This window comes from Qipengyuania gelatinilytica, assembly GCF_019711315.1.
Lineage (GTDB): Bacteria > Pseudomonadota > Alphaproteobacteria > Sphingomonadales > Sphingomonadaceae > Qipengyuania > Qipengyuania gelatinilytica.
The window spans coordinates 1574683-1686983 of record NZ_CP081294.1 but is presented as its reverse complement, the minus strand read 5'-3'; the positions used below and the strand labels follow the sequence as shown (position 1 = coordinate 1686983).

At 62.4% G+C, this 112301-nt stretch carries 113 protein-coding genes and 2 tRNA genes (2 of these 115 only partly in view); 60 read left to right on the top strand and 55 right to left on the bottom strand.

The genetic code is table 11. From position 1 onward, the window contains the following. Positions 1-96, bottom strand: the start of a protein-coding gene (locus tag K3136_RS08395; protein ID WP_221429879.1) for a quinone-dependent dihydroorotate dehydrogenase. The gene continues 933 nt to the left of window position 1, outside the view; 96 of the gene's 1029 nt are visible here — the first part of the coding sequence; the start codon lies at positions 94-96; its stop codon lies beyond the left edge, outside the window. Positions 97-459: 363 nt separating this feature from the next. Between K3136_RS08395 and K3136_RS08390 the strand changes: the two genes are divergently transcribed. From K3136_RS08390 to K3136_RS08325, 14 genes are all read left to right on the top strand, one after another. Further along, the gene (locus tag K3136_RS08390) at positions 460-2268 is read left to right on the top strand and encodes a DUF885 domain-containing protein (protein ID WP_221429878.1); all 1809 of its coding nucleotides are present in this window, start codon (positions 460-462) and stop codon (positions 2266-2268) included. A gap of 46 nt (positions 2269-2314) precedes the next feature. Beyond that, on the top strand, positions 2315-3220 hold the full coding sequence (locus tag K3136_RS08385) for an AraC family transcriptional regulator (RefSeq protein ID WP_221429877.1): 906 nt from the start codon (positions 2315-2317) through the stop codon (positions 3218-3220). Positions 3221-3320: 100 nt separating this feature from the next. Beyond that, the gene (locus K3136_RS08380) at positions 3321-3731 is read left to right on the top strand and encodes an SUF system Fe-S cluster assembly regulator (protein WP_221429876.1); all 411 of its coding nucleotides are present in this window, start codon (positions 3321-3323) and stop codon (positions 3729-3731) included. Further along, on the top strand, positions 3728-5209 hold the full coding sequence (gene sufB, locus K3136_RS08375) for a Fe-S cluster assembly protein SufB (protein WP_221429875.1): 1482 nt from the start codon (positions 3728-3730) through the stop codon (positions 5207-5209). The genes K3136_RS08380 and sufB overlap by 4 nt, the downstream gene beginning before the upstream one ends. Beyond that, positions 5206-5694, top strand: a complete 489-nt coding sequence (locus K3136_RS08370) for a hypothetical protein (RefSeq protein ID WP_221429874.1) — start codon at positions 5206-5208, stop codon at positions 5692-5694. The genes sufB and K3136_RS08370 overlap by 4 nt, the downstream gene beginning before the upstream one ends. Then, the gene (locus K3136_RS08365; protein WP_221429873.1) at positions 5691-6176 is read left to right on the top strand and encodes an endonuclease domain-containing protein; all 486 of its coding nucleotides are present in this window, start codon (positions 5691-5693) and stop codon (positions 6174-6176) included. The genes K3136_RS08370 and K3136_RS08365 overlap by 4 nt, the downstream gene beginning before the upstream one ends. Beyond that, positions 6176-6868: a hypothetical protein gene (locus K3136_RS08360; RefSeq protein ID WP_221429872.1), complete on the top strand. Its 693-nt coding sequence runs from the start codon at positions 6176-6178 to the stop codon at positions 6866-6868. Before K3136_RS08365 ends, K3136_RS08360 begins: the two co-directional genes overlap by 1 nt. Next, on the top strand, positions 6861-7520 hold the full coding sequence (locus K3136_RS08355) for a hypothetical protein (RefSeq protein WP_221429871.1): 660 nt from the start codon (positions 6861-6863) through the stop codon (positions 7518-7520). Before K3136_RS08360 ends, K3136_RS08355 begins: the two co-directional genes overlap by 8 nt. Next, the gene (sufC, locus tag K3136_RS08350) at positions 7520-8272 is read left to right on the top strand and encodes a Fe-S cluster assembly ATPase SufC (protein ID WP_221432269.1); all 753 of its coding nucleotides are present in this window, start codon (positions 7520-7522) and stop codon (positions 8270-8272) included. The genes K3136_RS08355 and sufC overlap by 1 nt, the downstream gene beginning before the upstream one ends. After that, a complete protein-coding gene (locus K3136_RS08345; protein ID WP_221429870.1) occupies positions 8269-8661 on the top strand; it encodes a hypothetical protein in 393 nt (130 codons plus the stop codon). Before sufC ends, K3136_RS08345 begins: the two co-directional genes overlap by 4 nt. After that, positions 8658-9413 carry a SufD family Fe-S cluster assembly protein gene (locus K3136_RS08340; RefSeq protein ID WP_221429869.1) on the top strand — a complete coding sequence of 252 codons (756 nt, stop codon included), beginning with the start codon at positions 8658-8660 and terminating at the stop codon, positions 9411-9413. Before K3136_RS08345 ends, K3136_RS08340 begins: the two co-directional genes overlap by 4 nt. Continuing rightward, a complete protein-coding gene (locus K3136_RS08335; protein ID WP_221429868.1) occupies positions 9410-10627 on the top strand; it encodes an aminotransferase class V-fold PLP-dependent enzyme in 1218 nt (405 codons plus the stop codon). Before K3136_RS08340 ends, K3136_RS08335 begins: the two co-directional genes overlap by 4 nt. Further along, positions 10624-11127 carry an SUF system Fe-S cluster assembly protein gene (locus K3136_RS08330; protein WP_221429867.1) on the top strand — a complete coding sequence of 168 codons (504 nt, stop codon included), beginning with the start codon at positions 10624-10626 and terminating at the stop codon, positions 11125-11127. The genes K3136_RS08335 and K3136_RS08330 overlap by 4 nt, the downstream gene beginning before the upstream one ends. Then, the gene (locus tag K3136_RS08325; RefSeq protein ID WP_221429866.1) at positions 11127-11486 is read left to right on the top strand and encodes a HesB/IscA family protein; all 360 of its coding nucleotides are present in this window, start codon (positions 11127-11129) and stop codon (positions 11484-11486) included. The genes K3136_RS08330 and K3136_RS08325 overlap by 1 nt, the downstream gene beginning before the upstream one ends. A gap of 42 nt (positions 11487-11528) precedes the next feature. On the opposite strand, the gene K3136_RS08320 is transcribed toward K3136_RS08325, so the two are convergent. After that, positions 11529-11957 carry a hypothetical protein gene (locus tag K3136_RS08320; protein ID WP_221429865.1) on the bottom strand — a complete coding sequence of 143 codons (429 nt, stop codon included), beginning with the start codon at positions 11955-11957 and terminating at the stop codon, positions 11529-11531. After that, positions 11950-12636, bottom strand: a complete 687-nt coding sequence (locus tag K3136_RS08315) for an EI24 domain-containing protein (protein WP_221429864.1) — start codon at positions 12634-12636, stop codon at positions 11950-11952. Before K3136_RS08315 ends, K3136_RS08320 begins: the two co-directional genes overlap by 8 nt. A 108-nt stretch (positions 12637-12744) precedes the next feature. Here K3136_RS08315 and K3136_RS08310 point away from each other — a divergent pair, with 108 nt between their 5' ends. From K3136_RS08310 to K3136_RS08300, 3 genes are all read left to right on the top strand, one after another. Then, complete coding sequence (locus K3136_RS08310) at positions 12745-13740, top strand: adenosine kinase (RefSeq protein WP_221429863.1); 996 nt, start codon at positions 12745-12747, stop codon at positions 13738-13740. Between the two features lie 276 nt (positions 13741-14016). After that, positions 14017-15216, top strand: a complete 1200-nt coding sequence (locus tag K3136_RS08305; RefSeq protein ID WP_221429862.1) for an acyl-CoA dehydrogenase family protein — start codon at positions 14017-14019, stop codon at positions 15214-15216. Positions 15217-15243: 27 nt separating this feature from the next. Then, positions 15244-16374, top strand: a complete 1131-nt coding sequence (locus K3136_RS08300) for an acyl-CoA dehydrogenase family protein (RefSeq protein WP_221429861.1) — start codon at positions 15244-15246, stop codon at positions 16372-16374. A 95-nt stretch (positions 16375-16469) separates the two neighbouring features. On the opposite strand, the gene K3136_RS08295 is transcribed toward K3136_RS08300, so the two are convergent. Together K3136_RS08295 and purD are read right to left on the bottom strand one after the other, a co-directional pair. Further along, positions 16470-17357, bottom strand: coding sequence for an alpha/beta hydrolase (locus K3136_RS08295; RefSeq protein WP_221429860.1), 888 nt, complete (start codon positions 17355-17357; stop codon positions 16470-16472). 170 nt (positions 17358-17527) lie between these two features. Continuing rightward, positions 17528-18805 carry a phosphoribosylamine--glycine ligase gene (purD, locus tag K3136_RS08290; protein ID WP_221429859.1) on the bottom strand — a complete coding sequence of 426 codons (1278 nt, stop codon included), beginning with the start codon at positions 18803-18805 and terminating at the stop codon, positions 17528-17530. Here purD and xseA point away from each other — a divergent pair. From xseA to K3136_RS08270, 4 genes are read left to right on the top strand one after another with little or no spacing between them, the layout of a single operon-like run. Beyond that, positions 18804-20210 carry an exodeoxyribonuclease VII large subunit gene (gene xseA / locus K3136_RS08285; protein ID WP_221429858.1) on the top strand — a complete coding sequence of 469 codons (1407 nt, stop codon included), beginning with the start codon at positions 18804-18806 and terminating at the stop codon, positions 20208-20210. The genes purD and xseA overlap by 2 nt on opposite strands. 24 nt (positions 20211-20234) lie before the next feature. After that, a complete protein-coding gene (locus tag K3136_RS08280) occupies positions 20235-20444 on the top strand; it encodes a DUF2093 domain-containing protein (RefSeq protein ID WP_221429857.1) in 210 nt (69 codons plus the stop codon). Next, entirely contained in the window at positions 20441-21382 is a 942-nt protein-coding gene (locus tag K3136_RS08275; protein ID WP_247711312.1) for a M23 family metallopeptidase, read from the top strand. The genes K3136_RS08280 and K3136_RS08275 overlap by 4 nt, the downstream gene beginning before the upstream one ends. A gap of 51 nt (positions 21383-21433) precedes the next feature. Continuing rightward, positions 21434-22417 (top strand): esterase-like activity of phytase family protein, encoded by a 984-nt coding sequence (locus K3136_RS08270; RefSeq protein WP_221429856.1) that lies wholly within the window; start codon positions 21434-21436, stop codon positions 22415-22417. A gap of 56 nt (positions 22418-22473) precedes the next feature. On the opposite strand, the gene rpmB is transcribed toward K3136_RS08270, so the two are convergent. Further along, positions 22474-22761 carry a 50S ribosomal protein L28 gene (gene rpmB, locus K3136_RS08265; protein WP_006832776.1) on the bottom strand — a complete coding sequence of 96 codons (288 nt, stop codon included), beginning with the start codon at positions 22759-22761 and terminating at the stop codon, positions 22474-22476. A gap of 156 nt (positions 22762-22917) precedes the next feature. Here rpmB and K3136_RS08260 point away from each other — a divergent pair, with 156 nt between their 5' ends. Further along, on the top strand, positions 22918-23373 hold the full coding sequence (locus tag K3136_RS08260; RefSeq protein ID WP_221429855.1) for a nucleoside deaminase: 456 nt from the start codon (positions 22918-22920) through the stop codon (positions 23371-23373). Between the two features lie 8 nt (positions 23374-23381). On the opposite strand, the gene K3136_RS08255 is transcribed toward K3136_RS08260, so the two are convergent. The 6 genes from K3136_RS08255 to K3136_RS08230 all read right to left on the bottom strand — a co-directional run bounded on the left by K3136_RS08255 (position 23382) and on the right by K3136_RS08230 (position 28131). Beyond that, on the bottom strand, positions 23382-23978 hold the full coding sequence (locus tag K3136_RS08255; RefSeq protein WP_221429854.1) for a hypothetical protein: 597 nt from the start codon (positions 23976-23978) through the stop codon (positions 23382-23384). After that, positions 23978-24679, bottom strand: a complete 702-nt coding sequence (locus tag K3136_RS08250; protein ID WP_221429853.1) for a ribonuclease T2 family protein — start codon at positions 24677-24679, stop codon at positions 23978-23980. Before K3136_RS08250 ends, K3136_RS08255 begins: the two co-directional genes overlap by 1 nt. Then, positions 24666-25058 carry a hypothetical protein gene (locus K3136_RS08245; protein ID WP_221429852.1) on the bottom strand — a complete coding sequence of 131 codons (393 nt, stop codon included), beginning with the start codon at positions 25056-25058 and terminating at the stop codon, positions 24666-24668. The genes K3136_RS08250 and K3136_RS08245 overlap by 14 nt, the downstream gene beginning before the upstream one ends. Before the next feature lie 82 nt (positions 25059-25140). Further along, entirely contained in the window at positions 25141-26001 is an 861-nt protein-coding gene (nadC, locus tag K3136_RS08240) for a carboxylating nicotinate-nucleotide diphosphorylase (RefSeq protein WP_221429851.1), read from the bottom strand. A 118-nt stretch (positions 26002-26119) separates the two neighbouring features. Further along, positions 26120-26917, bottom strand: a complete 798-nt coding sequence (locus K3136_RS08235) for a LytR/AlgR family response regulator transcription factor (protein ID WP_221429850.1) — start codon at positions 26915-26917, stop codon at positions 26120-26122. Next, the gene (locus K3136_RS08230; RefSeq protein WP_221429849.1) at positions 26914-28131 is read right to left on the bottom strand and encodes a sensor histidine kinase; all 1218 of its coding nucleotides are present in this window, start codon (positions 28129-28131) and stop codon (positions 26914-26916) included. The genes K3136_RS08235 and K3136_RS08230 overlap by 4 nt, the downstream gene beginning before the upstream one ends. Positions 28132-28203: 72 nt before the next feature. Here K3136_RS08230 and K3136_RS08225 point away from each other — a divergent pair, with 72 nt between their 5' ends. After that, positions 28204-28812 (top strand): HD domain-containing protein, encoded by a 609-nt coding sequence (locus K3136_RS08225; protein ID WP_221429848.1) that lies wholly within the window; start codon positions 28204-28206, stop codon positions 28810-28812. A 3-nt stretch (positions 28813-28815) separates the two neighbouring features. On the opposite strand, the gene K3136_RS08220 is transcribed toward K3136_RS08225, so the two are convergent. From K3136_RS08220 to K3136_RS08175, 10 genes are all read right to left on the bottom strand, one after another. Next, positions 28816-29790, bottom strand: a complete 975-nt coding sequence (locus tag K3136_RS08220; protein WP_221429847.1) for a M48 family metallopeptidase — start codon at positions 29788-29790, stop codon at positions 28816-28818. Continuing rightward, a complete protein-coding gene (locus K3136_RS08215; RefSeq protein WP_221429846.1) occupies positions 29787-30470 on the bottom strand; it encodes a DsbA family protein in 684 nt (227 codons plus the stop codon). Before K3136_RS08215 ends, K3136_RS08220 begins: the two co-directional genes overlap by 4 nt. Before the next feature lie 16 nt (positions 30471-30486). Continuing rightward, positions 30487-31872: a M48 family metalloprotease gene (locus K3136_RS08210; protein ID WP_221429845.1), complete on the bottom strand. Its 1386-nt coding sequence runs from the start codon at positions 31870-31872 to the stop codon at positions 30487-30489. A gap of 11 nt (positions 31873-31883) precedes the next feature. Continuing rightward, the gene (locus K3136_RS08205) at positions 31884-32810 is read right to left on the bottom strand and encodes an alpha/beta hydrolase (RefSeq protein WP_221429844.1); all 927 of its coding nucleotides are present in this window, start codon (positions 32808-32810) and stop codon (positions 31884-31886) included. After that, positions 32807-33922 carry a phosphatase domain-containing protein gene (locus K3136_RS08200; RefSeq protein WP_221429843.1) on the bottom strand — a complete coding sequence of 372 codons (1116 nt, stop codon included), beginning with the start codon at positions 33920-33922 and terminating at the stop codon, positions 32807-32809. The genes K3136_RS08205 and K3136_RS08200 overlap by 4 nt, the downstream gene beginning before the upstream one ends. A gap of 57 nt (positions 33923-33979) precedes the next feature. Further along, complete coding sequence (locus tag K3136_RS14190; RefSeq protein WP_221429842.1) at positions 33980-36097, bottom strand: PAS domain-containing protein; 2118 nt, start codon at positions 36095-36097, stop codon at positions 33980-33982. Between the two features lie 106 nt (positions 36098-36203). Continuing rightward, a complete protein-coding gene (locus tag K3136_RS08190; protein WP_221429841.1) occupies positions 36204-36656 on the bottom strand; it encodes a DUF2141 domain-containing protein in 453 nt (150 codons plus the stop codon). After that, the gene (locus K3136_RS08185) at positions 36653-37369 is read right to left on the bottom strand and encodes a sterol desaturase family protein (RefSeq protein WP_221429840.1); all 717 of its coding nucleotides are present in this window, start codon (positions 37367-37369) and stop codon (positions 36653-36655) included. The genes K3136_RS08190 and K3136_RS08185 overlap by 4 nt, the downstream gene beginning before the upstream one ends. Positions 37370-37420: 51 nt before the next feature. Then, positions 37421-37906 carry an MmcB family DNA repair protein gene (locus K3136_RS08180; protein ID WP_221429839.1) on the bottom strand — a complete coding sequence of 162 codons (486 nt, stop codon included), beginning with the start codon at positions 37904-37906 and terminating at the stop codon, positions 37421-37423. Positions 37907-37956: 50 nt separating this feature from the next. Then, positions 37957-38355 carry a hypothetical protein gene (locus tag K3136_RS08175; RefSeq protein WP_221429838.1) on the bottom strand — a complete coding sequence of 133 codons (399 nt, stop codon included), beginning with the start codon at positions 38353-38355 and terminating at the stop codon, positions 37957-37959. A gap of 127 nt (positions 38356-38482) precedes the next feature. Here K3136_RS08175 and K3136_RS08170 point away from each other — a divergent pair. Next, a tRNA-Arg gene (locus tag K3136_RS08170) sits at positions 38483-38559 on the top strand. 347 nt (positions 38560-38906) lie between these two features. Here K3136_RS08170 and K3136_RS08165 read toward each other — a convergent pair. The 5 genes from K3136_RS08165 to K3136_RS08145 are packed head-to-tail and all read right to left on the bottom strand — an operon-like array spanning position 38907 to position 42949. After that, positions 38907-39458 (bottom strand): 3'-5' exonuclease, encoded by a 552-nt coding sequence (locus K3136_RS08165; protein ID WP_054525436.1) that lies wholly within the window; start codon positions 39456-39458, stop codon positions 38907-38909. Continuing rightward, positions 39455-40618 (bottom strand): hypothetical protein, encoded by a 1164-nt coding sequence (locus tag K3136_RS08160; protein ID WP_054525435.1) that lies wholly within the window; start codon positions 40616-40618, stop codon positions 39455-39457. Before K3136_RS08160 ends, K3136_RS08165 begins: the two co-directional genes overlap by 4 nt. Continuing rightward, a complete protein-coding gene (locus K3136_RS08155; RefSeq protein WP_054525434.1) occupies positions 40618-41514 on the bottom strand; it encodes an AAA family ATPase in 897 nt (298 codons plus the stop codon). The genes K3136_RS08160 and K3136_RS08155 overlap by 1 nt, the downstream gene beginning before the upstream one ends. Beyond that, complete coding sequence (locus tag K3136_RS08150) at positions 41511-42002, bottom strand: HORMA-1 domain-containing protein (RefSeq protein ID WP_054525433.1); 492 nt, start codon at positions 42000-42002, stop codon at positions 41511-41513. The genes K3136_RS08155 and K3136_RS08150 overlap by 4 nt, the downstream gene beginning before the upstream one ends. After that, positions 42002-42949 carry a CBASS oligonucleotide cyclase gene (locus K3136_RS08145; protein WP_054525432.1) on the bottom strand — a complete coding sequence of 316 codons (948 nt, stop codon included), beginning with the start codon at positions 42947-42949 and terminating at the stop codon, positions 42002-42004. Before K3136_RS08145 ends, K3136_RS08150 begins: the two co-directional genes overlap by 1 nt. A 129-nt stretch (positions 42950-43078) precedes the next feature. Between K3136_RS08145 and K3136_RS08140 the strand changes: the two genes are divergently transcribed. The 7 genes from K3136_RS08140 to K3136_RS08110 all read left to right on the top strand — a co-directional run bounded on the left by K3136_RS08140 (position 43079) and on the right by K3136_RS08110 (position 51272). Beyond that, on the top strand, positions 43079-43963 hold the full coding sequence (locus K3136_RS08140; RefSeq protein ID WP_054525431.1) for a BrxR family helix-turn-helix transcriptional regulator: 885 nt from the start codon (positions 43079-43081) through the stop codon (positions 43961-43963). Between the two features lie 313 nt (positions 43964-44276). Then, positions 44277-44468 carry a helix-turn-helix transcriptional regulator gene (locus tag K3136_RS08135; protein ID WP_082385234.1) on the top strand — a complete coding sequence of 64 codons (192 nt, stop codon included), beginning with the start codon at positions 44277-44279 and terminating at the stop codon, positions 44466-44468. A 42-nt stretch (positions 44469-44510) separates the two neighbouring features. Beyond that, positions 44511-45026 (top strand): hypothetical protein, encoded by a 516-nt coding sequence (locus K3136_RS08130; RefSeq protein WP_054525430.1) that lies wholly within the window; start codon positions 44511-44513, stop codon positions 45024-45026. A gap of 204 nt (positions 45027-45230) precedes the next feature. Then, entirely contained in the window at positions 45231-45602 is a 372-nt protein-coding gene (locus tag K3136_RS08125) for a hypothetical protein (protein WP_054525429.1), read from the top strand. Further along, complete coding sequence (locus K3136_RS08120) at positions 45599-47419, top strand: type IV secretion system DNA-binding domain-containing protein (RefSeq protein WP_231679516.1); 1821 nt, start codon at positions 45599-45601, stop codon at positions 47417-47419. Before K3136_RS08125 ends, K3136_RS08120 begins: the two co-directional genes overlap by 4 nt. Continuing rightward, positions 47419-50166 (top strand): MobF family relaxase, encoded by a 2748-nt coding sequence (mobF, locus tag K3136_RS08115; RefSeq protein WP_221429837.1) that lies wholly within the window; start codon positions 47419-47421, stop codon positions 50164-50166. The genes K3136_RS08120 and mobF overlap by 1 nt, the downstream gene beginning before the upstream one ends. A 221-nt stretch (positions 50167-50387) precedes the next feature. Continuing rightward, positions 50388-51272, top strand: coding sequence for an ArdC family protein (locus K3136_RS08110; protein ID WP_054525427.1), 885 nt, complete (start codon positions 50388-50390; stop codon positions 51270-51272). A 6-nt stretch (positions 51273-51278) separates the two neighbouring features. Here K3136_RS08110 and K3136_RS08105 read toward each other — a convergent pair whose 3' ends face one another. From K3136_RS08105 to K3136_RS08075, 7 genes are all read right to left on the bottom strand, one after another. Beyond that, positions 51279-51914 carry a M48 family metallopeptidase gene (locus K3136_RS08105; protein WP_172807106.1) on the bottom strand — a complete coding sequence of 212 codons (636 nt, stop codon included), beginning with the start codon at positions 51912-51914 and terminating at the stop codon, positions 51279-51281. Between the two features lie 71 nt (positions 51915-51985). Next, positions 51986-55219 (bottom strand): type I restriction endonuclease subunit R, encoded by a 3234-nt coding sequence (locus K3136_RS08100; protein ID WP_221429836.1) that lies wholly within the window; start codon positions 55217-55219, stop codon positions 51986-51988. Next, entirely contained in the window at positions 55216-56859 is a 1644-nt protein-coding gene (locus K3136_RS08095) for a hypothetical protein (RefSeq protein WP_221429835.1), read from the bottom strand. The genes K3136_RS08100 and K3136_RS08095 overlap by 4 nt, the downstream gene beginning before the upstream one ends. Further along, complete coding sequence (locus K3136_RS08090) at positions 56856-58166, bottom strand: restriction endonuclease subunit S (protein ID WP_221429834.1); 1311 nt, start codon at positions 58164-58166, stop codon at positions 56856-56858. Before K3136_RS08090 ends, K3136_RS08095 begins: the two co-directional genes overlap by 4 nt. Beyond that, positions 58159-59676, bottom strand: coding sequence for a type I restriction-modification system subunit M (locus K3136_RS08085; RefSeq protein WP_221429833.1), 1518 nt, complete (start codon positions 59674-59676; stop codon positions 58159-58161). Before K3136_RS08085 ends, K3136_RS08090 begins: the two co-directional genes overlap by 8 nt. A gap of 60 nt (positions 59677-59736) precedes the next feature. After that, positions 59737-59991 carry a DUF2188 domain-containing protein gene (locus tag K3136_RS08080; protein ID WP_054525422.1) on the bottom strand — a complete coding sequence of 85 codons (255 nt, stop codon included), beginning with the start codon at positions 59989-59991 and terminating at the stop codon, positions 59737-59739. Beyond that, positions 59992-60702 (bottom strand): restriction endonuclease subunit S domain-containing protein, encoded by a 711-nt coding sequence (locus tag K3136_RS08075; protein ID WP_221429832.1) that lies wholly within the window; start codon positions 60700-60702, stop codon positions 59992-59994. Between the two features lie 468 nt (positions 60703-61170). On the opposite strand from K3136_RS08075, the gene K3136_RS08070 reads away from it, so the two are divergent. Together K3136_RS08070 and K3136_RS08065 are read left to right on the top strand one after the other, a co-directional pair. After that, the gene (locus K3136_RS08070; protein WP_054525420.1) at positions 61171-62082 is read left to right on the top strand and encodes a DUF5655 domain-containing protein; all 912 of its coding nucleotides are present in this window, start codon (positions 61171-61173) and stop codon (positions 62080-62082) included. 202 nt (positions 62083-62284) lie between these two features. After that, positions 62285-62509: a hypothetical protein gene (locus tag K3136_RS08065; RefSeq protein WP_054525419.1), complete on the top strand. Its 225-nt coding sequence runs from the start codon at positions 62285-62287 to the stop codon at positions 62507-62509. A gap of 28 nt (positions 62510-62537) precedes the next feature. Here K3136_RS08065 and K3136_RS08060 read toward each other — a convergent pair whose 3' ends face one another. The 3 genes from K3136_RS08060 to rtcR all read right to left on the bottom strand — a co-directional run bounded on the left by K3136_RS08060 (position 62538) and on the right by rtcR (position 67001). Further along, on the bottom strand, positions 62538-63383 hold the full coding sequence (locus K3136_RS08060; RefSeq protein WP_247711311.1) for an Abi family protein: 846 nt from the start codon (positions 63381-63383) through the stop codon (positions 62538-62540). A 337-nt stretch (positions 63384-63720) separates the two neighbouring features. Next, positions 63721-65094 (bottom strand): phage integrase, encoded by a 1374-nt coding sequence (locus K3136_RS08055; protein ID WP_221429831.1) that lies wholly within the window; start codon positions 65092-65094, stop codon positions 63721-63723. 320 nt (positions 65095-65414) lie between these two features. Continuing rightward, positions 65415-67001, bottom strand: coding sequence for an RNA repair transcriptional activator RtcR (gene rtcR, locus K3136_RS08050; RefSeq protein ID WP_221429830.1), 1587 nt, complete (start codon positions 66999-67001; stop codon positions 65415-65417). Positions 67002-67269: 268 nt separating this feature from the next. Here rtcR and K3136_RS08045 point away from each other — a divergent pair, with 268 nt between their 5' ends. From K3136_RS08045 to prfH, 9 genes are all read left to right on the top strand, one after another. Continuing rightward, on the top strand, positions 67270-68865 hold the full coding sequence (locus tag K3136_RS08045) for a vWA domain-containing protein (RefSeq protein ID WP_221429829.1): 1596 nt from the start codon (positions 67270-67272) through the stop codon (positions 68863-68865). Between the two features lie 854 nt (positions 68866-69719). Then, positions 69720-70946 carry an RtcB family protein gene (locus K3136_RS08040; RefSeq protein WP_221429828.1) on the top strand — a complete coding sequence of 409 codons (1227 nt, stop codon included), beginning with the start codon at positions 69720-69722 and terminating at the stop codon, positions 70944-70946. A 30-nt stretch (positions 70947-70976) separates the two neighbouring features. Next, entirely contained in the window at positions 70977-71399 is a 423-nt protein-coding gene (locus tag K3136_RS08035) for a hypothetical protein (protein ID WP_221429827.1), read from the top strand. Then, entirely contained in the window at positions 71396-72412 is a 1017-nt protein-coding gene (gene rtcA / locus K3136_RS08030; RefSeq protein WP_221429826.1) for an RNA 3'-terminal phosphate cyclase, read from the top strand. The genes K3136_RS08035 and rtcA overlap by 4 nt, the downstream gene beginning before the upstream one ends. After that, positions 72393-72575: a conjugal transfer protein TraD gene (gene traD / locus K3136_RS08025; protein ID WP_221432267.1), complete on the top strand. Its 183-nt coding sequence runs from the start codon at positions 72393-72395 to the stop codon at positions 72573-72575. The genes rtcA and traD overlap by 20 nt, the downstream gene beginning before the upstream one ends. Before the next feature lie 163 nt (positions 72576-72738). After that, positions 72739-72882, top strand: coding sequence for a hypothetical protein (locus tag K3136_RS08020; RefSeq protein WP_221429825.1), 144 nt, complete (start codon positions 72739-72741; stop codon positions 72880-72882). 1 nt (position 72883) lies between these two features. Continuing rightward, positions 72884-73360, top strand: a complete 477-nt coding sequence (locus K3136_RS08015; RefSeq protein WP_221429824.1) for a hypothetical protein — start codon at positions 72884-72886, stop codon at positions 73358-73360. Further along, complete coding sequence (locus K3136_RS08010; protein WP_221429823.1) at positions 73357-74466, top strand: RNA ligase RtcB family protein; 1110 nt, start codon at positions 73357-73359, stop codon at positions 74464-74466. Before K3136_RS08015 ends, K3136_RS08010 begins: the two co-directional genes overlap by 4 nt. Continuing rightward, entirely contained in the window at positions 74463-75089 is a 627-nt protein-coding gene (prfH, locus tag K3136_RS08005) for a peptide chain release factor H (protein WP_221429822.1), read from the top strand. Before K3136_RS08010 ends, prfH begins: the two co-directional genes overlap by 4 nt. A gap of 236 nt (positions 75090-75325) precedes the next feature. On the opposite strand, the gene K3136_RS08000 is transcribed toward prfH, so the two are convergent. Then, complete coding sequence (locus K3136_RS08000; RefSeq protein WP_221429821.1) at positions 75326-76540, bottom strand: polysaccharide pyruvyl transferase family protein; 1215 nt, start codon at positions 76538-76540, stop codon at positions 75326-75328. Between the two features lie 287 nt (positions 76541-76827). After that, entirely contained in the window at positions 76828-77670 is an 843-nt protein-coding gene (locus K3136_RS07995) for a sulfotransferase family protein (protein ID WP_221429820.1), read from the bottom strand. A gap of 282 nt (positions 77671-77952) precedes the next feature. Here K3136_RS07995 and K3136_RS07990 point away from each other — a divergent pair, with 282 nt between their 5' ends. Both K3136_RS07990 and K3136_RS07985 read left to right on the top strand, forming a co-directional pair. Beyond that, positions 77953-78984, top strand: a complete 1032-nt coding sequence (locus K3136_RS07990) for an acylglycerol kinase family protein (RefSeq protein ID WP_221429819.1) — start codon at positions 77953-77955, stop codon at positions 78982-78984. Further along, on the top strand, positions 78981-79877 hold the full coding sequence (locus K3136_RS07985; RefSeq protein ID WP_221429818.1) for a hypothetical protein: 897 nt from the start codon (positions 78981-78983) through the stop codon (positions 79875-79877). The genes K3136_RS07990 and K3136_RS07985 overlap by 4 nt, the downstream gene beginning before the upstream one ends. Here the strand turns inward: K3136_RS07985 and K3136_RS07980 are convergent. The 5 genes from K3136_RS07980 to K3136_RS07960 form a co-directional block, all read right to left on the bottom strand. Then, complete coding sequence (locus K3136_RS07980; RefSeq protein ID WP_345724862.1) at positions 79868-80371, bottom strand: DUF2141 domain-containing protein; 504 nt, start codon at positions 80369-80371, stop codon at positions 79868-79870. The genes K3136_RS07985 and K3136_RS07980 overlap by 10 nt on opposite strands. Before the next feature lie 118 nt (positions 80372-80489). After that, positions 80490-82157, bottom strand: a complete 1668-nt coding sequence (locus K3136_RS07975) for an ABC transporter ATP-binding protein (protein ID WP_221429817.1) — start codon at positions 82155-82157, stop codon at positions 80490-80492. Positions 82158-82198: 41 nt separating this feature from the next. Beyond that, entirely contained in the window at positions 82199-84034 is a 1836-nt protein-coding gene (locus tag K3136_RS07970) for an asparagine synthetase B family protein (protein ID WP_221429816.1), read from the bottom strand. Between the two features lie 80 nt (positions 84035-84114). After that, on the bottom strand, positions 84115-84252 hold the full coding sequence (locus tag K3136_RS07965) for a hypothetical protein (protein WP_221429815.1): 138 nt from the start codon (positions 84250-84252) through the stop codon (positions 84115-84117). A 45-nt stretch (positions 84253-84297) separates the two neighbouring features. Next, positions 84298-84579: a PqqD family protein gene (locus tag K3136_RS07960; RefSeq protein ID WP_221429814.1), complete on the bottom strand. Its 282-nt coding sequence runs from the start codon at positions 84577-84579 to the stop codon at positions 84298-84300. A gap of 140 nt (positions 84580-84719) precedes the next feature. On the opposite strand from K3136_RS07960, the gene rpe reads away from it, so the two are divergent. From rpe to K3136_RS07920, 8 genes are all read left to right on the top strand, one after another. Further along, entirely contained in the window at positions 84720-85418 is a 699-nt protein-coding gene (gene rpe / locus K3136_RS07955) for a ribulose-phosphate 3-epimerase (RefSeq protein WP_221429813.1), read from the top strand. Then, positions 85415-87361, top strand: a complete 1947-nt coding sequence (locus tag K3136_RS07950) for a heparinase II/III family protein (RefSeq protein WP_221429812.1) — start codon at positions 85415-85417, stop codon at positions 87359-87361. Before rpe ends, K3136_RS07950 begins: the two co-directional genes overlap by 4 nt. Before the next feature lie 8 nt (positions 87362-87369). Then, the gene (gene purH, locus K3136_RS07945; protein ID WP_221429811.1) at positions 87370-88956 is read left to right on the top strand and encodes a bifunctional phosphoribosylaminoimidazolecarboxamide formyltransferase/IMP cyclohydrolase; all 1587 of its coding nucleotides are present in this window, start codon (positions 87370-87372) and stop codon (positions 88954-88956) included. Positions 88957-89196: 240 nt separating this feature from the next. Then, positions 89197-89877, top strand: coding sequence for a peptide-methionine (S)-S-oxide reductase MsrA (gene msrA / locus K3136_RS07940; protein WP_221429810.1), 681 nt, complete (start codon positions 89197-89199; stop codon positions 89875-89877). A 36-nt stretch (positions 89878-89913) separates the two neighbouring features. After that, the gene (locus tag K3136_RS07935) at positions 89914-90381 is read left to right on the top strand and encodes a Fur family transcriptional regulator (protein ID WP_221429809.1); all 468 of its coding nucleotides are present in this window, start codon (positions 89914-89916) and stop codon (positions 90379-90381) included. 74 nt (positions 90382-90455) lie between these two features. Then, on the top strand, positions 90456-92378 hold the full coding sequence (dxs, locus tag K3136_RS07930) for a 1-deoxy-D-xylulose-5-phosphate synthase (protein WP_221429808.1): 1923 nt from the start codon (positions 90456-90458) through the stop codon (positions 92376-92378). Continuing rightward, the gene (locus tag K3136_RS07925; protein WP_221429807.1) at positions 92375-93193 is read left to right on the top strand and encodes an alpha/beta hydrolase; all 819 of its coding nucleotides are present in this window, start codon (positions 92375-92377) and stop codon (positions 93191-93193) included. Before dxs ends, K3136_RS07925 begins: the two co-directional genes overlap by 4 nt. Further along, positions 93190-93987: a crotonase/enoyl-CoA hydratase family protein gene (locus tag K3136_RS07920; RefSeq protein ID WP_221429806.1), complete on the top strand. Its 798-nt coding sequence runs from the start codon at positions 93190-93192 to the stop codon at positions 93985-93987. The genes K3136_RS07925 and K3136_RS07920 overlap by 4 nt, the downstream gene beginning before the upstream one ends. A 107-nt stretch (positions 93988-94094) precedes the next feature. Here K3136_RS07920 and K3136_RS07915 read toward each other — a convergent pair whose 3' ends face one another. From K3136_RS07915 to K3136_RS07895, 5 genes are all read right to left on the bottom strand, one after another. Beyond that, positions 94095-94778, bottom strand: a complete 684-nt coding sequence (locus tag K3136_RS07915) for an NnrU family protein (protein WP_221429805.1) — start codon at positions 94776-94778, stop codon at positions 94095-94097. A gap of 55 nt (positions 94779-94833) precedes the next feature. Next, complete coding sequence (locus K3136_RS07910) at positions 94834-95319, bottom strand: FKBP-type peptidyl-prolyl cis-trans isomerase (RefSeq protein ID WP_221429804.1); 486 nt, start codon at positions 95317-95319, stop codon at positions 94834-94836. 23 nt (positions 95320-95342) lie between these two features. Next, complete coding sequence (locus K3136_RS07905; RefSeq protein ID WP_221429803.1) at positions 95343-96635, bottom strand: amidohydrolase family protein; 1293 nt, start codon at positions 96633-96635, stop codon at positions 95343-95345. Then, positions 96632-98023 carry an amidohydrolase gene (locus K3136_RS07900; RefSeq protein ID WP_221429802.1) on the bottom strand — a complete coding sequence of 464 codons (1392 nt, stop codon included), beginning with the start codon at positions 98021-98023 and terminating at the stop codon, positions 96632-96634. The genes K3136_RS07905 and K3136_RS07900 overlap by 4 nt, the downstream gene beginning before the upstream one ends. 105 nt (positions 98024-98128) lie before the next feature. Then, positions 98129-99775 carry a peptide MFS transporter gene (locus K3136_RS07895; protein ID WP_221429801.1) on the bottom strand — a complete coding sequence of 549 codons (1647 nt, stop codon included), beginning with the start codon at positions 99773-99775 and terminating at the stop codon, positions 98129-98131. 199 nt (positions 99776-99974) lie between these two features. Here K3136_RS07895 and K3136_RS07890 point away from each other — a divergent pair, with 199 nt between their 5' ends. From K3136_RS07890 to K3136_RS07860, 7 genes are all read left to right on the top strand, one after another. After that, on the top strand, positions 99975-100316 hold the full coding sequence (locus tag K3136_RS07890; protein WP_221429800.1) for a GntR family transcriptional regulator: 342 nt from the start codon (positions 99975-99977) through the stop codon (positions 100314-100316). 150 nt (positions 100317-100466) lie between these two features. Further along, entirely contained in the window at positions 100467-100748 is a 282-nt protein-coding gene (locus K3136_RS07885) for an integration host factor subunit beta (protein WP_221429799.1), read from the top strand. 71 nt (positions 100749-100819) lie between these two features. After that, positions 100820-100904: transfer RNA gene (locus K3136_RS07880), tRNA-Leu, on the top strand. Positions 100905-101080: 176 nt separating this feature from the next. Then, complete coding sequence (locus tag K3136_RS07875; protein ID WP_221429798.1) at positions 101081-101716, top strand: PilZ domain-containing protein; 636 nt, start codon at positions 101081-101083, stop codon at positions 101714-101716. Between the two features lie 79 nt (positions 101717-101795). Next, complete coding sequence (locus tag K3136_RS07870; protein WP_221429797.1) at positions 101796-103370, top strand: NAD(P)/FAD-dependent oxidoreductase; 1575 nt, start codon at positions 101796-101798, stop codon at positions 103368-103370. 27 nt (positions 103371-103397) lie between these two features. Then, positions 103398-103808: a GtrA family protein gene (locus tag K3136_RS07865; protein ID WP_221429796.1), complete on the top strand. Its 411-nt coding sequence runs from the start codon at positions 103398-103400 to the stop codon at positions 103806-103808. A 1-nt stretch (position 103809) separates the two neighbouring features. Continuing rightward, the gene (locus K3136_RS07860) at positions 103810-105582 is read left to right on the top strand and encodes a hypothetical protein (RefSeq protein ID WP_221429795.1); all 1773 of its coding nucleotides are present in this window, start codon (positions 103810-103812) and stop codon (positions 105580-105582) included. On the opposite strand, the gene msrB is transcribed toward K3136_RS07860, so the two are convergent. The 4 genes from msrB to K3136_RS07840 form a co-directional block, all read right to left on the bottom strand. Then, complete coding sequence (gene msrB, locus K3136_RS07855) at positions 105579-106073, bottom strand: peptide-methionine (R)-S-oxide reductase MsrB (protein WP_221429794.1); 495 nt, start codon at positions 106071-106073, stop codon at positions 105579-105581. The two genes, K3136_RS07860 and msrB, sit on opposite strands and share 4 nt — an antisense overlap. Positions 106074-106128: 55 nt before the next feature. Next, positions 106129-107469, bottom strand: coding sequence for a cytochrome P450 (locus K3136_RS07850; protein WP_221429793.1), 1341 nt, complete (start codon positions 107467-107469; stop codon positions 106129-106131). A 125-nt stretch (positions 107470-107594) separates the two neighbouring features. Further along, entirely contained in the window at positions 107595-108821 is a 1227-nt protein-coding gene (locus tag K3136_RS07845; RefSeq protein ID WP_221429792.1) for an ABC transporter permease, read from the bottom strand. After that, the gene (locus K3136_RS07840; protein ID WP_247711309.1) at positions 108818-109816 is read right to left on the bottom strand and encodes an ABC transporter ATP-binding protein; all 999 of its coding nucleotides are present in this window, start codon (positions 109814-109816) and stop codon (positions 108818-108820) included. The genes K3136_RS07845 and K3136_RS07840 overlap by 4 nt, the downstream gene beginning before the upstream one ends. A gap of 46 nt (positions 109817-109862) precedes the next feature. On the opposite strand from K3136_RS07840, the gene queG reads away from it, so the two are divergent. Further along, a complete protein-coding gene (gene queG / locus K3136_RS07835; protein WP_221429791.1) occupies positions 109863-110924 on the top strand; it encodes a tRNA epoxyqueuosine(34) reductase QueG in 1062 nt (353 codons plus the stop codon). On the opposite strand, the gene K3136_RS07830 is transcribed toward queG, so the two are convergent. Continuing rightward, complete coding sequence (locus K3136_RS07830) at positions 110908-112134, bottom strand: NAD(P)/FAD-dependent oxidoreductase (protein WP_221429790.1); 1227 nt, start codon at positions 112132-112134, stop codon at positions 110908-110910. The two genes, queG and K3136_RS07830, sit on opposite strands and share 17 nt — an antisense overlap. A gap of 52 nt (positions 112135-112186) precedes the next feature. Further along, positions 112187-112301, bottom strand: the end of a protein-coding gene (locus K3136_RS07825; protein ID WP_221429789.1) for an NAD-glutamate dehydrogenase. It continues 4580 nt past the right edge of the window; only the last 115 of its 4695 coding nucleotides appear in the window; its start codon lies beyond the right edge, outside the window; it ends in the stop codon at positions 112187-112189.

Below are 112301 nucleotides of genomic sequence, written 5' to 3'. Positions count from 1 at the left end.
GCGCCTGGGTGACAGCGACAGTGCCTTGACCGTGAGCTTGTGCGCTCGCTCGGGATCGAGGGAAAACAGGGCGGGACGGGCGATGTCGAACAGCATTGCGCGCTGCCTATGACGCAAGGGTGCCGCGCTGTCGAGGAGGCCGCGCGGGCCGGAGTGCTGATCTGGGACAGCTTTGTATAATTCCGCCAAAATGCATTCCGCCCTCGGGGCGTGTCGCATGCATACAATCAAGCGAATCGATTTTGCAGTAGCTAACTCATGCGACCCGAAGGGCTCGGAGCAGCAATGCAACGAGTTCTCACCTATAGAGGGCGGCTCTTCTACGGGCCGCCCTTTTTTTGTCGGCTATCCGACCGGGTTTTTGAGCCATCCCACCGGGCCGATGCCGGATTTATCCTATTTACTGCGGCCCTCTCGCATGCTCTGACGCTGCCGACATTTGGTAAGTGGAGAGTTTTCATGCGTATCGCTGCGCGATCGATCGGCCTTGCAGTATCTGTCCTGGCGCTGGCAGCCTGTTCCGCAACGCCCGGTGGCGAAGAGGTTGCGATCGCTCCGGCAGTCGAGGCGCCCTCGCAAAGTGCAGAGCTTGCCGCGCTGTTTGCCGATTACGATGCGCAGAGCCTCGCGCTTTCCCCGATGGGCAAATCCTATCGCGGCATTCGCGACGAGGACTATTCCAAGATCGATGACATGTCGGACGCTGCCGCGATCGAAGCCGAGCAGCTGCTTCAATCGACGGCCGCGCGCATGCGCAGCGAATTCGACCTTGCAACGCTCTCGCCCGAAGATGCGCTGAGCTATCGCCTGTTCGATGCAATGGCCAAGCGCAGTGCCCGCGGGCATGCCTTCCGCCACAACGGTTTCATCTTCAACCAGATGTTCGGCGCGCAGAGCCAGTTCCCTGCCTTCATGATCAACATCCACCGCGTCGGCAGCCTGTCCGATGCCGAGGCCTATGTCAGCCGCATCGGCGCCGCAGCCGAAGCGCTCGATACGCTGACCGAAGAAGCGCGCCGGCGCGCAGGCAATGGCGTGATGCCGCCCGACTGGGTCTATCCCTATGTGATCGACGACATCGAGAACCTGCTCAATGCAGGCGACGACAATGCCGTGCTCGAGGATTTCGCCGGCAAGGTCGCCGCGCTCGACATCGCCGATGCCGAAAAGGCGCGTCTCAAGGCGGAGGCTCTCGCAGCCTGGACCGTTTCGGCCCGCCCGGCCTACGAACGGCTCCTTTCCGAAATGAAGCGCCAGCAGGCGATCGCGCCGACCGACGATGGCATCTGGCGTTTCGAAAACGGCGCCGAATATTACCAGGCGCTGCTCGCCAATTACACGACCACCGACCTCACCGCCGACGAGATCCACGCCATCGGCCTTCGTGAAGTGGAGCGCATCCATGGCGAGATGCGCGCGATCATGGATCAGGTTGGCTTCGAAGGGTCCTTGCAGGACTTCTTCGAGTACACCCGCACCGACGACCGCTTCTTCTACGACAATCGCGAGGACTATCTCGCCGATGCAGAATCCTATCTCGACGCGATGGAAGCCAAGTTGCCCGAATATTTCGGCGTGCTTCCGACCGATCCGCTGGTGATCAAGCCGGTCGAGGCCTTCCGCGAGAAAAGCGCGGGCAAGGCGTTCTACCAGCGCCCCGCGCCCGACGGTTCGCGCCCCGGCACCTATTACGTGAACCTCTATAATTTGCGCGACATGAGCAAGAACGAGGTCGAGGCGCTCGCCTATCATGAAGGCGTGCCGGGCCATCACCTGCAGCTGTCGATCCAGACCCAGCTCGGCGATGTGCCGCCTTTCCGGCGCTTCGGCGGCGTGACTGCCTACAGCGAGGGCTGGGGCCTCTATTCGGAGGAACTCGGCAAGGAAATGGGCTTCTACACCGATCCCTATTCCGACTTCGGCCGTCTCGGCATGGAGCTGTGGCGCGCATGCCGCCTCGTGGTCGACACCGGCATCCACCACAAGCGCTGGAGCCGCGAGGAAGCGATCCAGTACCTCACCGAGAATACACCCAACCCCGATGGCGACATTCGCAAGGCGATCGAACGCTATGCGGTCATGCCCGGACAGGCGACGGCATACATGATCGGCAAGCTCAAGATCATGGAACTTCGGGAGAAAGCGCGCAGCGAACTGGGGGAAGACTTCGACATTCGCGGATTCCACGATACTATCCTGACGAGCGGGCCCGTTCCGCTTTCGATCATGGAAGAGAACGTGGACGCCTGGATTGCTGCAAACAGGTAAGCTGAAGGGCTGGCAAGTTGCCGCTAGAACATAAGGGGCGCAGGGCATGAGTGACCAGCAGGAAGACTATCTATTCGAGTGGGTGGAAGCGCCCTCGTCGCTCGCGCGTTACCTGAACTCGCTTTACGTCCTGAGGACGGGGCCGAAGGGCGTCGATGACATGATGCCGGCCTATTCGGGCCAGCTGCTCATCACGCTGAGCGGCGGCGGGACCATGCATTTCGGCAAGGGAGGCGACAGCCAGACCCTGCCGGAATTCATCCAGTGCCCACTGACCGAGGCGCGCAAGTTCGAGATGGAGGGTGGCACCGTCATCCTTGGCGCCTCGCTCAACTTTCGCGGCTGGGCGGCGCTTACCGGCCTTCCGGTCAATGAAAACCACGATGACTATCGCAAACTCGAAGATGTTCTCGACGAGACGATAGCCGGTCGCATCCGCACGATCGGGCCGCGGGTCAACTCGGGCGAGCTTACCGAGCGTCAGGGTCTGGACGAACTGGCCGCCATCCTTGGCGATGCATTCCAGGACCTGCCCGAACGCCACATGCAGGTCATCGACACCACGCTCGACTGGCTTTCCTCGTCCTTCAAGCCGGAAATCGAAACCTTGCTCGATGAGCTCCCTTACTCGGAGCGACAGGTGCAGCGGCTGGTGACGCAGTTCTTCGGCGCGCCGCCGGTCCGGCTCATCCGTCGCTACCGCGCGATGCGGGCCGCGACGCTGCTCGCCATGCCCGAACTCGATCCGGCGCTCGAAGCGGAAATTCGCGAGGCGTTTTACGACCAGGCGCATATGATCAAGGAGATCCGGCATTTTACGGGCCGTACTCCGCGCCGCCTCCTGCCCAAGGAGCAATCGGTGGTGAAGGATACGCTTGCACCCGCCGGGTACAGCTCGGTCGACCTGTTCGGGGGCAATCAGGACGAGGTTCTCGGCAAGAAGGGCGATTGATCGCTACTTGCTAACGACTCGCAATTGGCGGTTTTCCGTTGAATTCGGGGCATTCCGCTCATAGCTGGCTAATCGGAACGATATTGTCCGATTACACGCCATGCGCCTTTCGAACCTTGCAGACTACGCTGTCGTCACGATGAGCCAGGCAGCCCGCCATTGCGGCGGGGGCAGGGTGAGTGCGTCCGAGCTTGCTGCGGAAACGGGCCTTCCGGCCCCGACAGTGCAGAAGCTGGTGAGCAGGCTCACGGCGGCTGGCCTGCTGCGTTCGGTGCGCGGTGCCGGTGGCGGCTTGCAGCTCGCCCGCCCGGCTGCGGCAATTACGCTGGCCGATATCGTCGAAGCGGTCGAAGGGCCCATTGCGCTCACCGCTTGTATCGAAGGTAGCGAGTGCACGGTCGACCATGATTGCCGGGTCCGGCCTCACTGGCCGATGGTGAATGAAGCTCTGCGCGGCGCGCTGGCGAATATCTCGCTGGTCCAGCTGTCGCAGGAAAAGGAAATCGCGTGAACGAGCAGGTAGAAATCCAGGACGCAGAAGCTCGCGAAGCTGCCGAAAAGGCGGCCGAGTACGAGCACGGCTGGTCTTCGGACATCGAAACCGAATTTGCTGAGAAGGGCCTGACCGAGGATACGGTCCGCTTCATCTCGGCCAAGAAAAACGAGCCCGAATGGATGCTCGACTGGCGCCTCAAGGCCTTCCGCATGTGGCAGGAGATGGAAGAGCCGGATTGGGCGAAGCTCGGTTATCCGGCAATCGACTACCAAGACGCCTATTACTACGCCGCACCGAAGAAGAAGCCGGAACTGGAATCGCTCGACGAGCTCGATCCCGAAATCAAGCGGGTCTACGACAAGCTCGGCATCCCGCTGGGCGAACAGGAAGTGCTCGCCGGAGTGAAGGGCGCCCGCAAGGTCGCCGTCGATGCCGTCTTCGACAGTGTCAGCGTCGCCACGAGCTTTCGCGAGGAGCTGAAGCGCGCCGGCGTCATCTTCCTCTCGATCAGCGAGGCGATCCGCGAATATCCCGAACTGGTGAAGAAGTGGCTCGGCAAGGTCGTGCCGCAGCGCGACAACTACTTCGCCACGCTCAACTGCGCAGTCTTTTCGGACGGCACCTTCGTCTATGTGCCCGAAGGCGTGCGCTGCCCGATGGAGCTTTCCACCTATTTCCGCATCAATGCGGAGAATACCGGCCAGTTCGAACGCACGCTGATCGTGGCCGAGAAGGGCTCTTACGTCAGCTATCTCGAAGGTTGCACCGCGCCAATGCGCGACGAAAACCAGCTCCACGCCGCCGTGGTCGAACTGGTCGCGATGGACGATGCCGAGATCAAGTATTCGACCGTCCAGAACTGGTATCCGGGCGACGAGAACGGCAAGGGCGGGATCTACAATTTCGTCACCAAGCGCGCGCTGTGCCAGGGCGCACGCAGCAAGGTCAGCTGGACGCAAGTCGAAACGGGCAGCGCGGTGACGTGGAAATATCCCAGCTGCGTACTCAACGGCGAAGACAGCGTGGGCGAATTTTATTCCGTTGCGGTTACAAATAACTACCAGCAGGCCGATACGGGAACCAAGATGGTTCATAACGGCAAGGGTAGCCGCTCGACGATCATCTCCAAGGGCATCTCGGCGGGCAAGTCGAACAACACCTATCGCGGGCTGGTCCGCGTGGCCGCCAATGCCGACGGCGTGCGCAACCGCACCGAATGCGACAGCCTGCTGATCGGCGATCAGTGCGGCGCGCACACCGTGCCCTATATCGAGGTGAAGAACCCCAGTGCCCAGATCGAGCACGAGGCGACCACCAGCAAGGTCAGCGACGACCAACTCTTCTACGCCATGCAGCGCGGCCTCGACGAGGAAGAGGCAATGGCGCTGATCGTCAACGGCTTTGCCAAAGAGGTGCTGAAGGAGCTGCCGATGGAGTTTGCCGTGGAAGCGCAGAAGCTGCTGGCCATTTCGCTTGAGGGGAGTGTGGGGTGACAGACTGGATCTATCATGCACCTCAAGCCTCGCCGAAGAGGCAGGCTTATGCCGAAAACGTGCGAACCGGCGATCGCCTTTTTCATGTCGACGTACTGCGGGAGCCGATTGCGCACAGATATCGACTCGAACGCGAGAACTCTTGGATGGAGCTTTGCTTTATCGAGGAAAGAAAACACTGGCAGTTGCAATTCTCCAATGACCGCAACCCTGCAACGGGCTTGCTCGACTGCTGGGCGGACACGCTTCCCGGCGCAGTGACGATTTTCCGCGAATGCGGTGGCACTGAACATGGCAATGTGGATGGTGACGAAGCGCCAGTTCGCTCGCCTGAAGTAGATCAGGATTTCGCCCAAGGATTGAAATGCCTCGCCGGCCGAGGAGGGGGATTTCCACCCGTCGAGATCAAGATGAATCGAGCGCTGGATTCAGTGATCAACAAGGTGGCGCAGTCTTTTGTCCAACGAATGGATTTGTCTGCATGACTGACCGCAAAACCCTCCAGCTCCGGGACCCTAGCGAAACCGCCGACACCGCTCCCGCGATCAAGAAGAAGGGTCGCGGCTGGGAAATCTCCGAGAAGCGGCTCGATGCGCTGCACGAGCAGGCGCGCGAGATGCGCCGCCATTCGTCCGAGGCGCACAAGGCGCTCGCCGAGAAGTTCGCGCATGCCAACATGGGCCCCTTCACCTTCAAGCGTCACGCGGTGGTCGGCAGCGCCATCGTCGATTTCAACTGCCACAAGCTTGGCATGGCGATCATGATCGACGAGGAAGGGCAGGACGAGGCGCTCGCCAAGCGCCGCGACAAGAGCCTCGAGGCGGTCGGCATTCGCGTGATGCGCATCGCTGCCAAGGACATATTGGAAAACATGGATGCCGTGCTCGAGCGGATCACGCTCGGCATGCGCAGCCGTATCGCCGACAAGCGCGAAAGGCGCACGGCCCATAACGAAGGTCGTAACTGATGATCGCTACTGCATCTGCCGCCCTCACCCTGATCTTCGCGCAGGCCGCGACCGACCGGGTTCAGGCCCGGTATCCCGAACAGCAGTGGGAGTTGGAATACCCGGCCCTGATCGGCGGCTTCGTCGACGATTACTACCGCTGCCTGAAGGGCGGCAGCTATGTCATCGGCGACGGCAGCGGCTTTGAAGACCAGTACCGCGGCGACATCCAGCGCTGCAGCAAGCAGGCGCGCGAAATGGAAGCCGGGGCGAACGAATTGCTCGCCAAGCGTGATCGGGCGGATGAAACACCGCCAAGCCAGGTCGCCTCGATTTTCGAAACCGTCCGCCGCATCCATGTCGAGCGGGGCGCCAGCCTCGACCGTGCCACCAGCAGCCGCATCGTCGCCAGCAATGCCTATGCCGAGGCGCGCGAAACGGCAGAGGCTGCACCGCCTCCCTGCGTCGCCTATGTCAACGACCTGCGCGCGCAGCGCCAGCGGCACATGGAAACGCAGGGCGAGGGCGTGAAGGCCGTCTACGACAAGCCTGAATACACCGAAGACGACCAGCGCCTGATCGCGACCTATAACGCCGAGCTCATGCGCCTTACCGGCGCGATCACGCTCGAGCTGCGCGCATGCCCGCAGGCGCAATATCGCATCTACGAGGAAGGCGCCGAGGGCGTCCCTGCGGAAGATGCCGATGGCTGATGCTCGCGCCATCCTGCGCAAGGTCGCGCTGACGGCCGCGCTGGCGGCGAGCGCCATGGCGGCGCCCGCGCAGGCGAAGGTATTCGTGGTATCGCCCGCGATCCTTCCGCTGACCTATCGCTATGCCGCTTGTGCGTTCGCGCAGGACGAGGCGACTGTCGAAGCGCAGATCGCTTCCTGCCGGCCCTTGCGCGACGAGCTAGAGGCCTCGCTCGATACTATCCTGTCGGACTACCATCGCCGGAACGGCCTGTTCGTCCGGCGCCAGACCATGCGCGGCTTCCGTCAGATCGATGCCGAGGCTGCCGAGGCATGGAAAGAGGGCAAGACCGTGCCCAAGGTGATCCTCACCTATCTCGACTGCCTCGGCACGCGCCAGATGGAGAGCGATAGCTACTCCTCGGGCAACTCGCTCGACTGGATCACGATCGAACCGGAATGCCGCAAGGTGCCGGTGGAAGGCGAAGTCTACATGACCCGCGCCGCGATCGACCGCGCCAAGATGCTTTTCCAGCGCTTTCGCGTCCGTGGCCGGGCCGTGAAGGTCAGCGGCAGCGAATGGCAGAACATGGAATTCAGATACGGGTTTCTCGGCCTCGACCGCCTGCCGGCGGATGGCGATCCCGAATATGACAAATCAACGGAATCATGATGCTGAAAATCGAAAATCTCTCCGCCGGAATTGACGGCAAGACCATCCTCGACGGCCTGAGCCTCGAAGTGCCCGCAGGCGAGGTCCATGCGATCATGGGCCCCAACGGCGCGGGCAAGTCGACGCTGTCCTACGTGCTGGGCGGGCGTCCGGGCTATGAAGTGACCGGCGGATCGGTCGACTTCATGGATCAGGACCTGCTCGACATGGAGCCGCACGAGCGCGCCGCTGCCGGCTTGTTCCTCGGCTTCCAGTACCCGGTCGAAATTCCCGGCGTTTCCAACGTCCAGTTCCTGCGCGAAGCCTTGAACGCCCAGCGCAAGGCGCGCGGCGAAGAACCGCTGACGGGCGGCGAATTCCTCAAGCTGGCCAAGGAAAAGGCCGGATTGCTCCGCCTCGACATGGACATGCTCAAGCGCAGCGTGAACGTCGGCTTCTCCGGCGGCGAGAAGAAGCGCGCCGAGATGGTCCAGATGGGCATTCTCGACCCGAAGTTCGCCGTGCTCGACGAAACCGATAGCGGTCTCGATATCGACGCGCTGCGCGTGGTGGGCGAGGGCATCAATGCGATCATGCGCCAACCCGGCAAGGGCGTGCTGCTGATCACGCATTACCAGCGCCTGCTCGAAGTGGTGAAGCCCGATCGCGTCTCGATTCTCGCCAAGGGCCGGATCGTGAAGACCGGCGGCCCGGAGCTTGCCGAGCGTCTCGAGAACGAGGGCTATGACGCCGTCATGGGCGAAATGGCATGATCGGACTGTTTGCCCTTGTGATGGCGCAGGCCGCTGCGCCCGAAGCGAAAGCAGAACCGCCTTCCGAAGAGGATGTGGCGCGCGAGATCGTCGCCATCAACCGCACGCTCGACAAATGGAAGGGCGGCATTTTCAAGCAGGACGGCAAGGTCACCTGCCGGATGCAGGCCAGCTCGGGTGACGAGGCTGTCGACATCCTTCGCTGCGGCGCGATGGTCGGTTGCTACACCCCGCATGTCGACCGTCTCGATGCGATCGCTGCGTCCGATGCGACCCGCGAAGAAAAGCAGGCCGCGATGCAGGCGGTGACCGACGAGGTGCAGCCTTGCGTCGAACAGGCCCACCGCCAGGGCGTCCGCCGCCTCGCAATCGTGAGGGCATCGCTGTGACCGCAACCACCGAACTTCCCACTCGCAAGGACGAAGCCTGGCGCTATTCCGCAGTCGAGAAGCTGCGCGCCGGCGATCTCGACGCCGTGCGGCAGATTGACGTCGCTGCGGGTGACAGCGCGCGTGAAATCATTCTCGTAAGTGACGAGAATTCCGGCGAAACCGAGATCCATCGGCTGAAAGTCAATGTCGGCGAGAATGCGCGGTTCGAGATCTTCGGCGTCATCGCTTCGGCCGACTATGCGCGCCTCGAAGTCGAGGTCACGCTCGCCAGGGGCGCTCATTTCGAACTGGGCGGCATCACCGTCGGCGGCCGCGACACGGTGCGCGAATTCGTCACCCGCGTCGTCCACGCAGAGCCCGAGGGCACCAGCAACCAGACCGTGCGCAGCGTGCACTGGGGTCAGGGCACGGGCAGCTTCCTCGGTTCGATCGACGTTGTGCGCCATGCGCAGAAGACCGACGCGGCGCAGGACTTCAAGGGCTTGCTTCTCGAAAAGGGCGCAACCGTGAATGCCGTCCCCCAGCTCGAGATTTTTGCCGACGACGTGAAGTGCGCCCATGGCGCCACCGTCGGCCAGCTCGACGAAAGCGCGCGCTTCTACATGGCGGCACGCGGCCTTCCGCCCGAGCTTTCGCGCCGCCTGCTGGTGCAGGCTTTCATCGGCGATGCGCTGGTCTCCCTGGATGACGAGGGCGAACAGGAGCGCCTGCTCCGCGCCGCGCTCGACAAGCTGGACAGGCACCTGTGAGCGAAACGGACACCCTCTCGCGCAAGATCGACTTCCCCGGCCTGCTGACGCCGGAAGGGGAAGAATGGCACTATCTCGATACCGCCGCTTCGGCCCAGAAGCCGCAGGCCGTCATCGATGCCATGAGCCGCGCGCTCGGCAAGGATTACGCGACGGTACACCGCGGCGTGTACAGCCGCTCGGCGCAGATGACGCTTGGCTATGAAGCGGCGCGCAGGCGTGTCGCGGACTTCATCGGTGCGAAATCCGAAAACGAGATCGTGTTCGTGCGCGGAGCGACCGAGGCGATCAACCTGGTTGCTGCGACCTGGGGCATGACGCGGATCGGCGAAGGCGACCGGATCGTCCTCTCCACGCTCGAGCATCACTCGAATATCGTGCCCTGGCAGATGCTTGCGGAGCGAACCGGAGCGCAAATCGATGTTTGCCCGCTGACGGAAGACGGGCAGATCGACCTCGGCGCGCTCGAAGCATTGCTCACGCCGCGAACCAAATTGGTTTCATTAGCGCATGTGTCGAACGTTCTTGGCTCGGTACTCGACGCGCGCAAGGCTGCCGACCTCGCCCATTCGGTCGGCGCGAAGATCCTGCTCGACGGGTGCCAGGCTGCGCCGCGCATGACGCTCGACATGGCGGCGCTCGATTGCGATTTCTACGCTTTCTCCGGCCACAAGATTTACGGCCCGACCGGTATCGGTGTGTTGTGGGCGCGCGAGGAACTGCTCGACCAGATGCCGCCATACCAGGCTGGCGGGGCCATGATCGAGAAGGTCGCCTTCGAGGGTACGACCTATGCGCCGCCGCCGCAGCGCTTCGAGGCGGGAACCCCGATGATCACCGAAGCGATCGCACTCCATGCGGCGATCGATTACGTGGATGCGATCGGTGTCGGCCGACTTTTCGAGCACGAAAGCGCCCTCGCGGCCCAGCTCCGCGAGGAGTTGCGCAAGCTGAATGCTGTGACGCTCTATGGACCGGAAGAGAGCGCCGGAATCGTCTCCTTCGCGCTTGAAGGGGTTCACCCTCACGATCTGGGCACCATATTGGATGAAGAGAACGTGGCGATCCGCGCCGGCCATCACTGCGCGCAGCCGCTGATGGCGCATCTCGGCGTCCCCGCCACCGCCCGCGCCAGCTTTGGCCTCTATAGCGACGAAAACGATATTGCCGCCCTGATGCGCGGAATTGAAAGGACCCGGAGGATCTTCGGATGAACAAGCCGTCTGACGACAAGGATTTCATTGCAGCGCCGTCCCCGGCCGACACGGTCGTGGGCAAGCCACCCCGTGCGCGCGTTTCGGACGCTGTCGATCCCGATGAAACGGCGGGCGAAAAGCTCGAGCGCAAGCGCGACTATCTCGAGGGCTTCCTCCAGAAGCAGCCTGAAACCGACAGCGCCAGTGGCGCAGGCGGCAAGCTGCAGCAGGCAGTGGTCGATGCGCTGAAGGAAATCTACGATCCGGAAATCCCGGTGAACATCTACGACCTTGGCCTGATTTATGGCGTCGAGGTCGACGACGAATGCGATGTCACCGTCACCATGACGCTGACCACGCCGCATTGCCCGGTCGCCGAAACCATGCCCGGCGAAGTCGAACTGCGTGCTGCCAGCGTGCCCGGTGTGCGCGATGCCGAGGTCAATCTCGTGTGGGACCCGCCCTGGGGCCCGGACAAGATGACCGACGAGGCACGTCTCGAACTGGGGATGCTGTGATGACCGACACGACCACGCGCCCCGCACCCAAGGCGGCCGTCATCCTGACGCCCCGCGCTGAAGAACGTATCGCCGAACTCATGTCGAAGGCACCTGAGGACGCGATCGGCGTGAAGCTCTCGACCCCGCGACGCGGTTGTTCGGGTCTCGCCTATTCGGTCGATTACGTGAGCGAAGAGGCCAAGTTCGACGAGAAGATCGAAACCCCCGGCGGCATCTTCTACATCGACGGAGCGAGCGTGCTCTACCTCGTCGGCAGCACGATGGACTGGGTGGAGGATGATTTCTCCGCCGGTTTCGTGTTCGAGAATCCCAACGCCAAGGGCGCGTGTGGCTGCGGCGAGAGCTTCATGGTCTAGATTGCGCGAGGGAGTGCCCTTATCGCCCCACCCTCACACAATCTACCTTCTGAGCGCCCGCACACAGGCAGCGCGGTCGACATCCTCGCCATCGCTGGCCCTGCGCGCCTCGACATGCGTCGCGCTCGGCCGTGCGCCGGGGCTGAGCGGATAGAGATAGATATCGAGCACGCAGGCGTTGCCGGTGAACTGCAGTTTCATCGCGTCGCCTTCCTTCACCTCGAGCCGCGGCGGGCCGAAGATATTGGCAAGCGCGGTCGCATCGCGTCCAATGACGCCTTCCAACCCCGGCATGCTCATCACCGTGGGCGCCCGGAACGTCGCCGTGGACGGTGCCGGTACGACGGGTGCCTGTTGCGGCGGCGGTGTCCGCGCCGCCGGTGCGGCGTCGGGGAACTGGTAGGTCTTGGGCGAACTCATACAGCCCGAAAGGCTGGCGGCAGCGCCCAGCAACAGAACGAATTTACGCAACGACGGCTCTCCCGCGATGCACGAGGTGGGTTGCACTTGCCGCGCCGAGGACAGGCGCAAGCAGGTTGATGAAAGGCAGCATAAGCAGGCCGGCGACAGCGCCGCCGAGCAGGAAGCGCTGGCCTCTTCTAAGCGGGGCAGCTTCGTGGAGATCCTTGCGGTGCCTCAGCCAGACCATGTCCTGCAACTCGCGCCCGAGCAGCCAGCCATTGACCAGCCAGAAAAGCAAAGCCGTCCCGACGCCCGTAACCAACAGCGCAATCGCAAAGGGCAACGCTACTAGATTTGCGAGTAAGGCCCTGAATGTGGAACGCAGCCCGTTTGCCATTTCCTCGCGAAAAGCAAGCGAACGCGCCGCGCTGGCCTCTTGCGGATAGTGTTTCGCTTCGACAGCGCGCACAACTTCCTCGGCAAAGAACTGCAGCACAAACAGCGCGACGAAGCGGAACAGAAGCCACCCGCCAATCAGGGTGATTAACAAGGCTGCGATTGCACCTAGCTCGACGCTCCAATCGATTTGGTGGGCCTCCAGCGCGCTATAGAATACAGTCAGCAGCGCAAACCCGAGCACTGCGAAGATCGCCAATGTCAACACAAGGCTCTTGACGAGCACCTTGATGATCGCCCGATCGCCCAGCTGGCTGAATGACAAGGCAAGGGCAGTTGGGAGCGACATCATCACACCTGCCCGAATCGCCCTCCTCACCCAACAAGTCAACGCTGCCCTTGGCCTATTCGCGATGAACCGCTAACCGCGCCCGACAAGATTCTTCCTTTTGGAGTAAACATGACCGAACCCCGTTACGACGTCGTCGCGATCGGCAATGCCATCGTCGACGTGATGGCCCCCTGCGAAGACGAGCTCATCGAAGAGCTCGGTCTTGCCAAGGGCGGGATGACGCTGGTCGATACCGAGCGCGCCAAGGAGCTCTACGATGCCATGGGCCGCGCTACGGAAATCTCCGGCGGTTCGGCAGCCAACACTCTTGCCGGCATGGCAGCGCTGGGCGCGCAATGCGCTTTCGTGGGCCAGGTCGCCAAGGACCAGCTCGGCGATATCTTCGCACATGATATCCGCGCCGTCGGCATCGATTTCGACACCAAGCCGCGCGACGAGGAGCCGCCGACCGCGCGCTGCCTCATTTTCGTGACCCCCGATGGCGAGCGCACCATGAACACCTTCCTCGGTGCATCGCAATTCCTTCCGCCCGCTGCGCTTGACGAAGAGCTTATCGCCAGCGCCGGAGTGCTCTATCTCGAAGGCTATCTGTGGGACCCCGAAGAACCGCGGAGCGCCATGCGCCGCGCGATCGAGGTCGCCCGCAATGCCAGTCGCAAGGTCGCCTTCACCGCCAGCGAGAGCTTCGTGATCGACCGCCACGGCGACGATTTCCGCGCGCTGATCGACGAGGGCAAGATCGATATCCTCTTCGTCAACGAACACGAACTGGCGACGCTCACCGGCGAGCAGGATTTCGAAGCCGGTCTGGATGCGCTCAAGGACAAGGTCCCCACGCTGGTCGCCACCCGCAGCGCCAAGGGCGCGGTGGCGATTGCCAACGGCACGCGGGCCGAAGTGGCGGCCGAACCGATCGACAAGGTGGTCGACACCACCGGCGCGGGCGACCTCTTCGCCGCCGGCTTCCTGACCGGCCACACCCGCGGCGAGGACCTGGAAACCTGCCTTCGCATGGGCGCAATCTGCGCCGGAGAGATCATCAGCCACATCGGCGCGCGCAGCGAGAAAGACCTGAAGGCGCTGGTCGCCGAAAAGCTTGCCTGACCGATTCGGTCACAGGGACGCTGGTCCAAAACGACAAAGCCCCGCTCGAAAGGCGGGGCTTTTTCGTATGCGGATCAACCAGGGGCGCGGAAGGGCGGGTCCGGCTATACCGTAGCGGCACGGGAGCAAAAGGGCGCGGCCAGCCGCCGGATTCTGCCCTTTCCGGAGGAAGAATTTCACTTTGCAACCTTGCGTCGGCGCCGCGCATCGTGAAGAAAATCCGCCAGCAAGCCCGCAAATCCGGGCACGAGAGGATGACAAGCGGAGCGTGACCCCATGAATCTCGATTTCACTCCCGAAGAACAGGCTTTCCGTGACGAGGTTCGCGCCTTCATCGCCGAAAACTATCCCAAGCACCTTGGCGACGTTGGCCTGCGCGAAGATCTTTCGCGCGAAGACTTCCTCGCCTGGCACAACATCCTCGGCGAGAAGGGCTGGTCGGTTCCCGCATGGCCGGTCGAATATGGCGGCACCGGCTGGACGCCGACCCAGCGCTATATCTGGTCGGAAGAGAACGCCCGTGTGAACGCGGTCATGCCGCTGCCCTTCGGCGTGTCGATGGTCGGCCCCGTCATCTACACTTTCGGCAATGAAGAGCAGAAGGCGAAGCACCTCCCCGGCATCCGCAGCGGCGACGTATGGTGGTGCCAGGGCTATTCCGAACCGGGCGCAGGCTCCGACCTCGCCTCGCTCAAGACCACTGCGGTGCGCGACGGCGACCATTATGTCATCAACGGCCAGAAGACCTGGACCACGCTGGCGCAATATGCCGACTGGGGCTTCTTCCTCTGCCGCACCGACACCGACGCTGCCAAGCCGCAGGAAGGTATCAGCTTCATCCTCGTCGACATGAAAACGCCCGGCGTCGAAGTGAAGCCGATCAAGCTTCTCGACGGCGGACACGAAGTCAACGAGACCTGGCTCACCGACGTGCGCGTGCCGGTCGAGAACCTCGTCGGCGAAGAGAACAAGGGCTGGACCTATGCCAAGTTCCTGCTCGCCCATGAACGCAGCGGCATCGCCGGTGTCGCCCGTTCCAAGCGCGGCGTCGAAAAGCTGCGCGAGATCGCAGCGAACGAAATGGTCGATGGCGAGCCGCTGATCGAAGACTTCGAGTTTGCCCGCAAGGTCAGCCAGCTCGAAATCGACCTCGCCGCGCTCGAGATCACCGAACTGCGCACGCTCGCTGGCGAGCAGGCGGGCAAGGGCCCGGGGCCGGAAAGCTCGATCCTCAAGATCAAGGGCACCGAAATCCAGCAGCGCCTGACCGAACTCACGCTGGAGGCAGTCGGAAGCTACGCCGCGCCCTATTACCACAGCGTCGCGAACGACGACGGCAGCAACGAATATCCGGTCGGCCCGGATTATTCGGCGCATGCGGCGGAAACCTATTTCAACATGCGCAAGACCTCGATCTACGGCGGATCGAACGAGATCCAGCGCAACATCATCACCAAAATGATCCTCGGCCTCTAAGGCCTGAGCACCAGCGGAGAGAGACCCGTGGATTTCAACTTCACCGAAGAACAGGACATGGTTCGCGACGGCCTGTCGCGCCTTGTCAGGGAACAATACGACTGGGAAACGCGCCGCAAGGCTATCGAAAGCGAGGCGGGTTGGCGGCCCGAAATCTGGGCGCAGCTGGCCGAACTCGGCATCCTTGGCATGCCTTTCAGCGAGGAAGTCGGCGGCTTCGGCGGCGGCGCGGTCGATGCGATGATTGTGATGGAGGAATTCGGCAAGGGCCTCGTGGTCGAGCCTTTCGTCCCGACCGTTGTCTGCGCAGGCGGCTTCCTGAAGCACGCCGGCAGCGAAGCGCAGCGCGAGGAGCACCTCTCGGCCATCATCGACGGCAGCCGTGTGTTCGCTTTCGCCTATGCCGAGCCGCGCGGGCGCTACAATTACGCCGACCTCGAAACCACAGCGAAGAAGGACGGGGACAGCTATGTCCTCAATGGCCATAAGGCCGTCGTCATCGGCGCGCCATGGGCGAGCCACCTTGTCGTCACCGCACGCACCGGCGGCGGGCGCCGCGATGCCGAAGGCGTGAGCGTCTTCATCGTCGACAAGAGCACCAACGGCATCACGACGCGCGATTACGAGACCGTCGACGGCCGCCGCGCCTCGGAAGTCTATTTCGAGAACGTCTCGGTCCCCGCAGACGCGCTGATCGGCGAGGAAGGCGCTGCCCTGCCGCTGATCGAACAGGTCACCGACGAAGCCATCGCCGCCCACTGCGCCGAAGCCTGCGGCGCGATGAAGGTCGCCAATGCGATGACGCTCGAATATTCCAAGCAGCGCAAGCAGTTCGGCGTGCCGATCGGCAAGTTCCAGGTGCTCCAGCACCGCATGGTCGACATGTACACCGCCTACGAAACCGCGGTGTCGCTGACCTATCTCGCCACGATCAAGCTCGACGCCGGCGAAAAGGAGCGCAAGCGCGCGGCCTCAGCAGCCAAGGTCGGCGTCGGCCAGTCGGCGAGGTTCGTCGGGCAGGAAGCAGTCCAGATCCACGGCGGCAACGGCGTGACCGACGAATACGCGATCGGTCATTATTTCAAGCGCCTGACGATTTTCGAAAGCGAATTCGGCAGCGTGGACCATCACTTGAAGCGGCACGTTTCGCTGGGTTGAGGGAGATGGCAGTTTTGCGCCTGTTTTGGCCGCAAGCGGAATTTCAGCTAACGACCCGATTGCGGTCATAGCAGAAAGCGATGTGTTCAGGTTCTTCAACCGCTGTTTTCCTGAAGGAACCTGATGAAAAAATCATAGCTTTCGGCGAGGTCAGAAAGATCCGGATCGAAGCCTGGGCCTGGGGTTTGTTGTTCTAGGCTTCGAGACATCAAATGCCCCCTAGCTGGGAAACGCATCAATTCGCATTTCCCGCCAAGCTTGATCTGGCGCGCGCAGAATTCCTCGACTGTGGCGATCGGTGCCAATCGATCCATCTTACCATGCGCCATCGCAGTCGGAGGAAGAGCAGTTTTCATGTTGTGCAAAGGGGAGTGGGCCTTTGGTTCTGCCCTATTGTGAAGAAGGCTCGTAAAGCGATCAGCAAAGCTCATCACCTCAACACTTGCCGAGCTGAGCAGCAAAGCGGAAGGAGGTGCGATTGGGTTCTCGCACCCGTGCGTAACCAAATTGGCCGCTAGGTGCGCGCCCGCCGAGATGCCGAAGAGTGCTATCTTCTCGTCGTCGATGTGATTGAAGCGCTCATCTCCGCGCACCCATTGTAATGCGTGGCAGGCGTCGGATAGCGCCTCGATAGGCGTATTATTTTCATCTGCTAATCGATATTGGATCGAAATTGACGTAATACCTGCCGAGGCAAAGGCGTTCGCCGCCATGAAAGTGGATTGCGGACTTCCCGTAAAATATCCTCCGCCATGAAAAAGAAGAATAGCGGTATCGCTGGTTTCTGTTGCATCCGGTTCGAACAAGAAGGCAGAGAGCGTTTCATCACCGAAACGCCGATAGACTAGCCGCTCGGGTGCAAGTTGTCCTTCGGCCGGCTCCGAAGTGCTGACGATGACGTTATCTCGCTCAGCGCCATTGTCGGCGCCCGTTATCGCGCAACCTGTAAGAACGAACGCAAGTATAAGAGCAACAAATTTCATCAGACACCCCTCCCTGATTTGACTTTGACGTTGTCACATAAGGGAGGAGGGGACAAGGCGCTGGCTTAGCATTAGCGATTGCAGTTCGCTCGAATGACCGCTTTCCACCCAATTTCAGTCCTACCAGCTACTGACCAAGATGCGCGCTAGCTGACATTCCCGACTGTAGATCACCCATGCCGTTCCCTGCGCACCTCGCGCTGGCCGATGTCGCGGCGGCAGAAGCCGTCTGCGAAGTCGATGGCATCGACCGCTTCGTAGGCGCGTGTCTGGGCTTCGGTGGCGCTGGCGCCGCGGGCGGTTACGTTGAGGACGCGGCCTCCGTTGGCGACTAGCGTTTCCCCATCGCGCTTCGTACCGGCGTGGAAGACCTTGGCGCCGTTTGCCTCGGCCTCGCCCAGATCGATGCTGCCGCCCTTCTTGGGCGTGCCGGGATAGCGCTCGGCCGCCATCACCACTGTCAGCGCGAAGTCGTCCGACATTTTCGGCGTCTCGATCTCACCGAGACGCCCCTCGGCGCAGGCCAGCATGAGTTCGACGAGATCGCTTTCGAGCCGCATCATCAGCACCTGGCATTCGGGATCGCCAAAGCGGACGTTGTATTCGATCAGCTGCGGGCCGGATTTCGTCAGCATCAGCCCGGCATAGAGCACGCCCGAATAGGGCATGCCTTCTTCGCGCATGGTGCGCACGGTCGGCTCGATGATCTCGCGCATCGCCTGCTCGCGCAGCGCGTCGGTCAGCACCGGGGCGGGCGAATAGGCGCCCATGCCGCCCGTGTTGGGACCTTCGTCGCCATCGCCCACGCGCTTGTGGTCCTGCGCGCTGGCGAGCGGCACGATGGTCTCGCCATCGGTCAGCGCGAAGAAGCTGGCTTCCTCGCCGGTCAGGAACTGTTCGATCACCACCTCGGCGCCTGCGCTTCCGAACTTGCCGTCGAACATTTCGGACAGCGCTTCCTGCGCGTCCTCGCGGGTTTCGGCGATCACCACGCCCTTGCCCGCGGCGAGCCCGTCGGCCTTGAGCACGAAAGGCGCGTCGAATTTCTTGAGCGCGCCCCATGCTGCCTCGAGTGAGGTGCAGCGGATGAACCTGGCGGTGGGGATCTTCGCGCGCTCGCACAGCTCCTTGGTGAAGGCCTTGCTGCCTTCGAGCTGCGCGGCGGCCTTGGACGGACCGAAGGCACGGATGCCTGCCGCGCGCAGGCTATCGGCAAGTCCTTCCACCAGCGGGACCTCGGGTCCGATCACCACGAGGCCGATGTCGTTTTCGCCGCAGAACGCGACGACTGCGTCATGGTCACTGCTATCGAGCGCGACGCACTCTGCGCATTCTTCCATTCCGGGATTGCCCGGGCTCGCCCACAGCTTGTCGCAGGAAGGAGATTGCGCCAGCTTCCATGCCAGAGCATGTTCGCGCCCGCCGCTGCCGAGCAAAAGGATATTCATGGCTGCAAATTTCCCACCGGATGACAACAATGACGGGTTGGTAGCGAGGTCGCGCGCCGGCGACAACGCCGAGCCGCTGTCGGTGAGCGAAATCTCCAATATATTGAAGCGCACGGTCGAGGATCGGTTCGGCTTCGTGCGCCTGCGCGGTGAGTTGTCGGGTGTGAAGCGCGCCGCATCGGGCCATCTCTACGCCAGCCTCAAGGACGAGAAGGCAGTCATCGATGCAGTCATGTGGCGCGGTAATACGCAGCGCCTGCCGTTCCAGCCGGAAGACGGTCTGGAGGTCGTCGCCAGCGGCAAGCTGACCACCTATCCGGGCCGATCCAAATACCAGATCGTCGTCGAGCGGATGGAACTGGCAGGCGAAGGCGCGCTGCTGGCCTTGTTGGAAAAGACCAAGGCACGGCTGCAGGCTGAAGGGCTGTTCGACGAGCGCCGCAAGCGCCCGCTGCCCTTCCTCCCGAAGACAATCGGCGTGGTGACCTCGCCGACCGGTGCGGTGATCCGCGATATCCTCCACCGGCTGGCCGACCGCTTCCCCAGCCGTGTGATCGTGTGGCCCGTGCTGGTGCAGGGGCAGGGCGCTGCCGAGCAGGTCGCGGGCGCGGTGCGCGGGTTCTCCGGCCTGCCCGAGGGTCATCCGGACCGTCCAGACCTCGTCATCGTCGCGCGCGGCGGCGGATCGATCGAGGACTTGTGGAGCTTCAACGAGGAAGTCGTGGTGCGCGCCGTCGCCGAATGCTCCATCCCGACGATCAGCGCGGTGGGGCACGAAACCGACACGACGCTGGTCGATTTTGCCTCCGACCGCCGTGCGCCGACACCCACCGCAGCGGCCGAGATCGCGGTGCCGGTGCGCGCCGAACTCGCAGCCACGCTCGATGATTTCGCAAGCCGGACCAAGCGCGCCATCCTGCGCCCCGTCCAGCTGGGACGCGAACGGCTGCAGGCGCGTGCGGAACGGTTGCCAACGCCCGAGACCTTGCTCCAGCCGCAGGGCCAGAGGCTCGACGATATCGCCATGCGGCTTGGCAATGGTCTGCGCGACAAGGCGGCACGGGCACGCGAGCGGCTCCAGGGAGACAAGGCGCGGCTCAACGCTCCCTTGCTCAAGAGCAGGGTGCAGCAGGCCGGAGAGCGGCTTGCGGCGGTGGCGCGGCTGATGACCTCGCTCGATCCCGACAATGTGCTCAAGCGCGGTTATGCGCGGGTGATCGGGCCTGAGGGGACTGTGACTGACCGAGTGCAGGCGGCAAAGCATCCGGCGCTCACGCTCAAGTTCCGTGATGGTGAACTCGATGTCTCGACCGGCGATACGCCTCGCCCCGCGCCCACACCCGCACCGCGCCGCAAGTCACCGGAAAAGGGATTGCCGCCTGCGCAGGATGATTTGTTCGGATAGACACGGCCTGCTAAGAGGCATCCCATGCTGATGAACAAGGATTCCGGCCCCGCTTCGGGCGAGGCCAAGCTGCAATATGGTCCCAATGGCTTTCGCGTGCTGCGCGGCGGCCAGCACGTCTTCTGCGCGGCAAGCGGCGTGCCGATCGCGCTGGACGAGCTGCGTTACTGGTCGGTCGAGTACCAGGAGGCCTATGCCAGCGCCGAACTGGCGACCGAGCGCCTGAAGCTGTGATCCTGCGCCGGGTCGCGCCTCTCCATTTCCTCGCATTGGCAGCCTGTGTGCCTGCCTCCACCGCCCAGCAATCTCCGGCCGAAATTGCCGCGCCAGCCGCGAGCGGGACAGGCGAGGCGCAAGTCCTGACCACGATCGAGGATCAGGTTCATTACGGATCGCGCATTGCGCTATTGCCCCCCCGAAAGGCCTTGTTGTCAGGCGAATTCGAGCAGGGCGGCTGGATTCGCGGAACGGCAGATGCCAACATCTCTTCGATCACCGCCGATGGCGAGCCGATCCTATTCGATCCGAAGGGCAAGAGCTTCTTCGTCGGAATCGATCGGGATGCCGCAAATACCCTCGAGCTCGCCTTCACGCAGGTCGATGGGCAGACGGCAAGCCAGACGGTGACAATCGCCTCGCGCCAATGGGATATCGAACGCGTCAATGTCGCCAAGCGGCCCTCCGGCAGCAGCGAGGAATGGTGGGCCAAGCGCGAGCCCGAATGGCTGGCGATTCGCGATGCGCGCGCGAAGGAGACGGGTGCGCAAGGTTGGAAGCAGCAATTCATCTGGCCGGTCACGGGGCGTATCTCGGGCCGGTTCGGCCGCCAGCGCATCTATCGCGGCGAACCGGGCAGCTACCACTCGGGCCTCGATATCGCGCCGGGCAATGGCGTGCCCTTCGTGGCTCCTGCTGATGGTGTCGTGGTGCTCGCGCGCACCGGCTTCAGCCTCGAAGGCGGGATCGTGATCCTCGACCACGGAGCGGGCCTCAACAGCGCCTTCATCCACATGTCGCGGCTTGCCGTTGCCGAGGGAGATAAAGTCGAGCAGGGCCAGCTGCTCGGCAATGTCGGCGCCTCGGGACGCGCGACCGGTCCGCACCTGCACTGGAGCCTGATGTGGCGCGACAGCCGCCTCGATCCGCTGCTGTTCCTGCCCCCGATGCCGTGACGCCCCTTTCGCTCAGCAAAGCGACAGACTAGCTGCGCCACAGCCATGCGCGTGAAGCGGATACTCCTTGCCTGCCTGCTGGCCCTTACCCTTGCGCCGGGGACCTTCGTGCGCAGCGAAATCCCGCCTCCCGACTATAACTCGCCCGTGACGATCGAGCGGATCGAGATTGCGCCTGCCCGGTCGGGGCCGCTGGTGCTCGATTCTTCCTGGGAATTGTCGAGCCCGAACGATCACTTCGGTGGCTATTCGGCGTTGATCGCGTGGAAGAAGGACGAGTTCCTCGCCGCGACCGATGCCGGCAGGCTGATGCACCTGCCGCGTCCCGACCGAAGTTCGAGCGAACCGCGGCTCGACAAGTTCCTCAACTTCGAGCGCGCCGACAAAAGCCATGTCGATGTCGAATCGCTGACCTTCGACCCCCGTACCGGAGAGGTCTGGGCGGGGCTCGAATGGGCGCAGCAGATCATCCGCTTTGCCCCCGGCCTGCAAATGCGTGCGCAGGTCCGTCCCGACGAAATGAAGGACTGGGGCGGCAATTCGGGCCCCGAATCGCTGGTACGGCTGAAGGACGGGCGCTTCGTCGTGATCGAAGAGCGCGCCCTGGCTGACGGCCTCCACGAGGCGCTGCTTTTCCCGTCCGATCCCACTTCGGGAGCCAAGCCAACGCGCTTCGTGTTCCAGGGGCGCGCGGGATACCGTCCTTCGGACGCATCCTTGCTGCCCAATGGCAAGATGGTGGTGCTGCTGCGCGGCTGGCGGCTGGGCTTCCCGCTGGACTTTCCCACCATGCTCGTGATCGCGGACCCCGCCGCTATCGTGAAGGACGAGGTCCTGCCCAGCACGGTCCTGGCGCGGATCGACGACCCCTTCCCGACCGAGAATTACGAGGGTCTCGCGGTGACCGACGAGGGCGGTAGCTGGGCCCTGTGGCTGATCTCCGACGACAATTTTGCCAGCTACCAGCGCACCCTGCTGCTCAAGCTCGTGTGGGACGTCAGCGGTGATCAGGCACGGCAAAAGGCGCGCAGGTAGTCCCCACGCGCCTTTTGATGATCCCGAAAGGAACAGCGCCGAAGCGCCGCAATCGCTTAGGAAGCGGCTGCGGCCTTCTTCAGCTCGCGCTTCACCTTGAGCGCGTTGGCCGAAAGCTTCTCGTCGCTGGTCTTCATCAGCCAGTTGTCGAGGCCGCCATTGTGCTCGACCGAACGCAGGCCCTGCGTCGAAACGCGGAACTTGAAGCTGCGGTCCAGCTTTTCGCTCATCAGCGTGACGTTCTGCAGGTTCGGCAGGAAGACGCGCTTGGTCTTGTTGTTGGCGTGGCTCACATTGTTGCCGACCTGGCGGCCCTTGCCGGTGAGTTCGCAAATACGCGACATGATAAGTCTCTTCGTTCGAATGGGCGGGCGAGTTCCCTTGGCCGCGTCAAGCGGTGCGGGGCTCATTATTCCCGGAAAGCGGCGCGCATAGCGGCGAGGGTGCGAATCGTCAAGCACGTTGCGCCCCCGAAGCCTGCGGGCTAGCGAGGCGCTGGTATGACAGGCTGGACATTACCGCAACCGATGAAGCGCGCGCTCGAACTGGCGGAAGCCAGCGCGGCAGCGGGCGAAGTGCCCGTGGGCGCTGTCGTGACGCGGGGCGGGGAGGTGATTGCCGAGGCGCATAATGCTCCGCGGGACACTTGCGATCCCACCGCCCATGCCGAAATCCTCGCGATTCGCCGCGCTGCCGAGGCGCTGGGGCAGGAACGCCTCACCGATTGCGAGCTATGGGTGACGCTGGAGCCCTGCGCCATGTGCGCGGGCGCCATCGTCCATGCGCGGATCGGCAAGCTCTACTACGGCGCGAGCGACCCCAAGGGTGGCGCAGTCGAACATGGCGGGCGCATATTCGAGCAGGAGCAATGCCTGCACCGGCCCGAGGTTTATTCGGGCATGGGCGAGGCGCGGGCGGCTAAGTTGTTGCGTGAATTCTTTAAGGTGCGGCGGTGATCAAACGGCTAATGATAGATCGCCCCATCGAGTTCCAATCCAGCCAAGCGCGCGATTTCCTCTACGAGCGGGACAAGTTTCGCTGGCCTGTTGCAACTTATACTTGCAGAAGAAAAGCGATACCCATTCGAGTTCGCGCGTTCCATCTGAAGCGTCTGACAATGCAGGTAGATGGCATCCGCTTCGTCCCAGCTGCCGATTTCGAAATCAAAGGTTCCTGTATCCTCGGCCAACTTGCGCAACGTCGCCACTTCTTGAGGCGTAAGCTCTCGGCTCACTTCGCGGCGTTTTCTCGGTCGAGTCTGTATGGTGGTCCTGCGCTTGGTGCCGACAACGCGAAGGTTTGCCGTTCCGTTGGTATTCTGTGTGACGGTTACCGACACCCAGAAAAAGCCGCGCCCGTCTATGAAAGCGTAGCGTGAGACTTCTTCTATTCCTTCCGGCAACCCCCGCCACAAGGGCTCTTCTCCCGCCTCTGCCAAATCGCAAGAGCCATAGACGGTGGCTTCAGGAGGGTATGTTTCGCAGCCTTTCTCGGCTTTAGAGTTTGTCGCAGTCAAAGCGCCAAGCGCGGCAATTGAGAACGGTCCGAAGAATTTCATCATTACAGCCCCCGCCAGATCTTCGCTGCCTCGTCATCGCGCGCTCCGAAGCGCCTACGGTCGCAAGCCTTGGGCATGAAGCGCTTGTCGTAGCAGAGGCGTAACTCCTCCAGCCATCCGTGCTCGTCGAGCACCACGCCGACCGCCTCGGGAAACCAGCCCGGGTTGGCATCGGCAAAACGCGTGCGGATGGTGCCGGCGGTCAGGTCGTCCTCGCGGCTGATGCGCACGAAGTCGGGCCATTGCAGGCCATTGTAGAGGATGCGGGTGACCTTGAGGTAGGTCGACGGACGGCGCGCCATGCAAGTGCCGTGCTTCTCCCACTGGCGCGCGATCAGGCGGGCATCGGGGCTGATGCAGAGGTTCTTGCGCAATTCGACTGCGCGCATGTCGCTACCTCCGCACCATTGCGGCCAGCTGCGCCCGCTGTCGGGCCACAGGCCGTGGACCACGAAACCGAAGCGCCCGTTCTCGCCCGAGCACTGGCGTGCATCGCGGCGGCTGTTCTCGCGAAAGCGGCAGTATTCGGGCGCCCAGCTCAGCGCCAGCGTATAGCCTGTCACGGGCAGCTGCCGCGGCGCCTCGCTGCGTACTTCGGGCACGGTGGCGCGCTGCGGGAGTGCGCACTGGTACGCCTGCGCCTGTGCGATCGCGGGCAGGCTGGCCAGCGCCAGTCCTGCGGCGAAAGCGCTAGATCTGATCACGAATGTCCGGACCGGGTCCTGAAAACCAGGCGCGTGCGCTGGGCGTGAAAGTGAAGAAGATCGCGATTGCCTGCAGCACGATGGTCGCAATGGCGACTACGTCACTGGCGCTGATGCCGTTCGAAAGCGCCTGGGGCAGCGGCCAGGCCTGCCAGGCGAGCAGCGCGATGAGCAGGAACCGCACGAAGCCGACCCGCAGCCGCGCGACCATGAACCACAGCGCCAGCATCAGGAAAACGGTGAAAGCGATGCCCGCGATCACCAGCGTCGTCGGGTCGATCCCGCGTCGCGACAGGTCCCCTTCCGCAGCGGCGATCAGCGCGCTGAAATCATAGATTGCACTTGCCGCCACCAGCGCGATCGCACTGAGGTACAGCATTTCGAATAGCCTGATCGATCTTGGACGCATCGCCCCTGCTTCCCTCCAAACGACGATCCCACGCAGACGTGCTGCCCGAAATTCAGAGCGGGGTAAAGTCCAGACCGATGTCTGCGGCAGGTGCGCTCTGGGTAAGTCTGCCGACCGACACGTAATCGACGCCTGTCGCGGCTTTCGCCTTGATTGTCTGCAGGTTGATGCCGCCGCTCGCCTCTGTGGGCACGCGGCCTGCCACCAGCGCGACCGCTTCGCGCAGGGTGGGCGGTTCCATGTTGTCGAGCAGCAGGCGGGTCGCGCCCGCTTCGAGCGCCGGTTCGATCTGGTCGATGCGGTCGACTTCGCAGATGATGTCCTTCACGCCTGCCTCGATGGCACGGCGGACGGCCTCGCCCACCGATCCGGCCACAAGCACGTGGTTGTCCTTGATCATGGCGGCGTCCCACAGGCCCATCCGGTGGTTCGCCCCGCCACCCATGCGCACGGCGTATTTCTCCAGGTGGCGAAGCCCGGGAATGGTCTTGCGCGTATCGAGCAGGGTGCAGTCGGGATTGTCCATGGCGGCCACATACTCGGCGACCATGGTCGCAATACCCGAGAGGTGCTGGACGGTGTTGAGTGCCGCGCGCTCGGCGGTCAGCATGGCGCGTGCATTGCCTTCCAGCCGCATGAGGTCGCTCCCGGCGGGCACCTGCGCACCTTCATCGACGAGGATGTCGATCCGAATATCGGGGTCGAGCGCACGGAAGAAAGCCTCTGCCACGGGCAGTCCTGCAACATGGATGGCATCGCGCGTATCCATGACCCCGGAAAAGCGCGCATCGGCCGGAATCACGCTTTCGCTGGTGACATCATGCCCGCCGCCCGCCAGCCCCTCGCCGAGATCCTCGGCAAGCGTGTCGCAGACGAATTGGTCGAGATCGAAACCGGTCAGTTTGAATGTCATGCAGTGCTCCTAACCGGGCCGGTGGAGGCCCGGCAAGGGCAACCGCCCGCCCGCAGCGGGTGCAGCTTGCTGCACCTCTAGCGAGGACGCGCCGACGGAGGTCGGTGCGCAGAACAAGTCAGTGTACGAAGCGCGCCACGACGTCACGATAGCTGCGACTCACCTTCACCTCGGCGCCGCTGTCGAGCACGAGGAAGCATTCGCCGTTGGTGTGCGGCTTGACCTGCCGGACCTGGTCCAGATTGACGATGGTCGAGCGGTGGACGCGCTGGAAGGTGCGCGGGTCGAGGCGGCGTTCGAGGTCCTTCATCGTCTCGCGCAGGATCAGCGAATTGTCGCCGGTGTAGATGCACATGTAGTCGCCGGCGGCCTCGATATGCTCGATTGTGTCGACCTCGACGCGGAAGATCTGGCCGCGGTCCTTCACATTGATGAGCTTTTCATAGCGGCCCGATGCCTCGGCATCGTCGCCTTCCATGTCGCTTGCCGCTTCGGGCGCGACTTCGGAGAGGACACCGCGCAGGCGATCGGCCTCTTCGCTGCTCTTCTTCTCGGAGAGACGCTGGCGCACGCGTTCGATCGTGTCGGCCAGCTTGTCCTCGTCGACCGGCTTCATCAGGTAGTTGACCGCATTGGCCTCGAAGGCGCGGATCGCATGTTCCTGGAAGGCGGTGACGAACACGAAGAGCGGCGGATCGATCTCCATCACGCCCTGGACGACCGAAAAACCGTCGAAGCCGGGCATCTGGATATCGAGGAAGACGAGATCGGGTTTCAGCGTCTTGATCGCGCGGATCGCCTCGCGCCCGTTCTGGCAAGTCTCGATCACCTCGACGTCCTCGAACGGTTCCAGCCTCAACTGGAGGCCTTGGATAGCGAGCTTCTCATCATCGACGAGGATCGTTCGGATAGTCATTTTAACGGGCTTACCTTCTGGGGGGGATTCGGGGATTCAACGATCGAAGGGCTGGCCGGTTTCACCTCTCCTGTCGAACGCGCTTCGGCAGACGGCTCCGCAGCGTCGGCGAATTCGTGCGGAATCTCGATCAGCACGGTGAATCCGCCATTTTCGGGGGAGCGGATTTCGAAGCGGTGATCATCGCCATAGGCCTGCGCGAGCCGGTCGCGAATGTTGGCAAGCCCCACGCCGGTCGAATCGCGGCGCTTGTGGGTGGCCATCACGGCCGGAAGGTCATCGGCCACGCCGCCGACATCGACGCCGGGGCCGGTGTCCGAAACGGTGATCCGCAGGCGCGGCCCGACGATCTGCGCGAGCAGCGAAATGGTCGCGCCTTCCTCCTGCGGGCTGACGCCGTACTTGATCGCGTTCTCGATCAGCGGCTGGAGCAGCATGGAGGGGATCTGCGCCTTGGTGGCGGCTTCCTCGACGCGGAATTCGGTTTGCAGGCGCTCTTCGAAACGCATGCGCTCGATATCGAGATAGAGCATCAGCGTCTCCACCTCCTGCGCGACTGTCACCTTGCCGCCCGGCTGGGTGATCAGCGTATGGCGCAGGAAGCTCGACAGGCGGGTGAGCATCGCATTGGCGGGCTTGGTCTGGTTCAGGAGCACCAGCGTCGAGATCGAGTTCAGCGTGTTGAACAGGAAGTGCGGATTGAGCTGGTACCGCAGCATGGCCAGCTGCGCGCTGGTCGCCTGTGCCTCGAGCCGTTCGAGCCGGTCGGCCTGCTGCTCTACCTGCAGGAAGAAGTTGATGGCGTAATAAAGCGCCGACCATGCGCCCAGCAGCGTGAGGTCGATGAAGTAGATACCCACGAACAGGCGGACGAAGCCGGCCTCGCTCTGAGGGCGCGCGAGCTCGAGCACCCAGCTGTCGATGAAGGCATAGACGCCGACTGCGACCACCAGCGTCGCCGCGGTCGCACCCCAGGTCACCAGCGGGCGCTGCATGATGAAATAGCGATAGGCGACCGACAGGATCAGGCTTAGCGAAAAGCCGGTGATCGATGCGATCAGGATGATGAACAGGAAGTCGAGCGGCTGGCCGTTGGCGAATGCAGAGATCGCGCGCAGCAGCGCGGCACCGCCCCAGCCTGCCAGCTGGAGGTTCCAGAACGCCTTGTTCTTGTTCTCGAAGAAGGGCGTCGGACTGAGGGGCAACACGGCCATTGCCCAAGGCCCTAGCGCAATTGCAGCGCCTTGCGCCAGCCGCTACTATGCATGGCGGAGAAGGAGAGAGAGATGAACAAGCCCGAAAACCTGGCCCATTCGCTTAGCGAGCGCGCCAAGTTCCGCCAGATGAAGGAAGGCACGAAGGAAGACTGGGCGATCATCGGCGCGGAATATCGCGAGTTTGCCAAGGACTTGCCCGATCGCGTGCTGACGCATCTCAAGCTGCTCGACGGCGATTTCGGCGGTTTCCCCGTCGACCGCCTCGAACATTCGCTCCAGACCGCGACTCGGGCGCATCGCGACGGGCGCGGCGAACAATATGTGGTCATGGCGCTGCTCCACGACATCGGCGATACGCTGGGCAGCTACAACCATCCCGAAGTGGCAGCGGCGATCATCAAGCCTTTCGTGACCGAGGAGATCCACTGGATCTGCCAGAACCACGGCGCTTTCCAGGGCTATTACTATTTCCACCACCTCGGCATGGACAAGGATCTGCGCGAGAAATTCCGCGACAGCCCGCATTTCGATGCCTGCGCGGAATTCTGCGAGAAATACGACCAGTCCGCATTCGATCCCGACTACGAGAGCGAGAGCCTCGAATTCTTCGAGCCGATGGTCCGGCGTGTGATGGAGAAGCCGCTGGCCTCGATGTACAAGGCCGCGATCGAGGAATAGCGCCTAGCGGTCGAGCTTTTCGGCCAGTTCCTGCCGGAAATAGGTGCGCCAGTCGGCTTGGCCCGGCTCCCAGCCGTGCTCGGCAACAAGCGCGTCCAGCGTGGCGATCTCGGCCTCGATGAATTCGACCCTTTCGTCCCAGCCGTCATGCGTGCGTTTGCGCAGCAGTCCGCCGCCATGTTTCGGACCCCATCGCTCCATCCAGCGGACCGCGCCGCGCGGATCGTAGCCCGCGTTCCATAGCAGCCACGGCATGAGGCGGTCGGCATCGCGTTCGGACAGGCGGGTGAGGCGACGCTTGCGGCCCGTATCCTCGAAGGTTGCAAGGTGCCCGAGGAGATTGTGGGCGAGCTCGTGTGCGACCGAACCTGCGAAGGCGTCCTCGTCGCCGTAGGAGAAGGGGGGCCATTTGCGTCCCATCGCGACGCGCTTGCCGTCGGCCCATGCCTCGTCGCCGGTATCGAGCACCTCGAAGCGCGAGGCGCAGGCCGGCACCGTCGGAATCGCGAGCCGGATCATCCCGCTCCCCGGACGCGCGACGATCAGGTCGAGCGTACCGTCCTCGCCCTCGCTGGCGATCGCGCCGATCAGGGTCAGCGTGCGCTGCCACCCTTCCCTGGTCGGCGGCCAGGTGGTCTCGACCATGCGGCCGCCGATGGCGAGGATGGTGTCGTCTTGCCTCAGCCCCGCTGTGGCAGCCGGCGATCCTTCCACGACGGCCTGCACGCCGATATCGCCGCGAAGGCCCAGATTTGCGCGCACCTGCTCGCTCTGGCCGTAGGAGGCGGCATCATGGATGGCGAAGCCGCTGGCGGGCAGGGTGGTTTCACAGAATGGCGCATTGGCCACCGCAAGCCTGTAGCCAGCGGTGAACAGCTGCTCCTCGAGCTGCTGGTATTCGCGCAGCGCATCCTTCTCCCCGGCCGCGAGCGGCGAGGCGAGTAACGCGCCAAGGACGAGGATGAGGCGGCGGATCAACTGTCCGCTTCGCTCACCGCGGCCTTGAGCTCCTCATAGCCGACCGCGCCCTCGAACGCCGCGCCACCGGCAATCCAGCTCGGCGTGCCCGAGAATCCCAACTGGCGGGCATAGGCGAAGGTCTGCTCGAGCTCAGCCGTGGCCTCTGCGCTGGAGCCGAAGGCCTGTGCTGCCTCCATGTCGATCCCCGCTGCCTGCGCGGCGGCATTGATGCTTTCTGCCGTCGGCGGTCCGGATGCGAACATCGCGTGGTAGTAGGCGTCGAACTTGCCCTGCTGTGCTGCGGCGAGGCCCATCCGTGCCGCTGCCTCGCTGCCGAGGATCGGATACTCGCGGATGACCACGCGCAATTCGGCGTCTTCAGCGATCAGCCGATCGATATCGGCCACGCTCGCGCGGCAGTATCCGCACGCGTAATCGGTGAATTTAACGAGGGTGCGTGAACCATTGGGGTTACCGAGAACCGCACCAGCGAAGGGCTCGCGCACGTCGTCCGATACCGAGGCAAGGCGGTCCTGCTGCTCCTGCGCCTGATAGGCTCGCGCCATTTCGGGCAGGATATCGGGATTTTCGAGCAGGTATTCGCGCGTTTGCGCATTGCCCACACCGGTCAGCGACCAGATTGCCGCCCCGGCAAAGCCTGCCAGCAGCGCAACCAGCACGGTCAGTACTTCTCTCATTGTCTTGCCCCTCGTGTCAGCGTCGCAGGTCGGCGCAACCACGCCCGTTCTTGATCTCGCACTGCTGTTCCATCAGCGCCCGCGCTTCCATCGCGATGTCCTGCGCACGCAGCCAGTCGGGTGAGCCGGTCGGCAACCCCGCCTCTGCAGCCTGTGCACTGCGCAGGGCGAGCGGATACTGCCGGTTCATCACCTGCTGTTCCGCACTGGCGAGGCGCGCGCGGGGCATGTCGCCGCGCGCGGCGTAGACTACGCCAAGCTGGTACCAGGCGAAGGGATTGTAGCGATCGCGTCCCACTGCGGCACGCAGTACGCGTTCGGCCTCTTCGTAGTTCGCCTCTTCCTCGGTTGCGATCAGGGCGTGGCCCAGCATTGCGGCGATCAGCGGCTCGGCGCGCGTGAGCTCGGTTGCCCGGCGCAGCGGCACGATGGCCTCGCCCGGACGCCCCGATTCGAGCAGCACCTGGCCCTTAAGCTCGAGGAAATAGGGATCGGCCGGATCGCGCGCGATCAGCGCATCGGCAGTGTCGAGCGCACGGTCGATGCGCGCTTCCTTGTGATAGGCATAGGCGCGGGCCAGCAGAGCGGGTGTCGACTGGTCGCTTTCCGGATAGTCGCGATAGGTATATTCGGGCTTGGCGACATAGCCCTGCAGCTTGGCCTTCACCCGCTGGAAGCGGCGTTCCCAGTCGGGGTCGAGCGGTGCCTCCCATGCGGGATCGACCTCGTAGGTCTCGCGCAGCTTCGAAATGCGATCGCCCGAAAGCGGGTGGGTGCGATAGAAACCGGCCTCGTCGTCCTGGCGGATGCCGTAGCGCACTTCCTTGTTGAGCAGCTTGCCGAAGAAAGCGAGCGAACCGCGCCCAGAAATGCCCGCATCCGAAAGATACTTGGCACCTGCGGCGTCGGCGCTGGCTTCCTGCGTGCGGCTGAAGGCGAGAAACTTGCCGAGCGCCGCCTGCTGGCCTGCCATGATGATGCCCATGGCGGCATCGCCGGCACCTGCGAGCGCGGCGCCGATCCCGGCCAGCATCGACAGCAGCGTGATATTGGTGGCCGCGCCATAGCCTTCGCGGATGCGGATGATATGGCCGCCGGTGATGTGCCCAAGCTCGTGCGCAATCACGCCCTGCACCTCGTTCGCGGTGTCGGCGGCGTCGATCAGGCCGGAATGTATGTAGACCACCTGCCCGCCGGCAACGAAGGCGTTGATCGACGGGTCGTTGATCAGCACGACATCGACATTGCCCGGCACCAGTCCGGCCGCCTCGACCAGCGGGGCAGAGATATCGTCGAGGAATGCCTCGGTCTCCGCATCGCGCAGGATCGATTGCGCCGAGGCGGGTTGGCCGGCGAAGGTCGCCAAGGCCAGGAAAGCGAGAATGTGGGCAAACAGGCGCATCGGCGACGAGCCTAAGGGGTTTGCGGCTGAACCGGAACTGAAACCTTTGCCGCCTCGCGCATGAAGGCCAGTATGCGGTCGTGCACCAGCGGATCGCGCCGCCACGGATTGGCGAGGCTCAGCAGCGGGGCATTGTGGTCGCCTTCGGGCAGGAACAACGTATCTGCGCGCCCTCCCGCCTCGTTAAGCGCCTTCGCCAGTGCGCGCGAATTGCGCGGTTTCACCAACGTATCGGCCTCGCCATGGACGAGCAGCATGGGCGGCGCACCGGCGCGCGCGTGGTTGACCGGCTGGCTTTCCGCGCCCGCGCCTGCCGAACCAAATGCGGCCTTGGTGGACGCCGAATCATACGGATAGAAATCATAAGGTCCGGCAAGGCCGATGACACCGCGAAGCGCGCTTTCGGGTACACCCTCCTCCTCGAGCCAGTGCCTTTCGAGCGCCACCTGCGCGACATTGTAGGCTCCGGCCGAATGCCCGCCCAGGAAGATGCGCTCGGGATCGCCGCCATATTTTGCGATATTGGCATGGACCCACCCGACGACAGCCGCGGTGTCCTCCAGCATTGCGGGATAACGGCCCTCGTCGCCAAGACGGTATCCGCCGAGCACGACCACGAAGCCCTCTTCGGCAAAGCTGCGCGCGACAAAGCCATAGTGCTGCGGGTCGCCATGCGCCCAGCTGCCGCCGTGGAAGAACACGAGTACCGGAAGAGCCTCTGCCGCATCATCGCTGCGATAGACCAGCAGGCGCTGTTGCCGGTGCGGACCGGTGCTGGCCTCGGCGACCTGCTCCACCGAGCCCGAGGGCCCGGCAATGCGGTCGACCGTATCCAGCACGGCGTGCGGGTTCTGCCGCAGGGCATAGGACAGCCCTCCGTATCCCAGGAGGGCAATGACGATGAGCGAACCTGCGATCCACATGAGCCTGGCCTTCAAACCGTCTTTTCCTTGCTGGTATCCTCGGCATGGCCGACGGATTTCACGATCGCCTCGGCATCCGCGTCATCGAGCAGGCCGATCGACGTCAGGAACTTGCGCCCCTCTTCATAGCCTTCGCCCAGCCAAAGCGGAATATTGGCTGCCTTGAGCGCGGCCTCTGCGGCGAGTTCTTCGGGGCTCATCGCCTCGCCCACCTTGCGGATGAAGACTGCGCGCACGCGGTCCGGATTGTCGACCGCAATGGCGGAGAACGCGGTCAGGTCTCCTTGTGAATCATCACCCAGGAGTGCGAACTTGATGTCCGGATAAGTCGCGAGGATCCCCTCGATTGCCGCCCGCTTGTGCGCACCGTGGCTCGACGATCCGAAGGTCTCGCGATTGAGGCCCCAGTCGCGCAGGTGGATCGGCCCGAGCGGAAGGCCCCGCCCGCGCATGTAGGTGACGAGGTAGGAGAAAAGGTTCCACGGGCTCGAGGATACGTAGAAGAAGGGGCGGCGGGGTGCGGGCAAATGGTCGCCGGCATGACCCTTGCCCTCGGGCAAGCCATCGTTCCCGCCCAGCGCGTTGTAGAACATGTCCGCGCCCGGCACGAGGATGCGCTCCTCGGGCATTTCCATCAGCACCCTGCGCCAGTTGCGCAGGACCGCGCGAAAATCGCCTGTGATGCCGGTCTCGACGATCGTGTCGTCAATGTCCGAAATCATCGCGAGCCCCGTATCGCGTCCCGGAGCCAGCACGTGGCCATCGGTGCATTGCTTGCCCCGACCATTCTCCCAGTGGAAGGTGACCGTCTCCCACTCGGGATGTTCGCCATAGGGCCACTCGCCTTCGAGCGGGATGTCGAAATGCGCGAAGCCTTCCTTGTCGGTCAGGCCCTGGTGACGACGCGCTTCGCCCGAGGGCGAGACGATCTCCAGCTCGACCGGAAGTTCCTTGACCTCGTGGCTGGCGAACTGGCCCATCATCGTGCGCATGGCGCGCCATTTGCCGCGCTTCTCGAAATTGCCGGCGCGAGAGCGCAGCGCCCGGACGGTTACGAACAATCGTTCGCGATTGCGGTATCCGAAATAGGGCTGGATTCGGACGGGCGCGGTACTGAAAAACGGCATGGGCCCGGTCGCTAGCGCGCCGGGCCCTGCTTGCTCAAGACATTTATCCTGAAGGGGTTATTTGGAAAGCAGCTTGCGCGCGGCACTGCCGATCAGCGCCTGCTCCTCCGGCACTTCGCCAAGCACCGTGAGTTCGCCGTTCGGACCGCGCCGGATCATGACGAGTGCGAATTCCGGACCGCGTACCGAAAGGTCGTAGAGCGTGCGTCCCTCAAGTTCGCGCAGGCGGCCCGCAAGGGCATCGATGCTTTCCGATGCATCCTGCGTTACCGCTGGATTGCCTTCGTCGCGCAGGTAGTTGGCGAGGTCGTAGGCGAGACGGACTGCCTCGTAGAGCGCCTTGCGGGTTTCCGCGTCGTCTGCCGCTTCCGAGTGCGCGAGGTGGTTCGCGACCGCCAGGCTGTCTTCCAGCTCGCTCGCGGTGATCGGAGCGGGACCAACCTCCGCGACGGGCTCTTCAGCTTCGATTGCCTGTTCGGCGACCGGCGAGAAATCGGGCTCGGCATGGACTTCGGCGTCTGCTTCGACTTCCGCTTCCGGTTCGGCCACGACATCCGCCTCCGCCAGTTCGAGGACGTCGTCCTCGATCGCTTCGGGGGCCTCCTCTTCGAAGGCTTCGACAGGTTCGGGAGCTTCGAGCACGATTTCCGGCTCGTCCCGGACTGCCTCTTCCTCGACCATGTCTTCGACTTCGGGAGCCACCAGCACGATCTCGGGCTCGGGCTCGGGCTCGGGCTCCACGGCCACGAGAGGCTCGTCCTGCGCTTCGGCTTCGATCTCTTCGGGCACGATTTCGTCGACCAGCTCCAGCGGCTCTTCGTCGAACGCTTCCTCGGCCTCGGCCTCGGCATGATCTTCGACCGGCTCGACAGTTTCGAGACCCTCGGCTTCTTCCGGCGCTTCCTCGAAAGCCACCTCTTCGGCAGCAACGTATTCATCTTCCGGCTGCTCGAAGACAGGCTCGTCGACCGCTTCGGGTTCCTCGGCGGCGAATTCCTCGACCGCTTCGGCTTCCGGCTCTTCCGCGAATTCGACCGGCTCTTCGGCCAGATCGTCGCTCGTTTCCTCAGCCGCGAAATAGGTCGCGTCGACTTCAACGCGCTCTTCCGCTTCCGGAGCATCTTCTTGTTCGTCGGCTGCCTGCTCGTTTCCGTGCAGGTCGAGCGATTTTTTCACGCGCGCCTGCGGGTTCACGAGCGAAAGCAGGCGGCTGTTGAGATCGATGTCGGCGAGCGGATTGATCACCTCGTCGACGTCGTCTTCCTCATAATCCTCGTCTTCCCATTCGGGCAGGCCGTAATCGGCCGCCGTCATCGGGCCGCTGTAACCCTGTTCGGGCTCGCCTTCCCCTTCGTCGGCGGGCGCGCCGCCGATCGGATTGCCGAGTGCATCGACCGCGCGGCCCTTGCCGCCCAGCGAGGGTGCCGGCGCATGCTCCTCTTCGACCTCTTCGGCGGCAACCCATTGGGGCGCCTGTTCGACGACCGGCTCTTCGAAGACCGGATCGGGATCGGACAGCTGGAGCGGATTGCGCTTGCGCAGCGGCGTCGGATTGGGCGCCTGCGACAGCTGCTGGTTGGCCGTGTCGAGTGCTTCGTCGATCTGCTGCATGAGCGCATCCGCCGTTCCGGCGTCGGCGACCTCTTTCCAGTTGATGACGGCGTAGACGAAATCGATCGTGTCGCTGTCGCTCGAATAGGGAAGCAGGATGCCGCGATAGAGCACGGTTGCGCCCTTCGCGTTGACGAACTCGGCCTCAAAGCCGGTCGGCGCCTGTTCGGCCAGGATCTTGAGGTAATTGTCGGCGACCTGGCTCAACAGCGAAGCTTCGGGAACCTCGTTCAGCTCCTCGATGGCTTCATAGAGGCCGCATTCCTTGCTCAGTGCATCGCCGATGAACTGGATCGTCGGCGTGCTGCTGCCGGTCGAGAAGTCGAGCAGCACCGAGTGCGGGCCGAAATCGCCGAGGAATTCGGGCTCGAGGTCCTCGATCAGCGGGAAACGCTTGTTGCCCAGCAGGCTCGCCCAGTGATTGTAGGCGCGCACCTGCATGCGGCGCTCGTCCTGGCCTACCGGAGAGGGAGGGGGATTCGACGCAGCGCTCTCATCATCGACGAAATCGTCGAAGTGATCGTGACCGTCGAACGAATCGAATGCGCCGCCAAGCCTGTCCATAGGTGCAATAGCCCTTGTAAATGCGAGTTTACTTATCCTCGCAGGCTATGGCCCGAGTGTAGTAAAATTAGCGTTAAGGTTACCTGCCCGGCGGCCTGGGCGCAGCCTAGAGCATGTAGCGCATGCGGATCGTCAGGGCCTTGTCATCCTCGCCCAGTTCGAACACCGCATCGGAGAATTTGGGCGGCCCCATGCGCACCTTTGCATCGCGCGAGAAGCCGAAACCCTCCTTGGGCATCATGCCAAGGGCGCGGTCGGCCTTGCCGTTATCGTTCTCGTCATGGAGCAGCGCGATCGCATAATGCCCGGGCTTCACGCCTTCGAAGGTCAGCGTGACCGAACCCTCGTGCGCGGCCACCTTGGCGGCATGCGCGCCGGCAACGCCGCGGCACTTGGGGAAGCTCTTTTCCTGCGTGGTCATGCAGGCGCGGATCACGCCCTTGGCATTGCGCAGTTCGGTGATCGTCACCGTGACGCTGGCGCCATCGACCTCGGATGCCGGAGGCGCACCCGCGCCAAGCGCGAGTGCTGCGAGCGGGAGGGCGAGCAGGCGCGTCATGCGTTGGGGCTCAGCCCCTTGTCGGTCCCGCAAAGCCGGTCCCAGAAACGGAAATAGAGGCCGTAATTGCATTGATACTCTTCATGATGACGCTGGTGGTGGCTGGCAGTTATCAGCCAGCCCCCTAACCTCGAGTGAACCATGCGCTGCGGAAACATTTCCCAGCCCATGTGATTGGTGACGCCCATCACCGTCATCACCAGCAGCACGATGCCCAGCATGGCGACATGGATGGGTATGAGGAACACCAACACGGGGATCACCACGGCACCGGTGATCGCTTCCCACGGGTGGAAGCTCATCGCCGCCCATGCCGTAGGCGGGCGGCTGGCGTGGTGGACGGCATGCATGGTGCGAAACCATGAGGGCCGGTGCATCAGGCGGTGGGTCCAGTAGAACCAGGTGTCGTGCAGCGCGAGATAGATCAGCGGGGCCAAGGGCAGGTACCACAGCGGCATCGCGTCCCACTCGGTATAAATGCGGGTCCACCCATGCTCCTGCCACCCCCAGGCGACTACGCCTGCAGGAATGCCGTAAATGGCGGCCGAGGCGAGCGACCAGCCGATTTCCTTCCTGATCTGCGGGCCAAGCTTGGCATGGTAGCCGGGCAGCTTCCGGTTCGTCACCAGCGCGAAGATCCCGCTCGAGGCGAGATAACGCAGCGCGACGATCGCGGTCATCGCAAGGGCGGAAAGGATGATTGCGGTCCACATGGCTCAGCCCGGTCTATGGCGCATGGACGAGCCGGATGACAGTGCGAAAGCCTATTCGGTGTTGCCCCAGGGCGCGCAGTGTGGATCCCCGGCAACGGTGGCGCGGCGCATGGCCGCACGGGCGAGGCGCTCGACCTCGGTCTTGCGGCGCGCAGCGGCCAGCGGCTGGAGCGGTGCCGGGCGCACGATTTCGCCGTCATAGCCGTCTGCCACCACGATGCCGCAGCAATCGGGACGATAGTCCTCGTGATCGAGCACGCCGCGATCGAGATGCGGCGGCAGGCCCCAGTAGAAGCGGTCGCAGAAATCGAGGTAATCGGGCCACTTGCCATCGCCCAGCAGGTCGCCGCGCTGGACCTTGACCTCGACGATGATCACGCGGCCCTTCGGGTCGACGCCCATCAGGTCGGCGCGCCTGCCGTTGCGCAAGGGCATCTCGGGCAGCAGCCAGACGTCGTTCCTCGCGAACAGGCGCTGGATGCCGCGGCACACGCCAAGGGCGTCGCTTACAGGTTCGATAACGGGTGAATCGCTCATGGCGACTGATTGGAACAGAATGGGAACGCGGTCAAGCCGCGAAGCGTGTGTCAGGCTTTGGCTGCGAGTGCGGCAATCGCGTCGCGCGCCTTGTGAAATTCGCGCCACAAGGTGAGCGCCGCACTGGTCGTATCCAGCCCCTTGTCGGTCATCGCCAGGAGCGCGCGCAAGCCCGGCTGCATCACCGCTGCCAGATCGTCGATCCCGCGTGCGACCAGCTCGAATTGCGGTCCGCCGGCCTCGCTTGCCCTTTGCGGCAGGTCGCGCAGCTCTTCGTCGAGCTCTTCGGGGCCGAGCTGTGCGAGCGCCGCGACTGCCGCAGCGGCCTCGTGCACCGCGTCCCACTGCGCCGCCACTTCCCCGGGCGTGAGCACCGCATTGCTGCGTTCGCCGCGCGGCGGGAGCATGGTGGCATGCGAAAGGTCGAATTCGTGCGACATTGAGCTCATGGGGGACGAAGCTACGCAAGGCCGATTGCCAAATTCCTAATGAGCCGGTTACCGTGGTTGAAATCGGCCGGAGCCGATTTCACTGGCGAGCAGCCGCCCGCCTTGCTAAGCGCCCGCGCCACGGCATGCACCCGTAGCTCAGCTGGATAGAGCGCTGCCCTCCGAAGGCAGAGGTCACAGGTTCGAATCCTGTCGGGTGCGCCAGTATTTCCGCCATTTGATGCGCCGCACAATTTCGCTGCGAGAGCCGTAAGTGAAATATAAGTGCAGAATCGCACTTTTTCACAGGTTTGCAGAGCATTTGGTGGGGAGTGCGCGCAACGACCCATTAATTTGGGCTGGCTTTGGCCCGAATCGGTGGCTGGTGCTGAGATCTTGCTGCGAAAAGGGGGGAATTCACTTGATGGCACTGGGGCAATAAATCGGGCATTTGATCACGCACCCCTAGGCGGGGCAGCTTTGCGCCCCAATTTCAGTCATCAACGTTCCATTTCCGATCACTCTCCAAACGGGGTACCTTCCGCTCTAGATCATCCAGAAGACGCTGAGCCTTATCTTGTTGCCGCCGCGATCGAGCGCACGGCTCGAAACAGTTCCGCTTGGTAGAGCGCGTCGTGCAATGCGTTGTGGTCTCCGGATGATCGCGGCCTCAGCTTTTTCGCGATCTGTTTTGAGCTAGTTTCAGACCAACTGGATCCCGTCGCGCCCATATAGAGGGCCTTGACGTCGAGCGCGGTAAAACCGAACGGATTGCCCCCTGCGTAGCGGTGGAAATAGTAGTTCACGAACGACCAGTCGAATGGCGCATTGAACCCCACGAAGACCGGAGTAGCGGCCTCTTCGCAAATACCGTGAATCCACTCCGCAAAGCTCGACATCGCCTCGACGGGTTCGAGTCCCTCTAGTCCCAATCGTTCGAGCGAAAGTCCCGTCACTTTTAATGCGTCTTCGTCGAAGTTCTGGCTTGTGGGTTTTAGCGCGCATTCGAAAGTTCGATCTGGACGATAGGCATCACATGCGCCGATGGTGAGCATGCTGAATTCACCAGGGATCGGTCCCGCGGTCTCGATGTCGACGGATATGAAGATCTCGTTCGGGCTCATGTGATCAATCCCGCCGTCGAAACCATCGGCGGGCGGTTCCGCACCGACTGGATATGGTCGAGCAGAGCCTTCTTCCGCTCCCTCACTGACCCGGACGCTTTCCAGTGATGTCCGGCGAATGTCTGGATGTCGAACGGCGTATCGAAACCTTCCCGCGCCGTCACAATCGTAGGAAGGTTTCGCCCCATCGAGTAGCCAAGTTCGAGGAAGCAGTTGGGCCGGCTGCCGGTGAGGTCCGCGATCGTGAGTGCGGACCGGTGCAGCTTCTCGAAGATTTCCTGGTCGATGCGGGCGTGCTGATATGCCTGCTGACCGTCGATGACCGTGAGACGAAACCCCAGTTCGTCTTCCACTACAGGTTGGACCACCGTTTCGAAGAAATTCTCCACGTCGCCAAAATCATCGTGATCAGGGTTGAGCAAGCGGACCGCGAAGGCCCGTGGCCTTTCGAGCGATTCCAGTAGATCGACGAGGGTCGCGACGCGCTTGTCGGTCGGGATGCGCGAAGAGAAGCGGATCCTGTTCATCCAGTCATGCGCATTGCCGCTCTCCGCGACCTGGAAGAAGTCCGAGCTTCGAGTGCTCGACAAGGCAATATCATGGAGCCTCCGGCTCCCTTCATCTGCCTCTACGAGGGGAAGGTTGAGAGGGATCACCGGCCTTCCGTTATCATGGTAGAGTTCAGCCAGATAGAGAACTCCCTCCCCTCCACCGAGGGTGATTAGAATATCGCCATGTCGTGCCTGCACTTCCATGCGCTTCGCGGCCATGTTCCATTTGGCAGCGCTCTCGATGAGGACGCTGGGGCCATCACGAAGTTCATCCCACAATTCGAGCCTCTTGTCCGGGATCTGCTCTTCGGTCTTATTGTGCAGCACACCGACCGCGAGAGGCGTCGGCGCGTCGGCAGGGCGACTTGCCATCCCGTCCCGGATCGCTTGCCAGATGATCCAGTCGAAGCAGATCGGAAGTTCATCTGCGCGCGCAGGCTCCGCGTCCACCGGGACGACGAAGTTGGCACCTTTCCGCACAAGCGAGAGAACCAAGCCGCGCACCAGATCGTGTGCCGCGGCGACGGCGTCTGGCGTCGCGACCGAGGGGTCTCCGGAGATGCTTCCGGCGATATGAATACGGCGTCCGAAGATAGGTGAACGTACCATCAGCGATCCTCCATCACTCGCGATGCGCTCGTTTCCTGCGCGGCGACTTTGAGACACTCGAACGTAAGGGCCGAATCCGGAAAGGCCTTGGCGACCGCCTTGGGGTAAAACCTCGTCCGGAAGTCGGAGAAGGTCCAGCCGGGGCGTTCATCGGTCGGGCCGCTTAGGCTGACGAGCTCTTCGATCTCGGAAGCCTCGAGCTTAAGACCTGCGAGATCCATTTCCAGCAGTTCGCGGCGTGCCTGTTCCGACGGCCGCTCGAACTTTTCGACGATTGCGGCGCGCCGGAGCAGCGCGGGATCGAGAGCCGAAAGGCGATTGGTACAGAGGATGACCGCCACACGGCCCCGCAACCGCCTCATGTCGTCGATACCCTGGATCAGCGTGTTCACCGCGACCTTGTCCTCGTGATGGCTTTGGTCCTGCGCGCGCGAAGCAGCGATACTGTCCCCTTCGTCGATGATCAGCACTGCTCGGCGGTTCCTTCCGACAGCCTTGGTAACACGCTCGAAGGCCTCAGCCAGCAAACTGCCCATCTCCCCTACAAGACCACTTCCGCGCACCCGATTCGAAAGCCGGAAGATGAGAGCGTCCTCGGTGCGGGATTCCTTGAGAAGACGATTGGCGATGCATTCCGCGATTGCGGTCTTGCCGGTGCCGACGTCGCCATGGAAGACAACCAGCGGATACTGGTCTGCCACGAGCTTGGCGATGGGGAGGACGCCGCCGTGCTTTCCTCGGCTCCAACTGTCGACCTCGCCCTTGTTGAGAAGGAGGTTCAGCTGGTCGCTGACCCTCTCGTAGCGCAAGTTAAAGCCGAGCAGCGTTGTTTCCCGTTCGGTAAGGGTGGGATCGGGAGCGAGGGTCTCGGCATCGAAGATCGTCGTCTTGGTCACTGGGTCCAATCCTTGCGCTGGAATCCGTAGGCATTGCTGCTGTAGTTGCGTCCACCCGAGCTGTTGAGCGTGGAGTGGCTGGTGTCGGCGCTGGTCGGGCTCCAGCTGTTATGCAGCCGGCTACGCATCGCTTCGCGGGCATCATCGTCGTACTCGGCCGTATAGAAGAGCACGATCCTGAGGTAAGGAGAGGGGACCCGTGGCCACAGGACACCCCCGGGGCGACTGGAGGTCAGAGAACCCGCATCGGTATCGACTGTATAGCACAGCGCCCGCTGCTCAACGCCGTAGGAGAGGAGGGTCAGATCGACCTTATGGAGGTAGCCATTCTGGGCGAGTTCCTCGACGTCGTGCGCGTAGGCGGCAGCTTCGTCCTGCGTGATCGCGCCGGTGCTGTCGGCGATCATAAACAGGTCGGTCTTGAAGCGGCGCACAACGTTCGCGACGTCCACCTTGGTATAGGTGGCGGTCTTGGTCATGGTGTTCATCACGCATCCTCCGTGTTGAACTTGGGACCGAAAATCTCCTTCCAGACTTCATCATCATCTTCGGTCGAGGCGAAGTAGGCCGCTTCCCAGGCCTCCTGCGCAGCCGCGACGATCTCGAGTCGCTCGTCCTCGGTGACGCGGCTTGCGACGTTGTTGGAGCTGCAGACCGGGTCCAGGATCACCACGGGATCATCGAACTGCGGCCTGAAGAACGCGCTGTTCTCGGGAAAGGAAATGGTCTCCTTCAAGCCGCTCTGTGCGATGTAGAGCAGGAAATCGCGGAACTTCTGTTCGATGCCTCCCTCCGGCCCGTCGCGATCAAGCAGGTACGCGAAGATCAGCTCGATCATGAACGACTTGAGCTTGATCTCGGCCCGATTGCGCCACCGCTTGCCCATCCGCACCAGTGTGCGGAAATCCTTGTCGGCGTTCTTACGGTCGCGGACAAACTTGATCTGGCAGGGAGCGCAGGTCTCCATCTTCGAACCATCGGAAAGGTCGAACTGCCAGCCATAGCCGTCACGGGTAACGTCCTCGATGACGGGCACGATATCGACGGCCAGACCACTCCCGACGAACTGGACGGTCGCCGCCTTGCGCTGGATCTTGAAGTCCTCGACCGACTTGTTTGGATACTGGTCGACCAGAAGATCGTGGATCTGCGAGCTGAGGCTCTCAAGGCTCTCAGCATCTGCATCCTTGCCCTCGATGTAGAATACCACATCGACATCAACCGGGTCTTCGCTCGTACGGCAGAGAATTGTGAACTTGGCGAAGGACCCGGCCTTCACCACCTTCGTAATCTTGATCTCGGTCTTGTTGCGCACGTTCTTGCGCAGGTTGTCGATCAGCCGGTCGACCTGTTCGTGGTATTCCTTCCGCTTGTCAGCCGGCAGGCGCAGCACGTTGCTGTCATATCGCCGCAGCTGGGCATCATTGAGAGCCATCACCCATTCCTTCCCTGAGCCGAGCCCCCCAATGCCCGGTCTGTTTGACATGATTCGGTTATGGGGATACTAACTATACGAGCATACTAACTTTGTCCATATACTTTCTATTCCCATGTGAGGATCGTCATGCAGAAGGAAGAACGCAGTCTCCGTTGGGGCGAGGAGAGACGACTGGAATTCATCGAGTTTCGGCTAGGCTGGGAAGGAGGTGTGAGGCGCGGCGACATCCGATCTCTCTTCGGTGTGTCGGAGCCACAGGCTTCGAAGGATTTGACAGAATACCAGAAGCGCGCGCCGAATAACGCAATCTACGATGCAAGCGCGAAGCGGTATGTGGCTTCGCCGTCCTTCGAGCCGGTCTTCATGCAGGATGGGCCTGACGAATATCTACTGCGCCTACGGTCCTTGGCCGAAGGACTTACTGCCCCAGGTGAATCTTGGATCGGAAGTCACCCAGAAGTTGATATCGTGCTGACGCCAGCACGACAGGTCGACGAAGGCTGCCTGAAGGCCGTTCTCGATGCACATCGTTTAGGTGGCTCTTTGGAGGTCTTGTACCAGTCGATGAGCGCGGAGCGCCCAAAGCCGATATGGCGCCGGATCACTCCGCACGCCTTCGGTTATGACGGCTTCCGATGGCACGTCCGAGCCTATTGTCACCTAACCGACAAGTTCAAGGACTTCCTGCTCCCCCGCATTCTCAAGTCTCGGGATCCGGGGAAAGGCGGAGTCACCGGAGAATGCGATCACCTCTGGCAGGAGAGGTTCGAGGTGGAAATCGCTCCCCATCCTAATCTCGCTGCTGCGCAGCGTGCGATCGTCGAAAGGGACTATGGCATGGTCGATGGCATTGCGCGGCTCCCCGTCCGCTTTGCGATGCTCTTCTATGTGCTCAAGCGGCTCGGTCTTCTGGACTCTCCAGAAGAGAAGTCCGCTCGTAGTCAACATATAATAGTTGCCAATCGGGAGGCGACCGAAGCAGCTCTCGGCAGAGCAGACTTTTCTCTCTGAGCAAGTCGGCGCTTTTGTGGAGCTAGCCAGATAGGAGCGTGACGCGCGACGGCATGAGAAAAATCCCCTCAGTCCCGGACTGTCCATAGCGATCCAACATCGTCCACCCGCCATTGCGGAACGGCATCTGATCTCTTTTTGTTCTTTCCTACATCATTGCGACTCGTATAGCTTGGCCAGCGTCACCTAAGCCAAGGGTGGCGCTGAGTTGAATATCTGATTGCACGATCCGCAACGGCAAACTGAAAGCAACCCATCGTCGCGAGGGGACAAGCGGCAACGGTGACAGAACCTTGAAGCAAAGGAATCTGTCATGTCGAATACCGAATTACTCACCTGCCATGAGGTCATGCGCCTCACCGGCATCCGCAGCCGGACTACGATCTGGCGACGCATCCGCCGGGGTGCCTTTCCTCATCCGATAGACATTGGCGGCGGACGTATCCGCTGGCGTTCCACTGACATCGAGGAGTGGATCGAGGCCCTTCCCCTGCGCAGCTATTGACCCCGCCAAGGCGGGCAATGGCCCGCAGAAAGCATCTCCCCTATGTCCATCCTTTCCCTGATCAACGCGGCCCTGCAGAAGCATGGCTTGCTGATCGCTCGCCTTCCGAGCGACGAAGAAGCTCGCGCGGCCCAGCTCGTCGAATTGCTCGTTGAAGACAATGCCGATGGGCGCGCCCGTCGACACACATTGCAGCCCTGGCTCTGGTACGAACGCCCGGTCCGTGAGCGGTTTGAGGGACAAGATTGTTGCCTCACTGTCGAGGGGCCGGTCTACAGGAGCCGGGACGGAACCGGATATCCGCTCGGCAGCCAGCTTCGTACCGAATTCGGGTGGCTTGACCTCACGCCAGAAGAGACCAATCAGCTTGCAGATGACGTTCGCTCAGCGATCGACCTCGCATTGCTTCGCTGGTTCACGCGTCCCGAAATGGCGGACCGCCAGGCGCCTTCGCGCCAATCCCGCGAGCGCTATTTCGACGATGATGTCGCCCGCAATCTGATCCTGTCTGCGACGCCTCCAACGGCAAGCATGGAGCAAGACGTCCATGCCAATTGACCGGCGAAAGACTGGAGAAGGAAAGGGCCACGATACTGCGTATCGGACCCGTATTTTTCATACACACCCCACGCACCTGTGCATCGAGGATTTCTGCGGGTTTGAGGCGATGCGGATAGCATCGCGTTCAGGTCCGTTGTCCAGAATCCGCGCGATTCCGCTATTCCTCGCGATGGCGGATAGCATCGCCGCCGGAGCGGACCGATGAGCACGCGGGCGCAGACGGTGCGCCTCAGTCCGTCGCAGTATCGGGTGCTGGCTGACTTCGCTAGGCGCAGAGGCCTTAGCGATTACGCCATGCTGGCGCGGATCGTAGAAGCAGGCTTTCTCGCCATGCTCCACGGCACCGACAAGGAGACCGATCTCGCCGAACTGGCGCGCGAGATCGGGTCAATATCGGAGCGCCTGGCTGAGGCCGAACGGGTGCTCGACCGTACTCTGTTCACCGCATGTGCAGCCTACGCTTACGCCCGCCATGCCGCGCTGGGAACGAAGAAATCCGACGAGACAATTGCAGCGGAAGCGCGCGCCGCATTCGAGCGCCAGCGCTCGCTCGCCCTGGAGATTGAGCCGTGAATTCGAACATCGACTTTGTCACCCGCGCCCATGCCTTGTGGCGTGTGCGCATGGCGCAATGGCAGCAGCGTTTTCGCTTCTTCTCAACGATCACTCTTGGCGCAGCAGGGGCCGGAGCATTCATCGCACCGCAGTTCTTACTGCATGGCCTCGCGATAACGACCGCATTGCAGTTTGCATGGGCCAATGCGCTAACCTTGCTGGGCTCGCTGACAGGCAGCGACATTAAGATGAACATTGCGATGGAAGGCCAGCGCTGGACCGTTTCCGCAGCATGGTTTGCCTCCGAACCGCTCTTCACCGATACCTTCTGGCAGGTCATCAAAGTGATCGCTGGCGGCGCGACCACCGGCTTTGCCATAGGCCTGTTCACGGTCTGGGTGCTCCAGCGAACCATGTCCGAACAGGGCAAGGATACGCTCGCCGACCGGGTCATCGGCGGCACCCGCGTAGCGGATGAAGAAGACGTTGCGGCCCAGACGACATTACTCTGTGGAAGCGACGCATTGCGCATCGGTCCGGTCCCAATTCCGAGCCGGATCGAGACCCGTCACTTCGCCTTTCTCGGCACCACCGGCAGCGGGAAAACCACTGCCTTGCGCCAGATGCTCGACGGTATCGAAAGGCGCGGCGAAGCGGCGCTGGTCTATGACACGAGCGGAGAGTTCATCGCGCACTATTACAACCCCGCGCGCGGGGACATCATCCTCAATCCCTTCGATGCGCGCTGTGCCTTCTGGACGCCCTTCGACGAGATATCGCACCCCGCCGACGCCGACCGGATAGCGCGCCAGCTGGTCTCGGAAACCAGTAGCCAGGATGACGATGTCTGGCTCGAAACAAGCCGTATTCTCGTCGCCAACATGATCCGCTCGCTTTGGGCCGAAGATAATCGCAGCCTCGAAGCGTTGCTTGAAGCCCTGCAGGTCAAGGACAAGGAGCAGTTGAAGGAATGGCTGGGTCACACGTCGTCGGCCCGCACCTTTGCTAATGATGCCGACCGCGCAACCGGCAGCGTGCTGTTCATGCTCGCCAAGGCAGCGAACCTGATCCAGTTCCTGAAGGTCGAAGATGAGGGAGAAGAGCGCTTCGCCTTCCGTGACTTCATCGCCAAGCTGGATGAGTGCGAGGGTGCAAAGCCGTGGATCTTCGTGCCCCGCAAGGAAGACTATTTCGAAGCGTCCAAGCCACTCATGGCATGCTGGCTGGAATGTGCGGCAAGTGCTGTGCTGGGTCTGTCGCCATCGCCAGACCGCCGCATCTGGTTCGTGCTCGACGAGTTGGCAGACCTGCCCCGCGTCGAGAACCTTGCCCGGCTGCTTCCGGAGGGGCGCAAGTTTGGTGCGGCCATCGTGCTCACCTTTCAGGCGCTCGGGCAGATGCGCAATCGCTATGGCGCGAACATTGCCGAGGCCATGCTGGCATGCTGCAATACCAAGCTGTTTCTGCAAACCGTCGATCAGGAAACCCGTAAGTGGGCGAGCGAGACCATCGGCCAGTGCGAGGTGGAATTGCGCGTTGCCACCGACACATTGTCGATTGGCAGCGAAGTGCCGCGCACGACCATCGCCACCCAGCGCCAGTTCCGCCCCGCCGTGCTCGAAAGCGAACTGCGGCTCTCTCCGCATCAGGGCTATCTACTGCTTCCCGATGGCCTGCCGGTCGCGCGTATCGGTCTCACCGCCGATCACATCACCCGGCGCGGCGAGCCTCGTCAGCCCGGTTATGTGCCAGGTGATCCGGCAGGCACGCTGTGGAGCCGGGTTAGCGAGATCGCCAAAGGTGCCGAGCCTGATGCGAAGCCGGGACCGGTATAGTGGTCGCCTCGGTCTCGGCCCTGTCGAGTGCCGCTCAGGCTGCGAGTTATTACGAAGCCGACGATTATTATGCCGAAGGGGGCATGGCTCCGTCCGAATGGTTTGGCGAGGCAGCAGAGAAGCTGGGCCTGTCGGGCGAAGTTGATCGCGAGAAGTTTGCCGAATTGCTCGAAGGGCGCGTTTCCGGACAACAACTCGGCACCACCCGCGATGGCAAAGTAGAGCACCGGCCAGGCTGGGATATCACCCTGTCCGCGCCCAAGTCGGTCTCGATCATGGCCGAGGTTGCCGGAGACAAGCGGCTGATCAAGGCGCATGGCGCGGCGGTGAAAGTGGCGCTCGCCCATGTCGAGAAGCACATGGCGGCAACCCGGATCAGACAGGGCGGCGAGGTGCGGCGCGAGGCGACCGGCAATCTCGCCATAGCCACCTTCCGCCATGCCACGAGCAGGGCACAGGACCCGCAGTTGCATACCCATGCCGTCGTGATCAACGCCACGCAGGACAAGGATGGCAACTGGCGCAGCCTTGAGCCGCGCGCCTTCTACCAGCTGCAAAAGGAGATCGGTGCGATCTACCGTCAGGAGCTGGGGCACGGAGTTGCCGCGCTGGGATACAAGATCGACGCGGGCAAAGACTCGCTGTTCGAGATCGTGGGCGTTCCGGAGAAGGCTATCGATGCGCTGAGCCAGCGCACTGCGGCAATCGATGCCCGGCTTGCAGAGCGCGGCACGAGTCGCGCGGAAGCAAGCGCCGCCGAAAAGCAGATCGCCGCGCTCGATACCCGCGAGGCCAAGTCCACTACAGATCATCGCACCTTGCGCACCGACTGGCGGGCGACTGCCGATGCCAACGGATTCGACAAGGGGGCGCGCGACAGGCTGATTGGTGAAGCGAGAGAGCGAGTTAAAGCCAGCGAAGCTACCGCCAGCCCGGAATTGCTGGCTAGGCAGGCGGTGGCTTGGGCCGCTGCCAAGCTCTCCGAACGCGAGGCGGTATTTTCGGCCAGCACATTGGCGCGCGAGGCCGGGGACTTTGCCTTTGGCAAGGTCGGGCACGGTGCAATCAGCGCAGCTATTGCCGAGGCCGGAGAACGCGGCGAGCTTGCCCCGCGCACTTTCCTTGACCGGCGCGGCGCGGAGTTTGCGGGGTTCACGACGCCGCAGGCGATCGAGACAGAGCGGACGATGCTGCGGCTAGAGCAAGCCGGGCGCGGCATGGCGCGATCACTCGCCAGTCCGGTGGCGGCGGCGCGGACCATCGAACGCGCAGCGCGGCAGTCGGCGCGTTCCGGCTATGCCTGGACCCCGGACCAGAAGCGGGCGACCGCAGACCTGCTCACTTCGCGGGATCGCGTCGCCGCTGTCCAGGGATATGCCGGGACCGCCAAGACCACCACGGTGCTCGCGACCTATGCGCGCGAGGCAAAGCGCCACGGGCTAGCTGTGACCGCGCTTACGCCGACCGCTTCGGCAGCGACTGTGCTTGGCGAAGCACTTGGCCTGCGCGGCGATACCGTGGCGCGGCATTTGCTCGCGCCTGAGGCGAAGACAGCTAGCAAGGACGCGGTCTGGATCGTCGATGAAGCCTCGATGCTGTCGGCCCACGACATGGCAAACCTCATGACCCGCGCCGACAAGGCGAGAGCCCGCCTTGTGCTCGTGGGCGATGTGAAGCAGCTGGGTTCGGTCGGCGCGGGGGCGGCCTTTGCCCAGTTGCAGCAGGCAGGCATGGCGACCGGGAAACTTGCCGAGGTAGTTCGGCAGACCAATGCCGAAACCCGCGAAGCCGTCATGGCTTCGATCGAGGGCCATGCAGGCAAGGCCCTGGCCGCGCTTGAACGCGGCGGCGGCGAGGTAGTCGAAGGCACAACCCCGGACGAGCGCCTTGGAGCGATGGTCCGGCACTATCTGACCTTGTCACCAACAGATCGCGCCCGAACGCTGGTGATCGAACCATCGCGCGAGGGCCGGGACAGGCTCACCGGCATGATCCGCGCGAATCTGACCGAGCGCGGCGAGCTTTCAGCGGAAGCCGTGCGGTTCCACGCTCTTGAAGCGAAAGGACTGACCCGTGCCGAAGCGCGCGAGGCAGCAAGCTATGCCATCGGCGATGTCGTCCGCTTTAGTCGTGACTATGCCGCCAAGGGCGTGCGCCGGGGCGAAAGCTACGCGATAGCCGCCGTCGATCCTGAGCGCGGGCGCATTGCCCTTGAAGGCCGCGATGGACGGTCGCTGGACTGGCATCCCCGGCAGTGGGGCGCGAGCAAAGCCGAGGTGTTCGAGCCGAAACTGATGGAACTGCGCACCGGCGACCGCGTGCAGTTCACCCGCAACGACCGCGAGACGGGACGGTTCAATGGCCTTGGCGGGTCCGTCACAAGCATCGATTCCGACCGTGACCGGGCAACGGTGAAGCTCGCCAATGGCCGAGAGCAGAAGCTCGATCTCTCCAATCCACGCGATGCCCACTTGCGGCATGCTTACGTCCAGACCGCACACGCCGCACAGGGACAGACCGCCGAGCACGTCCTGATTCACGCCGACAGCCGCTCTACCAATCTGGTCGATCAGAAAATGCTCTATGTCGCGCTGTCACGCGCCAGGGCAGAGGCTGTGGTTGTCACCGACGATAAGAACCGGCTTGTCCGCGCGATTTACGAACGCGCGGGTGAGAAGCAGACGGCCATGATCGCAAATACTCCCGAAGCCGGAAAGTCAAAGGCAATGGGTGCTGGGTTGGGCTGATCAAAAGCCCTGGCGGCGGCAGGCCATGGCGTCCTTCGCCCTGCCGTTGGAATGAACTGCTCCTCTTCGACAGGCCGTACCGGGCGGGATCAACAGCCTGCCCGCTCCATTCGGGCTGAAGCCCTCCCGTGTTGGCTGTTCCGCGTAACCGCTGACCCGCCCGGCCATTCCGGCCCGTCCCTTCATCCGCGTTCCCAACGAATGGACGAAGGATTTTCACCATGGCCAGCGCCACAACCGCCAGCATCTACGATACAATCACCAACCAGATCATCGCCGCCCTTGAACGCGGCACGGACAAGTTCTCGCTTCCCTGGCATCGCAGCACCGCACCGCTTTCGCGCCCCGTGAATGCAGCAACGGGGAAAGCCTATCGCGGCGTCAACGTACTTGCACTTTGGGCCAGCGCCGAAGCGCAGGACTTCGGGCATGGTCTTTGGGCGACCTATCGCCAGTGGCAGTCACTTGGTGCTCAGGTCCGCAAGGGCGAGAAGGCTTCGCCCATCGTTTTCTACAAGGTCTTCGACAGTCGTGATGACGATCAGGCCGAAGAAAGAGACAGCTCGACCCGCATCTTTGCGCAGGCTTCGCATGTGTTCAACGCCAGCCAGGTGGAAGGTTACGCCCTGCCCGAAGTGCCGGACGGAGAAGAATTTGACCCTATCCCACAGGCGGACGCTTTCGTTTCTGCCACCGGTGCCGCCGTACGCATCAACGGCGACAGCGCCCACTACACTCCCGCGACCGACACCATCACAATGCCGGAACGCGAGCGCTTCTTCGCAACGGCCAGCGGCAGCGCGGCGCAGAACTGGTACGCCACCTTGTTGCACGAGCTGATCCATTGGTCTGGCGCCGACCACCGTCTTGGCCGCACATTCGGCAAGCGGTTCGGTGACGATGCCTATGCCATGGAAGAACTGGTGGCCGAGCTTGGTTCAGCCTTCCTTTGCGGCGACCTTGGTCTTTCCGCCAGCCCGCGCCCGGATCACGCCAGCTACCTCGCCAGTTGGCTGAAGGTGCTCAAGGCCGACAACCGGGCGATCTTCACTGCCGCGAGTGCTGCGGCGAAGGCAGCCGAGTGGTTAGAAAGTTGCCTGGAGTGATGGCAATCAAAGTAAGATCTTCTCGAGCCTTGCTTTTCGTTTTTGATGATCCGGCATCATGCGATCAAGAAGGTTCCAAAATTCCGCACCGTGGTTGCGGTGCTCAAGATGGCAAAGCTCATGAACTAGAACATAGTCGATGCATTGCCGAGGAGCACGGACGATATGACGGCTAACGACGAGGTTTCCACGTGACGTCAAGCTTCCCCAGCGATGAGTTAAATCTCGAACGATCAAGCGGGGGAGTGGATGATCCAAAACGGCAAATGGCTCGAACACCTTGTCGAGGCGTTTGCCGATTATCTCTCTGGCCTGTGTGAGATACCAACCGTCTAGCAGCGCTTTGCGTTCTGCTATGCGGTTCGGTCGATGCATTGTTAGGACTATGCGGTCGCCCAAAGTTTTGACTGACTGCGCTAATCCAATTTCAGCAGATAGCCGATACTGCCGACCAAGAAAGAGGTGTGTCTCACCCAATTCATATGTGCGTGCGGGCGTTCGGGGCCGCCAGCGTTCAGCGTTCATCTGATGGTAGCTTATCCAACCGCCGCGCTTCGCAACGCGTTCGATCACTTCCTCAATATCGGCAACATTCGGGACCCGGACAATGACATCGCCGTGAGGGTTCACGGTGATTGACATCGTCTTGCGTTCGGACCGAACCACCGAAAACGGAATTGACCGTCCGCCCCACGCTGCAACGCCTCTCTCTGTCATTTGGGCAAGCGTTCACGAGCGATAGTCAGAATTTGATCGACCAATCCGTCGATCCTTTCAGGATTGAGCGAAAGCCCAAATTGCTCTGGCGCGGTATCAAAGAAGAAGTCGTCGGCAGCAGCGCGCATTCGGTTCTGTTGATCACGATCATCTTGCCAGCCTACTCGGCGATGCTTCTCGACAATTTCCAGCAGTTTGAGCGCGATGTCAGGGGCATATTCCTCAGCCTCCTGCGACAGTTCGCCGAGCTCTTTTGCGATTACGCCCCAGAACGCGACGGCATGACCATTGCCGCGCAGCGCCTCTGGAACTTCCTTCGATTCCGCACGGGCATGCGCCTGATCTTTTAGCCCACGTGCCTTCTTCAGATATTCCTGTTCGCTGATCCGCTTTTGCCGGAAGCTGTCGATCGTGTCCTGCACCAGTTTGGAGAATGCTTCGTAGAAGGCGGGATCTTCATCCCAGTTTTCAGTGATGGTCCGGCTGATCTGACTGGTTATTTCATCAGCGACGGACGCAGCGCTCCGTCCGCCTGCCATTTGCTCCTCAATGGCTCCTTCATCAAAAATGTTGAACGGATCGACAACGGTATCGACACGGTGCGCAGTGATATGTTCGGCGAGCAGTTTACGGACGCGACCTTCGTATTGTGCCCAATCGATAGTGTCGGCGTAACGGCGGCGGACATCCTGGCGCAGCAGTTCGAAGCGACTGAGGTCAGCCTTCCAACGGTCCAATCGTTCGCGCGGAGCAGATTCGACAAATTGGCGTGATGACAAGGCGACGTTCAGCGTTGAGGCGAACGCCGAAAGTTTGCGATGAAAAAGATCGCGCATCGCCTCATCTGCCAAAGCTTGCGCATAGGCTTCCTGATCGTAGCGGTTAGCCACGCCAGCGAAGAGATCGAGCAAATCCGAATGCAGTCCGGGCAGCTTCTCGGCTTCGGTGCGAATTGCGAAAAGTGCGCTGTTGATATCGGCATCGTCGAAGCCGGTCAGAGCATCGTAGCTTTCTAGTGCCTCGTTAAGCTCGCCCAGAACGCCGCAATAGTCGACGATGTAGCCGAAGGGCTTTGGCGGCGCGTCGTCGGCGTCGAACACGCGATTGACGCGCGCAATAGCCTGAAGGAGATCGTGTTCCTTGATCGCTCGTGTCAGGTACAGCACCGTATTGCGCGGTACGTCGAAGCCGGTCAGCAATTTGCTGACTACGATCAGCAGTTCGGGACTTTCGGGTGAATCGAACTCCGCCACGATCGCTTCGTTGTATTCGTCCTCGGTCTTGTAACGGGCCATCATCTCGGCCCAGAACCGCTTCACCTCTTTCTTCGGTGCGACACCAACCTGATCGTGGCCTTCGCGTTTGTCGGGCGCAGAGATAATCACCTCAGCTGTGACCTGATCGACTTGGCCCTCGTTGAGCGCGTCGAATAAGGTCCTGAGCATCACCGCAGATTGCTTGTCCGGTGCGACAACCTGCCCCTTCATCCCGGTTCCCTTGAAACCTTGCAAATAATGCTGTCGGATATCCCAGGCTATCGCCTTCAGTCGCGCTTCAACTGTCTGGATCACCCCCGGCGCGCTCATTCGCCGTTTGAGTTCAGCTTTCTGTTCCGGCGTCAGGCCGTCACTCGAACGTTCGAACCAGGCATCGAGCGCCGCGGCGTTGAGGGTTTCCGCTACAATGCGACCCTCATAGAGGAGCGGCACAACAGCCTTGTCCTTCACCGCACGCGAGATTGGGTAGGAATCGATAAGCTCGCCGAATTTCAGAAAGGTGTTTCGCGCCTTATCCTTGAACAGCGGCGTGCCGGTGAAGCCGATATAACAGGCATTTGGCAGCACCCGGCGCATGTCTTCGTGCATCGAATCGTCATTGCCGTATTGGCTGCGATGGCTCTCATCGACGAGAACAAAGATGTCCGAACTGTCGGACGCGAGCGCCCGTTTCCGCACGCCTGAGCGGAACTTGTTGACCAACGTCGTCACGAGTGGCGCTCCGTCCTCGATCAACTTCATCAGATGCTCGCCGGTGCGCGCCTGAGCGGGTTCGAAGCCTGTGGCAGCGAAGGTCTTCTTGATTTGACGGTCGAGATCACGCCGGTCGGTAACGATCACAATTCGAGGGCTCGCGTCCTTCAAGTGGAACGCCAGCGCACGCGCCAGCATGACCATCGTGAGTGATTTACCCGAACCCTGCGTGTGCCAGATCACCCCGCCTTTGCGGCGTCCGTCTTCGTCGCGCTGTTCGATGCGCTCAAGAATTCGATAGACGGCTGAGACCTGTTGGTATCGTGCGACCTTCTTCGTGCCCTTGTCAAAGAGGGTGAAGCGCCGGGCCAGATCGAGCAGGCGGTTAGGGCGGCACAAGCCGACAATCGTCTTGTCAAGTTCCGTCACCCAGCGATGCCCCGCTTCGCGCAGCGCATTGTGGCGGCGGGCGTGAGAGGCGAAATCGGAAAGAATTGCGGCCATGACGTCTTCGGGCGGCTCAGCGTTGACCAACGCGGCAATATCCGCTTCGCTCATCCCACCGTGCGCGGGCTCGTGCCAGGCCGACCAGAATTTGGCTGGAGTGCCGACAGTGCCATAGCGCGGCTCGGCAGGGTTGCCGGCGATCAGCAATTGAACGGGCACGAAGAGTTGGGGAGCGCCTTCAGCCTGGCCCTGATTCCGGATGGATTGGCTAATTCCCTGGGATGTCTTTTCTCCCGAGCGCTTGAGCTCGATAACCGTCCACGGGATGCCGTTGACGAACAGCACGATGTCACATCGAATTGCATCGTTGCGCCCATCGACCGTGTACTCGGCGGTCATGTCGAAACTGTTGCGTTTCCATTCGTTTTCGCCCCAGGCGACGAAGCGCAACTGCCGCTCGCGGGTCAGTCCATTGATCGTCTGGGGAACGGCGGTTCCGAGCTGAAGATAGTCGGTAGCCAGTTCATTGGTCCGGAGCAGTCCGTCGAACCGCAGATCGCGCAGGCGGGAAAGTCCTTCGTCGATAGCTTGCGCCGTGAAGGGGTGATCCACTCCGTCCTGATCGATGCTGTTGATCGACGCCAAAGCTTCCTGAGCGAGCGGGGTTAGTATCACCGAACTGCGGTGTCCCTTTCGCATCGCGTCAATTTCCGCGCGGGTGCGGTAGCGCCAACCCAAGTTGGCCAGCGTCGTCAGCACCTGAAGCTGGACGCCGCCGCTTTCGGACAGGGCAAATTCGGGGGAAACGGTCATGACATGTCGTTGGGCAGATGGGACGGCATCTTGCCGATAATCAGGCGACGACCATCTTCGTCCCAGGCGTAGTACATGCGGAATTGCTCGGAATTCTGGCGCGAGTTCCCATATTTGAAGTGGTCATACAGGACCCATGTGATCGTGCCCTCCCTGACCGAATATTCCGGCTTCTCGCTAGCCTTCTCGCGCCGGGTGAAGCAGCCTTCGTCTTCGACCCCAAGTGCGGCCAGTGCGTTGACGGCGGCCTCCTTCCGGTCGAGCCCGCCCTCAAGTTTAAAGGGAATCCAGTAGTCACGAATCGCCAGGAGCGTGTTGGCAATCCGCTCCAGCATGTCGGGATGCCCGTTCTTTCGGCACTCGCGGATGGCCTTGTTGTGAATGAAGATGTGGGGGCCAAGCACTTCGTCGGCCCAGTCTTCCAGATCGTCGTAGCTGGCGAGCTCCCGCTCTGCGGGCTTCTCCTCGACGACCGCCGCATGCTGGGCCGAAGAGCGGAGGCGATAGTTTTCCGCTTTGAGGCGACCGATCTCGTCCTGCATACGCTGGACGTCTTGCTGCGCGGCCTTCTCGGCAGAAGAGGCAATGCGCTCAAGGCCAGCCGCGACTTCCAGCTGCTCTTTCAGGTCGGCGACCTCGTCCTGCAATGCGGCGACCTGTGCTTCGAGCTTTTCAGTTTCGCTGCCAACCGTTTCCATGGCGACGGTGGCCGAAGCGGCCTTGCGGAGCTGGCCGATGTGCCAGAAGCGCGTTTCGCCTTCGTTGTCTTGGAAGCCGAGTGGAAAAATGCGTTCGGCCAGCTGGTTGATCAGCGCATGATTTGGCCTGGCCTTCGGGATGAGCCACAGAGGATGCTGGAACGGATCCTCATCCTCTTCTTCGATCCCCGGCATGTAGATGCGCACGCCGCCATTGAAGGTGGACATGCGCTTGCCGATCAGACGGGTAAGCTCCCAACTGGTTTCAGGACCAGCAGCATAAAGATGTGCTGCCCCCGACAGTCTGACGCCCAGCTGGTGCAGATTTACCTGCGACCAGCCATCATAGTCGGTGGAAACGACCACGATGGGCAGCCGACGCTTGGGTCGGTAGATCAGCCTCGCCAGAGTATCCGCGTCGTCATGCGTGGTCAGATTTGCAGGCGCATCGGTGATCGCTTCTCCGTCCGCCTCAGCGGAAAGCGTGGAAAGGAGATCGTAGATCAGGCGCGGTCGGCTCGGCCTGATGTCTGGGCTGTTCGCCGGGCGCCGCACCATGAGCTGCGCGCCAAACCTGACCAGACCGCCAACCGGCCTTTCTACAAACATCTCGGTTGACCAAGTTTCGCCAGCACTGGGCATCGAGCCGGGCTCGTCGATGCGCGCAGCCCAGATGCTGCCGCTGTGGTCGTCCACACGCACGGCATGGCAGGGGTGAAAGCCATCCGCCCTGCGCGTATCGAAGCTTGCGAGCGCGCGCGCTTCATCCGGCAGCGCCCCACCGATCTTGCCTGCCAGCCAATCGACGGCAAACTGCGCCGATTTCTCGAAGGCATCCTTGTCCGTCAGCGAGAAGCTGATGCGGCTGACCGGACGAATCTGTGTTGCAGATGCCGCAGGCTGCTCGATCAAAGCACCCGAGGCTTCGGAAAGCTGGCTCATACGGCAACCTCCTCCATGATCCGCCAATAATGTTTGGAATCACCAGAAAGCAGCCTTTGCATCAGGCCACGACGTTGCTCGCGAAGAGCAAAGGCTCTCGCGCTAATCAAATCAATTTCGTCATCGAGCGCCGCGAACATCCTCCCGACCTTTTCGCGTTCGGCAGACGACGGAATAACGATTGGCATCTGGGCCAACTCCCGTCCGGGGAATTCGAGGAACGTGCTTCCAGCGGAAAAGCGGACCAATCGCCGCTTACAAGCCTGCATCAAATAATACAGGTAATAGAGGTCGCCTTCCTGCTTTGGGACAAGGCTTTGAAAGCCCTGATTGGTGCACATTGGCACGGTGTTGATAGCAGATTCTCCGACACTCGCACGGCTGCACAGCACTATGCTCCTGGCAGGCAGAATGCTCGTCGAACAAGCAGATTCCCCAGCTTGCGTGAGGCTTCTTGCTGTTGTCGAAATGTAGCGCGAGGGCAAATTGGTTATGTCAGTTGGAGTGCACCAAGGGATGTGACCTCCCCAATAAGCGGGTTCCTTCGTGTCAGGCGTTGAACCACCAACAACCTTCGCCAACTTGTCACAGCGCACTCGTGACCAGCCTGGGGGGATTGGCAAATTTAGATCAATTGATGGGGCAAAAAACTGACCGATCAGGAAGCGTTTTTTCCTCTGCTTGCCAGTGATCAAATATTGGCTGGCCTCAATTGCGTTGTCAAATTCAGCCAGCACCGCAGCAATTCTCTGCTGTTCGCCCAGCGGAGGGACATCAATCTGCCAGTTCAACCAGTCTTGCAGACGGAAGACCAGCTTCTCCACATGGACGCCTACTCCGGAGTGGAAGCAAATCTGCTGGAAGTAAGCCGAGTGAGAGAGGTAATGCAGAAAGCGTAGGTCGAGCATCGGCTTGGGCCGCAAGACGGTATATTCTCCCGACACGACCGCACCGTCCAATTCGGGGGGGACGATGCCGCACCCGCCGTGCGCGATCTGGCGGTTGGACAGAATGAAATCGCCCGAACGCACTTCGAACTGCTGCTTCACCCTGATTTCATCGCCCCGGAGTGTGCCGCGCGATACAATCCCGCCCCGGCTGCGCTTGGCGGTGACGAGCTGGTAGGACTTGCTGTCCACCAGCTTCACGGGACGCTCGATCACGTCGAGCATGTCCTTCATGCGTATGCGCGACCAACCGGCAGGCAATTTGCCCAGCTTCGGAATACCCGCGTTGATACTGGGGGGATATGCACTGCCCCAGACCACGGCCCCCTCGCCGTTTTCAGCTTCACCTTGTTCAGCCATCGATGCCGAGCTCCGCGAGGTGCAGCTTGATCCGCTTGCGCGTCTCAACAAGTTCCGTCTCCAGACGGTCGATGTCCTTCTGCAATGCAGCTACGTCGATCTCGGGCTCGGGCTCGTAGGTGTCCACGTAGCGCGGAATGTTGAGATTGAAGCCGTTGGCTTCCATCTCGGCAAAAGTGACGATGCTTGAGTACTTGTCTTCGGTGCGGCGCTCCATCACGGTCGAGACGATGTGTTCGACCTGTTCGTCGCCCAGCGCATTCTGGCGCTTGCCCGGCACGAATTCGCGCGAGGCATCGACGAAGACCACGTCCTTGACGTTCGCACGCGCGCCACCCTCTTCGCGCGCCCGGTCGAACACGAGAAGACACACCGGAATGCCGGTCGACGGGAAAAGCTGCGCGGGCAGGCCGACAACCGCGTCAAGCAGGTTGCGGCGCACCAGGTCTTCGCGAATGCGCCCTTCCGCCGCGCCGCGAAACAGAACGCCATGCGGCGCAATGCAGACCACGCGCCCTTCGCCCCGCTTGGCGATTGCCAGCATGTGCAGGATGAAGGCGTAGTCACCACGACTTTTGGGCGGGATTACCGGCTTGAACCGCTTGTAGGGGTCGGTTTCAGCGACATCCGCGCCCCACTTGTCCAGGCTGAACGGCGGATTGGCGACGACCCGGTCAAACTGCATCAACCGGTCGTCTTCAATCAGGGCGGGCGACGTGAGGGTGTTGCACCATTCGATCAGCGCATTGTCCTCGCCATGGAGGAACATGTTCATGCGCGCCAAAGCGTGGGTGGAGCCGTTCACTTCCTGCCCGAACAACCGGTGGTCATCGGACTTTGCCGCCTCACCCGCACGAATGAGCAGCGCGCCGGAGCCGCAGGCCGGATCACAGATCGTCATGCCGGGTTTCGGATCGGCCAACCGGGCGACGATCTCCGAAATCTTGCGCGGGGTGTAGTATTCGCCCGCCTTCTTGCCACCGTCCGCTGCGAAGCGACTGATTAGATAGATATAGGCTTCGCCGATCGCGTCCTCGCTGACCTTGTCTGGCGTCAGGACCAGCGAAGGCTTGGCAAAATCTTCCAGCAGAAGCTTGAGCAGTCGATTGCGCTCCTTGGTCGCGCCGAGCAAGGTCTCCGAGTTGAAGTCGATGGGACGGAACACGTCCTTGAGCTTCGCCTCATTCTCGAGTTCGATCTTCTCCAGAGCCTTGTTGATCAGCTCGCCGAGATTGTCGGCCAGGCGCTTGGCGTGGATGGTCTTGAAATCGGTGCCTTCCGGCAGGACGAAGCGAGCGCGCTTCATCTGTCGTTCGACGCGCGGGTCATCGGGACCGTACCGCTGGGCGAGGTCCTTGCGCTGCCATTCCGCATGGTCCGAAAGGTATTTCCAGAACAGCACGGCTAGGATCAGATCCTTGTACCGCGTCGCGTCCACCGCCCCACGGAACGTGTCGCATGCTGCCCACACCGCGTTGTTGAGATCGTCTTGATCAAGTTTGGTCGTCATATCTTGCCTCAATTCTTATCAAGGGTGAGCCGGGCGACCTTGCGGCCGCCCCGCCTTTCTTCACCCGCGCGGCGGGAACGGATCGTTGCCGTAGCTTTCGCGTTCGGCGATGGTCCCGTCCATGTTGTGGATGAACAGTTCGCCCTTGATCGAGCGGGCGTAGGACCGGCCATAGGCAATGGCCGGGGGCTTCGTCGGCGAACGCGTCAGGACGGTGCTGCTGCCACCTTCCTTGACCTGCCATTCGCCCGGATGGGCGTGCCAGGTGACGTGCACGGTACGAAGCCGGTTGCGGTTCTGAGAGAGAATGTTCATTTAAGGGGTACTTTCTGTGTGAGCGGAAAGAAGGTCTGAGGACGTTTGCGCGTCGTTCAGACCGGTTATGCGCCCGTGCTGGGGATTGCCGTCCTCGGCACGGGCCTTCGCCATCGCACGATGGAGAAGTTCGGAATGGAGGCGTTTGCGGCGCTCCATGATTTCTTGAAGAATCGTCAGCTCCTGCCGCGCTTCGAGCGCAAGTGAACCGATCATGCGCTGCTCAATCATGGGAGGCAGCGGGATTTCCAGGTCGGCAAGGGTGGGGCGATTGAGGCGCACGAAGCCCGTGCCCTGTGCCCCTTGCGCCAGATTCGCCTGAATGTGCGGTTGGTTGATGTAGGCAACGACATAGGCCGGTTCAGCGACATCGCGATCTACGCGGATGACGAACAGTTCGACTGTCGGGTACGCATCGACATGTTGCTCACCCACCATGGCTGCCGAGAGATCGGGTCCGCGACCACGCACCAAGATGTCGTCGATGCGCAGCTGCGAATCGAAGCCCTTGACCGGACTCCCACCTTCGACAGCATCACCGACGATTTGGCCCTCGACGACATTGGCCAGGCGCAGATAGCGAGCCTCATCGCCGTCTGGCGCGGACGTCGCTCCCATGCTGATGTCAGAGATGTCGCACAATCGCTTCATGAAGATGCCCTTATGCCAGGTCGCGACGTTGCGCAAGTTTTTTGGTGTGAACAACTTCAAACTGTGATTTTAGGAGTGGTGATGGCCTGGGGTGGCTGCCCTGGCGGGCGACCTGCTCTATCCGCTGGCGCGGACCGGGCCTGTAGTCCCGGCCCATACGGGTGACGATCAGGAGCAGTTTGAAGCGGAGCGGGAATTTCTGGTGGACGCGCTCTGTCCCGCGCATTCTGCGCTCCTGAGGGCGCGGCATTCCTGAGCTAACCCGCAGGCACTCTTGCCTCTCTCATTGTCGGAGGCCCGCTGGCGCACTGACTGCGCGCGCAGGACCTCCGTCGGCTTCGCGCCGTTGCAAGGGTGCCGTTCTTGCTGGATCGCGAGGCGATCCTTTGGGATCGCCGTTTTGGGCTTCCTTTTCACTGTATTCGGCCAAGAGTATTGATCGAACATATTGCAATTGCGACGCTGTCGATCCCGCGACTACAAGCACTTAATGAGCGCCCAATACAAGCTGACGAGGTGAGAGCCGATATGAGCGACATCAAACTTTACCGAATGACTCAGGGCGGCGTTGCCGAGTTGTCCGGCGGAGCGGTTGCTCTGGAGAAGTCGCTGCAGACTTTGTTCGAAGCCAATCTTGAGAGCCTTCTCGGTGTCCGGTTTCTTGCGAGCGAATTCATAACCAATGAGGGTGGCCGGATGGACAGTCTCGGGATCGACGAGAACAACAGCCCGGTGGTGATCGAATACAAGCGTTCGTCGAACGAGAACGTGATCAATCAGGGCCTGTTCTACCTCGATTGGCTGATGGGACACCGCAAGGACTTCGAATGGCTTGTGCTGGAAAAGCTCGGCAAGGACGCGGCCAAAGCCGTTGATTGGTCAGGGCCGCGCCTGATCTGCATTGCCGGGGATTTCGGGAAGTATGACGAGCACGCGGTCAAACAGATGAACCGCAATATTTCGCTCATCCGCTACCGAAAATTTGAAGGCGACCTTTTGCTGTTGGAGCAACTTACCTCGGCTAGCGCGAAGGGGCCGACTTCAGTCGCTGTGCCCGCTGCGCCAACTGGCACCAAGCCAAACTACAAAACCATCGAGGATCAGATGGCGGAGGCTCCCCAGGCCTTGACCGACCTCTACCACCTGATGTCGGACTTCATGCTGGCACTTGGCGACGACGTCGAAACCAAGACGACCGCCTATTATGTGGCCTTCCGACGCATCAAGAACTTCGCCAGCCTTGAGTTCCGCAATCAGGCCAAGAAGTTGCTGGTCTATGTCAAGGTCGATCCTGACTCTGTCGTGCTTGAGCAGGGCTTCACGCGTGACGTGCGCGGTATCGGTCATTTCGGCACTGGCGATCTTGAGATCACGATCCAGAGTTCCGCCGATTTCGAGAAGGCCAAGCCGCTGCTGGAAAAGTCCTACGAAGTTTCCTGATCACGCCATGCCGCAAGCGATGGATTTCCTTCGCGTCGTTTCGGCTTCGTTTTGAGCACCCTGACTGGCCGCACTCGGTCAGCCTTCAATGCCCTGCCCGCGCCGGTTCGCTTTGCTCACCCGTGTTGGACATGAAACCTGCCCTTGGCCGTGCGGCCTTTCTCTTGGTGCAACGAGCCACCAGACACGAAAGGAAATCATCATGGCACGCAGCAATACCGCACCCTCGCAGGAAACAAATCCGCCGGACTTCCTCGCCTGGCATGTCGCCAACAAGGGCGACAAGGGTTTCTGGACCCGCATCGGAGCCGCGTGGTTCCACCGCGACCGCAAAGGGCTTTCACTTCAGCTGGAAGTGGTCCCGATCAATGGACGGATCGTCCTGCGCACGCCGCTGGACGACGAGAAAAAGGAACCGGGCGCTTAGCGCCCGGCCTTCGGGTGTTCATCATAGGCTACTTCGTGCCACCCCAGAGTTTATGGTCGGCCCAGTCGACCGGGAACCCCATCATTTGCGGATTGCCATAGGGCATCGCGCTGACAAGCGTTTGGAGCCGTTCTCGCCAGGTGTTGCCGAGTTCTGCTCGATCAAGGCAATGCTGGATCATGGCCAAGGTATTGTAAATTTTCTTTGGTGCGCTGCGGTTCAAGGCTGCTGCCAAATTCGGTGGCGATTTCTTCGGCAGTTTGAGTGAAACGTCGAGAGTTCTGTTCCACAACCGCCCGTGATGGGCGCAGATGTTCCGGACAATCGCCAACTGGTGGAGGAAGGTCACGAAGATCACTTCGTCGAGATCAAAGGGATCTGCGACTTTTTGCCGGAGGCTCGGTTCTTTGAGAGCGGCATACCATTGCGACAAGAGCCCGAATGAAAGTAGCTCGGATGACATCCACACTGGCGGCCTTGCAGGCCCTGAGTATTCGCGCTTGTAGTGGCGGATGAAAGTATCTTTCGATCGGCCGACCTCCTTGTCGAGGCGAGCGCAGTTCTGATTGAACTTGTTTTGATCGGCATAGATCGCTTGATCGAGGTAGGAGAAGCCATCTCCCAGCATCGCCATCTCATATGCCCAGGCACCACGAGCCGCCACTTCAACCCGCTCGACTGCGTCGAGAACGAGCAGGCGCAATTTGCGATCGAATTCGTAGAGATCGAGTACGGTCTGGAGGTTGGTACCTGTCCGGAATCTTGGGCCAGCTTGCCCCTTTGGATGCTCGAACGGAAGCCAGTAGGCGCTTAGCCTGTAATAGCTGATGTGCTGCAAACAATGTTCTGCAATGGCATGATCGTCGATGACCATGCCATTGGCTTCAAGCTTGGCTATCTGATCAGCAAGCGAGAGCGCAGGTTTGCTGTAGAGAGGTTTGGGCGGTATCAATCCGGCCTCCCACCACTCGGATTTTGGGCAAAAAATGACCCGCCTGGTGCGCATCGTTGAGAGGCGTGGCGGGTTCTGTTGAGCGCTACATATGCCCGAGAGGTGGAAAAGTCAATCAGAAGTTGACTTTTGGTCCAGTGCACCCGAAAGCGGCTTGCCGCTTTCGGGTGCACTGGATCACACACCGATTCCGGTGCTCCATATTCAATCAAATCGCAATATTCACTGCGCAGCGAATATCGCTCCAGAACCGTCAACATCAGCTCGTCGCCACGATCTTGAGGTGCGGCCTCGGCTTGTCGAGAACCTCGACCGCTTCGCGCCTGTGTTCCGGGGCCAAGTGGGCATAGCGCAATGTCATGCTGTAATCACTGTGGCCGAGAAGCTCGCGGATGGTGTTGAGGTCCACGGCCCCCATGGCCAGGCGAGAGGCGAAGTGGTGGCGCATGTCGTGCCAACGGAATTCCGCAATCTTCGCGTCGTCGAGCAACTTCTTCCACGATGAGTTCACGTTGTCGAAGCGGGTACCGGCCTCGCTCTCGAACACGCGGCTGTTGCCGAGGTCGCATTGCGAACGCCAGGATTTGAGCGTCTCATAAGCCTCGGTATTGAGCGGGATATGCCGCGTCTTGCGCGACTTCGCTGTCTCAGCCGACACGGTGACGATCCGCCTGTCGAAATTCACGTGCGACCATTTGAGGTCGAACAGTTCGCCGCGCCGCATGCCGGTGTTGAGCGAAAGGAGGACCATTGGCATCAGGTGATCGGTGAAAGGAACCGCGCGCAGGCTGGGTAAGAGCTCTCGGCCACGTTCACGCCGCCACTGGTTGGCTGTGTCGCGCTCGTTCCGCATTCTGTCTTCGCGTTTCTTGAGTTGCGCGCGCAGGCGATACTCCTCGGCTTCGTCTAGGTATCGAACCCGGACCTCCTTGTTCTCGCGCGCCTTCTTGACCTTGGCGATCGGGTTCACTGCAATCAGTTCCCATTCGACGGCCCGGTTGAGCGCAGCCTTGATCGCCGTAATGTCACGATTAACGGTGTTGGTTTTGACCCCATCCTTCATGCGCTGGGCGCGCCAGCGTTCGATATCGAGCGGCGAGATCGTCGCCATCGGTGTCTTGAGGAATTTCTTGAAGGCCACCTTTAGCCGCTTGATCGTGGCCTCTGCTGTCTTTTGGTGAACCCGAGCCCAATCGGCGTAGTGTTCATCGATGAACTCGCCAAAGGTCGAGACCTGCTTGCGCTTCTGGCGCTCGATGCGCGGATCGATACCGGCCCAGTAAGGGCCAAGCGCATTCTGCGCAGCCTCCACTGCTGCGTTGTACCCCATGCTCGTCAGACGCCCGAGCCTGACGCGCTTGCCGCGCTCGAATTCGAGATACCATGTCTTCACACCCGAGGGCTGGACCCGCAGCAACAAGCCGCTCAACTTCGCATCGCGCAGCTCATAGGGCGTCGCCTTGGGGAGCGCCTTTTGTGCCAGAGAATTGCTCAACGAAGCAGCCATTGCGATCATTCCTTTGACCACAAAGGTAGCGAATCCGTAAGTGAAATGTAAGTGCAGGAGGGGGGAACGCAGTGCAACAGATGCGAACCGCTCGCAACTTTTGAAAACCGAATTAATACCGTACAAACAATAGATTATTGTTCATTAGTGTTCTGCTGCGTTGCAACAAAATGCGCCATTTTTACAGCTCCGAAGGCAGAGGCCACAGGTTCGAATCCTGTCGGGTGCGCCAGTCAACTGCCTTAGCGCGTTGTTTGCACGCGATTTTCAGAAGCATCGTAGAATGCGTTCCTGCGAGTGACCCGACATAATGTGCCGGCTTGCATGGTCTTTTGGGGCCGCGGTTGGATGTTCCGACACAGCATTACAATTTGAGGGCTTTGGAATTCCGGCTCTTCAATTGCGTCGCTGATCCGGAGAATCGGTCCAGATTGACGCTGCACAGGTCATTGGATGACGGCGCCCCAGTCTAGCCCAAATTTCGCGAGGTACTTGCGCAGGCGATCGGAATCATTGGTCGATGTGCGCTGTTCGCGTGATGCGGCAAACAGGGTGCGCCCTGCGTCGGAAAGGCTTGCTGAACGTCGACACACCTGAACCACATATTCCAGCTGTACCCGGTCGAACGGGTCAATCGCCTTCACCCGCTCCGTTCCCAGTAAGTCAGTCAACCTGCTGCCTTCTGCCTTGTCGCCTGACCAGAGGCGTGCAAGGCGGTCCGTTTCGAAGTCCACCGCTTCTCGGTCGATCCTGCCCGTCGGACAAAGTGTTGCCATGCGGGTGACGCTGGCAGCGAGATCGCGGAAATTGCCTTGCCACCGTGCAGACGGGCTCTCGGCAAAAGCGAGATACCGGTCCCGCGCTTCCTTGTTGAATGTGACTCGTGTCCCCTCGCGTTCGGCGAATCGCTCAAGTTCGTAGTCGAGATTGGGCTCGATATCCTCGCGCCGCTCGGCAAGGCCGGGCAGAGCAAACGTCCATAGGTTGAGCCGCGCGAACAGGTCTTCGCGAAAGTTTCCGGCGGCGACTTCATCCATGAGGTTGCGATTGGTGCCGGCGATCAGCTGGAATTCGCTCTTTGCTTCGTTATCTGCGCCCACCGGGAGGAAACGGCCCTCCTCGATCGCGCGCAGGATCATCGCCTGTTCGTCGAGCCCCAGTTCGCCAATCTCGTCGAGGAACAGCAGACCCTTGTCGGCACTCTTCAGCAGGCCGGGCCGGTCCTGGACGGCGCCAGTGAAGGCACCCTTCTTGTGACCGAACAGCGCTGACATGGCGCTGTCGCCCTTCAGAGTTGCGCAGTTCACCTCCACGAATGGCCCTTCGACCTGGTGGCGCAGTTTCTTGAGCTCGAAGACCTTGCGCGCGAGCTGGCTTTTGCCTGCGCCGGTCGGGCCCATCAGCAGGATCGGCGCACGGCTGCGAACCGCGACCTGTTCTATCTCCTCGATCATGCGGTTGAAGGCCGCGTTGCAGGTTTCGATCCCGCTCTTGAGGAAGCTGGTGCTTTCCGCGCTCGCCTCGGCGAAGCGGCTAGCGATGGAATCGTAACGCGAAAGGTCGAGATCGATCGAGGCCCAGGTGCCGATCGGCTGCAGCGCTCCTTTGTTAGGCTGTGTCTGCAAGAGCTTGCCGGGCAGATAGCGCGCCTCTGTAAGTAAGAAGAGGCAGATCTGCGCCACATGCGTGCCGGTGGTGATGTGTATCAGGTAATCATGGGCGTCTGGATCGAATTCGAACTCACGCGCGAAATCGAGCAGCTTTCCATAAACCTCCTCGAAGTCCCATGCGTTCTCGAAGTCCATGACGTGTGGGACGACTTCGGTCTCGGGCGAAACGTCCCGGATATCCTGCATCACGAATTCGGCGAGGCGCCGGTGATAGCTCCCGTGGATCAGCACGAAGCGATCCACCCGCAAATCTTCCTGCATGCAGATGCTGACGGTGGGCCGCCACTTGTTCCAGCGCGACGGACCAAACTTTGCGGCATCGAGCGTTGAGCCGAGAAAGCCAATGACAGTAGTGGGCTTCATGCCTGCCCTGATAAAATTTTATCATAAGCGATACAAGTGAATAGATATCGGACCACTTCTCGGTCTGATGTTGAGAGGCGGGGCCCTTAAGATTTGTCTATATTTCAGGGTGTTATGAGAAATTCGCGGCGATCGACTCAGAATTGGCACGCCTCATGCTTAATCCAAGCCGTCGGGTAAGTCGAACACCCGGCGAGACGCGGGAAATGGGCGGCCGGAATGGGCCGGCCGCCCAAAGCCCGATGAAGTTTCATGATGGAGTTGGACTATGGCCAACAAGACGCTTTTTTCCTCGGCGCTTTCGTCCTTTGGGGCGAAGTTCCTGCCGCGCACGGACACGGTGAACCAGGCAGGTGGCAACGCTTATGCCTATGGCCCCGAAGCCCTGCTCGCGCAGCTGGCCGCAACCGGCACCTTGTCGGACGGTTTCTATGCCGATGCGGAAGGCCAGCTTGCCAAGGCGCTCGAAGCAGCCTGGGCGGTGGACGCTGAATGGGTAGCCAAGTGTGCGATCTATGCTCGCCAGTCGGGCGCGATGAAGGATATGCCAGCATTGCTGACCGCAGTGCTGTCGATGTCCGATCCGGACCTGATGGTCCCGGTGTTCAAGCGCGTGATCGATAACGGCCGCATGCTGCGCAACTTCGTGCAGATCATGCGTTCGGGCCAAACCGGGCGGACTTCGCTTGGCTCGCGGCCGAAACGGCTGGTGCGTGAATGGCTGGAAACTGCCTCGACCCGCCAGCTGATGCAGGCGGCGACCGGCAATGATCCGAGTCTTGCCGATATCATCAAGATGGTTCACCCGGCTCCGGCTTCGGCCGAGCGGCGTGCCTTCTATGGCTGGCTGATCGGCAAGCCCTATGACGTCGCCGCGCTGCCGAAGGAGATCGCCGATTTCGAAGCATGGAAGGCAGACCGCCAGAATGACGTTTCTGGGCCCTTGCCCGATGTGCCCTTCGAATGGCTGACCGCCTTCGACCTGACCGCGAAGCAGTGGGCTGTGCTGGCCGAGCGTATCGGGTGGCAGGCGCTGCGGATGAACCTCAACACGCTGGCGCGTAAGGGAGTGTTCCAGATCGACGGAGTGACCGAGATGGTTGCTGCCCGACTGGCCGATCCCGATGCCATCGCCCGCGTGAAGCGGATGCCCTACCAGTTGATGACGGCGCTGACGCAGGTTGGCGACGGCGTCCCGCTGGCGGTGCAGGCCGCGCTCGAGAAGGCCCTCGACCTGTCGCTTGCGAAGGTTCCGGTGCTGGAAGGCAATGTCGTGGTGTGTCCGGACGTGTCGGGCTCGATGGGCTCGCCTGCGACCGGGTACCGCAAGGGCGCGACTTCGGTCGTGCGCTGCATCGATATCGCCGCGCTGGTTTCGGCAGCGATGCTGCGGAGCAATCCGCAGACCCGCGTGCTGCCGTTCGAGCTGGACGTGGTGAAGCTCAAGCTTGATCCCAAGGCCCGTGTGGCGGTGAATGCCGCCAAGCTGGCAGGGGTCGGCGGCGGCGGAACGAATGTCTCGGCTCCGCTGGCCTTGCTGAACCGCGAGAAGGCCACGGTCGATTGCGTAGTCATCGTTTCGGACAATGAGTCCTGGTTCGATGCGCCGCGTCCGTGGTCCTATGGCGATGCTTCGGGGACGATGAAGGAGTGGAACAAGCTGAAGGCCCGTAACCCGGGCGCGAAGCTGATCTGCATCGACATCCAGCCTTACGGCTCGACGCAGGCGAAAGATCGCAAGGACATCATGAATGTCGGTGGTTTCACCGACGCGGTGTTCGACGCAATGGCACGCTTCGCCAATGGCCCAGAAGGCGGTGGGGCGAAGGATTGGGTCGAGATCGTCAACGAAGTGGAGGTTTGAAACATCAAAGGTCGCGGCGAATGCCGGGAAGGACTACATTCAGGATGCAGGTGTCGCGGGTTCGAATCCCGCCTGCCGGAAGACCGGCGGTAGCTCAGCCTGGTAGAGCACTGGCCCGAAAGGGCACGTCTTTTCCAACCCTCGTCGCCGCGACCTTTGAATAGATGGATTTTGGAAAGGGCCGGGGCAAATGCCGGTGGGACTACATCTCCCACATGATAGGCCCGACGAGTAAAGCGCCCCATGGGAGCAATCCTGCGGGGAGATGTGGGTTCGAATCCCGCCGCTGGAACGTAGCTTAAGGGCTGATTGTCTCACCAACACTCGTTGCCCCGACCCTTTCCAAATTCACGGCGAATGCCGGGTCAGGACTACATCCTGTCACGATGCAGGCGCGGGTTCGAATCCCGCCAGGTCCACCAGATGCGGGCCTGTAGCTTAGCGGTCAGAGCGGCGCCCCTTTGGGGCAATGTCTTGCCCAACCCTCGTCGCCGTGAACCTGAATACAAATCGCTGGCGGATGCCGGTGGGACTACATGGGTAGAGCGCCTGCGAAAGCAGGAGGCCGGCGGTCCGAGTCCGCCCCCGGGCAACCGGAGTAGCTCAGTAAAACGTCTCATCAATCACTCGCCGCCAGCACCCTGCGCTCAAGCAGTGAAGCGACAGCGCAAACAATACTTCAGCGCTGGCGAATGCCGGTTGGGACTACATCGGTAAAGGCCGAAAGGCCGAGCGGTTCGATTCCGCCCCTGAGCGATCCGCAAGATCGCAAAGGGTGTCTCGCCAACACTCGTCGCCAGCACCTTGTGCTCAAGCTGCGAAGCGGTAGCACGCTATAGAATGAGGAGGTCGCGATGACCCAGACGACGTATGAATACCAGGACGTGGAAGGCGGGTCGCCGATCAAGATGTGGACCCGCGGCGTTCCCGTTGACGACAAGGCGCGCGAGCAGCTGACCAAGGCGGCGAAGATGCCGTTCATCTTCAAGCATGTTGCGGCCATGCCCGACGTGCATGTGGGGATCGGCGCGACCGTCGGATCGGTGATCCCGACCAAGGGCGCGGTGATCCCGGCTGCGGTCGGCGTGGATATCGGCTGCGGCATGATGGCCGCGCGCACCTCTCTCATGGCCAGCGATTTGCCGGATAACCTTGCAGGGATCCGCTCCGCAATCGAGGCGGCGGTGCCGCATGGTCGCAGCGTTGGTCGTGGCAAGCGTGACAAGGGTTCGTGGGGCGATCCGCCTCCGGCCGTGGTCGATGCCTGGGCTAGCCTCGCTGCCCGGTTCGGACAAATCGTCGCCAAGTACCCGCGGCTCAAGAACACCAACAACCTGATGCACCTCGGGACGCTCGGTACGGGTAACCACTTTATCGAGCTGTGCCTCGATACCGAGCAGCGGGTGTGGGTCATGCTCCACTCGGGCTCGCGCGGTGTGGGTAACGCGATCGGCACGTTCTTCATCGAACTGGCCAAGCAGGACATGCGCAAGTGGCATATCAACCTGCCTGATCAGGACCTCGCCTATTTCCCGGAAGGGACCGATCATTTCGACGATTATGTCGAAGCGGTCGAATGGGCGCAGGACTTCGCGGCGCTTAACCGGCGCGTGATGATGACGCATGTGCTTGACGCGCTGCGCAGCCAGATCGCCAAGCCTTTCGAGGCCGAATGCGAAGCGGTGAACTGCCATCACAACTATGTGACGCGCGAAAACCACTTCGGCGAAAACGTGCTCGTGACCCGGAAGGGTGCGGTGCGTGCGGCGAAGGGTACGATGGGGATCATCCCCGGATCGATGGGAGCGAAGAGCTTCATCGTACGCGGGCTGGGCAATGCCGAGAGCTTCGACAGCTGCTCGCACGGCGCGGGGCGCGTGATGTCCCGGACGCAGGCGAAGAAGCTGGTATCGCTCGACGAGCATATCGCCGATACCGCCGGTGTCGAATGCCGCAAGGACGAGGGCGTGATCGATGAAACGCCCAAGGCCTACAAGCCGATCGAAGCCGTGATGGCCGCCCAGGCCGATCTGGTTGAGATCGTCCATACGTTGAAACAGGTGGTGTGCGTGAAGGGTTAGCGCCCTTCATGCCGCCATTGGGAGGTTCGCATGAGGGGCAAATTCCATTGTCGCGGTTGTGGCCGTGCGCTGAGCGGTGAAGTAATTGTTCAATCGCTGAAAGATCCGGGCGTTCAGACACCCGATTTCATCGATCAGCGGCCTGTCTGCGCCGAGGGAAGCGGCTTCAAATCTTACGAACCGCTCCAGCGTTCGCATGACCCGAGCAACCCGGCTGCTTTGGAATTTGTGCCGCAGTATTGGCTCAACCCGGCAGATTTCGAAGCGACCGGGAAGGTTACCAGCAAGCGTGGCCGCACAAATGGCTGTTGCGGAATGGACGGCTGCGACGGTCCCAATATCGAATGCCGCGAGTGCGGCACAGAGATTGGCACCAAACAATCCGATTGCTGGACACCGCTGATCTTCGTTCCAGACCCAGATAATACCGAATTCCGAAAGACTGCAACATGATCACAATCGACGGCTCCGAAGGTGAAGGCGGCGGGCAGGTGCTGCGGTATTCCGCAGCGCTTTCGCTGCTGACCGGCGAGCCTTTCACCATCCAGAACATTCGCGGCGGGCGGGCAAAGCCCGGCCTGATGCGCCAGCATGTCACTGCGCTCGAAGCGGCCTGCGCTATCGGTGCAGCGGAATGCTCCGGGCTGACAGTTGGTGCCAGCGAACTGACCTTTCGGCCCGGTAGCGTGACGCCGGGCGAATACCATTTCGCGGTCGGCACAGCTGGTTCGACCGGGCTGGTACTCCAGACCGTTCTGGTGCCGTTGATGCTGGCCGATGCGCCGTCGCGGCTGGTGATCGAGGGCGGCACCCATGCGATGGCCGCGCCGCCGTTCGAGTTCCTGCAAAAGACGTTGCTGCCGGTGCTGGAGCGGATGGGGCCGAAGCTCTCCATCACGCTCGAGCGTCACGGCTTCTACCCGCGCGGCGGCGGGCGCATTGTCTTGGGCGTCGACCCAGTGCCGCTACGCCCGATCGAATGCATTGATCGCGGCGACTTCAAGACTGGCAAGGTAGAGGCATTGGTCGCCGGGATCCCGTTCGACATCGCCGACCGCGAACTGAAGGCGGCTCGCAAGGTGCTGGCCGATTGGCCGGACGAGGCCTTTGCGCCCGTGCAACTCCCGGCCGAGTTTGGCCCGGGGAATGCCCTTATCATGCACGCCGAATTCGACCATGTCACCGAAGTCATGTCTGGCTTCGGCAAGCTTGGCGTACCTGCGGAACGCCTGGCAAAGAGAGCGGCCAAGCGGATGGCGGGCTATCTGGCGTCGCAGGCCTTTGCCGGACCTTACCTCCAAGACCAGTTGCTGCTGCCGTTCGCAATGGCGGGCCGTGGAGCGTTCACCACGGTCAAGCTCAGTGAGCACACCCGCACTGCAGTGAACCTGATCGAACGCTTTTCGGGGAGGGGCTTTCGCTTCTCGGAAACCGCCAAGGGAGCAAATTTGGCAGAGGTTTGCTGATCTTGTCGAACTGACCGACGATGATCGCGCCGCGCTATGCGGTGCATTTCTCACCATCGCTGCCAGGCCGCGCCGGCCGGATGGTGCGCAGGCGCTGGTGCTGTTCAGGCGCAAGGGAAAGCGAGCGTTTGAAACCGAACAGGACGAAGCAGTCTCCAAATAGATCTGCATCGCCAAACGAGTTGATTTGTCCCGGCGTTTCTTATAACGGGCCGCCTCAGCCAATTCCCGCGTGTTTCTGAAAATGGAAAGGAGCAAATCATGCGAGCAGTAATCGTTCGTCTCACAACCGATTTCCCGATCCATAATATTCAGGAACATATTGCATGGGCAATTTCCTGTCGGGCGGACAAACACGCCTGATCTTCGTTCGCAGCGTATCGAACGCTGCGTATCTCACCATTCCGGACCTTCTGCATGCACAGTGCAAGGTGACCTCCATTGCTATGGAGGGCCACCATGCGTTCTGACATGTTCAAGGTCATCGTCGAGCGACCGCGCTGGGGTGCAAGCCATGCGTCGTCGCCAAAGCTGAAGAGGACCGAGGATCGCACGCTGAAGCACATCGGGCACAAGCGCCACGGAGTCGAAAGCGCGCCTTACACAAAGTCGCTCAATGAGAACCTTGCTCCATTGGTTCGTTTCCTGCGCAGTCGCAGGGGGCAGTCGTGGGATAGTGTTTTCAGCGAGATTTGTGAGTGCCTCGATACGGGGAGCACGGTCAAGATGCACGTTCTCGAACACCTTGAGGATTTCGTTCTCACCCGGATCTCCATCGGACGGCAGGGCGAGTGGATGTTCGAAGGGGAGGTTCTCGGCGCCCACGGCATGTGGTTCAGGCAGCGCGAGTTCTTCGTCGATCCGGACGATGGCATCCTAAAGGATCATGCCTTGCTGGCCAAGCGATTGCCGGCGGCAAATCGCAAGTCAGCGGGAGGGCGAGCATGAACGAGCAAAATTCGCTTACGCTGATCGCGCGCGATCCCGCCCGCTTCGATCCTTTGGCACTTGATCAACTCGAAGCCACTTCCCGTCTCGAAGGGATGGGCCGTGTTGTTGGCCTGCCCGATCTTCACGCGGGCAACGGGATCGCCGTGGGCGCTGCGTTCTGGTCTCAAAAGCGCATTTGGCCGCACCTTGTCGGGAGCGATATCGGCTGCGGCATGGCATTGTGGGAGACCCGCCTGGCTGTGCGGAAGTTCCGGGTCGGAAAGGTCGAGCGCAAGCTGCATGGTCTTGATGAGCCGTGGGATGGATCGGCTGGAGACGCTTTGGCGAAAGCCGGTTTGCCGCCTGAACTTGCCAGTCCAGCTCTCGGCACCATCGGCGGGGGAAACCATTTCGTCGAATTCCAGCGCATTGAGGAGGTCGTCGCGCCTGATCGATTTGCCCAACTTGGCATGAAGGATGATCGCGTCCTGATGATGGTTCACAGTGGCTCGCGCGGGTTGGGTCAGGCGATCCTGCAAGAGCAGGTTGCCAGGCACGGCACGGCTGGTCTCCAGATCAGGACCGCGGATGCCGAGGCTTATTTGCAGCGCCATGACCAGGCCGTGGCATGGGCGGTCGTGAACCGGAAGGTTATCGCTGAACGGTTCCTCAATGCCCTTGGCATGACAGGCAATTGTTTGCTCGACATCGTGCACAACAGCGTAACCCGGCATCGCGAAGGTTGGTTGCACCGAAAAGGGGCAGCCCCAGCGGACTGCGGCCTGATCGTCATACCTGGATCGCGGGGAGACTTCAGCTATCTGGTTGAGCCTATGCCCGACCGCGCTGAAGACGCCCTGTGCTCGCTAGCGCATGGGGCGGGCCGCAAATGGAGCCGCAAGGATGCCCATGCGCGCCTCTCTCGCCGATATCGTGTCAGTGAATTGCAGCGCACGAAATTGTCCAGCCATGTTATCTGCGAGGATCGCCGCCTGATCTTTGAGGAAGCTCCGGACGCCTACAAGGACATTGCCGGTGTCATTGCAGATCTGGAGGCCGCCGACCTGGTCCGGGTGATTGCCCGCCTTCGCCCACTGCTTAGCTACAAGACGAGGGCGTCATGACAGAAGCGATACTACATCTGACCTCCGGGAAAGGACCCGAGGAATGTCGTTGGGTGGTTGCACGCCTGGCTGAGGCTTTTGCCGACGAAGCTGCAAAGATCGGCGTGATGTGCGAGGCGCTCGATGCTCAGGATGATCTTCCAGCCTCGCTCCTGATGCGCGTTTCAGGTGACGGGGCACTCGCCTTTGTGAGGGAACGAACGGGAACGATCCTGTGGGTCGGCGAAAGTCCGTTTCGCCCCAGGCACAAGCGTCGTAATTGGTTCGTCGGCGTTGCGCTCGCGCCAATAGCAGAGGACGTGCCAGACTTGCGCGACAGCGACATTGACTTTCAGTCAATGCGAGCAAGCGGTCCTGGAGGACAGCACGTCAACAAGACTGATAGCGCGGTGCGTGCGACACACCGGCCAACTGGCTTGGTAGCAACGGCACAGGAACAGCGATCCCAGCACGCCAACCGCAAATTGGCGAAATTGAAATTGGCCATGCTGTTGGAAGAACGCCGCTCTGGCGCGAGCGATGAAGTGCGACAGGAGCGGTGGTCTGCTCACCAAGAACTGGAGCGCGGAAACCCAGTGCGCACCTACACTGGTCCGAAGTTCAAGCTGAGGAAGGGCGGGTAGTGGCTGGTCTCCAGCTGTAGCCTTGAATTTGGCTGCCAAACTGGTTTGCGAATTGCCGTAACTCCTAAGCCTAGCTGGGTGTTTGCGCGAAACTGGCGGCGCAATGCGGCTGCGGCGACCCGCGCCTCGGTCAGCGTCACGTCGAGCGCCGATCCCAATCCATAGTCGCGCCGCCTGCCGTTATGCTGCATCCACGCCCTGTCACTTCCGTTGGAGCGCAGCGGACGACGAATCCGTTAGGTTTCGAGAGCGCGGACGGCCTGTTTCACGACGTCGCCCTGGATCTTCTCGAGACTCTCGAGAATGCGCCGGGATTCGTTTTTGTGGTTGGCGCTCATCTGCTCGATCTTGTCGAGGATGCGTCCGACGCCGGGCTCCCTGATGTCGAACAGGTAGTCCTGCTGCTGGAAGTGGGCGGCAAGGTCGGAATATTTGCTGGCCCATCCGAGGATGATCGCGGGCACGCCGCTGCGATAGGCGAACACCACCGAATGGTATCGCGAGGCGACGACATATTTGAACCTGGCGATGATGCTGATCAGTTCGGGGCTGGAATATTCGCCCCGGATTATGTCCACGCGGCCCCTGTTGCGGGTCTTTTTCAGCACATCCTCGACCGGCTGGATGTCGGCGGTGGAGGTCGTCAGGACGCAGACTTTCTCTCCGTCGTCGACCAGCTTGTCGAGCATCTGGGCGTAGAGATCGAGCACCGCATCGGGTTCGCCGATCCGGAAGACGTTTTCGTTGATGATGAAACCGACCGAACCGGGCGAGGGATAGCTGACCTCCCGCTCTTCGCCCGGGGCATAGATATCGCTGGCGCTCGGGAAAAACTTCTCCCTGATGACGAGGTCCGTCGACAGTTCGACATTGTCGAGGCCAAGCGAGGTGAGGCAGTCATACCCCTCCTGTTCGCGCGCGAAGATCCTGGTGCAGTAGCTCAGGTCCTCCTTGACCTGTTCGAGGAATTCCTCGCTGCCTTCCTCGTCCCAGTCGAAGGGGCCGAAGCTTTGGGGCATCAGCACGATCGGTTTGCCGTAGCGTTTAGCCAGCTCGATCGTCTGCAGCAGGAGACCGCCTCCTGCCATGCTCCACCCCGAACCAAGGGTGTAGCCACTGGCATCGAAGATGGCGTCCGCTTCCTGCAGCGCCTTTTCCATCTCGGCGATCTTGCCGTCCCACTTGTCGCTCTTCTTCCACTGGCCGGCGAGCGACGTCAGCACCGGCGTAAGGAAGGGCACTTCGTTCAGCCGGTATTTGAACACCTTGCGGGTGTAGTCGTCATAGGGAAGCAGCTTGAAGCTGTACTGTTCCGAGGTGTCGTACTTGTTGGAAAAGCCGACCACCTCGCTGTCGGGATAGATGGATTTGAGCGCGTAGTAGAGCGACAGAAACATGGCCTGCGAGCCTTTGTTTCGCATCTGTATTCCGGTGATGATGAACTTCTTCATCAGACTGCGTCGCCCCCGATCATGCCTGCGCTTTGCCCAGAAGAACCGAAATACCGCTCACTCCTCTTCGGCACCGACGAGGCCACCGGCGTCACTCTCGACGAGGCGGCTGTCGTCTTGCTTGCTGCATTCTTTAAACCCGAATTACCAGCCCGCGCCCGAGGCCGCAGCTTCAATAGGGGATTACCACATTATCGACCGGATCTGACGAGGAATGGGAACACGCTACATGCCTTTGGGGGCTGCTAACCGGCTGGTATCAATGCCGGTTTGGACCTTGCGCGTGTTTAGCTCTCCGACTTTTCAGAAGGTCCGTACCAGTGGCCCAGCGACTGCCCGCTCATCTGCTCCAGGGCCTCGATCGAGGGCGCATAATAGTCGTTCAGGCGCTGGCGCAGGTCGTCCGTCAAAGGCGGGTATTCGGAATTGCGCACGAACAGCCCGCGGGCCGCTTCGAAGGCAGGATTTCCGCGCAAGGGCCGCACGATCGGTTTGAGCCATGCAAGGCGCTTGCGCATGTGGGGCGGGACACGTGGGTCGGACTTGTCCTTGACCTTTTGCCGCGCGTCTTCCTCCAGCTCCAGCGGCGGCAGTCCAAGGTGCGAGCGGACCTGCCGGATCTGGCTGTCGGGGTCTTCGGCTACGCCTTCGAAGAAGGTGATCAGGAGCTTCTCGCGCCCGAAAAGGTCGATGTATGTCTGCAGGTGCGATGCGAAATTGCCTGAACCGAGAAGCCTTTCATCGGGGTTTCCGGCAGGATCGAGATGCGCCTCGATATCCGCCCCGATCTCGCCGCGGCGGTACAGCATGCAGTAGCCCGAATAAGCCCGCGCGACCGGGTTCCGCAGCTGGGCGACCAGCTTCACATGCGGCAGGTCGCGGTGGAGCCGCTCTGCCGCTTGCGGTTCGTAAAGGTAGGAATTGGATTTCTCGCCGACTGTCTTGCCAAGCCCGTCGTCGCTGAATTGCGCAAGGTACCAGTCCGCACCCCGGTCATACTGGCGCGAGAAATAATGCAGTTCTGGATCGGGCATGTAGACGGCAGGATCCGACTGGAGCTGTCGTTGCAGCCAGGTGGTCGCCGATTTGGCGGCTCCGATAATGACGAAGTCGATATCGTCGAACTGCATTGGGTGGCGGGTACTCCGGTTGGTCAGGCATGGATCGGGCGCAAACGGTCGACCATGCTGTGCAGCTGCGCAGCGGATCGTATCGCAGGAGGTTGAAATACCAGCCGCCGCAGGCTGCTGCAGCTACAATACCGGATTACCACATTTTCGACGTCCGGCAGGCGCATGGCGGGAAGGTGCCCGACCTGCTTTTTCCGGAGAGAAACGCACACTTCCGGAGGAAATATTCGCGGCACTCGCCAAATTGCTGCAAATTGCCTAGACCCCGCGCCGAGAGAAAACATGGAGCGCAAGATCTACCAATTCGACGATCTCCCGACGCAAGCGGAAATTGCGGCGGCGCGCCATGCGAACGAAGGTACGCAGGTGCAGCGTATCGGGGTGATATTCAGTGCGCGCAGCCATCACAACAAGGGTCGCGAGCCCGATTTCGGCAACCGCTCCAACGTCACGATCGCGCGGCCTTCGACCCGCAAGGAACTGGCCGATGCGCTGGTCGGATTCGCGCGCGAGGGGATCGGGTTCCTCGTCATCAGCGGCGGCGACGGCACGGTGCGTGACGTCCTGACGATGGGTCAGGCCGTATTCGGCGATAGCTGGCCCGAGCTGGCGGTTCTCCCGCGCGGCAAGACCAATGCGCTCAACGTCGATCTCGGCAGCCCGCGCGACTGGTCGCTCGCCCAGGCCATCGCTGCATTCGAGGACCGTGCAGGCGGGCGGCGGATCGTACGCCGGCCGCTGGCGGTCGCGAAGGTCGGCGAAGAGGACCCGCCCATGCTCGGTTTCATATTCGGCGCGGGCGCGTTCACGCTCGGCGTCGATGCCGGGCAGGATGCGCACAAGGCCGGATTCTTCAACTCGATCGCCGTTGGTGTGACGAGCGCCTGGGGCGTGGTGCAGTCGCTGCTTGGCAGCGATAGCAACGTCTGGCGTCGCGGGACCGGGATGGAGCTGGAATACCTGCCCTCGGGCGAGCCGATGCCGCATTCGCGTCACGGCAATCCTGCGCTTCGCAACCTTATCCTCGCCTCGACGCTGAAGATGATGCCGCTCGACATCAAGCTGTTCGGCAAGGGTCAGGACGGGATCAGGCTGCTGGTTCTCGATCATCCGCGCCGCCGGATCATGTTCTCCGTTCCCGCGATCCTTGCCGGCTGGCATCCGCGCTGGCTGGCCGATGCGGGCCTCCACCACCTGTCGGCCGAGGGCTTTGCGATCACGCTCGATTCGCAGTTCATTCTCGACGGCGAACATTTCCCCGCTGGTAGCTACCGGGTCGAACAGGGCCCCGAACTGACCTTCGTTACCGGGTGACTGACACGCTGGAGAAACGGATCGCGCAATCGCTGGAGCGCGAGGTGCGGGGCGAAGTCGCGGCCTATGCTCGGATGCTGGGCGAGGAGGCCGGGGCGGATGCGGTTTTGTTTTACGGCTCCAATCTCAGGACCGGCTCGCTCGAAGGAGTGCTCGATTTCTATATCCTGATGCCGGGCACGCAGCAGGAGCGGATCTGGCCCAAGGTCAGCTACCGGGAGTGGGAGCACGAGGGCGAAATCCTGCGCGCCAAGATCGCCACCATGAGCCTCGACAAGTTTGCCGAAGCTGCAAGTGGCGATAGCCGCGATACGACGATTTGGACGCGCTTCGTCCAGCCCAGCGCGTTGATCTGGGCCAGAAGCGCGGAGGCGCGCGAAAAGGTTTCGGACGCGATTGCACAGGCCGCAAGGACCGCGGCGCGGTTTGCGGCGGCGCTAGGCCCCGAAAGTGGCACGGCCGAGGATTATTGGCGCGCGCTTTTCCAGGCGACATATCGGGCCGAGTTCCGGGTAGAGAAACCGGGGCGTGAAAATTCGATCCTGTCGGTCAATGAGGACCATTTCGATGGCTTGTTGCCGCTTGCGTGGGAAGCGGATGGCATCGCCTTCACGCGCGACGGCGGGCTGCTTCACCCGGCGCTGGGCGAAAGCAGGCGTGCATCGATACTGAAGACGTGGTCGGCGCGCGAAAGGCTGGGCAAACCGCTCAATATCCTGCGGCTGGCAAAAGCCACCACGACCTTCGAGGGCGCGGCGCGTTACGGTGCGTGGAAGCTGGAACGCCACACCGGCATAAAGCTGGAGGTGACGCCTTTCCGCGAAAAGCACCCCCTGCTGGCGATGCCTGGAGCCGCGTGGGAGCTGTGGCGAGCGAAGCGCGGTCAGCGGTAACGCATACGGATCGAGATTTTCTCGACCCCACCGCCCACATCGAAACCGACCTTCTTGTAGCTCGGCTTGCCGAGGTTGAAGATGTTGATGCTGGGATCGTTCGACATCGCGCCGCCATCGCCGAAGATATCGGTCTCGCCGTCGCCGTCGAGATCGTGGCGCACGGCAATGCCGTAATGGCCCGCTCCGGGCAGGGGCATGCAGAAGCGCATCGAGCCGGCCTTGGCCGGGGCTTCCATGCGATAGATCCAGCGGCCCTTCTTCAGCCAGTCTTCCTTCGTGGCGCGATAGGACTGGATGCGGATGGTGCCCTTGCTTTGCTTGATCTCGTTGATCGTCACCCAGACGCCGGCACCCTTGCCCGCTTCACAACGCGAGGGGTCGTGCGTGATCTTCTCGCGGTACTGGGCTTCGGCGGGCGTGGCGAGCGCAAGTCCTGCAATCGCGACAGCCGCGGTACCGGTTACGGCAGCAAGTTTGGTGGTCATGGTCATGGCCCCCTTCAATAAGTGGTCACCGCCTGCATTCAAGCGCACGGCGGGATAGCGCGATACTGCGCCGATATGCTGCCGGTTATAGGGAAGGGCGCTGAATTGCGGCTGAATTCGCCGTTCAGTCGGTGGCGATACGGCCCCTGTCGATCCGCACGACGCGGTCCGCGATCTCGGTCAGCAAGCCGCGATGGGCAATCGCCAGCACGGTGCGCTTGCCGGTCATACTATGCAGCGCTGCTGCAATCGCCTGTTCGCTTTCGGAATCAACCGCGCTGGTCGCCTCGTCGAGCACGATGAGGTCCGGATCGCGCATCAGCGCACGGGCAAGCGCGATGCGCTGGCGCTCACCGCCGGATAGTGCGCGTCCGCCTTCGCCCAGGTCGCAATCGATCCCCTCGGGCAGCGAGAACACGAATTGCGCGGCGGCTTCCTCGAGCGCCCTCTTTACCTGCGCCTCGTCAGCACCGGGGCGCGCCCAGAGCAGATTCTGGCGCACGGTGCCGGAGAAGAGCAGGGGCTCCTGCTGGACATAGGCGACCCGTTCGCGCCATGCGCGGCGGCTTGCGGCATCCAGCCGCGTTCCGTCGATGCTGACCGCACCTGCATCGGGGCCGATGAGGCCGGAGGCGAGGTCGGCCAATGTGCTCTTGCCCGCGCCCGAGCGGCCGGTCAGGGCGACCATCGTGCCCGCTTCGATGTCCAGCGAGACTTCCATCAGCGCAGTCCGGCCCGGACGATGCGTCAGCGAAACGCTTTCGAACGACAGCCTGCGGGTAAGGCGCGGTGCGCGAGTGGCCGCCTCGGGTTCGGCGGCGGCTCCGGCCCGCTCGATCATGGCGAGCGCATCTTCGATGGCGGGGCTGGCATGGCTCCACCCCTGCATTGCGACCTGCGCTTCGCCCAGCAGGGGAAGAGCGCGCACGAAGATGGCGGCAAGCGGGAGGACGATCGAAAGCGGCAGGCCGAGCCAGGCCAGCGCCAGCCAGGCGAGGCAGGCTGCAACCAGCGCACCGCCGATCTGCAGTGCCGCATGGCCGATGGCGGCATCGCGGACATAGCCGCGCTCTGCCCGGCGTAGTCCTCGCAATTCGTCCGACAGCGCTTTCGCCGCTTCGCCTTCGCGCCCCAGGCTCTTGATGATGCGCATCGCGCCCAGCGTTTCGCCTAGCCGTTCGTGGAGCGAATCGTAGGTGCGGGACAGGGCATTTCCCAGCGCGCGGGCGCGCCGGGTCAGCGGCCGGTAGAGGAGGAGCACGAGCCCTCCGGCTGCACCGCCCGTCAGTGCTGCGGCTGGCGACACGACCATGGCGGCAGCGACAAGCGCCACCAATGCGAATGCGAGGCGGACCAGTGCGGTCGCCATTTCAGCCGCATAGCCTGCCCGGTCGATATTGGTGATGATGAGCGCTTCGCTCGCCCCGCGGCGCTGGGTCATGGTCCAGCGCCAGTTCGCGCCCAGCAGCGCCTTGACTGCCCGCATCCGCAAGCTGTCGACCAGCCCCGCGCGCAGGTCCTGCGCGACGAGGCGTCTCGCAATCTCGGCCACCGCTCGGACGGCGACCAGCAGCACGAACATCGCCAGCATCGCGGAAAGCGGCATGTCGGGCAGGGCGAAGGGCAGCGGCATGGCCGGCCCGCTGCCGGCAAACAGGGCGATGATCGGCACCAAGAGGACGAAGCCCAAGCCTTCGCTCGCTGCGGTAATCAGGGACAGGATCGCAAGCGCAGCGGCCTGTCGGCGCGATGCAATGGCGAACATGGCCTTCAGGGTCCCGTCGAATGTCACGGCGCCCCTATGGCGCAGCGACGCTGTGACGCATAGCCCGCTCAGAATTCATTACGGTTTTCGACATGCCCGATGAAGCGTGCGGCAAGGATCGCGCGCGGCAGGGCGAGACGCCGCGGGTAGTCGTTCTCCCAGCTGAAGTCCGGACCTTCGGGCCAATCTTCGATCAGTCGCTGCAATCGCTCGATATCAAGTGACCGTCCGAGAAACGGGTGGTCGCGCGCCCGTTCGAGCAGGTCCATCATGTCCTCGCGGGCGGGCGTCATCCGCGCATGCCAGTCGACATTGTGCTGGCCATGGAGCCGGTTGGTCCGGATCGCCTCTGGCACGCGACCCTTGCCCATCAGCCGGGCGAGGCGGCGTTCCTCGCCGTCCCAGGCGAAGGCCCTGGTCGGCAGCGACATGCAGAATTCGACCAGCGGGCGATAGGTCAGCACGTCGCGTTTGCGGACCCCGTAAAGCTGCTCGAAGGCAAGGTCGACGTCGCGGCCCGGGCCGTCGGCATCCCGCCATTCGCGGGCGACTGTTCCGGCGCGGTCGAGATCATGGGTGAGATCGGACCAAGCGCCCTGCGATCCACGAGCGCGCGCTCTTGCGGCCTGCTTTTCCCGGGCTTCCGGGGACAGCGGCGTGATCAGCGCGGTCATGTCGGTGCGCTCGGGGTGCGCGAGGCTTCGCAGGCGCTGCCGCAATGCGCGCGGCAGGTGAGGCAACACACTCAGGGCAGCGAGCTTGCGCCAGAGCGGCCTCCCGTCACCGGGGCGGTTGTTCAGGAGGCGCAACAGCTGCTTCCACTCTCCCGCCCTTGCATACTCGGCATAGGCGCTGCGTCCGGCATCGCTGATCGTGACATTCCCGAAATCTGCCGTCAGCAGAGCATCGCAGCCCAGCTCGCGCGCCTTGGCATAGACATTGTGGTACATGCCAACATTCGCGAGGCCGGGAGCAAAGGTCTCGCTCGCGGCAAAGACGTCCCGCGCTCGGCGATCGTGCGGACCGTGGTCGTCGTCGGCAATGTGCCAGTCTATCCGCGGATTGGCTTGCGCCATCAGGCCGGCGAAAGGACGCTCGTCGCCCATCGTCCCCGGCTCGCACTTACCCTGCCAGTTCCGGTCCGGCACGAAGGTGATTGCATCCAGCTTTTCCCTTTCGGGAGAGACACGCAGCAAGGCATCGGCAACGAGCGTGGAATCGAGGCCGCCGGACAGTGCCATGGCAGGCCGCGATGCCCAGGCCGCGGCCCTGGAGGCAGCCTCGTCGAGCAAGGTACGCGCCTTCTCGACGGCGGCATCCTCGTCATAGTCCGCAGGCTTCATCGGCTCTGGTGGCTGGTACCAGCGGGTGACCTGCCGGACGCCGTCCTTGATGCGGACATGGGCGCCAAGCGGAACCATGAGGATATCGCGGTACCAGGACTGCTCGTCGCCGGATCGGAAATCATAGGCGAGTTCATCGATCACCCGATCGTAATCGGGTTCGCGCGGGGCACCGGCTGCAAACAGAACCCGCAGCAATGGCGATGCGATGATCCGGCCTTCCGCGTGATGATAGTAAAGCGGCGGCGCATCCCATGGAGAGCGCGCAAGGTGTAGCGTTCCGTCGGGCAGGTGCGCGGCAGCGGCGTAGCTTCCGACAATCCTGCGATCGGCATCCTCGCCCCACCGCGTCACACATGCTGCATAGAGATGTGCGGAATTGTCTGGGGCGATGCCGGTCAGGTCTGTCAGCTCGGCAGCATTGTCGATCCAGCCGGTAAAGGCAGCGATCGTGCCGCCGCTGTTGCCCACGTGGTCGCGGCTCGCTGCCAGCGCAATCGAGGTCGAGCCCGACAGGACTTGGGCGGGCTTGCGGTCATACCGCTCCAGAGCCTCGCTCAATGCATCGAGCGGAGCGTGCCGGCCGCCGTGCGATGCATGCCAGAACGCAATCATATCGGCCTACGCATAGGCGCGCTGTTTCAGGATTTCTTGTTGTTGTTTGCCTGGTCGAGCGGAATGGGGCCCTGGGCGATATCGCGGATCGTGCCGAGACGGACCAGTGCGGGTTTTTCCCATTGCGGCTTTTGGCCTTGTGCTTTGTTGTCAGTCGTCTTCATGTCAGCAATCCTTCTGTGCGCACCCTAACAAACCGCCTGCCAAGGTCAAAGCGGCTTGTGCTGCCCCCGCTCGATCAGGGCGGCGTCCTCGAACTGGCCGAGGAGGCCGGCGACATCGCCCGAAATCACCTGCGGATCGGCTTCATAAAGCTGGGCCATCTGGCGCGCGATCTCTTCCTCGCTGCGCTGCCCGTCGATCGCCTGCCACACCGCCTTTGCCGTTCCCGTAAGGGAAAACAGCTCACCCCCCTCGAGGTCCACTATCAGGATCTCCTCGTCGACCTGCGTCGCAACGAAATTCCCGGTGCATTTGCGGATGGCGGCCATGACCGTCCTCCTAGCGTTGCCCTTAATGCAATCCAAGCCCGATCGTTCGTGGATAAGCCTGCGCATAAGCTTGTGGAGGCTCGGCGGAGACGGGTATTTCACCGCGCAGCTTTCCGTCCCCGCGCCAAGGTGGCTCCTGCATGACTGCTCCGCTTATTTCCCCCTCGATCCTTTCGGCCGATTTCGCGCGCCTTGGTGAAGAGGTGCGCGCCGTCGACGAAGCGGGTGCCGACTGGATCCACATCGATGTGATGGACGGCCATTACGTGCCCAACATCACCATCGGTCCGGCGGTGGTGAAGGCGCTCAGGCCGCACACGAAGAAGACCTTCGACGTCCACCTGATGATCGCGCCGGTCGATCCCTATCTCGAAGCTTTCGCAGAAGCGGGTGCGGATATCATTACCGTGCATCCCGAAGCGGGGCCGCACATCCACCGCACGCTGCAGGCGATCAGGAACCTTGGCAAGAAGGCCGGCGTGGTGCTCAACCCGGGCACGCCCGCCAAGATGCTCGATTATTTGATTGAGGAAGTGGACCTTGTGCTGGTGATGAGCGTCAATCCCGGTTTCGGCGGGCAGAGCTTCATCCATTCGCAGCTCCGCAAGATCGAGGCGATCCGCAAGATGATCGATCAATGCGGCAAGGACATCCGGCTCGAAGTAGATGGCGGCGTCGATCCGACCACCGCGCCGCTGTGTGTCGATGCGGGCGCCGATGTGCTGGTCGCGGGCTCGGCCACCTTCCGTGGCGGGCCGGAGAAATATGCGAGCAATATCGCTGCGCTCAAGCAGCATGGCGGTAGCGCAAACGAAGACTCGCTGAAGGGTCAGGGATGAGCGAGGGGCACTCCGACCTGCTGAACGCGGCGCGCGAGGACGCGGCCGACGAAATGCAGGTCGCGCTGCCCCTGTTCGACGACCCCGAACCCCACGTTGTCGAGGACGACGAGCCCGAGGTTCAGGCCGAGGAGCCTGCGGTCGAAGCCCTGCAAAAACCAGCGCCGCAGCCCAAGCCCGTTCCGCCTCCGGCCAATGATGCCGAGCCCGAGCCGCTGGAGCCTGCCCGCGCGCTTGTGCCTGCCGATTTCGCCCTGCCGCGCACTGGTCCGATCGAAAGCGTCATGCGCTGGGGCTACCGGCTCGGCATCCCGGGCCCGATCCTCGCGGCACCCTTGCGCAAGCCGGCAAAGCCGCGCCTGCTTGGCACGGTCGAGACGCCGCTGGCAGGTGATCGCATCGCGGGGATTTCGCTGCGTGCGGGACAGATGCAGGTTGCCGGGCTCAAGGCGCCGCTCGACAAGATCGATTACAACTCGCCGTCCAAGCTCACCCCGCCCTTCGTGCGGGCGGTGCACGGCTTCCTGTGGATGCGCGATCTCTCGTCCTGCGCCACCCGCGCGCAATGCGCTGGGACGGCGGGTCCGATCTTTGCTGCATGGCTCAAGGCCAATCCGCAGGTCGGCAAGGGGCCGGCCTGGAGCGTCGAGCTGGCCGGGCTGAGGTTGCTCAACTGGCTGGTCCACGCACCGATCCTGCTCATCGGCGAGGGCGAGAAGCACAAGCCCGCCATGCTCGAGGCGATGGAGACCACCGCGCGGTGGCTCGACCGGCAGGTGGCGAGTGAGAATGATCGACTGGCACAGGTTTGCGGTTGGGCGGCGATTACTGCCGCAGGCCTCCTCATGCCCGATGGCAAGCCGCGCCGCCTCTATGGCGAGGCAGGGCTGCTGCGCTCGCTGGGCGAACTGGTCAGCGACGATGGCGGCGTGCTGTCTCGCAGCCCGAGCGCGCAGGCTGAAGCGATTGCGCTGCTGATCGACCTGCGCGCCTGCTATGCCGCCGTGAACCGCGAGCCGCCGCAGGGCATCGAATCGATCCTGGGCCTGCTCGTGCCCGCGCTTCTTTCGCTGCGCATGGGCGATCGGGGGCTCGGCAGCTGGCACGGCTCTGCCGCGATGAGCGAGGAGGCGCTCGACTCGCTCGTGACCGCCAGCGGCGTGCGCAGCCGCCCGATGCTGGAATCGCGGCATTGGGGTTACCAGCGCATTCGCGGCAAGGAAGGCGTTCTGGTCTTCGACGCTGCTCCGCCGCCCAAGCCGCGCCATGCCCGCCATGCCTGCGCCTCCACGCTGGCCTTCGAATTCTCGCATCGCGCGCAGCGGATCATCGTCAATTGCGGTGGTGCAGAGCTTGCAGGCGCGTTGGTCCCGGCGCGGATCGAACAGGGGCTGCGCGGAACCTCTGCCCACTCGACGCTGGTGCTGGAAGAAACTAACTCCACCGCCGTCCTCCTGCACGGGCAGGTCGGCAAGGGTGTCGAGGAAGTCGATTTCTCCCGCGAGACGATCAAGCAGGGCGCGCGCAAGGCGACCAGGTTCGAGGCCGTACATAATGGCTATGGCGCGCGCTTCGGCCTGCTCCATCGCCGCATCCTGATCCTGTCGGACGATGGCGGGGAGCTGCGCGGGGAAGACGTGCTCGAACCGTCTACCCGCAAGGGCAAGCGCGGCAAGATCGGCTTCGCCATGCGCTTCCATCTCGGCCGCGGGATCGAAGCGCGGGTGAGCGATGACGGGCATGGTGTGCACCTTGCCCTGCCCGACGCAAGCTACTGGCAATTTCGCCTCGCAGGCACTAGCGGCGAGGCGCACTGCACGCTCGAGGATTCGCTGTGGGTCGATGGCCACGGCCGTCCCCATGAGGTGCAGCAGATCGTGGTCGAAGGCATGGCCGCTCGCAGCGGGGAACGCTTCCCCTGGCTGTTCAAGAAAATGGGATAGAAGTTTCAATGGCAGATGTGGCGATCAAGCGGGCGCTTCTCTCGGTGTCCGACAAGAGCGGTTTGGTTGAACTGGGCAAGGCATTGGCCGCCAAGGGCGTGGAGCTGGTGTCGACCGGCGGTACCGCGAAGGCGCTGCGCGAAGCGGGCCTCGAGGTGAAGGACGTCTCCGACCTCACCGGCTTTCCCGAAATGATGGACGGCCGCGTGAAGACGCTGCACCCGATGGTCCACGGAGGCCTGCTGGCCGTGCGCGACAATCCCGAACATGCCGCTGCCATGGAAGAGCACGCGATCGGCGCAATCGATCTCGTGGTCGTGAACCTCTATCCCTTCGAAGCCACCGTGATGCGCGGCGCCGAGCGCGACGAGATCATCGAGAATATCGACATCGGCGGTCCCAGCATGGTGCGCAGCGCGGCCAAGAACCATGCCTTCGTCACCATCGTCACCGACCCCGCCGATTACGACACGCTGGTGAGCGAACTCGATGCGACCGGTGCGACCTCGCTCGACTTCCGTCGCAAGTGCGCGGCCAAGGCTTTCGCGGCGACTGCGGCTTACGATTCGATGATCAGCCAATGGTTCGCCTTCGCCGACCAGCAGCAGACCTTCCCCGATTTCCTCGCGGTCAATGGCAAGGCACCGGTCGAGCTGCGCTATGGCGAGAACCCGCACCAGAAGGCGGCGCTCTACACGCCCAGCGGCCCGCACGGCAGAGGCATCGCGCAGGCCGAGCAGCTGCAGGGCAAGGAACTCAGCTACAACAATTACAACGATGCCGACGCCGCGCTCGAACTTTGCGCGGAATTCGCCGGCGGCGAACCGGCGGTGGTCATCGTCAAGCACGCCAACCCCTGCGGTGTGGCGCAAGGCTCGAGCCTGATCGAGGCATGGAACGAGGCATTGGCATGCGACAGCGTGTCGGCCTTCGGCGGCATCGTGGCGGTGAACACCGAGCTCGACGGTGAGACAGCACGGGCAATCTGCGAGATCTTCACCGAAGTCGTGATCGCCCCTTCGGTTTCGGACGAGGCGCGCGAAGCCTTCGCCAAGAAGAAGAATTTGCGCCTGCTCGTCACCGGCGACCTGCCCGACCCGCGCCGCGGCGGGCTGATGGTCAAGCCGATCACCGGCGGCCTGCTGGTCCAGACGCGCGACAACGGCGCGATCACCAAAGCCGACCTCAAGGTCGTCACCAAGCGCGAACCGACGCAGCAGGAACTGAAGGACTGCCTCTTCGCCTGGACCGTTGCGCGTCACGTGAAGTCGAACGCGATCGTCTATGCCAAGGACGGTGCGACCGCGGGCATCGGCGCGGGCCAGATGAACCGCCGCGATTCGTCGCGGATCGCTGCCATCAAGGCCGCAGAAGCCGCCGAGAAGTACGGCTGGGAGCAGAGCCGCGCAGTCGGCAGCGCGGTTGCCTCGGACGCATTCTTCCCCTTCGCCGACGGCCTGCTGGCCGCGGCCGAAGCGGGTGCGACCGCGATCATCCAGCCGGGCGGGTCGATCCGCGACGAGGAAGTGATCGCTGCGGCGGACGAGCAGAATCTCGCCATGGTGTTTACCGGAATGCGACACTTCCGGCACTAATCGGCTGGCCGAGCTTCGGAGGGGCCGACTGATCGGCTGAACCGTTCACAACCATCGTATTCAGCACGTTGCAATTGGGCGGCGTGTAACCACGTGGGGTATTCCCACGAAAGAACACAACATGAGCCTCTTTACCCCAGACCTTTATCGCAATTTCGGCATCGGATTTTTCGCCGGCGCCATCATTGTCGCCTTTTCGAACGGCGCGGAAATCGTCTCCGCCGTGGCCGCGATCGTCTGATGAAGCGCTTAGCCCTCCTCCTTGCCGCAGGCGCTCTGGCTACGACCACCGCCTGCCAGCAGCCCGCTTTCGCCGCCGAGAAGGTGGTCGAGGCACCTGTTGCCGCGCGCAAGGCGAACGAGGGCACCGGTCTCAAGACCGCCATTTTCGCAGGCGGCTGCTTCTGGGGCGTGGAGGCTGTCTTCAGCCATACCAAGGGCGTTACCAGCGCGGTCTCCGGCTATCACGGCGGCACCAAGCGCCAGGCGGACTACAAGCTCGTCTCCTCGGGCGTGACCGACCATGTCGAGACGGTGAAGGTCACCTACGACCCCAAGGTGGTGCGCTATGACCAGCTGCTGCAGATCTTCTTTTCGGTCGTGATCGATCCGACGCTCAAGAACCGCCAGGGCCCGGATCGGGGCGCGCATTACAATGCCGAACTGATCCCGGTATCGGCCGAGCAGCGCCGCGTCGCTGCCTCCTATCTCGCCCAGCTGAAGAAAAGCGGGCTGTGGGACAAGCCCATCGTCACCAGCATCGAACCGGCCCGCACCTTCTACGCTGCGGAGACCTATCACCAGGACTTTGCCGACAAGAACCCGCGCCACGGCTATATCGTGCGCTGGGACGCGCCGAAGGTCGCTGCGCTCAAGCGTCTCTACCCCTCGCTCTACCGCGCCGAGTTCCGCCGCAACTGACTTGCGCGCATCGCCGTGTGATCCTACCTCTTTCGCATGGCAGGACACTCGCACGCGCATAAGGAACATTCGGGCGACGATCTGATCGACGCAGCCCGCATCACGCTCACCGATTCCGGAGAACAGTGGACGGGCATGCGCCAGTCGGTGTTCGAGGAACTCGCGCGGCACGAAAAGCCCGCCAGCGCCTACGATATCGCCGACAATCTCTCAGCAGCGCGCGGCAAGCGCGTTGCGCCCAACAGCGTCTATCGCATCCTCGACCTGTTCGTGCGCACCAATCTTGCGAACCGGATCGAGAGCGCGAACGCCTATCTGGTCAACACGCACCCGGGCTGCCGCCACGATTGCATCTTCCTGATCTGCGACGATTGCGGGAAGGCTACCCATATCGACGACGAGCGCGTCACCGGCGCGCTGCGCGATGCTGGCAAGGACGCGGGCTTTACCGATGTCCGTCCGGTGGTCGAACTGCGCGGCCTGTGTGACGATTGCGCGGCGTAGGCTGCGCCCAAGCGTGTATTTTCAGCGATAAACCGTTCATCGACAGTTCGGAAAACCGCGTGTAAGGCATTCGTATGAGTGAACGCCCAAAGACGCCCCTGCTTGACACGGTCGACACCCCCGCCGACCTTCGAAAGCTCGACAAAAGCCAGCTTCGCCAGCTCTCCGACGAGCTGCGCGCAGAGATGATCGATGCCGTCGGCACGACCGGGGGGCACCTCGGTTCGGGCCTCGGCGTCGTCGAACTGACTGCGGCGATTCACTACGTGTTCGATACGCCGACCGACAAGCTGGTGTGGGACGTTGGCCACCAGTGCTACCCCCACAAGATCCTGACCGGTCGCCGCGACCGTATCCGCACCCTGCGCCAGGGAGGGGGCCTGTCCGGCTTCACCAAGCGCGCGGAGAGCGAATACGATCCCTTCGGCGCAGCGCACAGCTCGACCTCGATCAGCGCGGCGCTCGGTTTCGCCATGGCCAACAAGATGCAGGACCGCCCTGGACGCGGCATCGCCGTCATCGGCGACGGCGCAATGAGCGCGGGCATGGCCTATGAGGCGATGAACAATGCCGAACAGGCGGGAAATCGCCTGATCGTGATCCTCAACGACAACGACATGTCGATCGCGCCTCCGGTCGGCGGCCTGTCGGCCTATCTCGCGCGTACCGTTTCGAGCAGCGAATATCTCGGCCTTCGCAGCCTTGCCTCGCGCTTGTCGAAGAAGCTCAGCCGCAAGGTGCATGACGGCCTCGAAAAGGCCGAGGAATATGCCCGCGGAATGGTCACCGGGGGCACTCTGTTCGAGGAACTCGGCTTTTATTACGTCGGCCCGATCGACGGGCATAACCTCGACCACCTCATCCCGGTCCTCGAGAATGTGCGCGATAGTGAACAGGGCCCGGTCCTGATCCATGTCGTCACCAAGAAGGGCAAGGGCTACGCGCCGGCCGAAAACAGCGCCGACAAATATCACGGCGTCGCCAAGTTCGACGTCGTCACCGGCGAGCAGAAGAAATCGAAGGGCGGACCGCCTGCCTACCAAAACGTCTTCGGCGAAACGCTGGCGAAGATCGCCAATGACGATCCGCGCATCTGCGCCATCACCGCCGCCATGCCGAGCGGTACAGGCGTCGACAAGTTCGCCCAGGCCCATCCCGACAAGGCTTTCGACGTCGGTATCGCCGAACAGCATGGCGTGACCTTTGCCGCCGGTCTGGCCGCAGAAGGCATGCGTCCCTTCGCCGCGATCTATTCGACCTTCCTCCAGCGCGCCTACGACCAGGTCGTGCACGACGTGGCGATCCAGAACCTGCCCGTGCGCTTCGCCATCGACCGCGCCGGTCTGGTGGGCGCCGACGGCTGCACGCATGCCGGCTCTTTCGACATCACCTATCTCGCGACCCTGCCGAACATGGTGGTGATGGCCGCTGCCGACGAGGCGGAGCTGGCCCACATGACCTACACCGCCGCCGAATATGACGATGGCCCGATCGCTTTCCGCTACCCGCGCGGGAGCGGCACGGGCGTCGCAATTCCGGAGAAGCTGGAAAAGCTCGAAATCGGCAAGGGCCGTATCGTGCGCGAAGGCACCAAGGTCGCGATCCTGTCATTGGGCGCGCGCCTCGAAGAGGCGAAGAAGGCTGCCGACCAGCTCGAGGCCAAGGGCCTGTCGACCACGGTTGCCGACATGCGCTTTGCCAAGCCGCTCGACACCGACCTCATCGAGAAGCTGATGCGCAGCCACGAGGTCGTGGTCACTGTCGAGGAAGGTGCGATCGGCGGTCTCGGCGCACATGTGCTGACCTTCGCATCGGACGAAGGGCTGACCGACACCGGGCTGAAGGTTCGCACAATGCGCCTTCCCGATGTGTTCCAGGACCAGGACGATCCCGCCAAGCAGTATGACGAGGCGGGTCTCAACGCCCCGCAGATCGTCGACAAGGTGCTGAGCGCACTGCGCCACAACAGCACCGGCGTGGAAGAAGCGCGGGCTTGAGCCGACCGATCCGCATCATGATGTGGATCGTCGGCCTCGCCTTTACCCTGTATCTCGTCCTGCTGGCGATCCTCTGGAGCCAGCAGGAGCGGCTGATCTATCCGGCGCCCCAAACGGTCGGTCCGACGACGGGTGGCTTTGAAGAGATTAGCTACCCGACCGATGACGGGCTCGCCATTTCGGCGGGTTATCGCGAGGCGGAAGCCGACAAACCGACCATCGTCTATTTTCACGGCAATGGAGCCGACTGGGTTTCGAGCGTGGTCGCGACCGACCGGCTGGTGCCGGCTGGCTATGGCGTGCTCGCAGCCGAATATCGCGGCTATCGCGGCAATCCCGGTACACTCAGCGAGGAAGGTCTCTATCTCGATGGGCGGGCGGCCATCGCCTTCCTTGCGCGCCGCGGCATATCCGCCGACGATATCGTCATCATCGGCAACTCCATCGGCTCGGGCGTAGCGACGCATCTCGCAGCGGAAACCGGACCACGGGCGCTCGTCCTGATCAGCCCCTTTGCAAGCATGCGCCAGCTGGTAGCCGAGAAGATCCGATGGTTTCCGACCAGCATGTTCCTGCGGCATCGCTACGAGAATATCGAGAAGATCGGCGCGGTCGAAGCGCCGGTCCTGCTCCTCCACGGAGACGCCGATCGGGTGATCCCGCATGCCCACACCCGCCAGCTTGCTCAGGTGCGCCGCGATGCGAAACTGGTGATCTATCCCGGCAAGGGCCACGATCTTGCCTGGCATGACGAGGCGGAAGAAGCGGTGTTATCCTTCCTCCATACAATCCCGAGCGAAAGCGTGACCGAATGACCCTCCTGACCATCGACACTGCCGAACATGTTACGACCCTCACGCTGAACCGCCCGGACAGCATGAACCCGCTCGGGGCTGCCGGTGACGGGGATGCATTTGCGGCGGCCTGCGATGCGATCAACGCCGACATGGGTGTGCGCTGCGTGATCCTGACAGGGGCCGGGCGCGCTTTCTCTGCCGGTGGCGACATCAAGGCGATGAAGGAGAAGACCGGCAATTTCGGCGGCACCGCACCCGAGATCGCCGATGGCTATCGCAACAACATCCACAAGATCCTGCGCGCGCTCTATTCACTGCGGGTGCCCCTGATCGCGGCGGTCAATGGCCCGGCCATCGGACTTGGCTGCGACCTCGCCTGCCTCGCCGATATGCGGATTGCGAGCGACAAGGCCAAGTTCGGCGTCACCTTCCTCAAGCTGGGCATCATTCCGGGAGATGGCGGCACGTGGATTCTGCCGCGCATCATCGGCGAAGCGCGCGCGGCGGAGCTATTCTACACCGGCGATGTGATTGACGCGCCGACCGCGCTCGAATGGGGGCTGGTCAGCCGTGTGGTCGGGCATGATGCGCTGCTCGAAGAGGCCAATGCGCTCGCCGCCAAGGTTGCTGCGATGCCTCCGCATGCCCTGCGTCAGGCGAAGAACCTGATGCGCCAGGGGCGCTCGACCTCCTATGACGCCGCGCTGGAGATGGCAGCCAATGCGCAGGCGCTGATGCACTCGACGCAGGATCACATGGAAGGTGTCGACGCATTGATCGAAAAGCGCGCGCCGAAGTTCACCGGGCGATAGGGTCGGGCGCGGTTCCGGGCATGCCCGATTGGCTCTGAGCGACCCTGTTCGCGGGGATTTTGGCTTCGGTAGCCGGGACAATCGCGTGGCGAAACACCGCCCCTGAGCTAGCCGACCCAGCGCCAGATGCCTGCGGGAATGCCGTTGGCATGGATGTGGCCGAAAGTCGCCAGAAGCCAGATCACAATGCCGCCGATCCACGCCGCAGGTCCGGCTTTCAGGAGCGCGCCGAAGCGCGGCCAGTAGCTGGTCTTCGCTTCCCAGCCCGCCCAGGCATCGCCCATCAGAACCTCCTTCTTGCGGTCCTGCATATGCGCGCCGACCAGGGCGAGGAAGCCGACCGCGCCGGCAAGAATGAACTGGCGCGGTGTGGGGCTGAGCAGGATATGTACTGCTGCCCAAAGGGCAAAGGACCACATCATCGGATGGCGGGTAATATTGAAGACGCCATGGGGGTCCTGTGCAGCAAGCTTTTCAGCTCCCGGCGCGGGCATCGCCGGATTGCGGATGAAGGAGCCTGCCAAGAGCACCGAAGCGACAAGCATGATTATGGTCGCCGCGATCCAGACACCGTCGCCCATCCCGTTCCACAAGGGCGCACCGCCCGGCCCAACCGCGCGGAAGCTCATGACCACCCAGACGAAGGTCGCCAGCGCGACCAGTGAATAGACGCCGCGGAACCCGTTCTCGCCCAGCTTGGAGACGATCGGCGCTCTCAGCGGGTGCGACAGGGCGAAATGCGTGCCGACAAAGGCAATCGAAGCAGCAAGAAGCGCAAGCAAAGGTGTCATAGGTCCCTCCCGGTAGAGGAAAGCTATCACACGCCGCCCGGACGGCAAATGTCGTTCAGTTGCTTTCGATGCCGATCAGCTTGACCTTGAACAGCAGCGTGGCCCCGCCCGGGATCGACCCCTTGCCCCTGGGACCATAGGCGAGGTCCGCCGGCGCCGCGATCTCGATCGTGTCGCCGACGCCCATCTGCGGGATCGCCATCTGCCACGCCTTGATAAGGCGGCCCAGCGGGAAGGTCGCCGGCTCGCCCCGGTCGAAGCTGGAATCGAAGGTCTCGCCGTCGATGAAGGTGCCCGCGTAATGCACGGTCACCCTGTCGGCGATGCTCGGCTTCTCGTCCGATCCGGCATATTCGAGATATCGCCAGCGCAGTCCGCCATCCATCGAATACCAGCCGTCTTCTGCCTTGAGGCCGGCGAGATAGGCTTGCTGCGCGTTCATCCACGCAAGGTCCTGCGAACGGTCTGGCCCGCTTTCGTCCTGCGCGGTAACGGCCTGGAAACCGACAGCTGCAAAGGCCGCCAGGAGGGCGAGTATCATCGAACGCATCGGTATGTCGGTCCTTACCAGTCGAATGCCTTGGGCAGGTCGCTCTCGTCGAGGTCGCGGTAGCGATCGCGCAGGCGGCTCTGATGGTTTTCGAGCGGTTGCGCAACCCCGTCGATATAGACCTGCGTCGGGACCGAGCCGACCTCAAGCGGATCGCCGTCCCAGATCACGATATCGCCAGCGGCACCCGGCACGAGCGATCCTGCGCGGCCACCCAGCCGGCTGATCTCGGCCGGGACCGAGCTGATCGCGGCGAAGGCCTGCCCCCAGCTCAATCCGCCGGCCCCGGGCACGCGGGTAAGCGCGACGAGGTTTCCGGCATACTGGTTGAGGTTGCGCGGGTTCTCCATCGCGGAAGCATTGATCGCCACCTTCACGCCCGCTGCTGCCATGCGGCCGACGTTCGATTGGGTGCTGGCGAGCTCTTCGAAGCTGCGCGGCAGATCGTCGAGGCCATCGGCAATCACGGGGACACCGGCGGCTGCGATCTCGTCAGCGACCAGCCAGCCCTCGCTTGCGCCGACCAGCACCAGATCGAGCGAGCGATACTCGCGCATGAGACCAAGCACGGCGCGGATATCCGAGGCACGCTCGACCGCGACATAGAGTTTCTGCCGGCCGTTCACGACCGGTACCAGGGCCTCTGCATCGGCGCGGGTGAGCATCGCGCTCTCCGCATCCCAGCGGCCATTGGCGAAATCGCGGGCCTCGCGCAGCGCATTGGCGAATTCGGCATAGGTTGCAGCGCGGCTCCCGCCTGCAAGGCGTGCCCCGTTCTCGCCGAGGTGCACGACCTGGAAAGCGCGCGGCGTGGTGACCGGATCGGCATCGGCGCCGAGGTCGATCACCGTGCCCTGTCCGCCGAAGATCGAACCGGTATTGGTCAGCACCGTCGCGGCGCGGGTCACCCCGGCAGCGCGGTGGATCTTGATATGCTGCGAATCCGGATTGATCGCCCGCGACACGTCGAGCGCGGCATTGAAGGGCGAACCCCCGGCGCGCGTATCGTTCGATTCGCTCACCGCGCCCACATCCCACAGGCCGAGCGTGGTGACCGTGGCGAAGAGGCCGGGCGTTACCCAGGCACCCTTCACATCGGTGACGCTGTCGGTTTCGAAGGAGCCTGCGCCCGACATCGGCCCGGCGTAAACGACCTTGCCGTCATCGACGATCACGACACCGTTTTCGATCGGTTCGCTGCCGTCACCGGTTGCCAGCGTCGCGTTGGCGATGACGAAATCCTGCGCGGAAAGCGGTGAGGCGGAAAGCGCGATTGCGCTGGCGGCAAGTGCGAGGAGGCGCTTCATTTCACATCTCCTTCACCGGGCTGGCCGAGCTCGAAATCGCTCACCGGACGGCGCTTGCGGTCCATGGAATCGTACATCAGCGCACCATCGATCCAGACCTTCTCGGGCCGCGAATAGACGGATAGTGGATCGCCGTTCCACAACACGACATCGGCCATCTTGCCCGGTTCGAGGCTGCCGGTCATCGCGTCGATGCCCATCGCCTTGGCGGGGTTGAGGGTGATCCACGAAATCACCGTCGCATCGGGGATATCGATCCCGGCGCGGCGACCTGCGGCCTGTGCCTTGGCCGCTTCTTGGTTCAAACGCTGGATGCCGTTCGCATCGTCCGAATGGATGACCACGCAGGCGTCCTCGCGCTGGAGATAGGCGGCGTTTTCGAGGATGCCGTCATAAGCTTCCATCTTGAAGCCGTACCAGTCGGCCCAGATCGCGCTGCACACGCCGTTTTCGCGCAGCAAATCGCCGATCTTGTAGGCCTCGACCGCGTGGTGGAAGGCGGACACCTTGTAGCCCATCTCCTTGGCCATATCCATGACCAGCGCCATTTCGTCGGCGCGGTAGCAGTGGTTGTGGACGAGGATATCGCCGTCGAGCACGCCGACCAGCGTTTCCTTGGCAAGGTCGCGCTTCTCGCGGTCACCCTCGGCATAGGCGCGCGCATCGAGCCAGGTCTGGCGGTTGACCGCGAAGTTGCCCATGCGGGTCGAGGGCATGCGCCCGCGGCCGCCATAGACGCGTTTGGGGTTTTCACCGCAGGCCATCTTGAAGCCATAGGGCGCGCCGGGGAACTTCATTCCCTGAACGGTGCGCGCAGGCACGTTCTTGATGGTGGAGCTGCGCCCGCCCATCAGGTTCGCAGAGCCGGGCAGGATCTGGAGGCTGGTCACGCCGCCATTGGCGAGCGCGCGGGAGAAGCCGGGGTCCTGCGGCCAGATCGAATGTTCGGCCCATACCTCGGGCGTGGTCGGGCTGGTCGCCTCGTTACCGTCCGAATGTGCATCGACGCTCGGACTGGGATAATCGCCAAGATGCGAGTGGATATCGATGATGCCCGGCGTCACGTACTTGCCCGCTGCATCGACGCGGTCGTAGCCATCGGTCGAAAGCGAGGCATCGCCGATCGCCACGACTTCGCCGTCGCGGAACAGGACCGTGCCGTTATCGATCCTGCCGCCCTTGCCGTCGAATACGGTCGCCCCGACCAGCGCAGTCGGGCGTCCGGGATAGGGGCGGTAGGTGCTGGGGAACGGCTCGTTACCGTCCTGGCCCGTGGGGGTGGTCCATTCCTTGTCCGGCTTGGACGCTGAGGCGGTTTCGTTTCCGGTGCCCGAGGTGGCACATGCGGCGAGGCCTGCGGCAAGCGCAAGCGGGGCAAGTCTTTTCATGCAGTCCCCCAAAAGTGAACGGGCCGGAGCATTGCTGCCCCGGCCCGTCCGGTCAATCCAATTTGGTCGAGGGATTTCGCCCGTCGGACGATCCCCCGCCCGCTATCAGCTGCGCGAAGTCGGGTGGACGCCCGCTTCCTGCGCCTCGAGACCGGCTTCCGCCTGACCTTCGAGCGCATCGTCCTTGATCGTGTCGAGGTGCATCAGGCGCTTGATCAGCGGGCTGACGACCATGACGCCGACACCGATGGCAATCGCGTACCAGCCGACGGTCGAGTAGACGTCGAGCACGACCTGCTTGCCGGCTTCTTCGCCGACACCTTCGCCGCCGGTTGCAGCAGCGATCAGGCCGGCTGCGAAGTTACCGGTGGCCGAGGCGAAGAACCAGGTACCCATGATGAGCGAGGCCATGTGAGCCGGGCTCAGGCGGTTCATCGCCGAAAGGCCGACAGGCGAAAGGCAGAGCTCGCCGGTGGTGTGCAGCAGGTAGATGAGGAAGATGAAGATGACCGGCGTCGGCACGTTGATGCCCACGCTTTCCGCGCCCCAGACGAGGACGAGGAAGCCGAGACCCACCTGGATCACGGCGAGACCGAACTTCATCGGCGTGCTGGGTTCGGCGCCTTTACGCGCCAGCCCCTGCCACAGCATCGCGAAGAGCGGTGCGAGAAGAACGATGTAGATTGCGTTGATCGACTGGAACATCGATGCGTTCACGCCCTGCGTATCGACATGGCGATCGGTGAACACGTTGAGCGACGAACCTGCCTGCTCGAACAGTGCCCAGAAGACGATCGAGGTCAGGATGAGGAACATGGCTGCAAAGATGCGGTCACGCTCTTCGGGTGCGAGCTTGGTCACTGCAGTGAACAGGACGTAGGCGACGAGTCCACCGCCGAACACGCCGAGGACGGTACCGACGAGTTCCTGGTACTGGATTGCCGCCCAGCACAGTGCGACCATGGCGAGGCCTGCGCCGTAGATGGCGTATTCCTTGCCGCCCTTGATCTTGGCCGGGTCCTTGGGTTCGCCTTGGCCGAGCAGCAGCGGCTTGCCGATGACGAAGAAGATCAGGCCGATAAGCATGCCGATGCCGGCGAGACCGAAGCCGTACTGCCAGCCATAGGTCTGGCCGAGATAGCCGCAGATGATCGATGCGGTCGCCGCACCGACGTTAATGCCCATGTAGAAGATGGTATAGGCCGGATCGCGGCGCACGTCGGTGCGCGGATAGAGCTGGCCGACGATGACCGAGATGTTGGCCTTAAGGAAGCCCGAGCCCACGATGATGAGGGCGAGAGCGAGCCAGAAGACGTTGATCATCGGATCTGCCTGTCCGCCCGACCCTTCGAATGCCATGAAGAAGTGGCCGAAGGTCAGCAGGACCGCACCGAAAAGGACCGCCTTGCGCTGGCCGATATACTGGTCGGCGAGATAGCCGCCCACAACCGGCGCAATGTATACGAGCGCGGTATAGGCGCCGTAGATCACGTAGGCCTTTTCTTCCGCGAACATCCAGTGCTGGATGAGGTAGAAAATCAGGAGGGCGCGCATGCCGTAGTAGGAGAAACGCTCCCACATTTCGGCCATGAACAGGAGGAACAGGCCCTTGGGGTGCCCGATAACCTCTTCCTGCGGGCGGGTGATCAGCACCACGCCGCCGATGAGAAATGCTGCCAGTGCGACCACGGCAACCCTGAAAGTCCACATTTCGAACGCTGAGTCGAATGTGAAGAAGACGCCTTCTACCATCGAATCCGGTATCCCTTGTTTTGTCGAAAGGCCGGCTTCGTGCGCGACCCCTCCCCGAAGAAGCGCGCACCCTAGCGCTCTGGCGCGCAATGTGAAGCATTAGTTACAGGCGAGACCAACTGTCACGAGAATGTCGGGAACCTTGCGCGCCGCGCTGTATTATGGCACTGATGCACTATACGACAACCGGGGATTCGCCATGAGCAACCAGTCCAAGCCCGTCTATCTCAAGCTGCGCGACATGATCGCGGCGGCGATCATCGACGGACAGTACCGGGAAGGCGAGATGCTCCCCTCGGTACGCGCACTGGCGGCAGAGCAGGGCGCCAATCCGCTGACCGTCGCCAAGGCGTACCAGCAGTTCCAGAACGACGGCCTTGTCGAAGTGCAGCGCGGTGTCGGCATGTATGTGGCGAAGGGCGCCTCGGCCACGCTGCGCGAGCGGGAGCGCGAGGCTTTCCTGAAGGAAGAGTGGCCCGAGATCCGCACCCGGATGGACCGGCTTGGAATCGCCCCTTCCGAACTGCTCGCCGACGCCTGAATGGCGCCGCTTTCCGGCAAGTAACTGACAGCTTGCAGAAATCCACGTTTTCTGCCACAAAATCCATTCAAGGGGTCGTCTCGATTACGCCCGTAAGGGTCGCATAAAAGGTATTTGACTACCGCGCAGGCGTTAGTCAGGAGAGCGTAGATGATCCGATCCGAACTTCTCACGGCGATTGCTGAAGACAATCCCGAACTGCGCGCCGAAGAGGTGGAGCAGGTCGTAGACATCTTCTTCGAGGAAATCGCCCAGCGTCTGTCCGAGGGCGGTCGCGTCGAATTGCGCGGCTTCGGTGCTTTCTCCACCCGTGAACGCGAAGCCCGCAAGGGCCGCAATCCGCGCACCGGCGATATGGTCGACGTGCCCGCAAAACGCGTGCCCTATTTCAAGCCGGGCAAGGAAATCCGCGAGCGCCTGAACGAGAAGTAATCGCGCCTGAGCTCCGTTTGAGCGATTGCAGCCAATCCAATCAGTGACTAGGCACGCTCCCTGCCGATCAGGCGGGTGTGGCGGAATGGTAGACGCCGGGGACTTAAAATCCCCTGTCCCTTGGACGTGTGGGTTCGAGTCCCACCACCCGCACCAGGCCCTCTCCCCAATAGTCGTCGCAGGCCCCGCCTGCTCTCCTGCCGTGCCGGGACGGGCATCTTATATTCGTATTAACCCGTAGGCCGATAATAGACGAAACCGAAGGGACACTTGGGCCAAGACCATCGCGAGCGGACAATGCGTCCGTGACCGATCTTGGGGGACGAAATACGATGGATTATTCCGCTGCGCTGAACGCGGATGACAGGAACGAAGCCGATGCGGTCGAGCAGCGCTCGGCGCCGCGTTACACCTCGCTGATCCGGGCTGCGAAGATCGTGTGCGGGCAGGGCGAGTTCCTCTGCGTCATCAGGGACGTGTCGGCGACCGGCATCTCCTTCCGCAGCTTCCACGCACTTCCCGACGATACCAATCTCGCGCTCGAGCTCCAGAACGGCGAGAGTTACGAGATCACCGAGGTCCGCCGCGAAGGGTTCGAGGCGAGCTATCGGTTCGAGAAGCCCGTCGAGGTGGAAAAGCTGATCCACGAGACCTGGAACTTCCCCAAGCGCCAGCTTCGCCTCAACCTGGCGATTCCGCTGACGATCTCGACGCTGTCGGGCAAGGCCGAGGCAACGACCGTCAACCTGTCGCAACAGGGCGCGCGCGTCGAATGCGACGCGGCTTTCGCGATCGACCAGCGACTTATCGTAACCGGGGAAGGTCTGTCCGAAACACGTGCCACCGTGCGCTGGCGCCGTGATGCAGAATTTGGCCTGGTGTTCGACAACACGCTCTCGCTGAGGGAATTCGCGATGCTCGCCGCCGCGGTCCAGTGCCCTGCCATGCTGCGGGACCAGCCCATCTGACGCGGTTTTTGCGTAAGGCATTAAGTACCTTTTAACCAATATCCTTCACTTCCGGTTCGACAACAAATCGGGGGTATTCATGGGTACGACCAACAATCCGCTCAAAGTCGACGTTGCAATCATCGGAGCGGGTCCTGCCGGGCTCACTGCAGGCTACCTGCTGACCAAGCAGGGCAAGACTGTCGCGATCATCGAGAAAGACGACACCTACGTCGGCGGCATCAGCCGTACGGTCGAACATGAAGGCTACCGCTTCGATATCGGCGGCCACCGCTTCTTCTCGAAGTCGCAGCAGGTCGTCGACCTGTGGAACGAGATCCTGGGCGAGGACGATTTCATCCAGCGCCCGCGCATGAGCCGCATCTATTACGAGGGCAAGTTCTACAGCTACCCGCTGCGCGCCTTCGAAGCGCTGTGGAACCTCGGCATCCTGCGCTCGACCGTCTGCATGGCGAGCTACCTCCAGTACAAGCTCTTCCCCAAGAAGGACGTGAAGAGCTTCGAGGACTGGACCACGAACCAGTTCGGCCAGAAGCTCTATTCGATCTTCTTCAAGACCTACACCGAGAAGGTGTGGGGCATGCCCTGCAACGAAATGAGCGCCGACTGGGCCGCCCAGCGTATCAAGGGCCTTTCGCTCTGGAGCGCTGTCGTCGACGGCCTCAAGCGCAGCCTCGGCCTCAACAAGAAGCCGAATGACGGCATGGCAACCAAGACGCTGCTCGAAACCTTCCGCTACCCGCGCCTCGGCCCGGGCATGATGTGGGATGCCGCGCGCGACAAGATCATTGCCTCGGGCAACGGCCACATCATCATGGGTCATGGCCTGAAGCAGCTTTCGGCCAATACCGACGGCAGCTGGCGCATGAGCGCCGAAGGCCCCGATGGCGACATCGTCATCGAAGCGGACCATGCGATCAGCAGCGCGCCGATGCGCGAACTGTCCAAGCGCCTCCACCCGCTGCCGCAATCGACGCTGCAGGCGAACGATCTCAAGTATCGCGACTTCCTGACCGTCGCCCTGATGGTCGAGGGCGAGGATCTCTTCCCCGACAACTGGATCTACATCCATGACAGCAAGGTGAAGGTCGGCCGCGTGCAGAACTTCCGCAGCTGGTCGCCGGAAATGATCCCGGACGAGGACATGGCTTGCGTCGGTCTCGAATACTTCTGCTTCGAGGGCGATGGCCTCTGGTCGATGGAAGACGACGACCTCGTCAAGCTCGCCACCGAGGAAATGGAAATCCTGGGCCTCGTCGACCGCAAGAAGGTCAAGTCGGGCGCCGTGGTCCGGCAGGAAAAGGCCTATCCGGTCTATGACGAGGACTATGCCGCCAATGTCGATGCCATGCGCATCGAGCTGGAGAAAAAGCACCCGACGCTGCACCTCGTGGGCCGCAACGGCATGCACCGCTACAACAACCAGGACCACGCCATGATGACCGCCATGCTGACGGTGGAGAACATCATCGCCGGCGAGCGCGTTTACGACACCTGGTGCGTCAACGAGGACGCCGAATATCACGAAGCCGGTGACGAGGGTGCGGAAAGCACGCTGCCCAACCGCCAGCTGACCGAAGACCAGGCCGCCGCGCTCAATTCGGTCCGCGATGTTCCGACCAAGGTCGATGGCAAGGATCGCGAGGCCGCTTGAGGCCGGACGTACGAGGGGGAACGGGGCATGAGTGAAGTGATCTCCAGGCTGCAGCGCATACGCCTCCTGCGCTATGGTTTGGCCAGCGTTGCGGCGCTGGCGGTGGACATGGGCCTCTTCCTCGCCCTCCTCGCCTTCGCGGTTCCCGCGGCACTCGGGTCGGCGGCTGCCTATTCGGCCGGCATCCTGACCCACTGGCTGATTTCCAGCCGTGCCGTCTTCAACGACACCGTCGCCGCGCGCGGTCCCGAACGCACCCGCCAGAAGGCGCTGTTCGTAGGCTCCGCTCTCGTCGGTCTTGCCCTGACCACGGCGATCGTGGGTCTGGGCGAGATTGCCGGTATCGATCCGCGCCTCTCCAAGCTGGCTGCGATTGTCGTCAGCTTTGCGGCGACCTGGCTCTTGCGCAGCCGCGTGGTCTTCCGCTCTAACGCCTGACATGGCTTACGACCGGCGTGCGCGCCTCGGGGAATTTCCCCTCGGACAGATCATTCTTGCTTGGCTTGCGGTCAGCGCGATCCTGTTCCTGACGGGCCTGCCCTCGCTGTTGAAGGGCCAGTTTCCCGATCCCGATGACGTGCTGCGCCTCGTGCAGGTCCGCGACCTGCTGGCAGGACAGGCATGGTTCGATCCGATGCAATATCGCATCGATCCACCCGCAGGCACGGCGATGCACTGGTCGCGGCTGGTCGACATGCCGCTTGCCGCCGTCATCATACTCTTCACCCCGCTCGTGGGGCAGGCGAATGCCGAGCTGGTGGCGCTGATCGCGCTGCCGATCATCACCTTCGGTCTTGCCGCTGCCGTCATCGGCCGCCTCGCATGGCGCCTCCTCGGCACCCGCGTTGCGATATTCGCCGTGCTCGCCTGCGGCTTCCTGCCTGCGCTGCTGTTCCAATTCCGCCCCATGCGGATCGACCATCATGGCTGGCAGATCTTCAGCGTAGCGGTGGCGCTGTGGGCGATCAGCTGGCGCGATGCACGCAAAGGTGGCTGGCTGGCAGGGATCGCCATGGCGTTCGGCCTGTCGATCTCGCTCGAAATCCTTCCCATGGCAGGCGCATTCGGCGGCATCCTGTTCGTGCGCTGGTGGCTCGACCACGCACAGCGCGGCTGGCTGGTGGCCTATATGCAGGCGCTGTCGGGCGGCTTGCTGCTGTTCTATCTCGCGACCCGCGGTCCATCGGCCTGGACGCAATATTGCGATTCCATCTCGCCCGCGCATCTCGGCTTCTTTCTCGTCGCCGCGCTCGGAACGTGGGTTATCGCCAAGACGACCAAGCTGCGCGGTTTCGGCCTGGTCCTGCTGTTCTCGCTGGTCGGGGCGGCTGCACTCGCGACCTATGCGCTGTCCTCGCCCGATTGCCTGCGGACGCCCTTTGCCGCGCTCGATCCGGCGGTCGATGCCTTCTGGTATCGCCGCGTTCTCGAAGGCCAGCCCTTCTGGGTCCAGGCTGCGGCGGTCGTGGTCCCTGCGCTGATCCAGATGACCGCAGCCGTGGGCGCGACCATTGCGATCCGCGCGCAGTCCATGGGCTGGATGCGCGTCTGGTGGACCGAATATCTTGCGCTGCTGCTCGCCTCGATCGTGCTGGCTCTTCTGGTTGCCCGTTCGCTTGCCCTTGCATCAATCATCGCCGCGATCCCGCTTGGCTGGCTGGCGACCCGCCTGCTCGAGCGCGTGCGGATGGAGAAGGCGATCGCGGCGCGCATCGCTTCGGTCCTGATCCTCATCATGCTGCTGGTCCCGATGACCCCGGTCACGCTGTGGCAGAACCTTGCACCCGATACGCAGGTCGAAGGAAAGCCCGCCCGCAGCGTGGACGAGGCGCGTTGCGTCATCCGCGAGCAGGCGGGCCTGCTTGGCAAGCTTCCGAAGGGGACCGTCTTCGCGACGCTCGATATCGGGCCCTCGATCCTTCTCGAAAGCCATCACGGGGTGGTGGCGACAGGGCATCACCGCGCGAACGAGGCAATGGCGGACGTCATCAACGGTTTCACCAAACCGGCAGACGAGGCGCGGCCGATCATCGCATCACGCGGCGCGGACTATGTCGCGCTGTGCAGCGATCTGGTCGAGACTTCGATGTTTACTGCGCTGGCGCCGGACGGACTCGGTGCCGATCTGGTTGCAGGTAATCCGCCCGAATGGCTCGAGCCCGTGGACCTGGGCGGACCGGAGGAATTCCTCGTCTACCGCGTAGTCGATTAAGCCGGCACGAAGTCCATCGCCACGCCGTTGATGCAATGGCGCTTGCCGGTCGGCCTGGGTCCATCGTTGAAGATATGTCCCAGGTGCCCGCCGCAATCGGCGCAGTGCACTTCTGTGCGCGGATAGCCGATCTTGTAATCGGTGCTGGTGCCGACCCCACCGGGGAGGGCCTTCCAGAAGCTGGGCCAGCCGGTTCGAGAATCGTATTTCGTCTTCGAGGAATACAGCTCGTTGCCGCAACCAGCGCAGGTGAAGGTGCCCGCGCGCTTCTCGTCATTGAGCGGCGAGGAGTACGGGCGTTCGGTGCCCGCCTCGCGCAGGATATAGAACTCGCTCTTCGTGAGCTTCTTGCGCCACTGCGCCTCGCTCAGGGAGATCGGGAATTCCTTCGCCTGCGCCGCGCTCGATCCGCAGGCGGCAAGCGTGGTTGCAGCCACGCTTGTGCCCAGCAGTCCGAGAAAGGCGCGCCGGTTCTTGAGAGTATCGTGCATGGGTCTTCTCATAGGCTCCTGCCCATGAATACGCCCGGAACGCGCGAAAGTTACATCAGAATTCGGTCACCTCGACTTCCAGCTTGCGGAAGCCGTGGACGAAGTTCGCCCGCACGCGCTCCACATCGCCTGCAAGATGCACGCGCATGCGGCGCTTGTGCATTTCTTCGAGCAGGACGCGCAGCTGCAATTCGGCCAGGCGCGCACCGACGCAGCGATGGATGCCATAGCCAAAAGCAATGTGGCGCCGGGCATTCTCGCGCTCGATATCGAGCTTGTCGGGATTCTCGAACACGTCTTCGTCGCGGTTGGCCGACAGGTACCAGAGCACGACCTTGTCGCCCTTCTTGATTGTCTGCCCGAAGACCTCGGTATCTTCGGTGCAGGTGCGGCGCATATGCGCGAGCGGGGTCTGCATGCGCAGTATTTCCTGCACCGCATTGGGGATGAGCTCGGGCTGCTGTTCGAACAGCTTGCGCTGGTCGGGGTTCTTGTCGAGCTGGTAGATGATCCCGCTCATCGAATTGCGGGTCGTGTCGTTGCCGCCCACGATCAGCAGCACGAGATTGCCCATGAATTCTTCCGGGCGCATCTGGTTCATCGCCTCGGAGTGGATCATCATCGAAATGAGGTCGTCGCCCGGTTCCTTGTCGTGGGTGCGTTCCACCCAGAGCGACTGGAAATAGGCCGCCATCTCGTGGAGGAAGCCCCAGCGCATCTCGTCGAGCGAACGGACGGTGGCAAGCTCGGTATCGCCCGACCAGTCGGACCAGAAGGTCAGCAGGCGGCGGTCTTCCCAGGGGAAGCCGAAGAGGATGGCAAGCATGCCGGTGGTGAGCTCGATCGAGACCTTGTCCACCCAGTCGAACACCTCACCGCGCGGAAGCGAATCGAGCAGCTCGCCCGTGCGCTGGCGGATTTCGCCTTCCATCTCGGCCATGCCTGAGGGGGTGAATTTGGGCGCAACGGTGCGCCGCTGGCCGGTGTGCTGCGGGCGGTCCATCGCGATAAACATCGGTAGCTCGCGGCGATCGCCGACATTGCTTTCGGCAAGCTCTTCCTCGGTAAGCCGATTGAGGATGGTGATCCCGCCATGCTCCCAGCTGGAGGAGAAGGTCTCGGGCAGCGCCTCGATATGCTGGATCGCCTTGTGCCCGACCACAGCCCAATAGGGACCGAAGGGGCTCTCGGGGATGTAATGGAGCGGGCCGGCCTCGCGCATTTCGCGGAAGATCGGCTGCCAGGTGTTTTCGGCGTAGATATCGCTGCGGCTGACGTCCCACTTGTGCGTGTGGTTCAGACGTTCCTCGGGATGTTCGGCGAAATGCTTCGTGAGCGCTTCGTAAGCCGTCGGCGAGGTGCGGCATTCTGGCCGCGCGGGAGCGATGGTAGCCATGGGATTCTCCTCTCGCACGCATCCTGCCTTAACTGACAGGCGTGTCAATAGTGCGTTTCAAAAGCGAACCTATCGCAATGGAATCACGACGCATTGCAACGATGCGACGGTGCCAGGCGGGAGACCTATGCGCCTTGCTTGCGCTTGAAGAGGCCGAAAAAGCCCCTGCGACCGCCTGCGCCCTTGCCCGATTTCATGACCCGGCGACGGAACAGCGTGGCCCCGCCCTTGATGAACAGCGCCACCCACAGCGCCTGCCAGCCGAGCGCAAGGATGTGCGGCCATATGTCGGGAGACTGCGCCGCCCGTGCCAGCATGGCGAAGGGCGAAGACAGCGGGAAGACCGCGGCGAAGATCTCCAGCGGCGTTCCGGGTGAGGTCATGGCGTAGGCGGCAAGGAAGAACACCACCAGCTGCGCCATGGTGACCGGCATGGACAGCGTCTGCACTTCGCGCACGGTGGTCGCCATGCTGCCGATCGTGAGGAACAGCGATCCCAGGAGCAGGTACCCCATGGCGAAATAGGCGACCCCGAGAGCTGCGAAGAGCGGCCAGCCGAGCGCGGGATCGGGAATGTCGGGCAGGGCTTCCCCGGCGAGCAGGAACAGCGCCCCGCCGAAGCTTCCCCAGACCGCGATGCCCACGAAGCTGACGCCGAGCATGGCGAAGAGCTTGCCGAAGAACACTGCGTCCATCGGGATAGCCGCGGCCAGCACCTCGATCACCTTGTTGGCCTTTTCCTCGACCAGGTTCGATAGCACCATGCCTGCCAGCAGCATCATCAGCAGGAACAGCAGCAGTTGGCCCGCCTGTGCCGTGCGGATGCGGTCGGAACGCGCGGCGGCTGCGGTATCGGCAAGCGGACGCTCCTCGATCTGCGGGAAGGATGTCGGTGCGCTTCCGTTCGCCATGGCGGCCATCAGCGAGACGGCCCCGTCGAAAACGTGAATCTGGATATGCGGGCCGGTAAGGACGGGGTTTTCGAGATCGCCGCTCAGCAGGACCGCGTGGTTCGTCCTGCGCAGGACCTCCTCGGCTTCCTCGCCTTCCTCGGGGGTGAGGACGACCAGTTCGGGCAAGCCTTCCATGGTGCCGAGCGCGCGTTCTCGTGCCGCGAGCATGGCCGCGCTGTCCTCTTCGGACATGACCATCGCGATCGAATTGACCGATACTTCGCGCTGCACCTGACCGCCGACACCGCTTGCGAGGCTGGCGACGATGAAGGGAAACAGCGGGCCCAGCAGGAAGATGAAGAAGGCACGGCTGAACAGGATCGCCTTGAAGTCGCGCCGCGCGACGACCCATGCCGCCTGCAGCAGCGAAAGACGCGAAGCTTCGCCGGACGTATTCATTGGCCTGCCTCCGCTGCACCTTCCTCGAGTGCCCGTGCGGCTGCCTCGCCGGCAATCTCGACGAAGGCATCGTGGAGACCCGCGCGTTCGATCGAGAGCGAGAGAATGCCCGCCTCGCCATCGATCAGGCGCTTGAGCAGCGCCTCGATCCCGCTGTCGGGAATCGGGAAATACCAGAAATGGCCGCCGCCCGTCTTGGTGTCGTGCCGCGCATCGTCGGGCAGGGCGGAGCGCCATTCGCCAGTCTCGTTGCGGGTTTCGAGCCGGACCTGGGCCGGAATGCGGTCACGCGCCGCGTCGACCGAGCCGGCATAGGGCACGCGGCCCCCGGCAATGATGGCGACATCGTTGCACAGCCGTTCGGCATGATGGATCACATGGGTCGAGAAGATAACCGTGGTCCCCTGCTTTGCAAGATCACGGATCAGGACTTCGAGCTTGCCCTGGTTGATCGCGTCGAGCCCGCTGAAGGGTTCGTCGAGCACCACGAGCCTGGGTTTGTGCACCAGCGTTCCGAGAAGCTGGACCGTTTGCGCCATGCCCTTGGATAGCTGGCGGATCTGCCGGTCGATCGCATGGCCGAGGCCGTGGTTCTCCATCAGCTCGCGCCCGCGCTTGCGCCCTTCGTCGAGCGGCAGGCCGCGCAGCGAACCCATGAAGGCGATGGCCTCGTCGCATTTCATGGCTGGATAGAGTCCGCGCTCTTCGGGCAGGTAACCGATCCATTTGGCGATCTCGTGCGGGCGGTCATGCCCGAAAACGCGGCGCACACCCTCGTCGGGGTCGATGATGCCCAGCAACATCCGCAGCGTCGTGGTCTTGCCGGCACCATTGGGGCCGAGAATGCCGTAGATCGCGCCTTCGGGAACGGAGATGTCGACCCCGTCGACGGCAAGCGTGTCGTCGAAGCGCTTGACCAGCCCGCGCGCCTCGATGGCGAGCTGGCGGTTGTGTTCTGCGGGATTTCGCGACATCGCACCTGTCTTGGTCAACATGGACCTAAGGCATAGGCGCGCGAAGTGAACGGGAGCAACAGCAAGTTTGGTTAAGGCCGCATCACCCGATGACCTGCAGCAGGCCCTGAGGGAGGAGGCGAAAGCGCTCGGCTTCTCCGCCTGCGGCTTTGCGCCTGCCGGTGAAGACGTGCTGCGCTCGGAGCGGTTCCAGCAGTGGCTTGCCGAAGGGCGGCACGGTTCGATGGAGTGGATGGAAAGCCGCAAGGTCGAGCGCGCCAGTCCGCAAGGCCTGTGGCCCGAGGCGAAGAGCGTGATCGCGCTCGGCATGAGCTACGCGCCCGATGTCGATCCGCTGGCGCTGGAGGATCACCCCGACAAGGCGCGTGTCTCGGTCTATGCGCATGGGCGCGACTATCACGATGTCGTGAAGAAGGCGCTCAAGGCGCTGGCGCGCTGGCTGATCGCTCGCGAGCCGGATAGCGAACTCAAGGTTTTCGTCGATACCGCTCCGGTGATGGAAAAGCCCCTGGGGCAGGCGGCGGGCATCGGCTGGCAGGGCAAGCACACCAATCTGGTCAGCCGCGATCACGGTTCATGGCTGTTCCTCGGAGCGATCTATTCGACGCTGGAATTCGCCCCCGATGCGCCGCATCGCGACATGTGCGGGTCGTGCCGCGCCTGTCAGGATGCCTGCCCGACCGACGCTTTCCCGCAGCCTTACAAGCTCGATGCGCGGCGCTGCATTTCCTACCTCACGATCGAGCACAAGGGACCAATCCCCGAGGAATTCCGCGAGGCGCTGGGCAACCGCATCTATGGCTGCGACGACTGCCTTGCCGTTTGTCCGTGGAACAAATTTGCCGACACGGCGCATCGCCACATGAAGCTGGCCCCGCGCGAAGAACTCGCCGCGCCCGCGCTTTCGCGTTTCCTCGAATTCGACGATGCCGGTTTCCGGCAGTTCTTCTCCGGTTCGCCGATCAAGCGGGTCGGGCGCGATCGTTTTGTGCGCAATTGCCTCTACGCCGCCGGCAATAGCGGCGACGCTTCGCTACTGGCGCAGGTCGAAGCGCTCAGGAGCGATCCCGACGCGGTCGTGGCAGAAGCGGCCGACTGGGCGGCCGGGCGGCTCAGCCCATCTCCTTGAGCGCGGTCTCGGTGTCGGCGAGCAGGTCCGGATCGACCTCGGCCCGGCCCATCACAAGCTTGCGCCCCTGCGCATAGTCGCGGGTGTTGTTCACGCAGTCGAGCGCGATGACCACGCCTTCTTTCAGGTAGACCAGGCTGAACTTACGCTCCGCTGGATCGCCGCGCAGCACAGTCGCGTCATAGCCATTGGCAATGCCCACCGTCTGGAGGCGCAGGTCGTACTGGTTCGACCAGAACCACGGCACTGCGTCGTAATCCTGCTTGTCGCCCATGATCGCCTTGGCAGCGACGGTTGCCATGTCATTGGCGTTCTGGACCGATTCGAGACGGATGACCGCATTGCCGGCATAGGGATTGGGATGCGCCGCGCAGTCGCCGATAGCGAAGATATCGTCGAGCGAGGTGCGGCAGAAGGTGTCGACGTCCACACCGTTGCTGCCCGCTGCGCCTGCTGCGATCAGCGGTCCGACGGCCGGAACGATGCCGATACCGACGATGAGGATGTCGCAGGCCACGGTCTCTCCGGTCGACAGCGTGACGCCGGTCACCTTTTCTCCGTCGCCTTCGATCCGCTCGACACCGGTTTCGAGCCTCAGGTCGACGCCATGGGAGCGGTGCTCTGCGGCGTAGAACTCGGAAATTTCCGGTCCTGCGACCCGTGCCAGCACGCGGTCCTGCATCTCGACAACGGTGACGTCGCAATCCAACTTGCGCAGCACGGCGGCTGCCTCGAGGCCGATGTAACCTGCACCGATCACCACGGCGCGGCGCGCCCCTGCCTCGAGTTCGCCCTTGAGCGCATCGGTATCGCGGCGCGTGCGGATCGTGTGGATGCCGGCCAGTTCCGCACCCGGGCAACCCAGGCGACGGGCATCGCCCCCACCTGCCCAGATGAGCTTGCGATAGGTGACGCTGGTTTCGTCCGACAAATGCAGGACATGGCGTGCCGGATCGACTTCGTTGACGTTGGCGCCCCGCCGAAGGGTCACGTTGCGATCCGCCCAGAATTGCTCGGGGCGGATCAGGATCTTCTCGAAGGGCTTGTCGCCGGCGAGATATTCCTTCGACAGCGGCGGGCGCTCGTACGGCGGGTTGCGGTCGCGGCTGACCATCAGGATCGAATCCTCATGGCCTGCCTGGCGCAAGGCTATCGCAGCCTGCGCGCCGCCGTGTCCCGACCCCACGATGACGACGTCATAATGCTCCATGGCGCAAAGGGCTGGCGTCAAACGCCCGCGCGGTCAAGCAAAGAGAGCCAGATTACCGGGCGAGCAGGTTGCGCGCCATGCTCGCGATCTGGGCCAGCATTGCCGCCGCGACCGGCGTTTCGGACTGCGCGCGATCGACCATGGTGCGGAACTGGGTAATCGCGACC

Bases quoted from the DNA above. Each gene is read 5' to 3' on its own strand.
- K3136_RS08245 (WP_221429852.1), bottom strand. From the start codon at position 25,058: ATGCTGTACCTCAGTGCGATCGCGCTGGTGGCGGCAAGTGCAATCTAT.
- rtcA (WP_221429826.1), top strand. From the start codon at position 71,396: ATGATCACAATCGACGGCTCCGAAGGTGAAGGCGGCGGGCAGGTGCTG.
- nadC (WP_221429851.1), bottom strand. From the start codon at position 26,001: ATGACATTCAAACTGACCGGTTTCGATCTCGACCAATTCGTCTGCGAC.
- purH (WP_221429811.1), top strand. From the start codon at position 87,370: ATGGCAGATGTGGCGATCAAGCGGGCGCTTCTCTCGGTGTCCGACAAG.
- K3136_RS08015 (WP_221429824.1), top strand. From the start codon at position 72,884: ATGTTCAAGGTCATCGTCGAGCGACCGCGCTGGGGTGCAAGCCATGCG.
- K3136_RS08095 (WP_221429835.1), bottom strand. From the start codon at position 56,859: ATGAGCCAGCTTTCCGAAGCCTCGGGTGCTTTGATCGAGCAGCCTGCG.
- K3136_RS08150 (WP_054525433.1), bottom strand. From the start codon at position 42,002: ATGAACACCATGACCAAGACCGCCACCTATACCAAGGTGGACGTCGCG.
- K3136_RS14190 (WP_221429842.1), bottom strand. From the start codon at position 36,097: ATGGACAGGCTTGGCGGCGCATTCGATTCGTTCGACGGTCACGATCAC.
- K3136_RS08070 (WP_054525420.1), top strand. From the start codon at position 61,171: ATGAGCGACATCAAACTTTACCGAATGACTCAGGGCGGCGTTGCCGAG.
- K3136_RS08105 (WP_172807106.1), bottom strand. From the start codon at position 51,914: ATGTCAATCACCGTGAACCCTCACGGCGATGTCATTGTCCGGGTCCCG.
- K3136_RS08315 (WP_221429864.1), bottom strand. From the start codon at position 12,636: ATGATGTCGCTCCCAACTGCCCTTGCCTTGTCATTCAGCCAGCTGGGC.
- K3136_RS07960 (WP_221429814.1), bottom strand. From the start codon at position 84,579: ATGGCCGCCATCCGCAAATGCACCGGGAATTTCGTTGCGACGCAGGTC.
- rpmB (WP_006832776.1), bottom strand. From the start codon at position 22,761: ATGTCGCGTATTTGCGAACTCACCGGCAAGGGCCGCCAGGTCGGCAAC.
- K3136_RS08230 (WP_221429849.1), bottom strand. From the start codon at position 28,131: ATGGCCGTGTTGCCCCTCAGTCCGACGCCCTTCTTCGAGAACAAGAAC.
- K3136_RS07885 (WP_221429799.1), top strand. From the start codon at position 100,467: ATGATCCGATCCGAACTTCTCACGGCGATTGCTGAAGACAATCCCGAA.
- rpe (WP_221429813.1), top strand. From the start codon at position 84,720: ATGACTGCTCCGCTTATTTCCCCCTCGATCCTTTCGGCCGATTTCGCG.
- K3136_RS07870 (WP_221429797.1), top strand. From the start codon at position 101,796: ATGGGTACGACCAACAATCCGCTCAAAGTCGACGTTGCAATCATCGGA.
- msrB (WP_221429794.1), bottom strand. From the start codon at position 106,073: ATGCACGATACTCTCAAGAACCGGCGCGCCTTTCTCGGACTGCTGGGC.
- K3136_RS07865 (WP_221429796.1), top strand. From the start codon at position 103,398: ATGAGTGAAGTGATCTCCAGGCTGCAGCGCATACGCCTCCTGCGCTAT.
- K3136_RS08305 (WP_221429862.1), top strand. From the start codon at position 14,017: ATGAATCTCGATTTCACTCCCGAAGAACAGGCTTTCCGTGACGAGGTT.
- K3136_RS08330 (WP_221429867.1), top strand. From the start codon at position 10,624: ATGAACAAGCCGTCTGACGACAAGGATTTCATTGCAGCGCCGTCCCCG.
- K3136_RS07990 (WP_221429819.1), top strand. From the start codon at position 77,953: ATGGAGCGCAAGATCTACCAATTCGACGATCTCCCGACGCAAGCGGAA.
- K3136_RS08060 (WP_247711311.1), bottom strand. From the start codon at position 63,383: ATGGTCATCGACGATCATGCCATTGCAGAACATTGTTTGCAGCACATC.
- K3136_RS08000 (WP_221429821.1), bottom strand. From the start codon at position 76,540: ATGAAGAAGTTCATCATCACCGGAATACAGATGCGAAACAAAGGCTCG.
- K3136_RS08160 (WP_054525435.1), bottom strand. From the start codon at position 40,618: ATGGTACGTTCACCTATCTTCGGACGCCGTATTCATATCGCCGGAAGC.
- K3136_RS08255 (WP_221429854.1), bottom strand. From the start codon at position 23,978: ATGATGAAATTCTTCGGACCGTTCTCAATTGCCGCGCTTGGCGCTTTG.
- sufC (WP_221432269.1), top strand. From the start codon at position 7,520: ATGCTGAAAATCGAAAATCTCTCCGCCGGAATTGACGGCAAGACCATC.
- K3136_RS08345 (WP_221429870.1), top strand. From the start codon at position 8,269: ATGATCGGACTGTTTGCCCTTGTGATGGCGCAGGCCGCTGCGCCCGAA.
- K3136_RS07830 (WP_221429790.1), bottom strand. From the start codon at position 112,134: ATGGAGCATTATGACGTCGTCATCGTGGGGTCGGGACACGGCGGCGCG.
- K3136_RS08165 (WP_054525436.1), bottom strand. From the start codon at position 39,458: ATGAGCCCGAACGAGATCTTCATATCCGTCGACATCGAGACCGCGGGA.
- K3136_RS07915 (WP_221429805.1), bottom strand. From the start codon at position 94,778: ATGACACCTTTGCTTGCGCTTCTTGCTGCTTCGATTGCCTTTGTCGGC.
- K3136_RS08110 (WP_054525427.1), top strand. From the start codon at position 50,388: ATGGCCAGCGCCACAACCGCCAGCATCTACGATACAATCACCAACCAG.
- K3136_RS08175 (WP_221429838.1), bottom strand. From the start codon at position 38,355: ATGAGCTCAATGTCGCACGAATTCGACCTTTCGCATGCCACCATGCTC.
- K3136_RS07895 (WP_221429801.1), bottom strand. From the start codon at position 99,775: ATGGTAGAAGGCGTCTTCTTCACATTCGACTCAGCGTTCGAAATGTGG.
- K3136_RS08130 (WP_054525430.1), top strand. From the start codon at position 44,511: ATGTCCATCCTTTCCCTGATCAACGCGGCCCTGCAGAAGCATGGCTTG.
- K3136_RS08225 (WP_221429848.1), top strand. From the start codon at position 28,204: ATGAACAAGCCCGAAAACCTGGCCCATTCGCTTAGCGAGCGCGCCAAG.
- K3136_RS08380 (WP_221429876.1), top strand. From the start codon at position 3,321: ATGCGCCTTTCGAACCTTGCAGACTACGCTGTCGTCACGATGAGCCAG.
- K3136_RS07860 (WP_221429795.1), top strand. From the start codon at position 103,810: ATGGCTTACGACCGGCGTGCGCGCCTCGGGGAATTTCCCCTCGGACAG.
- K3136_RS07980 (WP_345724862.1), bottom strand. From the start codon at position 80,371: ATGACCATGACCACCAAACTTGCTGCCGTAACCGGTACCGCGGCTGTC.
- K3136_RS08065 (WP_054525419.1), top strand. From the start codon at position 62,285: ATGGCACGCAGCAATACCGCACCCTCGCAGGAAACAAATCCGCCGGAC.
- K3136_RS07950 (WP_221429812.1), top strand. From the start codon at position 85,415: ATGAGCGAGGGGCACTCCGACCTGCTGAACGCGGCGCGCGAGGACGCG.
- K3136_RS08355 (WP_221429871.1), top strand. From the start codon at position 6,861: ATGGCTGATGCTCGCGCCATCCTGCGCAAGGTCGCGCTGACGGCCGCG.
- K3136_RS08385 (WP_221429877.1), top strand. From the start codon at position 2,315: ATGAGTGACCAGCAGGAAGACTATCTATTCGAGTGGGTGGAAGCGCCC.
- K3136_RS08135 (WP_082385234.1), top strand. From the start codon at position 44,277: ATGTCGAATACCGAATTACTCACCTGCCATGAGGTCATGCGCCTCACC.
- K3136_RS07905 (WP_221429803.1), bottom strand. From the start codon at position 96,635: ATGAAGCGCCTCCTCGCACTTGCCGCCAGCGCAATCGCGCTTTCCGCC.
- purD (WP_221429859.1), bottom strand. From the start codon at position 18,805: ATGAATATCCTTTTGCTCGGCAGCGGCGGGCGCGAACATGCTCTGGCA.
- K3136_RS08085 (WP_221429833.1), bottom strand. From the start codon at position 59,676: ATGACGACCAAACTTGATCAAGACGATCTCAACAACGCGGTGTGGGCA.
- K3136_RS08080 (WP_054525422.1), bottom strand. From the start codon at position 59,991: ATGAACATTCTCTCTCAGAACCGCAACCGGCTTCGTACCGTGCACGTC.
- prfH (WP_221429822.1), top strand. From the start codon at position 74,463: ATGACAGAAGCGATACTACATCTGACCTCCGGGAAAGGACCCGAGGAA.
- K3136_RS07935 (WP_221429809.1), top strand. From the start codon at position 89,914: ATGGCAGGACACTCGCACGCGCATAAGGAACATTCGGGCGACGATCTG.
- K3136_RS08365 (WP_221429873.1), top strand. From the start codon at position 5,691: ATGACTGACCGCAAAACCCTCCAGCTCCGGGACCCTAGCGAAACCGCC.
- rtcR (WP_221429830.1), bottom strand. From the start codon at position 67,001: ATGAAGCCCACTACTGTCATTGGCTTTCTCGGCTCAACGCTCGATGCC.
- K3136_RS08125 (WP_054525429.1), top strand. From the start codon at position 45,231: ATGAGCACGCGGGCGCAGACGGTGCGCCTCAGTCCGTCGCAGTATCGG.
- K3136_RS07845 (WP_221429792.1), bottom strand. From the start codon at position 108,821: ATGAATACGTCCGGCGAAGCTTCGCGTCTTTCGCTGCTGCAGGCGGCA.
- K3136_RS07850 (WP_221429793.1), bottom strand. From the start codon at position 107,469: ATGGCTACCATCGCTCCCGCGCGGCCAGAATGCCGCACCTCGCCGACG.
- dxs (WP_221429808.1), top strand. From the start codon at position 90,456: ATGAGTGAACGCCCAAAGACGCCCCTGCTTGACACGGTCGACACCCCC.
- K3136_RS07920 (WP_221429806.1), top strand. From the start codon at position 93,190: ATGACCCTCCTGACCATCGACACTGCCGAACATGTTACGACCCTCACG.
- K3136_RS08260 (WP_221429855.1), top strand. From the start codon at position 22,918: ATGACAGGCTGGACATTACCGCAACCGATGAAGCGCGCGCTCGAACTG.
- K3136_RS08100 (WP_221429836.1), bottom strand. From the start codon at position 55,219: ATGACCGTTTCCCCCGAATTTGCCCTGTCCGAAAGCGGCGGCGTCCAG.
- K3136_RS08295 (WP_221429860.1), bottom strand. From the start codon at position 17,357: ATGAAATTTGTTGCTCTTATACTTGCGTTCGTTCTTACAGGTTGCGCG.
- K3136_RS08020 (WP_221429825.1), top strand. From the start codon at position 72,739: ATGGGCAATTTCCTGTCGGGCGGACAAACACGCCTGATCTTCGTTCGC.
- K3136_RS08200 (WP_221429843.1), bottom strand. From the start codon at position 33,922: ATGCCGTTTTTCAGTACCGCGCCCGTCCGAATCCAGCCCTATTTCGGA.
- K3136_RS07910 (WP_221429804.1), bottom strand. From the start codon at position 95,319: ATGATACTCGCCCTCCTGGCGGCCTTTGCAGCTGTCGGTTTCCAGGCC.
- K3136_RS08190 (WP_221429841.1), bottom strand. From the start codon at position 36,656: ATGACGCGCCTGCTCGCCCTCCCGCTCGCAGCACTCGCGCTTGGCGCG.
- K3136_RS08145 (WP_054525432.1), bottom strand. From the start codon at position 42,949: ATGGCTCTCAATGATGCCCAGCTGCGGCGATATGACAGCAACGTGCTG.
- K3136_RS08280 (WP_221429857.1), top strand. From the start codon at position 20,235: ATGCTGATGAACAAGGATTCCGGCCCCGCTTCGGGCGAGGCCAAGCTG.
- K3136_RS08235 (WP_221429850.1), bottom strand. From the start codon at position 26,917: ATGACTATCCGAACGATCCTCGTCGATGATGAGAAGCTCGCTATCCAA.
- K3136_RS07995 (WP_221429820.1), bottom strand. From the start codon at position 77,670: ATGCAGTTCGACGATATCGACTTCGTCATTATCGGAGCCGCCAAATCG.
- K3136_RS08180 (WP_221429839.1), bottom strand. From the start codon at position 37,906: ATGAGCGATTCACCCGTTATCGAACCTGTAAGCGACGCCCTTGGCGTG.
- K3136_RS08310 (WP_221429863.1), top strand. From the start codon at position 12,745: ATGACCGAACCCCGTTACGACGTCGTCGCGATCGGCAATGCCATCGTC.
- xseA (WP_221429858.1), top strand. From the start codon at position 18,804: ATGGCTGCAAATTTCCCACCGGATGACAACAATGACGGGTTGGTAGCG.
- K3136_RS07840 (WP_247711309.1), bottom strand. From the start codon at position 109,816: ATGTTGACCAAGACAGGTGCGATGTCGCGAAATCCCGCAGAACACAAC.
- K3136_RS07890 (WP_221429800.1), top strand. From the start codon at position 99,975: ATGAGCAACCAGTCCAAGCCCGTCTATCTCAAGCTGCGCGACATGATC.
- K3136_RS08010 (WP_221429823.1), top strand. From the start codon at position 73,357: ATGAACGAGCAAAATTCGCTTACGCTGATCGCGCGCGATCCCGCCCGC.
- K3136_RS08210 (WP_221429845.1), bottom strand. From the start codon at position 31,872: ATGCGCCTGTTTGCCCACATTCTCGCTTTCCTGGCCTTGGCGACCTTC.
- K3136_RS07900 (WP_221429802.1), bottom strand. From the start codon at position 98,023: ATGAAAAGACTTGCCCCGCTTGCGCTTGCCGCAGGCCTCGCCGCATGT.
- K3136_RS08140 (WP_054525431.1), top strand. From the start codon at position 43,079: ATGCAGAAGGAAGAACGCAGTCTCCGTTGGGGCGAGGAGAGACGACTG.
- K3136_RS08090 (WP_221429834.1), bottom strand. From the start codon at position 58,166: ATGGCTGAACAAGGTGAAGCTGAAAACGGCGAGGGGGCCGTGGTCTGG.
- msrA (WP_221429810.1), top strand. From the start codon at position 89,197: ATGAAGCGCTTAGCCCTCCTCCTTGCCGCAGGCGCTCTGGCTACGACC.
- K3136_RS08035 (WP_221429827.1), top strand. From the start codon at position 70,977: ATGAGGGGCAAATTCCATTGTCGCGGTTGTGGCCGTGCGCTGAGCGGT.
- K3136_RS08045 (WP_221429829.1), top strand. From the start codon at position 67,270: ATGGCCAACAAGACGCTTTTTTCCTCGGCGCTTTCGTCCTTTGGGGCG.
- K3136_RS07965 (WP_221429815.1), bottom strand. From the start codon at position 84,252: ATGAAGACGACTGACAACAAAGCACAAGGCCAAAAGCCGCAATGGGAA.
- K3136_RS07875 (WP_221429798.1), top strand. From the start codon at position 101,081: ATGGATTATTCCGCTGCGCTGAACGCGGATGACAGGAACGAAGCCGAT.
- K3136_RS08390 (WP_221429878.1), top strand. From the start codon at position 460: ATGCGTATCGCTGCGCGATCGATCGGCCTTGCAGTATCTGTCCTGGCG.
- K3136_RS08360 (WP_221429872.1), top strand. From the start codon at position 6,176: ATGATCGCTACTGCATCTGCCGCCCTCACCCTGATCTTCGCGCAGGCC.
- K3136_RS08215 (WP_221429846.1), bottom strand. From the start codon at position 30,470: ATGAGAGAAGTACTGACCGTGCTGGTTGCGCTGCTGGCAGGCTTTGCC.
- K3136_RS08185 (WP_221429840.1), bottom strand. From the start codon at position 37,369: ATGTGGACCGCAATCATCCTTTCCGCCCTTGCGATGACCGCGATCGTC.
- K3136_RS08325 (WP_221429866.1), top strand. From the start codon at position 11,127: ATGACCGACACGACCACGCGCCCCGCACCCAAGGCGGCCGTCATCCTG.
- K3136_RS08040 (WP_221429828.1), top strand. From the start codon at position 69,720: ATGACCCAGACGACGTATGAATACCAGGACGTGGAAGGCGGGTCGCCG.